This window comes from Vibrio fluvialis, from assembly GCF_900460245.1.
Classification (GTDB): Bacteria; Pseudomonadota; Gammaproteobacteria; order Enterobacterales; family Vibrionaceae; genus Vibrio; species Vibrio fluvialis.
This window is the reverse complement of record NZ_UHIP01000001.1, coordinates 2,303,962-2,419,304: the sequence shown is the minus strand read 5'-3', so window position 1 is coordinate 2,419,304 and position 115,343 is coordinate 2,303,962. Positions and strand designations below refer to the sequence as shown.

The following is a 115,343-nucleotide window of genomic DNA, read 5'->3' as shown; positions in this document are numbered from 1 at the left end:
TTGCCGGCGATGATGTCGGCTTTCAGGCTTTCCATGTAGGACTTCATTTCTTCGGAAATCAGAGGCTTGTTGTACTCGTCGTACGCCCAGTCAACCGCGTTTTCTTTCAAGCCCAGTACCTTGATGCCTGGTTGCCAAGCTCCGTTGATTTCTTCTTTCCAGCTGTCGACAGCCGCCGCACCGACCAGTTTCACCATTGAGGTCAGCATGGTGCCTGGTTGAAGATGGTTTTGGTTTGAGTCCACGCCAATGGCCAGTTTGCCCGCATCGGCTGCTGCTTGGTAAACCCCTAAGCCAGTGCCACCTGCTGCGGCGTAAATCACGTCAGCGCCTTTGGAAAACTGAGATTTCGCCAGCTCTGAACCTTTTGCCGGGTCTGCAAACGCTGCGGGTGTCGAGCCTGTCATGTTCTGCAGAACGGTGATCTGTGGATTGGCGTATTTCGCGCCTTGCTCGTAACCACATTCGAATTTACGGATCAGAGGAATGTCCATACCGCCGACAAAACCGACAACGCCTGATTTAGAGGCTTTCGCGGCCAGTGCGCCAACTAAGAACGAACCTTCGTGTTCTTTAAAGACGATCGATTGTACGTTGGGCTTATCAACCACCATGTCGAGAATGGTGAAGTGGATGTCTGGAAACTCAGTGGCGACTTTCTCGACCGCTGACGCCATGTTGAAACCCACCGCAACGATTGGTGAGAAACCACGGCTCGCCAGACGACGAAGCCCCTGTTCACGTTGAGCTTCGTTCTGAGGCTCAAACTCACGAACTTCAAGGCCTTCGGCCTCCATGACTTTTACGCCGTTCTGATAAACCGCTTCATTGAACGATTTGTCGAATTTACCTGCGGTATCGTAGATAACGGCAGGTTTTGCTTCTGCGAATACGTGGAAAGAGGAGATTGCGAGAGCAAGGGTAGATATTTTTAGGATGGATTTTTTCACTGTATATATCCCTATGTTACAAAACCACTGTTGTTAAATTGATAATAAAATGTTGACCAATAGGTCAACTCATTGAGCCTACCAATTATAAGTTTATCGTTTGCGCTGCAAAAAAAAGTGCAATAGTTCACATCAAGTCACATTTTTTTTCGAAGAACAAAATATTAGGTTTTGAATTGTTAATCAATTGTTGTTTTTATTAACAATTGGTCGGGTGAATAGCAGGATTTGTGTGAGTGTCATCGCTAAATTAATGTAATCGATTAACTCATTCATGCGTAATAACGAAGTGCTTATAATTTCATATAAAAAATAGCGGTAATGAAATTTCACTGACTAGAATTGAATATCAGAAAGAAAATAAATTTATGGATAAATAAACAGGTCAGACAAAGAAAGCCAAATAAACCGAAAAAACCAGTGAAAACTGTTTCAAATTGGTGTGACTGAGTACACAAGTTTTTATTTGCCAATAATGAGAAAAAACGCAGCGAAATGAAAATAAAAAACGTGAATTTGTCGTTAACGTGCTGCGATCTTTATGGGTTTTAAATTGAGCAAACGGTTGCATTTGGGTGAGTTCGACGTGTCGGATTTTTTGCACACCAAACCGGTCAAATAGCAACTCTGAACACTATCTACACAATTATTTGTGATTGGCTTCTCAATTATAAATGCAACAAAAAGAGTTTTATCAATATTGCGTGATGCATGCGTTACTTTTTTTTTGGCGGGTGCGTATAATCCGCTGCGAAAACAAACCAAAGTTTTACACGCCAACAATTAACTTATAAGGAAGTCATAAACTATGAGCCTGTTTATGAGCCTAATCGGTATGGCAGTACTAATTGCAATCGCAGTACTACTGTCTGATAACCGTAAAGCTATTAACTTTAGAACCGTGGGTGGCGCATTTGCTATCCAATTCGCACTAGGTGGTTTCGTTCTTTACGTCCCTTGGGGTCGTGATCTGCTGGCAGGTTTTGCTGCTGGTGTTCAGAGCGTAATCGACTACGGTAAAGATGGTATCGGTTTCCTGTTCGGCAGCCTGGTTAACTTCTCTGTTGACGGTATCGGTTTCATTTTTGCTTTCCAAGTTCTGCCTACAGTAATCTTCTTCTCTGCACTGATCTCAGTTTTGTACTACCTGGGTGTGATGCAGTGGGTTATCAAGATTCTGGGTGGTGGCCTGCAAAAAGCACTAGGCACTTCTCGCGCGGAATCTATGTCTGCAGCAGCAAACATTTTCGTTGGTCAAACTGAAGCACCTCTGGTTGTGCGCCCGTTTGTTCCAAAAATGACTCAGTCTGAGCTGTTTGCAGTAATGTGTGGTGGTCTGGCTTCTGTAGCAGGTGGTGTACTAGCTGGTTACGCATCAATGGGTGTGCCTCTAGAGTACCTGGTTGCAGCGTCATTCATGGCGGCACCTGGTGGTCTGCTGTTCGCGAAAATCATCAAACCTGAAACTGAGGCTCCAGATGAAGAACTGGGCACAGTAGACATCGACGGTGGCGACGACAAACCAGCAAACGTAATCGACGCTGCGGCGGGCGGTGCGTCTATGGGTCTGCAACTGGCACTGAACATCGGCGCAATGCTGCTGGCGTTCATCGGTCTGATCGCTCTGATTAACGGCCTTCTGGGTGGTATCGGTGGTTGGTTCGGTATGCCACAACTGACTCTTGAACTGCTGCTGGGTTGGGTATTCTCTCCACTAGCATTCATCATCGGTGTGCCATGGTCTGAAGCAACTCTTGCCGGTTCATTCATCGGTCAGAAGATCGTAGTAAACGAATTCGTTGCATACCTGAACTTTGTTCCTTACGTGGGCGAAAACGCTCAAGTAGTAGCAGCAACTGGTGCGGTAATGTCTCAGAAGACGGCTGCAATCATCTCCTTCGCTCTGTGTGGTTTCGCGAACCTGTCTTCTATCGCGATCCTGCTGGGCGGTCTGGGTGGTATTGCTCCTAACCGTCGTCACGACATCGCACGTTTCGGTATGAAAGCTGTGGCTGCTGGTACGCTATCTAACCTGATGGCAGCAACCATTGCTGGCTTCTTCCTGTCTTTCTAAGTTTGTAGAGAAAGATTATATAGACGCCGTTTAACATCACCCCGTAGCAAGAGATTGCTGCGGGGTTTTTTTGTTTTCTGGCCATCGAAAATGAGGGCAACGTGTAATGGATTGCACGCTAAATCCAGCTCCGACAAGGGCTGAACCTCGTTTCGATTGCTGGTTATTTTGAGATACAAACCGTTTGCTCTAGCAGCGGCGCTACAGTTTTGCGACGAATATCTATACTGTATAAAACTAAAGAGCATGGGATAAATCGTAGTAATACGGTGACCATTTCTTCTGTTCGGGAGTGGCTGTTCTGTGTTTAGCCATCTGTTGCGCACTCTTCAGTCACGGGAGTGATAAAGATGCGTCGGGTGGGATTGCTTCTTAATTTATGATTGGGAAGTTTTAGTTAGCATGAGTGGATACAAGGAGTATCATTCACGCTGAGGCAACCGATGTTGCTGACATACGTTAGACACCACAATCGCAGATTGTTGTGCCATAGACCAAATTGGTACTGTGCGGTGACAGGGATAGCAATTGGTGCGTAGCACCGAGTCTTCAAGGAACCAAGTCCGTTCATTTGTGGCTGCCCGCCATGAAACATCCGTTTCGGGTCGGGGAGTGAACTATTTGAATATATTGATCGGAGATAGAAATGAGCGATTTAAAAGCAGCAGCACTACGTGCACTTAAACTGATGGACCTGACTACGCTGAATGATGATGACACGGATGCGAAAGTGATCCAGCTTTGTCATGATGCGAAGAGCCCAGTCGGTAACACCGCTGCGATCTGCATCTACCCTCGCTTTATTCCTATTGCTAAGAAGACCCTTCGTGAGCAAGGTACACCAGACGTTCATATTGCAACGGTAACCAACTTCCCACACGGTAACGACGATGTGGACATTGCGGTTGCTGAAACCAAAGCCGCAGTGGCTTACGGTGCAGATGAAGTGGACGTGGTGTTCCCATATCGCGCTCTGATGGCAGGCAATGAACAGGTTGGTTTTGACCTGGTGAAACAATGTAAAGCGGCTTGTGGTGACACAGTGCTACTGAAAGTGATCATCGAAACCGGTGAACTGAAAGAAGAAGCGCTGATCAAAAAAGCTTCTCAAATCTGTATCGAAGCCGGTGCAGACTTCATCAAAACGTCTACGGGCAAAGTGCCAGTGAATGCGACGCCTGAATACGCGCGCATGATGCTGGAAGTGATCCGCGATATGGGCGTAGCGAAAAGCGTTGGTTTCAAACCAGCGGGTGGCGTTCGTACTGCAGAAGATGCAGCCCTTTACTTAGCAATGGCAGATGAGATCCTGGGTGACAACTGGGTAGACAGCCGTCACTACCGTTTTGGTGCATCAAGCTTGCTGACCAATCTACTAAATACATTAGAAGTGACCAACGAAACTGCAGATCCTGCAGCGTACTAATTCGTTTCGCGTCTCAGGTGGCGCTCTGCGCCACCTATATTCTCTCTATACGATATAGACCATGGCTCTGATTCAGAGCTTGGGAGGCACTCATGTATTTACCTCAAGAAATTATTCGCAGAAAACGTGATGGCGAAGTCCTGACCGCAGAAGAGATCAACTTCTTTGTTCAGGGTGTTGCGAACAACACGGTTTCTGAAGGCCAGATCGCAGCATTTGCAATGGCGGTATTCTTTCGTGAAATGACCATGCCTGAACGTATTGCGCTGACCTGTGCAATGCGCGATTCCGGTATGGTGATCGACTGGAGCCACATGAACTTTGATGGCCCGATCGTCGACAAACATTCCACCGGTGGTGTGGGCGACGTAACCTCACTGATGCTTGGCCCAATGGTGGCAGCGTGTGGCGGTTACGTACCAATGATCTCTGGCCGTGGCCTTGGCCACACTGGCGGTACGCTGGACAAACTGGAATCGATTCCGGGCTACAACATTACGCCAACTAATGACGTGTTCGGCAAAGTGACCAAAGAAGCCGGCGTGGCCATCATCGGTCAGACTGGCGATTTGGCACCCGCGGATAAGCGTGTCTACGCCACTCGTGATATCACCGCAACGGTAGACAACATTTCCCTCATTACCGCGTCCATTCTGTCGAAGAAGCTGGCGGCAGGTCTGGAATCGCTGGTAATGGACGTCAAGGTGGGTTCGGGCGCGTTTATGCCAACCTACGAAGCATCGGAAGATCTGGCAAAATCCATCGTGGCAGTAGCCAACGGTGCTGGTACCAAAACTACGGCCATTCTGACCGACATGAACCAGGTGCTGGCGTCATCGGCGGGTAATGCCGTGGAAGTGCGCGAAGCGGTGCGTTTCCTCACCGGGGAATACCGTAATCCACGCTTGTTTGAAGTGACCATGGCGTCGTGCGCCGAAATGCTGGTGCTGGGTAAGCTGGCCAAAGACACCACTGAAGCGCGTGCCAAACTGCAAACCGTGCTGGATAACGGCCAGGCGGCGGAACGTTTTGGCAAGATGGTGGCAGGTCTTGGTGGGCCGGCAGATTTCGTGGAAAACTACGATAACTACCTTGATAAAGCCGACATCATCAAACCTGTGTACGCCGAGCAAAGCGGCGTGGTTTCCTCAATGGATACCCGCGCTATTGGCATGGCGGTGGTCGGTATGGGCGGCGGACGCCGTGTGGCGACCGATAGCATCGATTACGCCGTCGGCTTTGATCAGTTTATCCGTCTGGGTGAAGTCGCCGACAGCAATAAACCTTTAGCAATGATTCACGCCCGTACTGAAGCGCAGTGGCAAGACGCTGCCAACGCACTACAACGTGCAATCAAAGTGGGCGGAGAGTATGTACCAACTCCGGAAGTGTACCGTCAGATTCGTGAAGAAGACGTGTAGTTTCGGCTAGGAGTGAGCAATGAAAAGAGCATTTATTTTAGTTTTAGATTCCTTCGGTATTGGCGCGGCACCAGATGCCGAAGCGTTTGGTGATGTCGGTGCAGATACGTTGGGCCACATCGCGGATCAGTGTGCTAACGGTGAAGCCGACAATGCGAACCGCAAAGGCCCATTGACGTTGCCAAACCTGTCCAAACTGGGTTTGGCAATGGCACACAAAGAAGCTACGGGGCGTTTTGCTCCGGGTTTGGATGAACGTGCCGATATCATCGGTGCCTACGGCCACGCTGCCGAGCTGTCTTCTGGTAAAGACACGCCATCAGGCCACTGGGAAATTGCTGGTGTGCCGGTACTGTTTGACTGGGGTTACTTCAGCGACAAACAAAACAGCTTCCCGAAAGCGCTGACCGATCGCATTCTGGCGCGCGCGGGTCTGGACGGATTCCTGGGTAACTGCCACGCATCGGGCACTCAAGTGCTGGATGATCTGGGTGAAGAGCACATGAAAACGGGTCAGCCAATTTTCTACACCTCGGCAGACTCGGTGTTCCAGATTGCGTGTCACGAAGAGACGTTTGGTCTCGATCGTTTGCTGGAGCTGTGCCAAATCGCTCGTGAAGAGCTGGAAGATTACAACATTGGCCGTGTGATCGCGCGTCCGTTCATCGGCCCGGGTAAAGGTCAGTTTGAGCGTACCGGTAACCGTCGTGACCTGTCGGTTGAACCGCCTTCAGAGACTGTGCTGCAAAAGCTGGTGGATGAGAAACAGGGTCAGGTTGTATCGATCGGTAAGATTGCTGACATCTATGCCAACTGCGGTATCACCAAAAAAGTCAAAGCGACCGGCATTCCGGCGCTGTTTGATGCCACTCTGGAGCAAATCTCAGCTGCTGGTGATAACACCATCGTGTTCACCAACTTCGTCGATTTCGATTCCGCTTACGGCCACCGCCGTGATGTTGCCGGTTATGCGGCGGCGCTGGAATACTTCGACAACCGTCTGCCACAAGTGCTGGAACTGATGCAGGACGATGACCTGCTGATCCTGACGGCCGATCACGGCTGTGACCCAACTTGGCCGGGCACCGACCACACGCGTGAGCACATTCCTGTAATTGTGTACGGCAAAAAAGTGAAACCGGGCTCTCTGGGCCAGCGCGAAACCTTTGCTGACATCGGCCAGACACTGGCGAGCTACTTCGGTACCTCAGCAATGGACTACGGAAAGAACTTTCTGTGATAGCGCGCCGCAGACGAACACGTGATGACGACGTCATCGGCCTGTCACGTCTGCGGGCAAAGATTTGACTGCCTGTGGGCAGAAACCAAATTCAACGATTAAAATTTATCCAGAGACTGGGTAAACGCAATAAAGGAAAACACACATGGCTACTCCACATATCAATGCTGAGATGGGCGATTTTGCTGATGTAGTACTGATGCCGGGTGACCCGCTGCGCGCGAAATACATTGCTGAAACATTCCTGGACGATGTGGTTCAGGTCTGCGACGTGCGCAACATGTTCGGTTACACAGGCACTTACAAAGGCCGCAAAGTGTCAGTAATGGGCCACGGTATGGGTATTCCATCGTGCTCAATCTACGTGACTGAGCTGGTAAAAGATTACGGAGTGAAGAAAATCATCCGTGTTGGTAGCTGCGGCGCCGTTAATGAAGACATCAAAGTGCGCGATGTCGTGATTGGCATGGGTGCTTGTACCGACTCTAAAGTGAACCGTATCCGTTTCAAAGATCATGACTTTGCTGCGATTGCGGATTACAAAATGGTGAAAGCGGCGGAAGAAGCAGCCAAAGCTCGCGGTATCGACGTTAAAGTGGGTAACCTGTTCTCGGCTGAATTGTTCTACACGCCGGATCCATCAATGTTCGAAGTGATGGATAAATACGGCATCGTGGGTGTGGAAATGGAAGCTGCGGGTATCTACGGTGTGGCTGCTGAATACGGTGCAAAAGCACTGGCTATCTGTACTGTTTCAGATCACATCAAGACGGGTGAGCAAACTACTTCAGAAGAGCGTCAGAACACGTTCAACGAAATGATTGAGATTGCGCTGGATTCAGTGCTGATTGGTGACCAAGAAGGTTACTGATTTTTCTCAGTAAGATAAAACGTAAAAACCTCAGCATGTGCTGAGGTTTTTTTATGCGTTTCTTCAGGTTATCCGGCGTTTTTCAACAGCAGGTTTTCGCCTTTGTTTTTCGGTTTACGGCGCAATAGCAGCGTTAACAACACGCCACTGATGAAGCTCATCAGCAGCATCAGGTACATGTAGCGATCACTCTTGCGGTAGTGATGATCGGAAATGGCGGTCACTTTACCAGTTTCAAAGGTGATACGTACAAAGCCAATCAGGCTGCCATCGTGCATCACCGGTTCAACTAACTGCTGGCGGCCGATGCTGGCGGTTTGCAGTGGCGTGTCCAGGCCGAGTACTTCACGCACGCTCAGGGCAGAATCGCTGGCGGCCAGTTTCACCCCTTCAGAATCATAAATAGTGGCATCAAATACCAAACGTTCCTGGGCTAACTGGTTAGTCAGTGCTAACAAACGCTCCTGATCCTGATCGGTAATCATGCTGCTCGCAGACAACGATGCTTGCGTGATCAGCACTTTAGTCAGGGTTTCCAACTGATTGGCCTGAATCCGTTCGTTGCCTTTACTGATCACAACACTGTTTTTGATGGTGGTGAAAAACATCGCCGCCAACAGGAGGACTGCCAGGATACGAATCACCATACGGAAGGAAAATAAAGAGCCGTCCATACACTGTTAACCCAAAGAAAAATAAGACTGGGCTCATATTGAGACTTGCGTTTTTAAATTGCAATAGGGTAACGTCAGGGAATCCCAACAAAGGAAAGTGGACATGGACGCTTTGAAAACCTTAACTATTAAAAAACATACGACTTTGCTCAACCGTCTGCCAGAAACCCGTTTTGCTAGCCAGTTAGATAAATCCAAAGCCAACTGGATCATTTTTGGCGAGTTTCTGTCGCCACAGCAATTTGATGACATTGATTTTTTCACTGGTCAGTACAACACCATCGTGGAAACCTGGAAAGTGGGTCGTTACGACGTCGCGTTAATGGCGGGTGAGTTGACGCCGGAGCATGAAACCATCCTCAAAGGTTTGGAACTCGATTTCGCCCGCATCTCGGAAGTGCCCGATCTATCCAAACCAGGGCTGATCGTATTGGACATGGACTCCACGGCGATTCAAATCGAGTGTATCGATGAAATTGCTAAGTTAGCCGGCGTGGGGGAAGAAGTGGCAGAAGTGACCGAACGTGCGATGCAGGGAGAACTGGATTTCGAACAGAGCCTGCGCCAACGAGTGGGCAAACTGAAAGATGCCGATGCTGCAATTCTGGAAGCGGTGCGCAGTGAACTGCCATTGATGCCTGAACTGCCGGAGCTGATTGGCACATTGCAGTCGTTTGGTTGGAAAACGGCGATTGCCTCAGGCGGATTTACCTATTTCTCGGATCATCTCAAACAGATGTTGTCACTGGATCATGCTCAGTCCAACACGCTGGAAATTGTCGATGGCAAACTGACGGGACAGGTGCTGGGCGATGTGGTGTCCGCGCAAACCAAAGCCGATATCCTGGTTGAACTGGCGCAGCAGTTCGATATCGAAATGCACAACACGGTTGCCGTCGGCGATGGTGCCAACGACTTGGTGATGATGTCCGCCGCGGGATTGGGCGTGGCGTATCATGCCAAGCCGAAAGTCGAAGCGAAAGCGCAAACCTCGGTTCGTTTCTCGGCGTTGGGCGGCGTATTGTGTATTCTCTCCGCTGGTTTGGTGAAGCAGCAGAAGCTGAGCTGGAAAGCGCAGCCGTAATTGATGCGAAATGATAAAAAAAGCGAGGCGTGATGCCTCGTTTTTTTATTGGGTCAGTTCCAGACGAATCAACACTTCTTCGGTGATATCGATGATTTCACCAAAGCCGATGATTGCGCTGAGTTCTTTCTCCAGCGATTTGGCGTGCGGCATGCTGATTTGGGTCAGTTCATTGAGGTCGCTGCGCATTAACATCGTGATGGGGTCAAACACCGGCACACCGCTGACACGCAGCACGTAAATTTCGCCCATGTGCTGCGCACGAGCAATAAACTGCATTCGCTCTTTGGTGTTGGCAAAATCATTCACCAGCCTTGATTCAATCGACTGAATGCGTGAACCAAACTTCATTGCCGCGATGTAAACCTCGTTATATTGCGGTTCGGCACCATCAATGCGCCGCATCGGGGTGGCGAGTAAAGAATTGGTGTGTCCTTTGAAGATCGGCTCAAGTGAAATTCGGTTCTCGTGTCCGAGTTTCGCCAGCAGCGCCAGATGGGGTGGCAACGGGTAGTTGACGCCGATGACGCGTGGTCTCAGGTTGGCCCCCGATTTCTCGACGAAAATCGGTGTGCTGACCATTTTGTCCAGCAGAATGTTGTGCAACCCTTCCAGCAATGACTGACTAGGCAGAATCTCTTCTTTACGTAGCAGCTTGTCCTGGTTGTTTTCGATGATGCTGTTAAAGAAGGCAATACTCTTAATGGTTTGCGTATTCTCTTCAATCACCATTTGCAGGCGGCGGCCTTCCGGACTGATGCGTATCACTTTATAAGGCAACGCATCCAGCGGTAGCTTTTTGTCGTATAGCTTCAGTTCCTGAAAGTTCACATTTACCATATCGCCGGCTTTGAGTTCCACCGGGCTACTGAGGACCAGACTCAGGCCGCGTTTAGACAGATCGACCGTAAAGCCCTCAGCCAAAACTTGGTCGTTAAGGTGAAGTTGCAGCGGCGTGCGGAACTTATAACGTGGCTCTTTACGGCGAGTGCGTGCATCGAAATAGATGTTGAGCGGCATGCCTTCAACTTTACGCGGGTGGCGGAAAGGGTTGAGCTCGCTGCTTGCTAAGGCGGGTTTGTCCACCAACAGGTAATCTTTCGCTGAGCTGACATCACTCACTTCCTGCAAAATACCGCAGTGGGTGAGTTCGCTGGAGTGATTGGCCAGTTCTTGCGAATGTTTCGCCAGTTCAACGCGTTCCTCTTCAGAGAGCTCAAATACCGACAGGCGAAACGCTTTCCAGCTGTTTTTGCGTGCACCGATGTGCCAGAACAGTTTACGTTGTTCGCGAGTCGCTTCTGGCATCATCATTGAAAAGAACAGGGTTTTGCCCTGGTGGTCGTGCTTGAAGGAATAGAGTACGTTGTTGCTGCCACGAATACCGGGTTTGGTCAGCATCTCCATGCGGCTGCTGTTGAACAGGCTGCCCAACGCTTGCTGATTGCGTTCATCCTGCCAGTATTGCCAGATAGGCTGGTTGTTTTCCGTCATCAACACCAGTTTGAGTTCGCTGCCACTGAAAAAGACCGGCAGGTTGGCGGTGTGTTTGAGATAACTGTGTTCGTACCCTCGAGTACGGGCGCGGATGATTTTGTCCTGGTTATCGTGTTTGGCTTTTTGCGCGTTGTTACGCAGTGATTCAAGGATCACTTGCTCAACGACGTTGGTCTCGGAGAGCTTAAGCGTGCGTAAAAACTTCACGGCATCGTTGTCGTAAGACTCTTCAATCGCCAGAATACGGTATTCGATAGGTTTGTTGAGGCCACCAATCTCTGAGGTCTGCTCAAGTTCGGTGAACAGCACCGAGATAACGTCTCCCAGTTTGTAATCAAACGCGGAAGGTACTTTGAACTTGGCGCCAGAGGCTGACAGATCAACACTCAGGCCGTGGACAACCTGTTCGCGAGTACGCAGGTGAATTTTGACCTGTGATGCGATTTTTAAACGGTTTTCCTGACGCTTGAGATCGTAGCCGAGTTTGACTGGTTCGACTTCAAACGGACTGTCGGCGCTGGTGAGTTTTGATTGATTGAGGGTGCCACGCTGTTGCATGACCCGGAAGTTGTTGCGCGTGTTATACAGTGTATCCCACACCCCTTCGGTGTAGCTGCCGTATTTCTTCAGCCCTTTGTGATAGGCGTTAAAGGCCACATCATCGAGCCAGTGTTTGCGGCCATCCAGATCATACTCTCGGCATTCACCTTGCACCCGACCACGCAGGTCGATGCTTTTGCTACACGGCGCCATCACACGGTTGAGCTCCATCTTTACCAACAGTTTGACTGACGGTGGATGGTTGCTGGTTAATTGGTTCAGCAGGCGCTCGAAATCGGGTGAGTTAAACACCGGAATTAATTGTTCAGCGAAAGAGAGAATTTCAGATTGCTGCATATTTTTCTGTTAGAGTGTGGTTCTCATTCATGATACATCGGCTCTGGATGTAAAATCTTTAGCGATATGTTGCAGTGATTCAACATTTTATTAAACCTGTGTAGTCACAACTTAGACGATTTTTGAGGATTCATGGTTAAAGCAAAACGTGCGTATGTCTGTAATGACTGTGGCGCGGATTTTCCGCGTTGGCAGGGGCAATGTAATGCCTGCGGAGCGTGGAATACCATTTCTGAAGTTCGCTTGGCAGCGTCGCCACAAGTGGCGCGCAATGAACGCTTAAGTGGCTACGCGGGCAGTGCCACGGAAGCGGTAGTACAAACCCTGTCCGACATTAATTTGCAGGAAGTGCCGCGTTTTACCAGTGGCTTCAAAGAACTCGACCGTGTGTTAGGTGGCGGCGTGGTGCCGGGCGCAGCGATTTTGATCGGTGGCAACCCCGGGGCGGGTAAATCGACGCTGTTGCTGCAAACCATGTGTCTGCTTTCATCGCAAATGAAAACCCTGTACGTCACGGGCGAAGAATCGCTGCAACAAGTGGCGATGCGCGCCTCTCGTCTTGGGTTACCGAAAGAGCATCTTAAAATGCTGTCGGAAACCAACGTCGATCGTATTTGCCAGATTGCCGAAAAAGAACAACCGCGCATTATGGTGATTGACTCGATTCAGGTCATGCACGTTGCCGATGTGCAATCTTCTCCGGGCAGTGTGGCTCAGGTGCGTGAAGCGGCCACGGCTCTGACCCGTTACGCCAAGCAGAATAACGTAGCGGTGTTTATCGTCGGTCATGTGACCAAAGATGGCACACTGGCTGGCCCGAAAGTTCTCGAACACATCATCGACTGTTCGGTACTGCTGGATGGTGGCTCAGACAGCCGCTTTCGCACGCTGCGCAGTCACAAAAACCGCTTTGGTGCAGTGAATGAACTGGGCGTATTCGCCATGACCGGGCAAGGGTTGCGCGAGGTGAGCAACCCGTCAGCGATTTTCCTGTCACGTGGTGAAGAAGCCACCTCCGGCAGCTCGGTGATGGTGGTGTGGGAAGGCACGCGTCCACTCTTGGTTGAGATTCAGGCGCTGGTGGATTACTCGCAGCTGGCCAACCCACGTCGCGTTGCAGTAGGTTTAGAGCAGAACCGATTGTCACTGCTGCTGGCCGTGCTGCACAAGCATGGCGGTTTGCAAATGGCGGATCAGGATGTGTTCGTCAACGTTGTCGGTGGTGTCAAAGTCACCGAAACCAGTGCCGACCTGGCCCTGTTGATGGCGCTGCTTTCGAGTTTTCGTGATAAACCACTACCAAAAGATGTGGTGGTGTTTGGTGAAGTGGGGCTGGCGGGCGAGATCCGTCCGGTGCCGAGTGGACAAGAAAGATTGAACGAAGCGTTCAAACATGGCTTTAAAAAAGCCATCGTCCCGATTGCGAATATGCCCAAAGGTGGCATTCCGGGAATGCAGATTCACGGCGTTCGCAAGCTGTCTGAAGCTATCGCCGCTTTTGATGAACTGTGAGGAAGCGAATTCAAAACGCTCGCTAAATATTTCGCTCATCGACTCGCGTCTTAGTGCCGGATCGCCTATATTTCATCAGCAGTAGGCGGACGTAAACTATTTTTTTTCAGCAAGTGTACGCAGGGGTATCAGTCTTGACGGATTGTGATATACTCTGCGCGCACTTTATACCTTATTAACAGAGTAAGACAATGGCAGATTTATCGAAATACAGAAACATTGGTATTTTCGCGCACGTTGACGCGGGTAAAACCACTACCACTGAGCGTATTCTTAAGCTTACTGGTAAAATCCATAAAGCAGGCGAAACACATGATGGTGAATCGACTACAGACTTCATGGAGCAGGAAGCAGAGCGCGGTATTACTATCCAATCAGCTGCGGTAACTTGTGAGTGGAAAAAACACCGACTAAACGTTATCGATACTCCTGGACACGTTGACTTTACAGTAGAAGTATACCGTTCACTGAAAGTTCTTGATGGCGGTATCGGTGTATTCTGTGGTTCTGGCGGTGTTGAACCTCAGTCAGAAACTAACTGGCGTTACGCGAACGAATCAGAAGTTGCACGTATCATCTTCGTTAACAAACTGGACCGTATGGGTGCAGACTTCTTTAACGTTGTTGAACAAGTGAAGAACGTACTGGCGGCGACTCCTCTGGTGATGACGCTACCAATCGGTCGTGAAGACGATTTCGTGGGTGTTGTTGACGTACTGAACCGTCAAGCATACGTATGGGATGAGACTGGTCTTCCAGAAAACTACAGTATTCAAGACGTTCCTGCAGACATGGTTGATCAAGTAGAAGAGTACCGTGAGCTTCTGATCGAATCTGCTGTAGAGCAAGACGACGAGCTGATGATGGCTTACATGGAAGGTGAAGAACCAACTGTTGAGCAAATCAAAGCATGTATCCGTAAAGGTACTCGTGATCTAGCGTTCTTCCCAACATTCTGTGGTTCAGCGTTCAAAAACAAAGGTATGCAACTTGTTCTTGACGCGGTAGTAGATTACCTACCAGCTCCAACTGAAGTTGAACCACAAGATCTGACTGATCCACAAACTGGTGAACCAACTGGTGAAAAAGCGATCGTTGATCCAGAGCTGCCACTGAAAGCGCTAGCATTCAAGATCATGGATGACCGTTTCGGTGCTCTGACGTTCATCCGTATCTACTCTGGCCGCATGAAGAAGGGTGACACCATCCTTAACGCTGCGACTGGTAAAACTGAACGTATCGGCCGTATGGTTGAGATGCAAGCGAACGACCGTACTGAGATCACTGAAGCGCAAGCAGGTGACATCATTGCTGTTGTTGGTATGAAAAACGTTCAAACTGGTCACACTCTGTGTGATCCAAAACACGAATGTACGCTAGAACCAATGATCTTCCCAGAGCCAGTAATCTCTATTGCTGTTGCTCCTAAAGACAAAGGTTCAACTGAGAAAATGGGTATCGCGATCGGTAAAATGGTTGCAGAAGATCCATCGTTCCAAGTTGAAACTGACGAAGATTCAGGCGAAACCATCCTTAAAGGTATGGGCGAACTTCACCTGGACATCAAAGTGGACATCCTGAAACGTACTTACGGTGTTGAACTGGAAGTCGGTGCTCCTCAGGTTGCTTACCGTGAAACTATCACTAAAGCAATCGAAGACAGCTACACCCACAAGAAACAGTCTGGTGGTTCAGGTCAGTTCGGTAAGATCGACTACCGTATCAAACCAGGTGAGCCAAACTCAGGCTTCACTTTCAAATCAACTGTAGTTGGTGGTAACGTTCCTAAGGAATTCTGGCCAGCAGTTGAGAAAGGTTTTGAGAGCATGATGGCGCACGGTGTGCTTGCGGGCTTCCCAACGCTTGACGTTGAAGTTGAACTGTTCGACGGTGGCTTCCACGCAGTTGACTCATCTGCAATCGCATTTGAAATCGCAGCGAAAGGCGCATTCCGTCAATCAATGCCAAAAGCAGGCGCGCAACTTCTAGAACCTATCATGAAAGTTGACGTGTTCACTCCAGAAGATAACGTTGGTGACGTTATCGGTGACCTGAACCGTCGTCGTGGTATGATCAAAGACCAACAAGCTGGTGCAACTGGCGTTCGTATTAAAGCAGACGTTCCTCTATCAGAAATGTTCGGCTACATCGGTACGCTACGTACTATGACTTCAGGTCGTGGTCAGTTCTCTATGGAGTTCGAAAAATACTCACCATGTCCAGCAAACGTTGCTGAGAAAGTGATTGCTGAAGTTAAAGAGCGTAACGCTAAGAAGTAATTCTTGAGTTAAGCATTTAACAACAAAGCCCCGTTGGCGAAAGCTGACGGGGCTTTTTCTTTGGCTCAGATTTAAGCTCTCTGCGCGGCAAACGAGAGACACTGTCTAAAGTTCGAATTGTGTTTCCCGAATCTCACCCGTGTAAGGATAGCGCTGCTGGAACTGTGCGATTTCTTCTTTCAGCCAGGCATGAAAAGCCTGGATCTTTGGACGTTTGAAGTAACCACTTGGCGCACACAGATAAAATTGAAAACGCGGTCTTAAGGCGACGTTTCCCACCTGAACCAGTTTACCTTCTTCAATGTATCGACATGCTGTCGCATGTTTCACCAAAGCTACCCCCTGAACGGCCAGTGCGCCTTCCAGCACAAATTGAGAGCCGTTGTACTGCAGAGTCGACTTGCTACTGTGATAGCCCAAGTTACGCAACCATAACCCCCAATCCATATCCGGCCAGATATCCTCGATGAGATCAGCGCGCACCAGATCATCCAATTGATAAATATTGTGTTGCTGCTGGTAAATCGGGTGACAGACCGGGTAGAGCACTTCATCCATCAGCCATTCGGAATGGACGTTCTTGTAGTCACCGCGGCCATAGCGGATGCAGACATCCACACTGGAGTCCTGAAAATTCACCAGATCGCTGGTGGGTTCAATTAATAATGAAATTTCGGGATGTTGGGTTCGAAAATCGCCGATGCGTGGCACTAACCAATGCTGAGCGAAAGAGGGCAGAGTGGAAATCGACAATTGATGCGGTGAAGGATCTTGGTTGATCAAGCGAATACCTTCCTGCAGGTGAGCAAAGCCTTTCTGAGCCTGTTGATACAGCACACTGCCTTCATGGGTCAGATGAATTTTTCGGTGTTGGCGAACAAACAGTTCAGCCCCAAGCCACTCTTCTAATAGGCGAATTTGTTGGCTGATGGCCGCTGGTGTCACAAACAGCTTTTCCGCTGCGACTTTGAAACTGCCTGTTTCGGCGGCTGTATAAAAATAAAACAGCCCTTGAAAAGGCGGGATACGTTCACTCACATTAGTTTTCCTTAACTGAATGGCAAGATCTATCGTTTGTCGGGATAACGATTAATGACGATTATTAGTCATAACAAATCAGGGTTCAAGGGGGACTTATGAACGTTACTCAAATCGAAAAATCATGTACTCAGCACCAATTACCAAGTTATTCAGTTAATACTTTCTTGAGTCAGTTAATGCAATGGCGACAAAACTACCGCACTCGTCGTCAGCTGCGTGACTTGCCGCCGCATCTGTGGAAAGACCTGGGTCTTGAGCGTGAGCAGATTGAGGCAGAAGTTAACAAAAGCTTCTGGCGTTAAAGCGGTGCTTGCTGTCTCAGCTCCCGTCGCAGCCAGTCATTGAATGCTTCAATACGGGCTGCGCGGGATGAAGAAGGATCGCTGATCAAGCTGTAGCGCACACCGGGTGTTAATCCGACAGAGAACGGTTTGACTAACAGGCCACGGGCAACAAAATCATCGGCCAGACTGTCGGTCGCCAAACAGGCTCCATGACCTGCAATCACGGCATTCAGAGCCATGTCGAAGGTACTCACTTCCATCCATTGAACGGTATCTTTGGCCATGACGACGGACGCTTGTCTGAACCATTGAGACCAGGAAAAACTCTGTGAGTCGAAGTGGATCAGCCAGCAGTTCAGCAGTTGTTCCGGCTCACAGAATTGCATTGAGTTAGCCAGCTCAGGTGAACAAAAGGGATAGACGGGCTCTTCAAACAACATCTCTTGGTGCAAGCCAGGATCATTGACCTCTTCATCCCCCTGCCATATCGCCACATCAATCGAAGTGTGGCGAATATTGGGTGTATCGCAATCGGTAATGAGGCGGATCGGAATATACGGATGCTCCATCGTGAACTTCCACAATCTTGGCATCAGCCAGCGTGAAGCAAATGAAGGTGGAGTACGTACACACAGTACTCCTTCAACCGGTTCGCTTTGAATTTGATTAAGACCAGTGATGATTTTCTCAAAGCCACTGCTGACTTGATGGTAGAGCGCTTCACCTTGTTTGGTAAGTTGCATTTCTCGGCCCTGTCGGACGAAAAGTTTGCAATTCAGGCCTTCTTCCAGTTGGCGGATTTTCTGGCTCACGGCGGCTTGAGAAATAAACAGCTCTGTAGCGGCAGCGCTGTAGCTTCGAAGGCGTGCTGCGACTTCGAAATAACGTAAACCAGCAAGGTGTTTGAGGCGATTGTCCATAATCTCTGCTTATAGTCGGTGTGTTAAATGATCGTTCGTATCGCGTCAGCGTCCTTTTCATAATACGGGCTATGCGGTGGTGGGTACAGGAAGATATGTATGGAAAAGGTTATTCAAGTTAAGCAGCAATATTCTGTTATTAGAAAGATAACTAACGCGATTCAGCAGATTTTTGGCATGAAAAAGGAACACCGTCGAGCATTACCAGAACCAGAAAATGCCCATCTTAGACGAGACATAGGGTTAGAAGAAGTCGGTGACAACGCTCGTGATTATCAGCGTTACTTATAGTGAAAATGAAAAAGGAGCCCTCGGGCTCCTTTTTCATTATTCTTCCCAGACGACAAGCTGACCTTTGGGCCAATTTTGTCCGACTTCATGGTATTTTTGTTCCAACACGTGACGCTTAATTTTAAGCGTCGGTGTCAGAATGCCGTTGTCGATACTCCATGGCTCTTTGATCATGAGTACGCCCTTAATTTGTTCATGAGATTCCAACTCGTTGTTCATTTTATCAATCACTTTGCGCGTTGTGCGTTCATAACGTGCCCGGTCAAAGTTAGGAAAATCATGAGGGACGACCAATAGAATAGGAGCGGGGAGCCCAAGGCCAATCAGGCACATCATCTCTACCCGACTGTACTCAAACAACTTTTTCTCGATCGGTACGGGGGAAACGAACTTACCTTTCGCTGTTTTGAAGGTATCCTTTTTACGCCCTTGGATAGTCAGATAGCCTTCAGCATCCAACGAACCAATATCTCCGGTGTGCAACCAGCCTTCGCGATCAAAGGATTCTTGGGTGGCAATATCATTTTTGTAGTAACCGGAAAATAAGCCTTTGCCCTGAACCATGATCTCTCCGTCAGAGGCAATCTTGAGATTGATACCCGGCCCGGCTTGCCCGACCGTTCCGATTTTATCGGCGCGGAATGGATAGTTGATCGTGCTGTAAGCAAATGACTCGGTCATTCCCCAAGCTTCGGTAATGTTCAAACCAACACTGTGATACCAGGAAAGCAGTGCTGGGGACACAGGTGCTGAGCCACAACCGAGCACTCGCGCTTTATCGAGGCCAAGACCATCAGCCAGTTTGCGTTTAATCAATGTATTGACGAACGGTATCTTAAGCAGGATATCAAGTTTTCGTTGCGGCAACTTATCCTGAATACGCTGCTGGAACAGGGTCCAGAGTCTCGGTACCGAAATGAACAACGTCGGGCGCTGCATTTTGACATCTTCGATAAAGGTATCGAGTGATTCCGGAAACGCCGTCGGAACGCCACCCTGAATTGAGCTGCCAAAGATGTAAACGCGTTCGGTAATGTGCGCTAAAGGCAAATAGGAGAACAGGCGGTCATTATCCTGAATGCCGATGTGTCGAATCAACTGCTGAACCGACCAACTGAACGCGCCGTAGGTCAGCATTGCTCCTTTCGGTAATCCCGAGGTTCCCGAGGTGTACACCAACGACATCAGCTTGTCATCGTAATGTTGTGGACGACTTTCACTTGGCGGATAGTGCGCGATAAGATCCTGATAGCGATGCTGACACGTTGGTGCTGAATCGTATGGCAGGGAGACAGTGATAAGATCGGGCACTTCAGTAAGTACTTGCGACGTTGCTTTGGCATCATCAAGCTTACCAGCGATCAAGATTTTACTTTCACTGTGAGAAATACAGTATTCGATCGTATCGGCCCCTGCTGTGGGGAAGATGGGAACACTGACGAAGTCACCCAGCATGAACGCAAGATCGCAGATAAACCACTCGGCGCAGTTTTTTGATATTAAAGCAATCTTATCGCCCGGTTTTGCACCCAAATCGCGCAGTGCTGAGACAAGACGAAGTGCTTGATCCGCAACGTCGGCATAAGTAAATTCAACGAATTGTCGGTTGATAATTTGCTTGAGATAAACCTCATTAGGGCGTTCCCTGGCCCATTTCAAAATCATCTCATTGGGTGGTGGGAGAGCACAGGTCGGTTTGCTTAACTCGTTAGGCTGAATCATTCTCTAACTCCATGTTATTGGCAAAACTGTTGTTATTTTTATGTTAATTGGTTGTTAAATATAGCAGTTTGTTTTGCTCTGGGGAAGCTTTGCTCACACGCAGTTACAGAATTTATTAAGAATGGATCTGGCGGAAAACTCCCGGGCTAATACCCGTTTTCTTTTTGAAAATTCGAGAAAAATAGGAAACATCATGATAACCACACTGGTAGGCAATAAAGGCGATTTTGGCATTTCGCTCATCGACCAATAGCCTTTTCGCCATGGCAATCCGCTTGTTGCAAATGTAATCACGAAAACTAATCCCGATGACTTTATGGAATAACTTAGAGAAGTAGGAAACGGAGTAGTGGCAATACGCTGCGATGTCTTCTTCACGAATTTCCTTGGTAATGTTGAGTTCGATATAGCGCAGAATATCGAGCATTTCTTTGCTCATACTTGCGGATGAAATAGGACTTTCTTGCAACTTGGGCGAAAAAATATGTTTGTCAAAACTCATATGCAGCTTTTGACATAATCCAATCAGGGTAATTGAAGGGTCATCAACGGAAATATCCATAATCCCGAATATCGACTCATGATGGCCGATAGAGTTCTCGTAGCTTCCATCGTGAATAATAATCAGATACTTATGTAAATTGGCACACATCTTTATTGCTGTCATGAGTAACTCCTGACAGCGAGGCTTCTGATAGAAAAACAATGCATAGTGAATGTTGGGTTCACTAAGGATTGAAACGTCGCTTCCGTGTTCCACCAGCTCAAAATGGTGCCGGCAAACATCCTGAACTCGCTTAGGTAAAAAGTTTACCGGGCTTCCCAACCAGTGTCCTTCCAGTTTTCCTGCCATAGTTTGCGCTCGCATCGTTCTTATCGTTAACCCTTTGGAATAAGGGGTTTTGTAGTTAAGCCTAGAATCATGGCAGCAAAGTGCAAGTCGACTTACCTAAGTATGAGGTCCGATTGATAGGCTTCTTTGCTATTCAACATACAGCCCAACAAAAAGGGATGTAATCTGTGAATTAAGTTTCACAATTGAGAATTAAATCGCTCGCAAAAATACCCTGAGAGATAAATTCTTTGCAGAGAAATGTGCGTTTCAGGTCTCGATTTCCTATCTGCCAAATCATTCAGTTCAAGTACCGCAACGGTTAGTGCCAAATAAACGCGGTCAACTCATTACTTTCAGTGATGGTTAAGCAAACTTTTACATGAAATCTTGAATAAAAAAGTACCAAAAGAAGACAAAAAAGTCCTAACAGCTATTGATAGAACTATCTAGATTCAAAGGGAACCATTCAGGAAGGAGACCAGAAAATGAATAAGTTCACTAAGTTCGTCAAAGACTTTTGGCAAGATGAAGAAGGTCTGTCTGTTGTTGAATACGTAGTCGGTGCGGGTCTTTTGGTTGCAGCGTTGGCCGTCGTGTTTTCGGGTTGGGGCTCTACTCTTCAAGCTGAGCTGGATGCCATCTTCTCGTAGACAATCAATCATTACAGATAAAAATTACATATGAGCCTTATAGTTTGGACTATGTTGTTTGTAGTTGGTGTATATGATGCGAGACAGCATCGTATACCCAACTATCTGCTTGCTCTGCTGATTTTAGCGGGGACGTTTCAAACCGTCTTAGTGAATGAGTCTTATGGCTTTTTCGCGGGCCAAGTTGGAGCAATGGTGATGGTGTTTATCCTCGCGTTGCTATGCAATTTGGCGGGTTGGATGGCACCAGGTGATGTTAAGTTGTTGGCTGTCGTGGGATTTTTAACCGGCTTCGGTCATTTGGCTGATACGTTTCTATATATCGGTCTTAGTGCTGTCTTTATCGGTGTCATGTACGGAGTACTGAATTATTTACTTCAGTACAAATCAGCTCTCAGTGCGGGAGGCATCGTGAGTAAAGTTCACTTGTCTGGACCGCTATACACAAAACTAAGTCGGAAAAGTTTGAAACGTCCTAAGGGTAATGATCTTGTTATGCCATTGGCGCCTGTCATCGTTGTCGGTGTTGCATTAGCACAATATGCCCAGAGCTCTTTCTAAAGCGCTACTATGACAAGGAGTCATTATGGCAACAGTGGTATCCCAAGGTCTTCACCGATCCGCCCTGACGCCTCAAGCTTCTGCGCCGAAGGTTCCTACATCTTTTGAAGATCTCAAAGTCCCGAGAGCAGTATTGGAAAATCTGCTGCTGAAGCATTTAGCCGCTTACCCCAAATCGGATGTTCTACAGCTTACTCGGCATATGGCAATTAACAGCCACATGATTGAAGATGTCATCGCGACACTGAGGCAAAAGTCGCTGGTAGAAGTCTTTCAAGCAGAACAGGCTTCTTATTTAAGCCCTTCTACAGGGCATGTCCGTTACGGCTTGTCTGAAACAGGTATGCGAGAAGCTGATGCGGCATTTGCCAAAGATGCGTACTTGGGGCCAGCTCCTGTCTCTCTTGAGGACTACAATGCGATGGTCCAGGCTCAGGACGTTCGATCTAAAATTATTACGCGTCCCGATGTCGAATTTGCATTGAAGGATGTCTATGGCGCAGAACGATTAGTGTCTGTTCTTGGTCCAGCTATCAACTCTGGCAGAGCCTTGCTCCTTTATGGAGATGCAGGGACGGGTAAGACGTTCGTTGCGACAAGAATACTCAATTCTTTGAATACATCTGTGTTCGTACCTTATTCCGTGTATGCCATGGGTAACATCATCAAGGTGTACTCAAGACAGCACCATCGTGCCGTTGACTCAAATGGTCAGACTCAATCGGTATCGTATAAAGATCAGTATGATCGCCGTTGGGTTCTGTGCGAACGCCCCAGTATTCAAGTGGGCGGCGAACTGACCATGGATATGTTGGAAGTAAATCACACTGAACACAACAGAGTCTGGATGGCGCCACTACAAATGATGGCCAACAATGGCATATTCATTATCGATGACCTGGGACGGCAACCAATGCCAGTAGCAACCTTGCTCAACCGTTGGATCGTTCCCATGGAATATTTTTATGACTACTTGTCTTTGCCAAATGGCCAACAAATTACTATCCCTTTCATATTGACGCTGGCTTTTTCGACGAACTTAGATCCCGAAAAAATCAGTGATCCTGCATTTTTGCGTCGGCTAGGTTACAAAGTTCAGTTTCATCCTCTGGAGCAATCTGAATACCACGCATTGTGGGAAGAAATGGCTTCTAATCGAAATTTACAGATCCATGCATCGTCTTTCGAAGTGTTATATAGCCTACACAGACAACATGCTGTGGGCTTTTATCCCTGCTTGCCGAAAGACTTAATTGGAATCAGTCGAGACATCATAGCGTTTGAAGAAAGCGAACCCCTTATTACTCCGGTCATTATGGAGCGAGCGTGGGAAGTTTACTTCACAGCAGATGGCAAAGGAGGAGGTGCTCGATGAGTCGCAATCAAGTGATTTTGTTATTTCTGTTATCTATTGTATTTGGTCTTGGAGCGGTCTTCTTTGCAAAACAATGGATGGATAGACAAGTTCAACCTCAAACTGAAGTTGAAGTCGTGGAGCGTGTTCCTGTGGTTGTGGCTTCTCGTGAAATTCCGGTAGGCACAGTCATTGAAGAGCAACATTTAGCGACTCGTTTATTGGAAAAATCTTGGGTAGAGGATAACCAATTTTCGAGTACAGAAGGTGTTGTTGGGAAAATAGCCGGTTCGGACATGTACACCAACGAAATTATTGTTGCTCAGCGCCTAACTACACCAGGAGAAGGGGCAACCCTCGCTGCTCTGATTCCGGAAGATAAGCGTGCGGTTACCATTCGTGTTAATGATGTCATTGGTGTGGCTGGTTTTTTGTTACCCGGCAATAAAGTTGACGTTTTAAGCACGGTTCAATACAGCAAAACATCAGCCAATACGACCACTATCTTAAAAGACATCCGTGTTCTTGCTGTCGACCAGACGGCCAAGACTCAAGAAAATAAACCGATTATTGTACGGGCTGTAACGTTAGAGGTTTCACCTAGAGAAGCTGAAAAACTGTTGAGTGCCAAAAGTAAAGGAGACATTCAACTTGTTCTGCGTAATCCCCATGCAGTGGAAGAAAAGGTTGTTAAATATGTGCCACCACCAAGTGTGACTATTATTAAAGGAACCGATTCATCCAACATTCGTGTGAAGAATTGAGGTGTGTTATGAGAACGATAATTACAACATTGGCATTATTCTTTGCATGTAGTGTTTGGACTGTTTCTGCAAGCCAATCGGGTGAAACGATAACGGTGCCGCATCATAAGTCTACGTTTGTAAAACTGCAACGCAGCGCCAGCCGAGTCTCTCTTGGTGATCCGCAAGTGTTAGATATTGTTATGCTGAAATCAGATGAGCTATTTCTGATCGGTAATAAGCTGGGTTCGACAAACTTAATGGCCTGGGACAGACAAGGCAGACTGATTGAATCGATCAATATTGAAGTTATTCACGATGTAAACAGCCTGAAAGCGAAGCTCTACGAATACATGCCGGACGAAGGTATCAAAGTGCAAAGTTCGCAAAATCGCTTGATTCTGAGTGGGCTGGTGAGTTCACAAGAGAAAATGAACTTAGCCCTTCGATTGGCTGAAACGTATGCGCCAGCACAAGCCGTCGACAAAGCAACAGGCTCTCGCAATGAGGACGCAAGTACAACGGGGGTCGTCAACCTGATGACCATCGGTGGTGCCCAGCAAGTTATGCTTGAGGTCACTGTGGCTGAAGTACAACGTAGTTTAGTCCGCCGTTTTGGTGCCAATTTTAATTTCCTGCAATCTAACGGTAACTTTTCCATTGGCGGAACATCCGCTGGCGGTGGGATAAGTGGCGTGACACCAGTGTTCAACGATTTAGGCATCGATAGTACGGGTTTTCTGTCAACCTTTATGGATGGTAATACTTTGTTTTCCATTGCGTTAGATATCGCGAAAGAAAACGGGGTCGCTAAAGTGCTGGCTGAACCAAATTTAACTGCCTTAAGTGGCGCCAATGCTGAATTTCTGGCCGGGGGCGAATTCCCTATTCCTGTACCCAACGACAACGGTATTACCATTGAGTACAAAGAGTACGGGGTTGGCTTAAAATTTGTACCAACGATTCTGAGTGATAAAAAAATCAACCTTAAATTGGCTGTCGATGTCAGCGAAGTGGCGTCCTCTTCGGCTCTCAATTACACGGCGGTTGGTACCAATGCAGTCTACTACATCCCACCGGTGACAAGACGCAGTGCTTCTTCCACTATTGAACTCGCTGATGGGCAAACGATAGGTATTGCTGGCCTGCTCAGTGAGAACACTCGTGATTCAGCCAACAAAATGCCAGGTCTTGGTGATATTCCTGTATTAGGTCAACTTTTTAACAGCCAAGAATACATTTCAGGCCAAACCGAGTTAGTCATTCTGGTGACACCAAGACTCGCCAAACCTATCGATCGCTCAAAAATCACCTTACCGACAGACGCATTTGTTGAGCCTACGGACTTGAAATATTACCTGTTAGGCGAAGGTGCATATCTTGCTAAACCCAAAGATGTGAAACGTACCAAGTCGTCTAAATATGATGCGATGGAAGATACCACCAAAGGTGGGTCTGAAGGCTCATTTGGTCATGATTTATAAGGAAAATATTATGAAAATTTCATCAGTGATTTTTCTAATAAGTGTTGTTCTCTTGACCGGATGCGCCAATGAACCCCGTTTGGGCTACTACGTTGCACAGTTGGCTTCAGAGCAAACATACAATCCCAACGCCACCCAAGAAAATCTGGGCTATATACCCGTTGGTACGGGTGAAAGAATGGAAGGCGTATACAAAACTTACACAGGAAAAGAAGTTCCGTTGGAGAGCGGCACTACGAGCCAGTTTATAGAAGGCTTTAGTAGTGGTACTACCAGCAGTAACTAGTCGAGGTCGTTATGAAAACACAACGCCCACTTCGTGGAATACGTAAGCAGCGAGGTCTGGTTGTTGTGATTGTTACCATTGCATTGTTGCTACTGATTGCAGTCGCTGCATTTGCTATTGATATCAACCACGCACTGATGAACCGTACCAAGTTGCAAAATAGCGTGGATGCAGCCGCTTTAGCTGCCGCTGTCGTGTTGGACAAAGATGGTACTGAAGCTCAGGCTGATGCAATGGCTCGAGCGACATTAACTAAAATGTCTACGTCGGCAGGCAACTCTGAACTTGTGTTTGACGTATCTGATACAGCAAACATTCAAGTTCAGTTTTCGAATGACCCGATCATATTTCCGGCGTCATCATACTCAAGTTCTCCTGACGCTGATCGCTATGTTCGAGTGGTTGTTAATGAGTTGGACTTAGAGAGTTTCTTCTTTGCAAAAGTGATGGGAGTAACCAAGCGCTTGTCGGCCAGTGCCGTGGCTGGACCTAGCCCTGGTGGTAATGCTTGTAATATTGTTCCCATGGCCGTTTGTGAAGGGGATGATGCCGGGACAAATGGATATGACGCTGGCGTAGTTTATGCGCTGAAGATTGCTGATCAAAGTGATCCCACCATGGGCTCGGGTAACTTCCAATTGCTTGATTTTGGCTCAGGTGCCAGTACCGTACGTGATGCACTGGCTGGAGGATACGAAGGTTGTGTTGATTTGGATGCTGGAGAGACAGTTGATACTAAACCGGGCAACACTGTCGGTCCTGTCGGACAAGGGCTGAATACTCGGTTTGGTGATTATTCTGGAGGCGGTCTCAGTGCCACTGATTATCCGCCAGACCTATATGTTAAACAAACCTCTCCTACGTTAACTGACTCTGATGTAGGCAGCACACCAGCATGGGGATACGATGATTATCAATCCGATCTGGCTGGTGGGGTGTGTCCTGGGGATACGACAAATTGTAAAGCTAATGGTGATGCAGAACGGCGAATTCTTGCTATCCCGATTGTGGATTGTAGCGGGGCAACAGGGGGAACCAATAGTTTTTCCGTAACGGCAATAGGTTGCTTCTTTTTACTGCAAAAAGCGCCCAATTCGAATGGTGGGCATACCTCTATCTTTGGTGAATTCATCGAAGATTGTACGGTGAAAAACACACGCAATAATGGAACCAATACATCAAATGGTCCTCATCGAATCGTCCTCTACAAGGACCCGAATAGTGAGGAATCGTGACATGAAAAGGTTCGTTAAAAAACAAAAGGGCTTAGCTGCGGTTGAATTCATCATCACTGTTCCGCTATTACTCGTTCTGCTCGGCGGAATTATAGAGTTTGGCAATGCTTTCGTGCGTTACAACACGCTGAGCAAGCTAGTACAGAATGGTTGTCGATTTGCGGTGACTGATATTTATGGTACAGCATCGTCTGACTCCATTGCTGAGGTCGCGGACATTAAGAATATGGTGGTGTATGGAAATAAAGCCGGGACGGGAACTGCATTATTAACGACGCTGACTACTGCGAACGTTACAGTGACTCACGCAGACAAGTACGTGGTTGTATCTGCCAGCTACACCTACGTACCCCTTGTCAATATTCTGCCCGCTTCGCTTATGAATAATATTGTACTTAGTGCATCGGCTGTTATGAGGACGACATTATGAAAGTTGTTCGCCGTATACAGCGGGGTATGACCCTGGTTGAGTTTACTTTTTTGGCGTCTGTATTGTTGCTTATTCTGTTCGCTATTATGGAAATAGGCATGTATGTGTACTCAATTCAGACTATCAATAACATTACAAGAAAAGCGGCCCGTTTCGCGACAGTATGCGTGGTGTCAGATCCGGACATACCATCACTTGCACTTAATGATGGAGCGCCAGATGGTTTTACATCATCAAATTTGGTTATTGAATACTTGGGATCTGATGGTGCAAAAGTTGCTGAACCACCAGCATCTCACTATGCAGATATTTATTACGTCAGGGCACGAGTGACGGGATACAGCTACCAGTTTTCTGGGTTGTTAAGTTTTTTAGGTAACAGTGGCGTTGTATCAGTACCGGATTTTGAGACCACTTTACCTTCGGAGTCGTTAGGTATTTTACGTCCAGACTCTTCAGATCCTGACGATAAAACCGATTGCTGAGAGGGATTGATATGGGAGAAGCCGTGAAGTTATCGCGAGGTGACAGCAGTAATATCAGACTTAAAACCAGTTTATCGGTGTGGGTACTCTATTCTAGTGACCGATTTAAACTTCACATGATGAGTGAGTTATCGAAATGCCACAGCATTAGTTATGAGGTAATTTCTCTTCACGGTGTGATGTCTGAGAGCTTCAAACATTTTTCGCCGCCAGATTTGATCTTTGTTGAAACTGGACCAAATTGGGCGCAAAAAGTGATTGAGTTGCAGAATTATGAAAGTCCCGAGGTAGAAGAGGATGACGTGAATACCTCTTTAATTGTATTCGGTGATGAAAGCGATAATGGTGCATTAAAAATTGCTTTAAGAATCGGAGCCGCTGATTTCGTTTCTGACAGATCCTCGTTAGAAGATCTTATTCCGCTGTTGAAAAATGCTGCTGAAGAAAAAATTGCGGCCAGAAAACTAGGTCAATTGTTTGTATTTCTCAATACCAAAGGTGGCTCGGGAGCGACGACGATTGCGCTAAATACCGCGGTTGAAGTCGCGCTGCAGCATAAAAATAAAGTGTTGTTGCTTGACCTTGATATTCATTTCGGAGTGATCATGGATTATCTCAATATCAATCCGGTCTACAGTATCAATGACGCTATCGCGAATGTCGCTGACTTAGATGAAATTTCGCTGCACAGTTTGGTTTCGAAGCACTCATCGGGATTACATGTACTAAGCTTTAAACATGAAAACCACAATGAGAATTTCGATAAAGCCATGCAACTAGGGAAATTGTTACCGACATTGATGGAATACTATCCCTATATTTTTGTTGATCTCTCGATAGGTGTCGATCGAATGTTTTCGCCAGTTTTATCTCATTCGTCGAAGGTTTTTCTTGTTACGCAACAAAACTTGGTGGGGATTAAAAATACATCTCGAATAGCGAAGTCGTTGATGCTCGAATACGGCATCTCTAAAGAACAGATAGAACTCATTGTGAACCGATATGAAAAGCGCCAGCAAATCAAACTGAAGGATATTGAGCAGACAATTACTGGTGTTAAAGTTCACATGATTCCCAATGATTTTAAAGCCGCCATTGAGAGTGCCAATTTAGGTAAACCCGTGGTGGAGTCAAAGAAAAACAGTTCAATTACCAAATCGGTAATTGAGTTATCACAAACGTTAGCGCCTGAAGTGAAAGAGAAAAAAGGTTGGATTAAGCGTTTATTTTCCTGATGGATTAGGAGGGTTGCATGTTCTTCAAAAGAAAAAACATCAATGCCGAGTTTCAAGACCAGGTGCTAAAAGTTGATGATCTTCCTAATGTTGAGTCTAAATCAGCATTTTCGGAGTCCAGACCCAAGCAGGATGAAAGTCCTTTGGAGAAGAAATTACGAGAGTCTGAAACCAAAAATCGAGAAATCGATGATGCTCGTAAGCAGTTGGAGCAAGAACTGGCGGTCAAACATTATTACCACCAGCGCTTGTTGGAAACGTTAGACTTGGCACTGCTTTCCAGTCTGGAAAAAGACCGCGCAAGAAAAGATCTGCATGATGCCATTGTGCAACTAATGGCTGATGACCAAACGCATGCATTGAGTGCTGAAGGCCGTAAGCGTGTGATCAAACAGATCGAAGATGAAGTGTTTGGTTTGGGGCCATTGGAACCGCTGCTACACGACTCAACGGTTTCCGATATTCTGGTTAATGGGCCAAAGAGTGTTTACGTGGAACGCCGCGGTAAACTGGAACGCACGCCTTATACATTCCTCGATGATCGCCACCTACGCAATATTATTGACCGCATTGTTAGCCAAGTTGGTCGACGTATTGATGAGGCCTCTCCGATGGTAGATGCTCGCTTGGCTGATGGCTCACGGGTGAATGCCATCATTCCACCGTTGGCTCTTGACGGGCCTTCAGTTTCGATTCGCCGATTTGCTGTAGATAAACTGACGATGGATAACCTTTTGTCGTTCAATTCATTATCTGAACAAATGGCTAAATTTGTAGAAGCTGCCGTCAAGGGAGAGCTGAACATACTGATTTCCGGAGGGACGGGGTCAGGGAAAACGACCACGCTCAATATCTTCTCCGGCTTTATCCCCAAAGAAGATCGCATTATCACCATTGAAGACTCGGCGGAGTTGCAATTGCAACAACCTCACGTCGTGCGTTTGGAAACGCGTCCGGCAAACCTCGAAGGCAAAGGTGAAATTACTCAGCGTGATTTGGTCAAAAACTCACTGCGTATGCGACCAGATCGAATCGTTCTTGGTGAGGTGCGCGGCAGTGAAGCAGTCGACATGTTAGCGGCCATGAACACCGGTCATGATGGTTCATTAGCAACCATTCACGCCAACACTCCACGTGATGCGCTCAGCCGGGTTGAGAATATGTTCGCGATGGCGGGCTGGAATATCTCGACCAAAAACCTGCGTGCGCAGATCGCTTCGGCCATTCATCTGGTCGTTCAGATGGAACGTCAGGAAGACGGTAAACGCCGCATGGTGAGCGTATCTGAAATCAACGGCATGGAAGGTGACATCATTACGATGTCGGAAATTTTTAAATTCCAGCGTCAGGGCATGGATGATGAAGGAAATGTCGTTGGTTACTACACGGCAACAGGTGTTATTCCTCAATGCCATGAATCGCTATCTAAACGGGGCTTCCATCTACCGTACGAAATTTTTAATGAGACGTACCAATAGGAGGTCTCTATGCAAGATATCACGATGTTTTTTGTGTTGCTGTTTTTTGCAGTTGTGTTCATTTCTCAGGCACTGATTCTGCCCGCAGCGGGGAGCAAGGCGAAGCACAAAGAACTGGCTAATCGTCTCAAAGAAACACAATCCAATCTTGACGAAGAAAGCCGTTCTTTGTTGCAAGAGCACTATCTGAAAAGCCTGACACCACTGGATCGCAGATTGGTGCAGGTTAAAGCCTTTGCTTCGTTGAAAAAAACAATTGAACTGTCGGGGTTTGATTGGTCTTTGTCACAAACGCTGGGTGTAACAACGATTCTGAGCTTAGGTGTAGGGCTACTTTTGCTCATTCTCGGACAGCTTTGGTATCTGTGTCTTGCTGCCGTCGCTTTCGTGTGGGTATGTCTGCACATGATACTGCAAAAAAAAATCTCTGATCGCTTGTCCAAATTTGAAGAGCAGTTACCAGATGCACTGGATATTATTCGTCGCATGTTACAGGCAGGCCAGCCAATCACTCAGGCATTCAATGAAGTCGGTAATGAGATGCCTGCACCTATTGGTATCGAATTTAAAAATACGTTTAACCTGTTGAATTATGGCTATGACATGCGTCTGGCTATCATGCAGATGGCAGATCGAACACCTACCGTATCGATGCTGGCATTTTCAAGTGCAGTTTTGTTGCAAAAAGAGACTGGCGGTAACTTGTCCGAGAACCTCGACAAAGTGTCTAAAGTTTTACGAGCCCGATTTAAATTGGCCCGAAAAATCAAAACCATTTCCGCTGAAAGTCGTATGTCTGCCTGGATTCTGGTGTTGTCACCTTTTGTTCTGTTTGTGGTGATGTCCTTTCTGCGTCCGGATTACGTGGCACCCCTGTACGAAGACCCTCGAGGCATGGGGCTGATTAGCTATGGGGTTGTGAGCCTATTTATTGGCTCTTTGTGGATGAGAAAAATTATAAATTTCGAGGTGTAATATGGACGATTTACTGACTGCATTATCCTCATTTCAACTGACCGAACAGAATGTCTTTCTCGGATTAATTTTAATCGCCACTGTGTTGTTGATTATGTCGGTTGCCCTTATTTTTGTTGGCACCAAAGCGCCTATCAAACGTCAATTAGAAGAAATCCGCAAAGAGAGTTCGGTTAAATCAGGTGGTCACCTCGCCAAAAAACGCGACCGAATTCATAACACATTAGAATCTATCGCGCCCATTATGTCGCCCAAGAATATTAAGGAACGGGAGAGTGTTCGTCATAGACTGATGCATGCTGGTTATCACGATGCCAGCGCACTCACGACCTTTTACGCATTAAAAGTGTTGTCGACTTTAGCTGGTGTGGCGCTCAGTGCTCTGCTGTATTTCCTGTATCCAGATATGAAAAATCTGAAGTTGGTTGTGATTTTCAGTGTGGCGATGGGATTGTTTTTGCCCAATTTTTTGTTGGATAGAATGGTGAAAAAACGCAAATCCCGAATTAAAGGCGGCATTCCTGACGCGCTGGATTTGTTGGTGGTATGTACGGAATCTGGCTTAGGTTTTAATGCTGCACTGCGCCGCGTCGCCGATGAATTGATGATTTCTCATCCAGATTTGGCCGATGAACTTGATACTGTGTGTGCCAAAATTAAAGCTGGGGTTGAAATGTCAGAAGCGATGGCACAACTGGTAGAACGCACTGGCCTGATAGAGATCAGTGGCCTTGTCAGTATGCTCGCCCATGCTTCCCGTATCGGTGGCAGTATTTCTCAAACGTTGCGTGATTACACTGAAGACTTTCGAGATAAACGCAATCAAGAAGTTGAAGAAATTGCGGCAAAAATTCCAACTAAAATGATTTTTCCATTGCTACTTTTCGTCTGGCCTTGCTTTTTCATCGTCGCCGTGGGGCCTTCAATCCTGTCTTTGACGGCACATTTTGGACGCTGAGGTGATTATGATAAGACGCAGTACTATTTTCATCATGCTGATGATATTGGTGGGGTGTGCTTCCTCCCAGAATACTCCCAAACCGTTTGAAAACGAGCTTTACGATGGTCGGCCTGTCGAAACGTTTGATGCTGAAGCGGCACCCATGACAGAAGTGGAAGCGATTAAACGCGGTGATTATGCTCTCAAAGGCAACAATACCGATTTGGCGCTGTATGAGTATGTGCGATCGCTGGATTTCCCTAACGCTCAATATAAAGACAAAACCCTGTACACCATCGGACGCATCCATCAGGCGAGAGGCAATTTTGAGCTTTCAGAGAAGGCTTATCTGATGGCGTTGGAAGCCAATCCAAATAACATCAAAGTGCTTGAGCAACTCGGTTCCAACTACACCAAACAAGGGGATGTGGAGCAAGGGGAGAGCTATTTTATTCGCGCGATTAACGCAGACCAACTTCGTTTAGTGAGCCGTGAAACCATTGCCCTCAATAGCATTTCCATTGCCAGCATCGACAAACTCAGTAGTGATAATCAGTCTCCGGCGTTGGCGTATATGGGGTTAGGCATTTTGTATGATGTTAAAGCCCAGCATGATGTTGCGAAGGCTCTCTACAAGCATGCACTAAGAATCGAACCGAAATCCAGCAAGGCACTAATGAACATGGGGTATTCCTACTACATGAGTGGGGATTACGACAATGCGAAGCGCTATACGATGTCTGCGCTTGAGCAGGACCAAAACAACCAGCGGGCTCAGAATAATCTCGCTCTGATTTACTTGGCCAGTGGCGAAGAACAGCGTGCGCTGAATGTGTTTATGAAGTTTATGGACGCACCGGAAGCGCTTAATAACGTGGGCTATTTCCTGATGTTACAAGGAAAACCGGAAAGAGCGATTCCTTACTTGCAGCAAGCGATCGACAAAAAGCCATCTTACTACAAAGTGGCGAATGAGAACCTTGAGCGAGCGTTGTTAGAGGTGCGGGCAAACGCGGCTGAGAAAGGCACAGCGACCACAGTTCAGTGATGCGGAGGTGTAAGCCTGTCCGAAGGATCCGGCTCCGGATAGGCTTCGATGACTTTCTTCAGAAATTCCTGATGGTAGCGCAGGGCATTGACACAATGTCTGTCCAGTTTGCCAGCCAAAACCATCTTCTCCAGCTCCAGCAATGCAAATGGGACGGACCAAGCTTGTTTGTAAGGGCGATGACTGGTTAAGGCATCAAACACATTGGCAACCGCAATGATGCGTGCGGATACCGGAATCTGATCTTGAGTCAGGCCATACGGGTAACCGCTGCCATCAAGAAACTCATGATGGTACGCCACAATTTCCTTCAACACAGACACACAAGGGTGATTGGGTGCTCCCATGTCATCGATAATGTGATTGATGATTTCCACCCCTTTTTCCACATGCCCGTTTAACTGTTCACGCTCATCGGCTTCCAACTCACAAGGTTTGGTCAGAACACTGGTGGGAACTGCCAATTTGCCGATATCGTGGCATTTGGAAAACTGACTGATATTCTCAATTGCCTCATCATCGAGATCGTAGGTTGGAGCGACCTCCAGCGCGATGACTTTTGCATAACGACTGATGCGCTCTCTGTGCTCCCGAGACTCTTGTAAATGTTCGGGAGAATTGGCGTTTATGTGATTGGCCGATTCCAACAACGTATGGACAAGGTCGTATTCCGAAGTGACCACGAAACGCAAAATCTCAATATAGGGTTTGAGCATGAAATTTTTCACTTCGCTGAAGAAATGGCTTTGGCAGGAGTTCAGGAAAATAAAACCAATGAACTCGCTATCGTGATAAACCGGGATTGCCAGCGATGAGCGAAACCCCTGATCGATAAGCCACTTGGTGTGTGGGTAGTTGGGCTTTAACTCCAGGGGGATGTCATTCACATAGCGACATTCGCCAGATTGGGCGCATAATTTCAACGCAGGCAATTCAGCTAACGGGAACTCGTAATGCATCAGTTCAAAACCGTGGAAGGTACTGTCGGCATAGGTTTTCAGCAAATCATTCTCTTTGTCATACAGAGCGAAAGAGATGCGATCAATTTCTGGTTCAGTGACTAACAATCGATGGTGGATATCGGCCAGTTGGTTGTTCAGTGTACCCGCCGTCGGAAAGTAACTGTGATCACCAGATTTGCTGTGGGTGTTCATGTTTTAGCCTCCATGCCTGCGCTTCCGTTCCCCAGTACTTAAGTTTAGGCCATGTACAGATGAAACGGCTAACCGAACACCAACAAAATCCACCCAAACTTGACTTAAATTAAGCTCAAAGAAATACCCGCAAGCGCAAAATAAATCACCATCAACAGAATGGGCAAACGAAGTATTTTCATCAGCACAAAGCCAAGCAGAATGGCGGCAATATCAAAGGTTGTAGATACAGCACTGCTGAATACCGGTTGATATAACGCAGCGATCAGTAAGCCGACAACAGAAGCATTTACTCCCGCCAGCGCTCCGTTAATGGCAGGGATAGCAGCTAAAGCACGCCAATGCTTAATCACTCCCAGAAGCAACAGAAAACCGGGTAGAAAAATGGCCACCGTTGCGACAAGAGCGGAAGTGATTGGAGAGTCTGGATCTAGCGCGTAACCCAGATAAGTTGCAAAAGTAAACATGGGGCCGGGAACTGCCTGAGCCGCGGCGTAACCCGTTAAGAATGTATCCGAAGTTATTTGATCACCCAGCGTATTTTGCAGTAGCGGAAGTACAACGTGCCCACCACCAAATACTAAGCTGCCAGCCTGATAAAAGTGGTCGAACACACTGAGCAGTGAAGAATACGAGCTGACGAGAGGCAGACCGAAAAAGAGGATGGCAAACAGCGCCAGAGGCACCCATGAAAGCGAATAGCCCGTGGTCGCTTCTTTGGGGGGAGCTCCTTTGAGCTGTGATGCACCAAACAGTGCGGCAACAATCAAAACCAGCATTTGAGTAGTGAGAGTCGGCATGCAGAGCAATGCGATAGCGGTCACTAAGCAGAGCAAAATGGTAAGTTTCTGGCGGCAGAAGTTCTGATACATACCCCAAGCCGCATCAGCGACAACCAGCACGGCCAGCAATTTCAAACCATGAACAATATGCAAAAACAGCGGCTGATTGAGTAGCTGGCTGCTCAATAGTGCAATCAGCAGCATTAACATGACGGATGGCAGAGTAAAACCTAAAAAGGCTGCACACGCACCAAACAGCCCCGCGCGCTGGTATCCGATTGCAAATCCAACCTGGCTGGATCCCGGGCCCGGCAGAAACTGGCTGAGTGCAACAATCTGAGCGTATTCGTCATCAGTGAGCCAGCCTCGCTTTTGAACAAACGCTTGGCGAAAGTAGCCGATATGCGCGGCTGGCCCGCCAAAGCTGACCCAGCCTAAAGTGAAAAAGGTTCTGAATATGTCTAACATCTTATCCTACTTGCATGTCGCTTGTATCCTGATCGGCAATGTAGAGGGTGTGATTCTCAGGCTCAACTAGAAAGTTGTAAGAAAATACAGCAGTTTTATGACATTAGCGTGGGATATCCGACTTTTGAGTCAGCCAGCCCATTGAACGCCAAATTATGACAGTCAGCAATGTGCTGACATAACCATCGACAGCGTAATGCCAGGCTAAATGAACCGAACCAATTTGGATCATCAAGGCATAGCCCCATGCCAGATACCCCCATCTGCGATGCAATGCCGAAACCGCAAGGGCGAGCAATACCGCCATAGACACGTGCATGCTGGGCATCGCAGATATACCTGAACCTATGCCTTGATCTCGTGCTTCAAAGTGATGCCAGAGCACATTCTGAATGTTCAATGCCCAAATATCGGGAAGATGGTTTTGCTGTAGCCACTGGTTTTGTTCCTGAAGGCGAAGCATCAACGGAGTGTAGTAGTTGTAAGAGGAATTGAGGAGTTCTGTGTAACAAGGGCCTGCTGACGAAAGTAGGGTGGCTAGCACACAACCAAGCACTAACCAGCATGTGATGAAGGACAGAAAAAAACGTAACCTTATCGCCTGATTTTGTCGATACAAAATGAAGAACACCAGTCCCCCCCAAATCACGAAAAACCACAGATTATAGAAAAAGTTGAGTATTAAGGTCGCCAGCGGGTGGGCAAAAATAGCGTGGGTGATTTCCCATGGTGAAAAGCCTGCGTGCAGTACTTTGTCCAACTGATAAAACAGCGCATCGTACTGATAAAACTGAATATCCGGAATGATGGATTTCATGTAGGTATAACTGGATAGCACCACACTGACACACAACAGGGTTAACAGGCATGCCAACGGGCGCGAGAGTGGTGAAAAGAAGGCAAGTACGGTTTTAAGCAGATGAATTGTTGGGTGTGCGATACGGTTTTTGAGCATGTGACAATAGAAGTAAGTACACCAAAGCACGAACGTCATACTGGTTGTGTGCACCATCGACCCCAGATAGGTCGTGAGTCGGTAATGCAGTTTGGTCTCAATACCACCGAACGAGATTGAGCCATAGATGCAAAGAATCAGAATCAACACATAGAGATAGATGATCTTATCTTCGGCAAGAGTCAGTTTCAGGCTCTGCCACTCTTCATGCCAATTTGGGCTTGTGATTCGAAATTCCATTGAGCCACTCTGCTATCCATTTGTCATATCAGTTTAGTGCAGATTGTGACCGGTTTTGTTCAGTTTGCTAATTTTTCATTGTCAACTCACTCACTTATAAGTTTAGCCTTTAGTCTGGCGCGTGTTTATACATGGTTATAATATCGGTGAAAACGTTTTCATTAATGCCAAGGGAGTCACAGCATATTGCTATGGCAAGTTGCTAAACTTCGTTCATTAATCTTTGTTGATTCTGGATGTTGGCGCATGAAATGGCGGTTGGAAGTCTGTGTTAGGGGAGTGAAATCGATGATCAAATATTCGGAGGTTTATCGTGGCTAACCCGTTGTTTGAGTCGATGACTCGCGAGAGTTTTCAAGATGGGCGTGTTGCTCAGCTCGTTGAGTTAAGCAATGTTCATGGAATGCGTATTGTCTTGATGGATATCGGTGCCACGTGGTTAAGTTGTCGGTTGCCTCTTGGCGAACAAGAGCGTGAAGTCGTGCTGGGCGTGGACAGCATGGCTGCGTTTGAATCTCAAGGTGCATTTCTTGGCGCGACGGTCGGACGCTATGCCAATCGAATCGCTCAGGCTCAATATGAGTATGACGGGCAAACTGTGCAACTGGTCGCCAACCAAGGTGCCAACTGCTTGCACGGAGGTAAATTGGGCTGGAGTCATCGCCGCTGGACTCTGGTCAGCAAGTCAGAGCGGACAGCGGTGTTTTCTCTTTATTCTGCAGATGGCGAACAAGGTTTCCCCGGCAATGTGACCGCGTCAGTGACGTATGAATTGACTGACGCTAACGAAGTCTGCATTCGCTATCTGGCGAACAGCGACAAAGCGACCCCGATTAACCTGACCAATCATGCGTATTTCAACTTGATGGGGGCGGAGTCAGGTGCAAATGTGCTTGAGCATAAGCTGTCCATCAATGCGGAGCGTTACCTGCCGACAGATGAAACGGCGATTCCGCTTGGCGAGTTACGGAGTGTGAGGAATACGGGATTTGATTTTCGCTGCATGAAAACCGTTGGCCAGGATCTGATGAGCGATGAGCAGCAGGCTTTCGCCAAGGGTTATGATCACAGCTACTGGTTGAATGAAGAGTGCCGGCTGGGTGCTTGTGCCGCGACGCTGATATCCGATGACGAAAAGGTCACGCTCAAGGTCTTTACCGATAAACCAGCGATGCAGTTGTATAGCGGGAACTGGTTGCTGGGCACGCCGGGACGCAACGGGGCAAAGTACAGCGATTACCAAGGACTCGCGCTGGAAACCCAGTTCTTGCCCGACTCGCCTAACCATCCAGAATGGCAGCAGGAGAGTTGTATGCTGCTTCCTGAACAAGAATACGCCTATACCACGGTGTATCAGTTTCTGCTGGCGGATGAGAACCACTAAGACCACACGATGAAGCGTGATTGGCTTCCGATAAAGGTGGAGGTCTTACCACGTCAACGACGTGCGAGTCTTCATAGTTCCGTTCAAAGGCGCTTGTGCTTTTGTGCGGGCTTGCTAGTGTGAGCGATTATTTGCTTTCCGGAACTCAGCTATGGACTCAACCTTTCACACCGTCGGTTACGACGCATTTGCCAAGCTCGATTTGCGAGTGGGTATAATTCGGGACGTTAAAAGGCACGACAACGCAGACAAACTTTATATTGTGCAGATTGAAGTCGGGGAGCAGACATTGCAAACCGTGACCAGTCTGGTCCCGTATTATCGTGCGGAAGAGCTGATGAATCGCCAGGTTGTTGTGTTGTGTAACTTGGAGCCTGTGACCATGCGCGGTGAGATTTCTGAGTGCATGCTGCTGTGCGCCGAAACTGTTGATGGTGAAGAGAGTGTGCTGTTAACCCCTGAGCGTCCGATTGCCTCAGGGGTTCGTATTGTTTAACGTACGTTGGCAATCAGGTCATCAATGACTGAATGGTGCGCGGGTGAAACGCCAGCCAGATTGCCATATTTCGGCGCATGGCGATCGTTTTCCAGTGGATGATGCCAGCCAACGGTATGTTCGACAAAGTGACGAGCAAATGCTTCGGACACTTCCAGGCAGCCAGCCAGAACCGTATCGACATAAGTTTGCACTATCGGGCTGCGCTCGCACGGCGGTTGGTGCTGCTCGGTCACGTAAACCCAAATCTCCCGCTCGCGGTCAAATTCCGCTTCTGTTTCAATTTGTTCCGCTGTCAGCGCGATGCGTTGATAGCCGCGCTCGCGGCGGTCAAACTCTGCCAATGCGGCCTCATCAATTTCCAGTAATACACCATTGACCTGGCCCTCACCCGGATTCACCACGAGCGGTGAAATGACATAGCTGTCATCGATTTTGCCCCAGTAGCGTACCAAACCGTGTACGGTGACGGGCAGAGCTTTTCCCGTGTTACCAGTAAGCTGACGGGATGCGGAATTCATCAGGCTTCCATAGCCAAAAATGTACATGCTGACTCCATTACCTCTTGTGCGCCAGTTGCAGTTTGAGTCTGCAAATGGCGCGGTTGTTTGTGTCTTTGTTCGCGAAATACAAGGCTTGCCGCACTTCTCTCGCTATGGTTGTTTGCTGAAAAACTGCAAACGGCGCAGAATCCAGAATTCCAATCCAAAAATTGCCACCAGGCCTAAACAGAATACGCCAAATGCGACCGGTGATTCTGTGCCGGGAATGCCTCCCACGTTAACACCAAGCAGGCCGGTTAAAAAGCTGGTGGGCAGGAAAATCGCCGCAATGACCGAGAACAGATAGGTGTTCTGGTTCATTTTCTCGGCATGATATTGACGCAGCTCGCCTTTGATGATCTCCAGTTCACTCAGGTAAAAGTCCAGAGTTTCGTTGATGCGTGTAATGGTGTTGACGCTGTGACGCAGGCGCAAATGTTTGTTGCTGGCCAGCGGCACACTGGAATTCTGGTAATCATCAATGGCGTATTGCTGCGGCTTAATGAAGCGTTTGATTTTGAGCAGCGCTTTGTGCGTATTCATCAGCTCTTCGCTGAGCTCAGTTTCGTCATCGAACGCCGTGATCTTGTCTTCCACCAGATCCAGATAGCTGTCGATATTGCGGTTGAGGCCATCGACGATACCCAGTACCAGTTCCGCCAGACTCTTAGGACCGTTGCCTTCGAGTAGCGCATTGCGTAGCGTATTAATGGTTTTCGATGGAATTTTGCGGCTCGAAATCAGTGCGCCGTTGTAATACAGAATGCGCACACTGAGCATGTCGGCTGGGTCGGCATTTTCGTTCAGGTTGACGCCACGCAGGATCAGCAAGAAGTTCTGATCATCGTACTGTTCAAACAACGGGCGGGTATCTTCGGCCAGCAAGCTATCGACAATCGAAGCCGGAATGGCGTTACTGATCAGCCATTCGCGCACACCGGCGGCGTCACGTTGGCAATGATACCAGTGGCCGGGCTCAATGTTTTGTGGTTTATCCTCAGGCTGAACGGCTTGATCTTCACTAAAACGCCAGTGATCGATGAGAAAATCCATAACTATCCTCTTATGCGAAAAAGCCAGGGGTTACCCTGGCTTTTAATTTTAGAATCCACGCATCTGAATGCGGCGTAAAAACTCGGTCATCACCCGGTCGTAAAGCAGATCGCCAAGGAAGGCGTCTTCGACATGGTGGTCAATGCTCGGGTTATCATTGACTTCGATAACATAAACTTGACCGTCAATCTCTTTTAAGTCAACACCATACAGACCACCTCCGATGAGGTTGGCTGCTTTGACCGCCACATCGACGACTTGCTTCGGCACCTGTTTCAAATCTAGCGTTTCGAAACCACCGGAGGAAACCCGGCCACTGCTGTGGTGCTGATAGATCTGCCAGTGACCACGGCTCATCATGTACTTGCAGGCGAAAATCGGCTGGTGGTTGAGTACACCAATACGCCAGTCGAAATCGGTCGGCATAAAGGCTTGCGCCAGGATCAGCACGCTTTTTTCAAACAGCGCGGTGGCTTCTTTTTCCAACTCCTGTTCGTTGCGCACTTTCACCACTCCGCGCGAGAAGGCGCCATCCGGAATCTTCAACACCATTGGAAACTCCAGATGTTCCATCAGGTAGGATTTCCAGTTGGGATCATAACCCTGCACGATGACGCTGTTAGGCGCTGGAACATTGTTGCGTTGCAACAACTCGGTCAGAAAGACTTTGTTGGTGCACTTCATGATTGACTCGGAATCATCCATCACCACCAGGCCCATCTTCTCGGCCGTTTTGGCAAAACGGTAGGTGAAGTTACTGATGTTGGTGGTGGCACGAATGAACAGGCCATCGAATTCGCCCAAACGTGACAAATCGTCTGGTGAGATGGTTTCCAGGTTCATACCCAAGCGGTTGGCTGCACGGCGAAAACGCTTCAGGGCAGAAGCATCTGACGGCGGCATTTTCTCTTCTTCATCGACCAGCATGGCGATGTCGTAACGGTATTTCTTCTCTTGCTTCGGTTTACGCCAGATTTTGTTCGAGAACTGTTCCAGCGATTCGATGAAGAAATCCTGCTCTTGATCGGCCAAATCCTGAAATGGGAAAGGTGCGATTTTACTGATCTGCCAGTGACCTTGGAACTTGGTCATCGCCAGTTCAATCACGGGCACCATGAACTGTTCAAACAGACGACGAGCGAGTTTTTCCAGCCCTGGCTCCGGAGTGCGGCCAAAGTAAATTTTGCAGTGAATCGACTCGGTGTGTTTGCACAGTTTGTTGAGTTTAACCAGACCGCTGGACAGTAAAAACGGCTGGTTGATGTCATTAATCGCCATCACGCGAGGAATAACACGGTGACCACGAGCTTCCGCCATTAAAGAACAGTAATAGCCGGTACTCATGTAGTCGTAATCGCGACACAGGTTCACCACTTGCAGACTGCGGTGATTGTTTTTCCAATCGGCATCCAGGTACTGATCGACACTGATGACTTGTTCTGATGGGAAATATTGCTGCCAGTCACTAGCCTGGTCTGTCACGATTAAAAGGTTTGCCATAGTTAATTTTTTCCTATCACAATAGGTGTATTATAACCCTCTGACTTGAAGCCGCATTGTCGACTGCGCTTGTCTGCCCCATCACATAGTGAGCTATGCTCATGGGAACTCACTCGCTGTTCATCTGGCTGCAACGCCAAGTACTTTGGGTAAATTGAGTCGCAATCTTGCCAACCACTATCCTGTAAACCCAGTAAGGACATCGTATGGACTTTCGTCTTGCGAAAGGTGCTGATCTCACTGCGCTTAATGCGTTAGAACAACAGCTTTTTGATGGGGATAAAATTTCCCCGCGTCAAATGAAGCGTTTTTTACACTCCAACCAGGCGATTGTTTTCGTGGCAGACGCCGGTGAGGAACTGGCTGGATATGCATTGCTACTATTTCATCAAGGTACACAGCTATCAAGGTTGTATTCGATTGCCGTTAAACCCGATTTCAGAGGACGGAGGATTGCTCAGACATTAGTCGAGCAATGCGAGCGTGCAGCTCTTGATCAAGGCTCTACTACATTACGGCTAGAAGTACGTGAAGACAATATAGCAGCCATAAATTTATATGAAAAAATGGGCTATAAAACTTTGAAGCTGCTCATCCATTACTATGATGATTTATGTGATGGCCGTCGCATGCAGAAACGTTTAACACCCCATGGTCAAAAAGTTCAGCTACCGATGCCGCTGTATGTGCAAACCACACCATTTACCTGTGGTGCCGCGTGTCTGATGATGAGCTTTTCATATCTGGATGAAGGCTATGAACCGAGCCGGACGCAGGAGCTGCAACTGTGGCGTGAAGCGACCACCATTTTCATGGCGGCCGGCCATGGAGGTTGCAGTGGTCAAGGTTTGGCGCTTGCTGCGGCACGCCGGGGTTTTCATGTTGAGTTGTGGAACCAGTCGCGCAGTACGCCGTTTATCGACAGTGTGCGCGATCCGAATAAAAAGGCGGTCATTGAGCTGGTGCATCAGGATTTTTGCCGTCAACTGACTGACGAAGATGTAGAAATGATCGATGCGCCGCCAAGTCAGGCTCAGCTCGAGGAGTGGGTCGCTCAGGGCTCGTGCGTGCTGCTGCTGATCAGTACCTACCGCTTTGACGGCAAGAAAGAGCCGCACTGGATCGTACTCAGCGGTATGAGCGACAAGTTCTTCTTTTTCCATGATCCGCACGCCGAATCGGAAGATCATGCGGTGGCGTCGGCCTATGTGCCGGTGGGCAAAAAAGCGCTGTCGCAGATCCTCGGTTTTGGCAAACAAAAGCAAATTGCCTGTGTGGTGATCAGCCGTCGTGATTCATAATAGTTTTTATGAGTCATAAATAACCAAAGGAGTCTTAATGACTCCTTTTTCGTTGTGTTTATTTGACTCGAAAACGAAAGGGTGGTTTTTAATTTATTGATATTTAATGAGTAATTTTCTGGCTCGGTTTATGCCTAGGTAAGTAAAACAACCTGAACTGGGGATAAGGAGTCAGAGTGTTAAATATCGTCGATAAGCGGGTTGAAGAACGTATTCCAGCTTGGTTGCGCTTGGGTTTCCGGCCATTCTTTTTATTGGGCAGCGTGTACGCGGTGATTGCCGTGGTGGTCTGGGTGTGGATGTTTCAACATGGTCAGTCGGACGCGCTGCGTGTGCCCGCGTTGTGGTGGCACGTACATGAGATGCTGTTTGGTTTTGCTATGGCGATCGTGGCCGGATTTCTGCTCACGGCCGTACAAAACTGGACCGGCATTCCCGGTACCAAAAGTACACGGTTAGCACTGTTGGTAGCGCTGTGGTTGCTGGTACGCGTGCTGTTTTGGACGCCAGTTCCATTGTGGCTGACGTCGAGCATTGAAGCGCTGTTTCTGGCGCTGACGGCGTACGAAATTGGCATTCGCGTAGTGAAAACCAAAGGCTGGCGTAATCTGTTTTTTGTCCCTCTGTTTGCCCTTGCGATTGCGGCCAACTTTGCCAGTTATGCCACCATCAAAGGCATGCCGCCGTTTCCTTCTTCTGCGGTGTGGCAGGCGATGTTGTGGTGGTTTACATTGCTGTTGTCAGTAATGGGCGGGCGGGTGATTCCCTTTTTCACTGCGCGCCGTTTTCAGTTTGACAAAGCAGACTCTAAATTGTGGTTGGATGTGCTGGCCAACGGCCCGTTGGTTGCGCTGTTTGTGATCAGTTTCTTCCCGCTCGCTGAAGCGCAATTAGGCCAGCCGCTGATGCTGCTGGCAGGAGTAGCGCAACTGGTTCGCTGGCTGCGTTGGCAGCCGTGGCGCACGCTCAGTGAACCCTTAGTGTGGTCACTGCATACAGCTTACGCCTGTATTCCGCTCAGCTTGTTGGTGCGCGGTTTGGCCAGCAATCATTTCGTTTCGCACAATATGCTGCATCTGTTTGCGATTGGCGCGCTGGCAGGGTTGATTCTGGCAATGATCGCGCGTGTAACCATGGGCCATACCGGCCGTGCCATTTATCAGGGGCCGAACATGGCGCTGGCATTTTCTGCGCTGCTCTTGGCGGCGTTGGTGCGCAGCATTGGCGTTGCCTTCTGGCCAGTGCATATGATGTTATGGCTGAACCTTAGCGCCAGTTTGTGGGCGCTGGCATTTGGTCTGTTTGTGGCGCGGTTTGGTGTTATGTTGCTGACACCAAGGGCGGACGGCCATCCCGGCTAAGCATAAGATGAAAAGAAAAAGCTGCGCAGGGCGCAGCTTTTGTGTTTCTGGGGTAGTCAGCGCTTACGCAAAGCGCGCCAGCACTTCATGCACTTTCGCGTTCATGTGCGCTTTTTCAGCGTCAGAGATGAAGCTCGCTTCAATCGCATTGAGGGTAAATTGCGCCAGCTCTTGGTGCGACATCGGGTGTGCGTTGGCCACCGCCATAAAATTATCGGTCATGTAACCGCCGAAGTAGGCCGGATCATCAGAGTTGATGGTGACGCATAACCCTTGGCGCAGCAGTTCTACAATGTTGTGCTGCTCCATTTCAGTAAATACTTTGAGTTTCAGATTGGAGAGCGGGCAGACCGTCAGCGGCATTCGGGTTTGTTTCAGCTCTTGTACCAGAGCGGCGTCTTCGACACAGCGCACGCCGTGATCGACGCGTTGCACACCAAGCAGATCAATCGCGTTGCGAATATTCAGTGCCGGCCCTTCTTCACCAGCATGCGCCACGGCAATAAAGCCAGCTTCGCGCGCCTGACGGAATACCTGCTGAAATTTTTCCGGCGGATGCCCCTGTTCCGAAGAATCGAGACCGACACCGACAATCTTGTCTTTGTACGGCAATGCCTGTTGCAGAGTGAGCATGGCGTCGGCTTCGCTCAGATGGCGCAGGAAGCACATGATAAGCTGGCTGGAGATGCCCAGTTCTTGTTGTCCTTTCTCCAGCGCCTGCGTAATGCCATTAATTACAGTTTCAAACGCGATGCCACGCGCGGTGTGCGTTTGCGGATCGAAGAAGATTTCGGTGTGCATTACGTTGTCTTGTTGGCAACGCAGCAGGTAAGCCCACGTGAGATCGAAAAAGTCTTGCTCGTGGATCAGAACGTTGGCGCCTTGGTAGTAAATATCGAGGAAAGATTGCAGATTAGAAAACTGGTAGGCCGCCCGCACTTCATCCGGGGAAGAAAAGGGAATCGCAATCTGGTTACGCTGGGCGAGGTCGAACATCAGTTCAGGCTCCAGCGACCCTTCAATGTGCAGGTGAAGTTCTACTTTCGGTAGTTGCTGAATAAATTCTTTCATATATCGGCTCTTAATCAAAAAGTTGAGATTAATCGCTTTTCACCTTGGGTGGTTTGGTTGGGCCATACAAAGAGAAAAGCGATCGTGCGCTTAACTCTTCGTAATCAGAATTTTACGGATTCTGGTAGAGACCCCCACACCCTATCAGTGGGGTTATACGAAGCAACAATGCTGATTTCCGCGTCTCGCCCCTGACGAGTTCTCGTCGCCGGAGAGGCATTGAATCATGCGCGGAAATTCATTAAATGATAACCGAATCGAGCCAAAACGCCACTATTGAGCAGAAACCTTTTTCAAGCTGCTGAATTGTGACAACAAAAAAGGCCAACCCACAGGCTGGCCTTTTGTCGTTATCCTTTTGAATTTTGCCGACGCATTCGTGGCAAGTTCATGGCTTTTCGCTGACTTAGTTGTTGCTGTGCAGCTCGCTGTTCAGTTCAACCGCAGATTTGTTCGCCAGACACTCGACCTGACCGGTCTGAGAGTTACGACGGAACAGCAGGTCAGACACGCCAGCCAGATCGCGTGCTTTGATGATTTCCACTTCGTTGCCATCTTTGTCCAGCATGCGTACTTTAGTACCGGCAGTCACGTACAGACCCGATTCCACAGTGCAGCGGTCGCCCAGCGGGAAGCCGAGACCTGAGTTGGCACCCAGCAGTGAGTTTTCACCGATAGACACCACGACTTTACCGCCGCCAGACAGAGTACCCATGATCGATGCGCCGCCGCCGATATCAGAACCGTTGCCCACCAGTACACCCGCAGAAATACGGCCTTCAACCATGCTCACGCCGGTTGTACCTGCGTTGAAGTTGATGAAACCTTCGTGCATCACGGTGGTGCCTTCACCCACGTGTGCGCCCAGACGAACGCGCGAGGTATCGGCGATACGAATGCCAGTTGGCACCACGTAGTCCACCATTTTTGGGAATTTGTCGACACAATCGACGCTCAGCGTACGGCCAGCCAGACGAGCTTCGATTTGGCGCTCTGCCAGTTCAGGTAAGTCGATTGGGCCTTCGTTGGTCCAAGCGATGTTGTGCAGCAGACCAAAAATGCCATCCAGTACGGTGCCGTGAGGCTGAACCAGACGGTTTGAGATCAGTTGCAGCTTCAAAAAGCCTTCTGCCACGCTTTGTGGTTTGTCATCTGACGCCAGAATTACCAACACCAAAGGCTGGGCCGAAGCGGCTGCTTTTTCCGCAAACGCTGCGCTTGCCGCCTGATCGTTGGCCGCAAATACTTTGGCCAGCTCGGCACTTTGCGCTGCGGTGATTTCCAACGCTTGGTTGCCTTCGCTGTAGCCAGCCACTGCCGCCAAATCAGCAACCAGCTGATCGCTTGGGTTCAGAATCGGAGTCGGGAAGAATACTTCAATGATTTTTCCGTCGCGGTTTTTGGTTGCAGTACCAAAGCCCAGTGCAAAGTTCGCCATGTTGGTCTCCATTAAACGTTAAGCTTTAAAATTATTTCCTGATAGCGGCGAGTTGAGCGTCGTCGCTACCGCATAATGCGTTGAAATCATCATAGAGAGACTCTTTCGGAGAAGAAAGGGTAAAAAAAGGATCCGTCCGTAGAACGATACTTTTTGTCTTTTGGGAGACATATCTCTTTAGATGGAAGTGGGGCAAACATACCCCAGTGCTGACCTGTCTGAACGACAGAGATAAAAAAACCGCTGCCTGAGCAGCGGCTTAGCGTCTAGTTAAGCTGCGTCATCAACCGCGTCTTCGGTTTTTACAGCTTTAGGCTTTTTTGGGGTCGGTTTACGTTTTGCGCCCAGAGCGTAAAGAATCTCTTCTTTGTTCTGTGCCAGGAACATCGCCAGCTCTTCCTGTTTCGCTTCGTCTTCGATCAGTTCACTTTTACCCAGTAGCTCGAACAGCTCATCTGCTGTGTCCAGCATTTTGTCATAAGCGTCAGCTTCGGCTTTCGAGGTAAAAGTCATTTTCTCTTCTCCGTTGCGTTCCACCACGTACTTAACGATGACAGCCATGGTTCATCCTCTACATTATTTTGCTAAAAAATTACTGGCTGTTTATACAGTTTTTAAACTCAAAAGTCCAGCCAGCGACGTCAAACTGAGAGCTGCCGCATCATGCTGGCCAGTCATGGCAGAATTCGATGAAACGCTTGAGCAGCGGGCTCTGATATTTCTCTTTATGCACCAGAACCCAAAAGCGGCGTTTCATGTCGAGTGGCACATTGAGCACGTGCACGCGCCCGTCACGAATCGCGGTTTGCGCCGCAAGGCGCGACAGGCAGCCAAAGCCCAGCCCGGCGGAAACACTGTTGATCAGCGCTTCAGTGGTGTTGAGCTCAAACGCTTCGTGCCACTGCTCAATGCGCGGCGCCATCACGCGCAGGAAAAACTCTCGTGAGCCGGAACCGGCTTCGCGCAGCACCCATTCACTGTGCTCAAAGTCGCTGAGCACAATTTTGTCTTTGCTCGCCAGCGAATGCGTCGGCGCGCACACGATGCACATTTCGTCCTGACTGAATTGAGTCGACATCAATTGCGGGTGCAGGGTTTTACCTTCAATCAGCGCAATATCGAGCTCGTAGTCGACAAGTTTCTGACAGATCAGCGCTGAGTTAGAAATAAACAGGCTTTGCGACTGATGCTGAAACTGGGCGCGAAAGGCGCTGAGCAAATAGGGCGCGACTTGATTGCCGATGGTGTCACTGGCGCCGATGCGCAGTTGGCCGGAAAGGGTTTGGTTATCTTCAAACAGGTGATCGAGATCTTTGGCGCGGCTGAGCAGTTCATCGGCCAACGGCAAGAGCTTTTGCCCTTCCTGATTGAGGATCAACCGGTTGTTGACCCGATCAAACAGCGCGTGCCCGAGCTGTTTCTCCAATTCCGAGAGCGCCATGCTGACCGCCGCCTTGGAGAGGAACAGCACCTCGGCCGCCGCCGTCAGGGTTTTGTGCTGCGTGATGGTGGTGAACACGCGCAACTGTTTGAGGGAAATATTGGATGCCATTTTCGTTAAGTTAGATTGAACGTCTGTTAGGAATAATTAGATATATTCAAACGTAGTGCAAGCGTATTATTCCCCCATTCCCGAATACGACGCGGTTGATGGCCGGTTTCGTCGTGTTGTTGAAGTAACCGAGTGATGAGGTGGTTATGATTCGAACTGCGAAAAACAAAGTGATGGGCGCGCCAACTCCGATGGCGGGTTTGGCGCTCGGTATCGCCAGTTTGGGCTGGTGCTGGGAAAATGCCGCCGATTTGCATGGCGTCGGTCAATGGACTGGTGCGGCGCTGGCCAGCGTGCTGCTGCTGATCCTGACCGTGAAGTTTCTGTGCCACGGTCATCTATTGCGCCAAGATTTGGCCCATCCGGTGGTCGGTAGCGTGGTGCCCACTTATGCGATGGCGACCATGGTTGTCAGCCATTCCGTCGGCCAGTTTTTCCCCGTTGCAGGCGATGCATTGTGGCTGATGGCCGTGGTGCTGCATGTAATTTTTCTGGCGAGTTTTGTGTACCACCGCGCCAAAGCGTTCGAACTGCACCACATGGTGCCAAGCTGGTTTGTGCCGCCAGTGGGCATTATCGTCGCAGACGTCGCGTTTTCCGGCAACCCAGCGCTGGCTCCGATTGCTCATGGCGCGCTGCTGTTTGGCATGCTGGCTTACGCGGTGATGTTGCCGGTAATGATTTATCGCTTTATGTTCACCCAAGAAGTGCCGGATGCGGCTAAACCCACCATGGCAATTCTGGCCGCGCCAGCCAGCCTGTCGATGGCTGGTTATCTGACCGTAACCGCCACGCCATCGCCAGTGGTGATTGCGCTGCTGTTTGGGATTGCGGTGTTGATGACTGCGATCATCTACTTGGCGTTCACCCGCTTGCTGCGCCTGCCGTTTAGCCCGGGCTACGCCGCATTCACCTTCCCGATGGTGATTGGTGCCACCGCGCTGTTCAAAATGGCGCACTGGATGGAGCGCATCGGCATGGCGGAACATTATGTGCATCAAGTTCACGCGTTGGCGATGGTGGAACTGCTGGTCGCCACCGTGGTGGTCAGTTACGTGGCGCTGCGTTATGTGATGTATTATCAGCCAGCGCCTCGAATTATGAGCAATGCGTAACCCTTTGCGCATCGAAAACCGCAAAATTGTCATTCCTCAAATGCACTTATGCTAATCTCAGTGGCTATGAAAGCTAGAGCAGCATGAGTGCATTGTGTTTACCGTTTACCACTCCAACAAAGTTGATACGCTGAAGATTCTGCTGGTGCATCTGATTAAAAATGATCCACTGGCCAATCCGTTTGAGAAAGAGCAGATTCTGGTGCAAAGCCCGGGGATGTCGCAGTGGCTGAAAATGGCGCTAGCACAGGAGCTCGGTGTCGCTGCCAATCTCGATTTTCCACTGCCGGCAACCTTCATCTGGGAGATGTTCACTCAGGTGTTGCCGAACGTGCCCAAACGCAGTGCCTTCAACAAAGAAGCGATGACCTGGAAACTGATGGAACTGCTGCCATCGCAGCTGGATCTGGATGTATTCGCGCCGCTGCGCCGCTATCTGCAAGACGATACCGACCAGTCGAAGCTCTATCAACTGGCAGAAAAAATCGCCGATATTTTCGATGGTTACTTGGTGTATCGCCCCGACTGGATCGCCAGTTGGGAAGCGGGGGAAAGCGTGGCTGAAATCGATGGGGAGCACCCGTGGCAGCCGGTGTTGTGGAAAGCGCTCTACGGCTACACGCTGACGCAAGGCCAATCGCATTATCACCGTGCCAATCTCTACCAAAGCTTTATCGACGCCTTAGCGCACATCGACCTGACATACGATGAGGCGCTGCGCGCTGCGCTGCCAAAACGCCTGTTTATCTTTGGCATCTCGTCGCTCCCCCCCCGTTACATGGACGCCCTTAAAGCGCTTGGCGAACACATTGACGTGCATCTGATGTTTACCAACCCATGTCAGCATTACTGGGGCGATATTCGCGACCGTAAATATCTGGCGCGGGTGGAAAGTCAGCGCCGCAAACAATTGGTTCTCCATCCTAATGCGGAGGCACAAACCTTCACGGTGGAGGGGGAAGTCTCGCCACTGAAAGGCGAGCTGGACGATTACGCGGGCGATGAGCTGCACACCGCGCAAGCCGTCGGCAACAGCTTGTTGGCCTCGATGGGCAAACTCGGGCGCGATAACCTCTATTTGCTGGCGCAAAGCGACAACGAAGAGCATGAACTGTTTATTGATGTGCCGCGGGATTCGCTGCTGCATCAGTTGCAGGCCGACATTCTGCATCTGGAAGAGCATCAAGACGACACGCGGCTGGACAGCAGCGCGCACAAACCAGCACTGCCTCACGGCGATCGCTCATTGACGCTGCATGCCTGCCACAGCCCGATGCGGGAAGTGGAAGTGCTGCACGACGAATTGCTGGCGATGTTTGACCGAGATCCGGAACTCAAACCGCGCGACATTATTGTGATGGTGGCCGACATCAACGCCTACAGCCCTTATATTCAGGCGGTGTTTGGTAACGCGCCGGGGGAACGTTTCATTCCTTATTCGATTTCCGACCGCACCGCCGATCAGGAAAGTCCGATTCTCAATGCGTTTATGCAGTTGGTCGCGTTGCCGCAATCACGCTGTCTGGCGTCGGAATTGCTGGAACTTCTGGAAACACCAGCGATGATGGCGCGCTTTGCGCTTGATGCGAGCGAATTTGACACCGCCAAACGCTGGGTTGAAGAGTCGGGCATTCGCTGGGGGCTCAACGACGCGACCGCGCAAGAGTTTGAGCTGCCGCAGACCCATCAGAACACCTGGCAGTTCGGCATCGCCCGCATGTTGCTGGGCTATGCGATGCCGTCATCGGTTGGCTTGTTTGAAGCGGGCGGTCACGCCATGGCACCGTACAACGAAGTGCAGGGCATGAGCGCGGAACTCGCCGGTAAACTGGCGCATTTCATCGACACCATCAGCGATTACCGTCAGCGACTGGCACAAACGCAGCCCATTGAGGCGTGGCGAGAGCTGCTGTCGTCGCTGATTGATGACTGTTTCAGCGTCGATCTGGACGGCGAGATGGCACTCAAATCGATTCGCGACACGCTCGCGGCGCTCAAAGAGCAGCTCGCTGACGCTGGATTCGACGACGCGATATCGCCCGCCATCATGGGGCAGTACCTGCATGACAAGCTGTCTGGAACGCGTGTCAGTCAGCGTTTTCTCGCCGGTCAGGTCAACTTCTGTACCCTGATGCCGATGCGTTCGATTCCGTTTAACGTCGTCTGTCTGCTTGGGATGAACGATGGGGTTTACCCGCGTTCCATGCCGCCGGAAGGGTTTGATTTAATGAGCGGCCGTACGCGTCCGGGCGATCGCTCGCGCCGCGATGACGACCGTTATCTGTTCCTCGAAGCGATGCTTTCCGCGCAGCACACCCTGTACATCAGTTATGTGGGCCGCTCGATTCAGGACAACACCGAACGCGTGCCGTCAGTGCTGGTGACCGAATTGCTGGAATATTGCCAGCAGAACTATTGCTTGGCCGGCGATGAAGCACTGCCGAGTGATGACTCTGGCGAGCGCCTGATTGAACAGTTGCAGTTCACCCACGCCATGGTGCCCTTCAGCCCGCAAGCGTTTTTGACCGATGTCGGCAGTTACGCTAAAGAGTGGCTGCCTGCCGCGCTGCGCCAAGGCACCGCGAGTGGCACGTTCCATCGCGCGTTGGATGATTATCTGCTCGATGCGGTTTACCCGCTGGAATTGGATCTGGTCGAGCTGCAACGTTTTTGGCGCTTGCCGGTGCAATATTTCTTCAATCGCCGCCTGAAAGTGGTGTTTGAGCCGCCTTTGCCGGTGATGGAAGACGATGAGCCGTTCGCGCTCGGTGGCCTTGCCAGCTATCAGCTGCGTGACGCGCTGTTGGACGGCTTGCTCAATGCGCCCTCGGCGCAGGCGCGTGATGAGGTGTTGACGCAGTTCAACAAGCAACAGCGCGCGCAAGGTAAGCTGCCGGTCGGCGCGTTTGGTGATCTGGAGTTTGAAACCAACCGCGTGCAAGCCGAAGAGCTGGTCGAAAAAATCCAGTTTCTCTGTCAGGCGCCGCTCGATGATCTCGATGTCAACCTGACCTTCACGGCGCTCGGCCAGTCACGCCCGGTGCGTTTGAGCGGCTGGCTGACGCGGCGTTATCAATCGGGGCTGGTGCGTTATCGCAGCGGCGCGATTCGATCGGAAGATATTCTGGCGGCGTGGATTGATCATCTGGCGGCCGCAGCATCAGGTGCCAACCTGACCACGCATGTGATTGGCTACGATCGCAAAGAAGGCGTGGTGCATCAGGTTCTGCCTCCACTCAGTAGTCATTCAAGTGAAAGCGCGGCTCTGGCAATGGCGCAACTGAACGAATTGGCGCGACTCTATTACCAAGGCATGACTGCGCCGCTGGCCTATTTCCCGAAAACAGCGTTGGCCGGTGTTGAAGCGGGATTCAGCCGCGGGCAATGGGTCGACGATGAAGAAAAATCGCTCAAGAAGATGGCCGAGACATTCAATGACGGTTTCATGACCAGCGGTGAAGGCAACAACCATTACATCGCGCGTTTGTGGCCGCAATGGACGGACGAACTGGCGCATCAGGTGCGTGTGTTGGCGAGTTTGGTCTTGCAGGCACCGCGTTTACAGTTGCGCGATTACGCCGACCACATCTCAATCGAGAAGGCCAGTCAGGCATGATGGTTAGCACCGAATGTTGGGAAGCATCGAATATCGGGAAGAGAGTAGAGTGGCCGCCAGAAAATCATTATTGGTGTAGGGCGTTCGCTGTACGGCCACAGGTCAGAGGGACCATGATTCGGTAGATGGCAAGCGGGGCTTGCATCAATGGGGTGCAGTGTAATGATCCAATATGGTGCGCGCTGTGAGTCCGATCCCATAACCCTCTGTCTGGGCAAGTTTTTGCACAGATTCATAGAATTATTTAATTCGGATCACATAAATTTTCGAATAATGACCCAAAGGCAACTGGAAATATGAGTGTCACTGCCAACATAACTGCGACGCCACTGGAAACCATGACGTTTCCGCTGCACGGCGCGCGTCTGATTGAAGCGTCGGCGGGTACGGGTAAAACCTTTACCATCGCCGGATTGTATCTGCGTTTGCTGCTCGGCCATGGGACAGAACACACCCGTCATGCCAGCGCATTGACGGTCGATCAGATTCTGGTGGTGACCTTTACCGAAGCGGCGACCGCTGAGTTGCGAGACCGAATTCGCGCCCGCATTCACGATGCGCGTCTGGCGTTCAGCCGCGGGAAAAGTGATGACCCGGTGATTCAGCCGCTGTTGGCGGAATTTGCCGATCACCAACTGGCGACACGGCTCTTGCTCAATGCGGAGCGCCAAATGGATGAAGCGGCGGTCTACACCATTCACGGCTTTTGTCAGCGCATGCTGACGCAAAACGCATTTGAGTCCGGCAGCCGTTTCAACAACGAATTTGTCACCGATGAAAGCCATTTGAAAGCGCAAGTGGTGGCCGATTACTGGCGCCGTCAGTTTTATCCGTTGCCGCTTAATCTGGCGGCGGAAGTGCGCCGCTTGTGGGCATCGCCGGCGGCGCTGCTGGAAAAAATCGGCGGCTATCTGACCGGCGCGCCGCTGTCGCTGACGACGCCGGTGATGGAGGGCGACCTCGCGGCGCTGCATCAGCACAACCTGACTCGCATTGATGCTATGAAAGCTGCGTGGCTGGCGGCGGCCGATGACATTCATGATTGCATCGCCAATTCCGGCATTAACAAGCGCAGCTACACCAAGAAATCATTGCCGGAGTGGATCGCCGCGGTGTCGGACTGGGCGGCGCAGCCAACCCATGGTTACGAGGTGTCGGACAAGCTGGAGCGTTTTGCTCAGGATGTGCTGGTGGAGAAAACGCCATCGGGCGATGCGCCGCGTCATGCGGTGTTTGAGGCCGTGCAGGCGTTTTTGGCGGAGCCAGTCAGCTTGGAAGCGCCGCTGCTGGCGCACGCGATCACTCACTGTCGCACGTTGCTGGCGAAAGCCAAAGCCAGCAAGCAGTGGCTGTCGTTCGATGACCTGCTGACTCAGTTGTCCGCATCGCTGGATGGTGACGATGAAGGCACACTGGCAGCGCGCATTCGCACGCTCTATCCGGTGGCGATGATCGACGAATTCCAGGACACCGACCCGCTGCAATACAGCATTTTCAGCCGCATTTATCTGCCGCATCCGCAGTGCGGTCTGTTTATGATCGGCGACCCGAAACAGGCGATTTACGGTTTTCGCGGCGCAGACATTTTTACCTACATCAAGGCGCGCAATCAGGTGAGCGCGCACTACACGCTCGGCACCAACTGGCGCTCCAGCGCCGACATGGTGGCGGCGGTGAATCAGGTGTTTACCCTGCCGGACAGCCCGTTTATTTACGACAACGACATTCCGTTTTTGCCGGTCAGCGCCAGCCCGAAAGCGGCTGGCCGTGCTTGGCTGTTGAACGGTGAGGTTCAGCCTGCACTGACCTACTGGGCGATGGCGGCTGACGCGCCAGTGACCAAAGGCGCGTATCTCGACACCATGGCGGCGGCAACCGCAAGCCAGATTCAAACCATTTTGACAGCGGCGCAGCAAGGGCAGGCGCAGTTTACTCACGGCGGAGCTATTCAAGCCTGCGACAGCATTCAAGCGGGTGACATCGCGGTGCTGGTGCGCACCGGAAATGAAGGGCGTTTGATCAAAGACGCGCTGGCTCAGCAAGGCATTGCCAGCGTGTATCTCTCGAACCGCGACAGCGTGTTTACCAGCGCGATTGCCCCGGATATGCAGCGCCTGCTGCAAGCGGTGCTGACCCCGGATAACGATCGCGCCATGCGCGCGGCGCTCGCTTCCCCGTTGTTTGCGCTCAATGCGCAGCAGTTGGACGCCCTCAATAACGATGAAAATGAGTGGGAAAATGCGCTGAACGAATTCAAACAGTATCGACAGTTGTGGCTCGATCGCGGCGTGCTGCCGATGCTGCGCGCGGTGTTGAGTCTGCGCCACATTGCCGAGCGCTGGCTGGAAGAGCCCGACGGCGAACGCCAACTGACGGATTTCATGCACCTGAGTGAATTGCTGCAACAAGCGACGCAGGAGATCGACAGCGATCATGGCCTGCTGCGCTGGTTGGCGCAGTCGATCGCTGATGCCGAACAAGGGCTGGGCGCCAGCGATGAGGCGATTCAACGCCTCGAATCTGAGCGCAATCTGGTGCAGATCGTCACTATCCACAAATCCAAAGGTCTGGAGTACGAACTGGTGTTTTTACCCTTTGTACTCAGCTATCGCGAAGCGAGCGAAGGCAAGTATTACGATGCCAGCAGCGGTAAGACCTTGCTGGACATCAGCGGTCAGGAAGCCTCGATTCAACAAGCGGACAAAGAGCGTCTGGCGGAAGATCTGCGCCTGATTTATGTGGCCCTGACCCGCGCCGTGTACGGCTGCTTTATTGGTGTGGCGCCGCTGCGTAACGGCCGTTCCAGTAAAGAGCCGACCGGCGTGCATTACAGCGCGCTGGGCTATTTGTTGCAAAATGCCCAGCAAGGCGGCTTGGCGCTGCTCGCGGAATCACTGCATCAACAGACGGCGCTGGCGTGTGTCGCGGTGACAGAGCCGCCTGCAGTGCCTGAGTCAGTGTTTGTGCCGTTGGATGAGCCGTTGCCGCCGCTGAGCGCGCGTTCGCTGAGCCACGAGATTGATCACCTGTGGCGCATCACCAGTTATTCCGGCTTGGTCAAACAGGGCAGTCATCAGCATGATGCCAGTTTTGAAATCGGCGGCTTTGATGTTGACTCGGCCGATGAGCACGATGAGGCGGCATTGGTTGAACCCGAGCGCTCGATTTTCACCTTCCCGCGCGGCGCGCAGCCCGGCACATTTCTGCACAGCCTGTTTGAAGAAGTGGAGTTCACGCAACCGGCTGGCGATGAACACAACACGCGCATCATTACCGACTTGATGGAACGCGAGCAGATCGATACCGACTGGCTGCCAGTGCTGCAATCGCTGGTGGATACCGTATTGAGCACGCCGCTTAACGGCAAAGACTTGTGCCTCAACCAAAAAGCGCCGCATCAGCGCCTGACCGAGATGGAGTTTTTATTGCCCATCGAAGTACTCAGTGCGCCCGCCCTGAACCGTGTGGTGCAGCGCCATGACCCGCTGTCAGCTAAAGCGGGCGATCTCGGCTTCTACACCGTGCAGGGTATGCTGAAAGGATTTATCGACTTGGTGTTTGAACATCAGGGCAAATATTACGTGCTGGACTGGAAATCCAACCATCTGGGTGATGAAGTCGCCGCGTATCAGGGCGCGCGGTTAGCGCAGGCGATGGCTGAGCACCGCTACGATTTGCAGTATCAGCTCTATGCGCTGGCGCTGCACCGTTTTCTGCGAAGCCGTTTGGCGGGCTATGACTATCAGCAGCACTTTGGCGGCGTTTATTACCTGTTTTTACGCGGTATGGATGGCACGTCGCAACACGGAATTTTCAACGCCAAGCCGAGTCAGGCAATGTTGGAAGAGCTGGATTATCTGATTCAAGGTAAAGAGATGACTTCGCGCACCACGTCCGCCGGACAGATGGAGTTGGATTTATGATGGATGTCCGTTTGGATTTTGCGCAGGTGAGCGCGCAGTTAAAGCAACTGGCGGCGCAGGGCGCACTGCGCCAGCTCGATTACCAGTTTGCTCATTTCCTCGCTCAACAAACCGACGCGGGGACGCTGAGCGATCACGAGCGCGCGGCGTTGATGTTAGCCGCTGCGGCGGTCAGTGCCGAACTGGGGCGCGGTCATATCTGTTTGCCGCTGGTCGATGAGCAGGGCAACCGGGTTGAACTGGCGAGTAAGGTGGGGGTGTATGGCGAGGCTGCCCTGCCGCTAAATCAGCTGTGGTTGTCTGTGGATTGGGCGGCACTGGTGGCGCGCACGCCGCTGATTGGCGTACGCGGTGAAGCGGTGCCGCTGATGTTTGATGGTCAGCGCTTGTACCTGCATCGTTATTGGCATTATGAAGTGACCTTGGCGGCGCGTTTGCAGAGCTTTGGGACACCTATGATCTTAAAGCCTATGGCAGTCCAAAATCTTCGCCAGCGACTCGATACGTTGTTTGCCCGCGACTATCGTTTTTTACAGCAAGCCTTGCAGCGCAAGGGGGCAGCGTTGGCATTGAATCAGGTGGCGCGTCAACGTTTGGTGTGCGACTTACTTGATGTGGTCGACGAGTCCGGGCTCGATTGGGAAGCGATTGATGGCGTGTTGCAACAGGCCAAACGCAGCGAGGATTTCGCGCCGCTGGATACCTTGGTGCCCCAAGCGCACTGTCTGAACTGGCAGAAAGTGGCGGCCGCGATTGCCCTGACGCGCCGTTTTGCGGTGATTTCCGGTGGTCCCGGTACGGGCAAAACGACCACCGTGACCAAATTGCTGGCGGCGCTGATCAGTCAGGCGCAACAAGCGCAGCACACGCCGACCATCAAACTGGTGGCACCGACGGGTAAAGCGGCCGCGCGGCTGACCGAATCGATCGGTAAAGCGGTGGCAAGCTTAGCCGTAGAGCCTGAGCTCAAAGCGCTGATCCCTACCGAATCGAGCACCATTCACCGCTTGTTGGGAGCGATTCCCGACAGCGCCGAGTTTCGTCATCATGCAGGCAATCGCCTGCACCTTGATGTGCTGGTGGTCGATGAGGCGTCGATGGTCGATTTGCCCATGATGGTCAAATTGGTCGATGCGCTGCCGGACAGTGCGCGGCTGATATTACTCGGCGATAAAGATCAGTTGGCGTCGGTGGAAGCGGGCGCCGTGCTGGGCGATATCTGCTCGTTTCTTTACCAAGGTTACAGCAAAGAGCAGAGCCGTTTGTTGTCTGAGCTGACCGGCTTTCAGTCTGCGGCGCTCAGCCCGCGTCACGCCGAGCATCGCATTGCCGATAGCTTGTGCATGCTGCAAAAGAGTTACCGGTTTGATGCGTGCTCCGGCATTGGTCAGTTGGCGAAAGCCATCAACAGTGGTCAGGCCTTGTGGGTGGATAAAGTATGGCAGGAAGCATTTAGCGACATCCAACACTTTGCGCTCAGCAGCGAGCACTACAACCAGATGTTGCAATCTCTGGTGGGCGCTTATTCGCCGTATCTGGCATTGATGGCAACGCCGCTTACGCCGTCGCAAAATATGGCTGAGAAAGCGCGCGATGCGTTGCAGGCCTTTGGCCGCGCGCGTTTATTGTGCGCGGTGCGAGAAGGCGATTTTGGTGTCAGCGGACTTAACTACCGCATTGAGCGGGCGCTGGCTGCGCGCAAGAAAATTAAAGTACAGGATGAAATCTGGTATGCCGGACGCCCGGTGATGGTGACGCGCAACGATCATGGTCTTGGCCTGTACAACGGTGATATCGGGATTTGTCTGCGCGATGAGCAAGATGAGCAGCAGCGCCTGAAAGTTTACTTTGAACTGCCCGATGGCAGCGTCAAAGCGGTGTTGCCCAGCCGAGTGCCGCAACACGAAACCGCCTATGCGATGACGATTCACAAATCGCAGGGCAGTGAATTTGAGTTCACTGTGATGATTCTGCCGCCGGAATTCAGCCCGATTTTAACCCGTGAGTTGATTTACACCGGCATCACTCGCGCCAAGAAGCAGCTCGCGCTGTATTGCGATATGGGAGTGCTCAAACGCGGCATTAAACTCAAAACGCAACGCGCAAGTGGATTGGTGGAGCGTTTGATGGATATGGGCGACGACGCCTAATCGTTGAGAGCGACAAAATGAAGCTGGCAGCCATTGAGGCTGCCAGATTGAATTTTGTCAGATAAACGCTTTCGTGAAAGTAATACTACGAATGCGGTAGCGCTCTTTCGAGCCAAGGATAAAAGCCCTGAGATTTTCACTGACGGGAAAAACGCAATGTACATCTAACCCTTCAAGAAACTGGTTGTCGGCCATATCCCAAAAGCTTTGCAGAGAGTTACAAATAACGGTTTTCATAGAAAGTTTGCTCTTAAGTACTTGTTTTAGTAATAAAAGCAATCCATGCGATGTCTAAGCCAGCCAAAGCTTAGTAAGAGTCCTAGAGCTTGTAACTCAAAAGTAGATCTAAGTCACAAGTGGGCGAATTTTACACAGTTATTTACAGTTTGAAAAGTGGTGATTTTATGAACAGAAAGATGCAATGGATTGCAGCTTTCTGTTTGACTTAATTTTAGCGATTTATGCTGCCTGTTTGGTAAAAACAGGCTGTGTAAGGACGATTACAGGTTCAAAATCAAGATCTTTGAGCGGCGCTGATAGTTGTACAGACTCTGTTTTGCCATCGGTAATTTATCGACACCCACTTCAATAAACCCTTGTTCGCGGAACCAGTGCAAACTGTGCGTCGTCAGCACAAACAGACGTTGAATGCCCATCTGTTTCGCCTGATGCTTCATGTGGTTGAGTAGCAGCAAGCCACGGTTACCATCACGGTATTCCGGATGAATCGCTACGCACGCCATTTCGGCCATGCTCTCTTCCTGATACGGATACAAGGCGGCGCAGCCAATCAGCAGGCCATCTTTATCGATGATGGTGAATTTGTGGATCTCTTGCTCGAGCTGCTCGCGCGAGCGGCGCACCAGAATCCCTTGTTCTTCCAGCGGACGAATTAAATCGAAGATGCCGCCGATGTCGTCAATCTGCGCCAGACGTACTTGTTCGGCACTCGCCATGACGATCTGAGTCCCGATACCGTCAAACGAGAACAGCTCCTGAATCAGTGCGCCATCTTCCTTGTAACTGACTAAATGGCTGCGCGGAACTCCAGCGCGGCAGGCGGCAATCGCCGCGCGTAAAAAGCGCAGGGTACCAGTGGTGTCATCAATATCCGGATTGGTTTCTGATTCCAAACGGCTAACGATTTTCTCGACATCCGCCGGAAACAGCTCGGCAATCGAGTTACCATTTTCATCGATGATACCTTGAGTGGAACAAAAGCCGATCAGCTTATCGGCTTTTAATCTTATCGCCACTTGGGTCGCCACTTCTTCAGAGAGAAGATTAAAACATTCTCCGGTGACTGAACTTGCTATCGGGCCAAGAACGACGATAGAACCCTGATCGAGCGTGCGGTTGATGCCATCGATGTCAATGCGGCGAATGCGTCCGCTATGGCAATAATCGATGCCGTCATCTACACCTAATGGTTGAGAGATAACAAAGTTACCACTGACGACGTTGAGCTGAGTTCCGGCCATCGGTGTGTTGTTGAGGCTCATCGAAAGACGGGCGGTGATCGCCAGTTGCAGTTGACCCGCCGCTTGCATAACCAAGCTGAGCGCTTCTTCGTCGGTAACGCGAATGCCTTTGTGATAAGGCGTAGAGCGATTGTGGGTAGCTAAAATCTGATTGATCTGTGGGCGCGCGCCGTGAACCAGTACTATCTTGACGCCCAGACTATGTAGCAGTGCCAGGTCGCTGATAATGTTTGAGAAATTCTTATCAGCAATCGCTTCGCCGCCAACCATCACCACCATGATTTTGCCGCGGTGAGCGTTGACATAAGGGGCTGATTGTCTGAAGCCCTTAACAAGGGCGGTACTACGAATTTTCACGGCCGGATACTCGAATTGAATGTTTAAATATGTCCAAATAATGACTTTTTATTCATCTTGAGACAAGTGGTTTTTTTGAGTCTGATGCAAAATATCGTCGTGACGTTTCAGTCGTGTGATAAGGCTGAGATAGACTGTCAGCGAAGTCAGGCCGAGGGTGCCGTAAACCGTCAACTCAGATGGAAACAAAATGCTTAAAAGTGAGGCGTTAGAGCCAGTGAATGACGAACTTCGTCTACGTAAACGAAAAGCCATTGAGCGCATGCTGCTCTCGATCGCTCTCGTTGGAACGATAATAGTGATCGTAATGGTCAGCAATGTGTTCGGACGCGTTGCCGACCTGTTTTTGCCACCAAAAAGCGATGTTTATGGTTTGTGGGTGGAGCAGAATGTCGCGCCTTATGCAGCGCAGAAAATCGAACTGGAAGCGAAAGGCGTGGTGATCGAAGGACGCGTGGTGACGACATCGTTCGATTTTAATGGTCGTTATCTTGAGTATCGTATCGGTGATCAGGAGTATCGCTACAAAATGCTGAATGAAGAGAACACCGAAATGACGCTGATTTCACCCGCACATTACAATCCGACCTTCCAATTGTCAGGAAAACATCAAAAAAACCTTCGTTAACAATTCGACAATTGCGCTTCTTACTGGAGTTTGTCATCCTTTTCGCTGAACTTCGATAACGGATAAACTCCAGTGATAAAACGTCTTTTCCCATTTGCCACTCTGGCACTCCCTCTGACGGTTCTGTTCGGTTGTGCGCAACCAACGGATCGTGCCCAGCAATATCTGGATGATGAATTCCCGCAGACGCTGAACAAAGTCGAGCAGATCGAATCCAATAAACCGCGTGATTTCACCGAGTTTGCCAAGCAGAGCGAGCAAGTGGTGGAGAAGTCGCCGTCGATGGCTGCGATTTATGGGCCGCTGTATCAAAAGCTTAATGATTGGGTGTTACAAAGTGGCGATCCGGCCGAGCTGGCTCTGTTTGGCGTGCAGGCCGCGCAGTTGGGCGGCGGCGATAAGCAGGGCAACGTGCTGTTTACCGGCTACTTTTCTCCGGTGATTGAGTTGCGTCATACGCCGGATCCTGAGTTCCATTTCCCGGTCTATGGCATGCCTGCCTGTGATGCTGAGTGTCCGACCCGCGCGCAAATCTATGATGGCGCACTGAGTGGCCAGGGGCTGGAGCTGGGCTTTGCGGCCAATCGTATCGACCCATTTATTATGGAAGTGCAGGGCAGCGGTTTTGTCCATTTTGGCGATGACGACACGCTGGAATACTTTGCCTACGCCGGCAAGAACAACAAGGCTTATGTCAGCATCGGCCGTATTCTGATTGAACGCGGGTTGGTTGAGCGTGAAAAGATGTCGCTCAAAGCGATCAAAGACTGGGTGCTGGCTAACGATGATGCCACCGTCAAAGAGCTGCTAGAGCAGAACCCGTCGTACGTGTTTTTTGAGCCACGCGCCGCGGCGCCTGTGACGGGCAGTGCGGGTATTCCACTATTGCCAATGGCCTCCGTCGCTGGCGACCGTTCGCTGTTCCCGATGGGCACACCGATTCTGGCCGAAGTGCCGCTACTCAATGCCGATGGCACGTGGTCGGGCGCGCATCAGTTGCGTCTGCTGATTGTGCTCGATACCGGCGGAGCGGTGAAACAGAACCATCTCGATCTCTATCACGGCATGGGGCCGCGTGCTGGCACTGAAGCCGGTCACTACAAGCACTTCGGCCGCGTGTGGAAACTGGGGCTAGAAAACTCACCGACACAAGCACCTTGGGCTCTGCCGCCAGAGAAGTTACAATAGCCCGCGGTCAGCTAGACTTTTTCGAAAAGAGTGCGTATAAATCGCACTCTTTCTTTTTGTGAACCTTATCATTGCGGATTAACGATCCCGATTTTGGATGATGAACATGCGTGAACTCGATACTCCAGCCTCAGACAGTTACAACCAGCGTTTTGGTGGTACCCGCCGTTTATACGGCCACTCTGAAGTCGATATTCTGCGAGCGGCGCATGTGTGTGTCATCGGCATCGGCGGTGTCGGTTCCTGGGCGGTGGAAGCACTGGCGCGTACTGGCATTGGCGAACTGACGCTGATTGATATGGACGACGTGTGTGTGACCAACATTAACCGTCAGATCCATGCGCTGAGCGGCAACGTCGGCAAGAGCAAGATTGAAGTGATGGCAGAACGGGTGAAACTGATCAACCCGGAATGCAAAGTTAATTTGATTGACGATTTCATCACTCCGGACAATCAGCATGAATACCTGAGCAAAGAGTTCGATTACGTGCTTGATGCCATTGACAGCGTGAAAGCCAAAGCGTCGCTGCTGGCGTACTGCCGCAGCAATAAAATCAAAGTGATCACCACTGGTGGTGCGGGCGGTCAGACCGATCCTACTCAAATCATGGTCGCTGATCTAACCAAAACCATTCAGGATCCGCTGGCGAAGAAAATCAAAGATCGCTTGCGCCGTTTCCACAATTTCCCGACCAATCCGGCGCGTAAGTTTGGTATCGACTGCGTTTTTTCAACCGAGCAGCTCAAGTACCCGCAAGCGGATGGCAGTGTGTGCGCGGTGAAATCGACGGCGGAAGGTCCGAAGCGCATGGATTGTGCCAGCGGCTTTGGCGCAGCCACTGTCGTCACGGCAACCTTTGGTTTTGTTGCGGTCTCACGCATCGTCGAAAAACTGATTCAGAAACACAGAAAATAAATAGGCAGGGTTGTTATGTCTCGCTATCCCACATCTCCGTTTGGTCGTGAAATCACCAGTGAACAGATCGTCACGACGATGCAATCCCTGCACGGCTGGGAAGATCGCTATCGTCAGGTGGTTCAGTGGGGGAAAAAACTCCCTCAGATGCCTGAAGAACTGAAAAGCGAACAGGTGACGGTATCGGGCTGCGAGAGTCTGGTGTGGCTGGTGGGTGAGCCGCAAGATGGCGTATGGCATTTCTGCGCCGATTCTGACGCGCGTATCGTGCGCGGCTTGATTGCGATTGTGCTGGCGGCGTTTGACGGAAAAACGGCCGCTGAGATTCAGGCTTTCGACATCAATGACTATTTTGACCAACTGGGTTTGATTGCCCATTTGAGCCCATCACGCGGCAACGGTCTGCGCGCCATCGTCGAGCAGATCCAAACCATGACGCAGCCTAGCCGTTAACGGCCTACGTAAGTCATTATCGCGCTATGATCTGAGCCGTTCAGTTCTTGGACGGTTTCTCTTTTGCAGATAGCGAGTTCGCTATTTAGCCACAAATGATCAATCGAAATTTTTAGCCACGCAGGCAGTGCAAACTTTGGGTGATTCGGCCAACTTGCAATCGGAACGGTCTGCATCTGCCGAAAAAGCGTATGAAAGCGTGCGCTCTGTCCTGACAAGTTCATATCTCCAATAACAAGAATATCTTCGGTTGGGCTTTGTGTCGTTTGATACTCCAAAGCCTGAATGAGCGCATTTCTTCTTTGCCATAGCTCATTGTTGCGAGGCGAGGGGGGATGAGCAATCAGCAGCGACACGGGATGGTTCTCATCCAGTTGCCAAATGCCTCGAATGAAATTGTGGTAACCCTCGTAATAATAGGCGTGCATCCCATACAGATGTTGCTGGGAAAAAATCAATTGATGGGAGGGTAAACCGACTTTGGGTTGCCCACCAAAGCGATAGGGATAGCGCTCATCAAGCGACTGCAATTGTTCGAAATGGTTAACCGTCACCTCTTGCAATACCACCAGATCCGGTTGCTCTTTGGATAGATACGCAATCAGTTGATCCACATGTTGATTGGAAAACAACATGTTGTATTGAAAGATGCGCACCGGATGGTGGCACTCGCGATTCACGACCGCGGAATCGTGTGGTGCGGCAAGAACCAGATAGGCAATGAAGAAAATGCAGGCTAACACGGCGAGCCAAGCTTTTTGGTACAAGCCGACCAGCAGTAAAATAACGAACGGCAGAATAAAAAGCGGCGGATAGGCGGCGAGGTTCTCTCCCCACCATATCTGTTGCTGAGCTTGAACTACCCAGTAAAACAGGGCAAAGAGCATGATGAGTAGCCACAATCCCACTTTTTTGCTCATCTCTGGCTCGTTCCTTTTGAGGCGATACTTCAGTTAGTCTAGCAATCAATTCTGTTGAGACAGTTCTCTTCTTTTCACTCTAAGCCCGGCTTATTGGTCTCAGCACGTGGCGACTCTTTTTCTAGAGAATGTCGACCGCTTTTTCGATCGCTTTGATCAGCTGCGCGACTTCCTGCTCAGAGTTGTAAATGCCAAACGAAATCCGCACGGTGCCTTTGACGCCAAACGCTTCCATTAACGGATGAGCACAGTGATGACCTGCGCGCACAGCAATGCCTTGTTGATCGAGTAAGGTGGCGAGATCCTGATGGTGCACACCCTCCATCACCACGCTCAGAATGCTGGCATCAGGCTGATAGCCCAGCACTCGAATATCTTCCATTTTGCTCAGTGCTTGATAGGTCAGGGTTTGCAGATGATGCAGATGCGCTTCAACCTCAGTACGCTCAAAGCGGCTGTACCAGTCGATGGCGGCTTTGAGTGCAATCGCGCCTGCCACGTTCGGTGTGCCAGCTTCAAACTTGCCCGGTAGCCCGGAGTAAGTCGTGCCGCCGAACGAGACTTTCTCCACCATCTTGCCACCACCATGCCACGGGGGCATCGCTTCCAATAATGCTTGCTTACCGTACAACACGCCGATCCCGGCAGGCGCATACAGCTTATGGCCGGAGAAGACATAAAAGTCGGCATCCAGAGCTGCCACATCGACGGTTTCGTGCACAATACCCTGAGCGCCATCGACCACGACAATGGCACCCACTTGATGCGCGGCTGCGATCACTGTTTCAATCGGCTGGCGTGTGCCCGTGACATTGGTGATGTGGGCCAGCGCAACGATTTTGCAGCGTTCCGACAGCAGTTCATGGAACGCTTCGAGACCAAATTCACCGTCGCGGGTCATCGGCACCTTGACTACTTTGGCTCCCGTCTGTTCGGCGACAATCTGCCACGGCACAATATTGGCGTGGTGCTCGGTTTCGCTGACCAGAATTTCATCGCCAGCTTTAAGTGTATTACGTGCGTAAGTTTGTGCGATGAGGTTGAGTGCTTCGGTTGCCCCGCGAGTCCAGATGATGCTCTTAGTACTTGGCGCGCCGATAAATTGCGCCACACGCTCACGCGCAGCTTCAAACTGGCTGGTGGCGTGTGCTGTCAGGCTGTGGCTGCCGCGGTGCACGTTGGCGTTTTGCGCGCTGTAGTAACGGGTAATCGCGTCAATCACGACCTGAGGTTTCTGCGTCGTCGCGGCGCTGTCGAGATAGATCAGCGGCTGCTCATTTACCGTCTGATTGAGGGCGGGAAATTGCGCGCGAATGGCGGCGATGTCTAACATGTTACTCTTCACCCAGCTTTTCGTAGTTCAGTTGCGGCAGAGCGACCAATGGCAGCGCCACTTCGCGGGCCAGTTCTTTGCCCGACAACTGCACAATGATCTCCACAGCAAATTCCAGCGCTGTACCTGGCCCTTGACTGGTGAGCAGGTTGTTGTTGACGTCAAACGTCACGCGGCGGTTGCGCCATAAGTCCTGCGGAATGCGATCCTGAAAATTCGGATGACAGGTCATCAGTGCACCCGGAAACAGATCGTGGTGTTGCAGTACGACGGCCGGAGATGCGCAGATCGCAGCCACCAAACGACCATCGTATTTTTGCTGTTTGATGATTTCGACCAGCAGTGTGCTGTCACGAAAGTTTTCCGCACCGCCGACACCACCAGCCAGCACTACCGCATCAAATTCGTCGTCAGCGACGTCGACCAACTTGCATTCCGCTGTCAGCGTCACGCCGCGCGAGGCGGTCATGGTCAGTTTACCGTCGAAATCAGCGCTGGCGACAACCACCTGATAGCCTGCACGTACCAGAATGTCGATAATGGTGACGGCTTCCATCTCTTCGGTGCCCGGAGCGATCGGTACCAGAATTCGTTTTGTCATGATTGTGTCCAACTTTGTTCGATTGATTGAATGTGTTGATAAAGAGCCAAATTGGCAGGTACGGCCAATCCGTGTTGCTGTGCTTTGCGCACCACATAGCCCGTAATAAAGTCTATCTCGGTTCGCCGACGATGAAAAATATCCTGATGCATCGAAGAACGATTGGCGGCGGTCGCGTGTATCACGTTATCGACCGTTGCTCGGAGAGCCGCATGATCGACAGGCATGTGTTCAGCCTGCATGACGCTGACGACTTCTGTCACGATACTATCTAATGTCTGGCGGTACTGTGGCTGTGCCAGTTCACCATTGGTAATGTGATGAATCGCAGTCAGCGGGTTGATGGCGCAGTTCACCGCCAATTTTTGCCACAATGCCTGTTCGATGTGCATGTTCCACGCCACAGAAGGCAGAGCGTGATTGAGCACCTCGGCGATAAATTCGCACTGGGCGCCGAGCGGATTAAACGTGCCTAGCTGAGTATGTCCAAGACCGGTGTGTTTCACCGTGTGAGCGGAGGTCTTCAGCGCACCATGGGTCGTTGTCGCAAGCAGTGCCGGGAACGTGCGCAATCGGTCAGCAAGATTATCCAGTGCGCCCATCCCATTATGCATAAACAGTAAAATGGTCTCTTGTTCGATGAGCGGCAGCAGCGGCTGTAGGGCAGATTCGACTTGCCAGGCCTTGACCGTTATCAGCAACAGATCGGCATGACGTAAGGTGTCTGGTTGATTGTAGGCAAAATCGATGCTGGGCGATTCATCAAGCTGAAGTGCCCAGTGAGACGTATCCGGAGTGCCCCACAGTGATACGCGATGTCCGGCCTGTTGCAGAGAGTAGGCCCACAAACTGCCGACCGCGCCCGGGCCAACGACCACTATATTCATTGAACATGCTTTGGTTAAGGGTTTGCGCTAAGGATAATGCTCAGCTTGCTGAAAGCAATAAAAAAGGCGCCCATCGGCGCCTTTTCTGCGTAACTGCAAGTCAGAATTAGAACTTGTAAGTTACAGATACGTAGTGACCAAAGCCAGTTGACTTCAGAGAGTCAGAGTCTTTGATACCGTAAACGTCTTTGTAGCCTTTCAGGCCGTAACCCACTGCGAAGCGGTCTGAGTGCCAGTAGATACCGTTGAACATCGCGCCGCCAGTGCTTGAAGATGCGAACTCATCTTTCATACCGAATTGGTAATCGATGTAACCTTGGTAAGAGATGAATGAACCGTTTTCAAAGAAGTAGAAAGGTTTGAACCAGTTAGTAGCAAAGTGGTAACCGTTCCACTCTTTACCGTCGCCATCCCAAGTTGCGTATAGGTTTACGCCAATTTTGCCCAACCAAGGAACCATCACGTCTGAACCCAGACCGATTTTTTGGTTGTTTACTGCGTATGAGTCAGAGTAGTTAGTTGCGCCGTCCCACTCGATCAGAGATGCAATGTACAGCTCTTGTACTGGACCGAAAGACAGATCTTTACCAGTCAGTGCGTCCAGAGACATACGTGGAGCAAATTTCATGAAGATTTTGCTGCCTGCAGTCGCTTTGTCGCTGCTTGATTTGCTTGCTAGGTTGAATACGTCAACGTAACCGTACAGGTCGAAAATTCCCGAGCGACCACCAAACTCCATCTCCATGTAGTCGTGGCTAGACTCGCCTGGCAGTTCGTCAAACGCACCCATCAGGTTGAATTGCATCCACTTGTAATCGTTTTTGTGGATATCGCCATCTGAATAGTCAGCCGCCAGAACTGGCGCTGAAGTAGCCGCAAGAAGGCTAAGAGCTAAAAGTGATTTACGCATTAGGGGACTCTCTATGTTTGTATTAATTCAGAAGAGCAATTATTCCTCGGCTCTTCCAATTGACGGGAATAATAGCGACAAAATTCTCAATTAAAAGTGATAAAGGATGCAAAAATAATCACTCTTAGTGATATTGATCACATGTATTGATAAAAGTTAGGGAACTTTTTTATATTTCATTTTATTGCATTTTTATTGTGATCTTGATCGTTTGCGTGGGTGGTAAACCGAAGTTTTAAGCACATCGATTAACCAACATATTTAGTAAGTGATCGGAGAATTTGCCAATCTCGTAGACACAAAAAACACTCGGAAACAGGAATTTGGCATGGAAGAGATCATGTTATTCCCGCTGAGCTCAATTGTTTTGCCGGAAGGGAAGATGAAATTGCGCATTTTTGAACCAAGATACAAACGTATGGTGGCAGAATGCAGCAAAGCGAACAGCGGTTTTGGAATGTGTTTGTTTGATAGCAAAATCAAACCAAATGCAAATCCACTTTCTGAATTTGGTACATGGGTAAAAATTGTTGATTTTGAATCACTAAGTGACGGATTGCTCGGCATCACTGTGGTTGGCATCAAACGTTTCGCCATTCACAAAGTGCGGGTGGAGTACGATGGCTTGCGCCGCGCAAAAGTGGAATGGCAACCCAGTTGGCCGACAGAATCCATTGGTGACGCACAAATGTTTCTCAGTCATTATCTGCAGAATCTATACAAAGAGTTTCCTCAGATTGGCGAGCTCTACCCGCATCGTTTTTTCGACGATGCCAGTTGGGTAGCGCAGCGCTGGCTGGAACTGTTGCCGCTGTCGAATCAGCAGTTTGATGCTCTGTCGCAACATGAGGATTGTCACCGTGCGTTGGCATTTCTGACGCAGACGATTGAGACCTACAACGATTAAGTCCGTCGCAACAAGACCGCTATACTGATCAGAGTGATCGAATCTGCTGTACTGACGTAGAAGTTGACGTTAGGTGACAGAGGGCCCGAAATTCGGGCTGCGAAGGACAGGACATCCTATGACGAGTGTAAATCCACAAACTTTCAGCCGGCAGGACTGGACAGTGTGTATGGAAAAAGTGAAGCAGCATGACAAAGACGCGTTTGCGGTCGTGTTTCACTATTTCTCGCCGCGTTTGAAACAGTTTGTTTTTAAGCATCTGGGCAACGAGCAGGTCGCTTTGGAGCTGGTGCAAGAGACGATGGCCACGGTTTGGCAAAAGTCGCACCTGTTCGATGGTGACAAAAGTTCGTTATCGACCTGGATATACACGATTGCACGTAATCTGTGCTTTGACCTGCTGCGCAAGCAGAAAGGCAAAGAACCTCACGTGCTGGCCGATGACATTTGGCCCAGTGATTTTTGTCCGCCTGACATGGTGGAACACTACGCACCGGAGCATGAAATGCTCAAAGAACAGGTGCTGAAATTTTTGGATACGCTACCGGAAGCGCAGCAAAAAGTGGTGCGGGCGGTGTATTTGGAGGAGTTGCCTCATCAGCAGGTAGCGGAAATGTTCAACATTCCTCTGGGTACGGTGAAATCTCGCCTGCGTTTAGCGGTAGAAAAACTTAGAACTTCAATCGATGCGGAGCGGTTATGAGCTACCATCCTGACCTTCAATTAATCGAAGCCTATGCCGAAGGCTCAATAGACGCGACCCACGGCCTCGCTGTGGCTACTCACTTGGAAATGTGCCCTCGCTGCCGCCACAAGGCCAAGCAGCTCGAAGAGCAACAAGGCGCGGAACTGCTCAATATGCAGGCTGGTGACAGCGAGCACAATTGGCAGCAAATGTTGAACCAGATCACCGCGCATGAGGTGAAACCTGTGCCTAAACCGCTGAGCAACAAACCTGTGCTGGTGTCGGTTAACGGCAAACAGATTCCTGTGCCGCGTGCGCTCAAGCGACTGATTTCGCCCAATGCCAAATGGCGCAGTTATGGCGGAAAAGTGTACAGTCTGCCACTGCATAACGATGATGACGTGCATATGAATCTGATGTATATCAGCGCTGGCGTCAGTATTCCCCAGCACACTCACCGTGGTATGGAATCGACTCTGGTGCTGCATGGCGCGTTCAGTGATGAAGATGGTCATTATGATGCGGGAGACTTCCTGCAGCGTGACGCCTCAATTCGTCATTCACCGCAAACCGCGCATCAGCAGGATTGTTTGTGCCTGACGGTGCTGACGCAGCCGATGGTGTTTACTCAGGGGGTGGCGCGCATCTTTAACCTGTTCGGAAAAGGTCTTTACCCCTAAATATTATAGTCCTAAGCTCCTTCTTGATTTTGGCCACGTTGCGTGGCCTTTTTTTTGCCGGACTACATTTCTCTGGCATTTGTTACTCTCGTTCAGTGTATGATGGTGACGTTTTCACCACATAGAATGCGTTATGTCTCAGCCCGTTGATAAGAAAACCTTTCTCACTATTTTTACCACCGTCTTTTTGCCGATGTTTCTTGCTGCGGTGGACCAGACGCTGCTCGCCACCGCAACTCCCGCCATGGTGCGCGATCTTGGCGACATGCAGCTCTCTTCCTGGATCGCCGTTGGTTACATGCTGGCCGGGGCGGCTTCGGTGCCTGTGTACGGCTGGCTGGGGGATCAATACGGGCGTAAGAAAATGTTGGCGATCGCGCTGAGCATTTTTGCGCTCGGTTCTATCGTGTGCGCTTTGGCGGTGAATATGCCGCTATTGGTCGCCGGACGAATCGTTCAGGGGCTGGGCAGCGGTGGCTTGATGAGCTTGTCGCAGGCCCTGATTGGTGAGTTGGTGCCGCCGCGTCAACGGGCGCGTTTTCAGGGCTATTTCGCTTCGTTGTTTGCGCTCGCCAGTATCGGTGGTCCGGTGCTCGGCGGGGTGATTGTGACCTATCTGACCTGGCACTGGCTGTTCTGGATTAACCTGCCGCTGGTCGGTTTTGCGCTCTATCGTTTGTCTAAGCTCAAATCGACTCAGGAAAAAGCCAGCAAAGCCCGAATAGATGTGTTTGGGTTGATTCTCTTTCCCAGCCTGATGACCGTCATTATTTATTGGCTCTCCGCTGGTGGTCATTACTTTGCCTGGAATTCGAGTATGAGCTTTATCCTGCTTGGGTTATTTGCGGTGCTGGTGGCGCTGTTTGTCACCCAGCAGCAACGGGTGAAACAGTCCTTTCTGCCGTTGACGCTGCTGGCAAAGCGGGAAATTCACATTCCGCTCATCTCGACGTTTTTGTTTGCTTCCTGTTTGTTTGCACTGGTGTTTTTCCTACCGATTTTCTTGCAGGTGGGGTTGGGCGTCAGCGTGGCACAATCGGGGATGTTGATGATTCCGCTTTCGGCAGGCGTGATTTGTGGATCTTTTATCACGGGTAAAGTGATTTCCCGTACCGGTGTGCCGAAGTGGGTGCCAGTGTGTGGTATGTCCGTCAGTTCGGTGGCATTTTTCAGCTTGGCGATGCTGGATCTAAGCCCGTACACCGTCAGCGCTATCGGATTTTTCTGTTGTCTGGGGCTGGGCACGATTATGCCGTCGACCCAAATTACCATTCAGACCATTGCGGGCAAAGCGAATCTGGGGCGGATTACCTCGATGGCGGGCTTATCGCGCTCGTTGGGTGCGTCAGTGGGGACTGCGGTGTTTGGTACGCTGATTTACTCGCAAATTCCGGGATTCAGCGCGGAAAGTTCGCTGACGGCTTTATTGGAGACTCCGCGTGAGGTGATCATTGATGCGTTTCAGGCGGGGTATCTGCTCGCGGCGTCACTGGCATTCTTGTGCCTGCTCAATGCGCTGCGCGCACCGCTGATTCAACTCGACGATTACAGTTAAAGACGCGGTATGGCAGACATAAAAAAACGGCCCGTAGAGGCCGTTTTTTTGTATCAGGCGAGTCCCTGAATAATGACGAACTTTTCTAACAGCTGCTCGTCCGTTTCAATGTGTGCCGGATCGGTAATGATGCAGTTGGTGATCGGGCACACCGACTCGCACGTTGGCTTGTCATAGTGACCTTTACACTCGGTACACAAATCCGGATTGATCTCGTAGATGCTGTCACCCATCGAGATCGCGCCGTTCGGGCATTCCGGCTCGCACATGTCACAGTTGGTGCATTTACCTGTGATTAGCAGTGCCATAATTATTTGCCTGTCGGGTTACGGGTATCCTGACCAGCATTAAGGTTGCGCATCAGCAGGCCGTATTCCAGATCCATATCCTGAGGAACCGGAATGTAAACGAAGTGACCGTTGCCTTTTGCATCGTCAACCGCTTCGCCTTTACGGTTTTCCATCGCTTCCAGAGTGAAAACCACGTTACCTTTTGGTGTCATCAGCTCCAGGCTGTCACCAATAATGAACTTGTTCTTCACTTCTACTTCGACCATGTCGCCACGACGTTTGCCAGTGAATTCACCAACGAACTGCTGCGCGTCAGAGACTGAGTAGCCGTAGTCGTAGTTCTGGTAAGCATCGTGTGTGTGGCGACGTAAGAAACCTTCGGTGTAGCCGCGGTGCGCCAGGCTCTCCAGTGTACCCATCAGAGTTTCATCAAATGGTTTGCCAGCGACGGCGTCATCAATGGCTTTACGGTAAACTTGCGCGGTACGTGCACAGTAGTAGAACGATTTGGTACGACCTTCGATTTTCAGTGAGTGCACACCCATTTTAGTCAGACGCTCAACGTGCTGAACCGCGCGCAGGTCTTTCGAGTTCATGATGTAAGTGCCGTGCTCATCTTCAAATGCGGCCATTTTTTCTTCAGGGCGATGGCTTTCAGACAGCAGAACCACGTCGTCGATTGGCTTACCACGACCGATGGTGGTTTCAGGACGTTCTTCCTGCACTTCAATCGCTTGTGGCGCATTCGGATCGAACTCTTCAACGATCTGACCGGCGTCGTCTTCTTTGCCTTTCTCAACTTTGTATTCCCAACGGCAAGCGTTGGTGCACGTGCCTTGGTTCGGGTCACGTTTGTTGATATAGCCAGACAGCAGACAACGACCTGAGTACGCCATGCACAGTGCGCCGTGCACGAACACTTCCAGTTCAGTTTCCGGGCAGTGTTCGCGGATCTCTTCGATCTCTTCCAGCGACAGTTCGCGAGACACGATCACGCGTTCTACGCCGTTCGCTGACCAGAATTTTACGGTTGCCCAGTTCACCGCGTTCGCCTGTACTGACAGGTGAATCGCCATATCCGGGAACGCTTCGCGCACCATCATGATGAGGCCAGGATCAGACATGATCAGTGCATCCGGGCCCATGTCGACCACAGGTTTCAGATCGCGAATGAAGGTTTTCAGTTTTGAGTTGTGCGGTTGAATGTTGCACACCACGTAAAACTTTTTGCCCAGGGCATGCGCTTCGTTGATACCGATTTGCAGGTTTTCGTGGTTGAATTCGTTGTTACGTACACGAAGGCTGTAACGAGGCTGGCCAGCGTAAACGGCATCGGCACCGTACGCGAACGCGTAGCGCATGTTCTTCAGGCTGCCTGCTGGTGACAGCAGTTCAGGGACGAAAGTTTTTTCAGTAGACATTGCTTCTATTCTCAATCTGATCTCAAGTCAGGCCAATACCACCTAATGGTATTGGAAGGGGCGCAAATTTTACGCCAAAATGTGACTCATGACCAGTTGAGATTGCAAGCAAACGTCAGGCTTGGTCGAGAGACGCAAGCCTGACGAGGGAAGGGGTTACGCGTCAGCGTGTGGCAGGCCGCCAAGAGCGTTGAACAGATCCGGCAGGAACACCGCAAATTCACCACACATCAGTGAGAAATCGGCATCGAAACGCGCAGCTTGATCTTCACGAGGAATATCTTCGTTCTGATCTTTAAGCTCATCGCTGAATGCCAGACGTTTCAGGCTGCAATCTTCCGCCAGAATAAAGCTGATGCGCTCTTGCCAGTTGATGGACAGCTTGGTTACGACCTTATTGGCGGCAATGTGGCTCAGAATCTCATCGCTCGACAGCTCTTGCTTCTTACAACGTACGGTTGCGCCATCATCTAGAATCGATTTCAGTTCCGCTTCGTCCAGCAAGTTAAAGCCTTGTGGCAGATTGCCTTCTTTGACCCATTCGGTCAGTGTGGTTTCAACGGCGACTTCTGGAATCGCAGGGACGACGGGCAGGCTACCCATGGTTTTACGCAGCAGCGCCAGGACGTCTTCGGCTTTTTTGTAGCTGCTGGCGTCGACCAGAATCAGGCCCTGTTTTGGCATGATCAGTACTGGCGTCAGGTGGCTGCGGCTAAACGCACGTGGCAGCAGATCGACAATGATGTCTTCTTTAATGTTGTCTTTTTCTTTCTTCTTCAGCGGGCGGCCTTCTTCGGCTTCCATCGCTTCCACTTTGGCGTTCAGCGAATCCTTGATCACGGACGCCGGCAACATTTTTTCTTCTTTCTTGGCACAGATGAGAATGCGGTCTTCGCTGACGTGAGTCATCATGTCGCCATGTCTGCCCATCGCATGAACCCAGCCAAACTTCTGTTTATCCTGGCTGCCACATGGCGTGAAACGGAACTCAGCCAGTTGTTTTTCCAGCTGATCGGCATTGAAGTCAATCTCGCGGTTCACGCGATAAACCATACAGTTTTTAAACCACATATCTATTTCTTTTCCTTGTTCGAAAGCCCCACATCATAGGGGATTTCAGCGCTAAAGTCTTACCTCAAATTCAAAATTCCGCGATTGTTACAACTGAGATAGAACGATGAATTTGATAAGAAAGTTATATTAAAAATTGTTTTCAATGGTCACAAAAGTGTCATAATCATTTCTCATAATGCATGGCGTTGATTAAAAATAAAGGTTATTCAATTATGTCTAGAAGGATTCTGGTTGTTGAAGACGAAGCGCCGATTCGTGAAATGCTGTGTTTCGTGCTTGAGCAAAAAGGTTACCAGGCCGTTGAAGCAGAGGATTACGACACTGCAGTCACCAAACTGGCTGAACCCTTCCCTGATCTCGTTCTGTTAGATTGGATGTTACCTGGTGGTAGCGGCATCAACTTCATCAAACACATGAAACGCGAAGAGCTGACACGCAACATTCCGGTGGTGATGCTCACGGCGCGTGGTGAAGAAGAAGACAAAGTCCGCGGCCTTGAAGTGGGTGCAGACGACTACATTACTAAACCTTTCTCGCCTAAAGAGCTGGTTGCTCGCCTCAAAGCGGTGATTCGCCGCGTGACACCAACGGCACTCGAAGATGTGATTGATGTGCAAGGTCTGAAGCTGGATCCGGTTTCGCACCGCGTCACGGCCAACGATGCGCCACTCGATATGGGCCCAACCGAATTCAAAATGCTGCACTTCTTTATGACCCACCAAGAGCGTGTATACAGCCGCGAGCAGCTGCTGAACAACGTGTGGGGCACCAACGTGTATGTAGAAGATCGTACGGTTGACGTTCACATTCGTCGCCTGCGTAAAGCACTGGAAGAAGCGGGTCACGATAAGCTGATTCAGACCGTGCGCGGCGCGGGCTATCGTTTCTCAACCAAAGCGTAAGAGGATCAACTGCGAAGTATTATGGTTGAAAGGTTAACTTGGAAAAAGCTGGCCTGGGAGCTGGCTTTTTTTTACCTGCCATGGATTGTGGTCGGGTGGATATTTGGATACATGCCGTGGTTGCTGTTGGCGGCCACGGCGTTGCAGCTTGTGTGGCATCTGCACAACCAAATGCGCTTGTCGGCGTGGTTGTGGGATGAAAAGCGACTGACACCGCCGTCGGGTTCGGGCAACTGGGAATACCTGTTTAACGGGATTTATCGTTTGCAGCAGCGTCAGCGCAAGAAGCGTAAAGAGTTAACTAACCTGATTCGCCGTTTTCGCAACGGGGCGGAATCGCTGCCCGATGCGGTGGTGGTATTTCGCAGCGAAGGCAACATTGTCTGGTGCAACCGTCTGGCGCAGCATCTGCTGGGTTTTCGTTGGCCGGACGACGCCGGGCAGCCGATTTCCAACCTGATCCGCACGCCGGATTTCATCAAATATCTGCAAAAAGATGACTTCACTGAGCCGTTGGAGATGCGTTCTCCGCTCAATGTGGAGCGCTCACTCGAACTGCGTATTGTGCCGTACACCGAAGGCGAACACCTGATGGTGGTGCGTGATGTGACCCAACTGAAACAGCTGGAAGGCATGCGCCGCAACTTCTTTGCTAACGTGTCGCACGAGCTGCGTACACCGATGACGGTGCTGCAAGGCTATCTGGAAATGACCGAAGATCCGGACATGCTGGTGGGCCCTATGTGGGGCAAAGCGCACGGCGTGATGACCGAGCAGCTCAATCGCATGAACAGTCTAGTCAATCAGTTGCTGACTTTGTCGAAGATTGAAGCGTCGCCGATGCACGAGCTGGAAGATGTGGTCGATGTGCCGGCCATGCTCGAAGTGTTGGAAAAAGAGGCGGTGAGCCTCAGCGGTGACGATAAGCATCAGCTCAAGTTTGATATTGATAAACAGCTGCGTGTACTGGCGGATGAAGATCAACTGCGCAGCGCCATTTCCAACCTAGTGTACAATGCGGTGAAATACACGCCGCCGGGCGCAGAAATCAATGTACGCTGGTTCCAGACGCCACAAGGCGCCTGTCTGGAAGTGGAAGATAAGGGCGACGGTATTGAGCCGCAGCATCTGCATCGTCTTACCGAGCGTTTTTACCGCGTTGATAAGGCGCGCTCGCGTGATACTGGCGGCAGTGGTCTCGGGCTCGCGATCGTTAAACACGCCTTGTCCCATCATGATTCGCATCTCGATATTAAGAGTACCGTCGGTGTCGGCAGCCGCTTTTCGTTCGTGCTACCTAAGCGTCTGGTTGTGAAATGAAACTGCATGTGAAACTGGCGCTGTACGCTCTGTCGGGCATCGCATGGCATGTTCAGGCGCACGATGAGCTGCAGGATTACCACAAAACCACGGGTGTGGCTGGTAGCTTGCTGTCGGTCGGCTCTGACACGCTGGCGGGCATGACGACGTTGTGGGTGGAAGAGTTCAAATCCATCTATCCCAACGTGAACGGCCAAGTTCAGGCTTCTGGCTCGGCGACGGCTCCTCCGGCATTGACGGAAGGCACTGCGCAATTCGGACCGATGAGTCGCCCGATGCGCACGCGTGAAATTGAAGCGTTTGAACGCACGCATGGCTATAAACCGACGGCGCTGCGGGTCGCAATTGATGCGATCGGTATTTTCGTCCATCGCGACAACCCGATTGAGGGGCTGAACTTTACCCAGCTCGACAGCATTTTTTCCTCGACACTGCGTTGTGGTGCCAACCACTCAATCAATACCTGGTCTGAACTCGGTCTGCCGTATGAATGGGCTAAGCGCGGTATTCAACTTTTCGGGCGCAATTCGGTATCGGGTACTTATGGATACTTCAAACAAAATGCGTTGTGTGGCGGCGATTTCAAACGCAACGTGAACGAGCAGCCTGGTTCGGCGTCGGTGGTGCAGTCGGTGGCATCGTCGATCAATACTTTGGGATATTCGGGCGTCGGATACCGGGTGTCCGGAGTGAAACTGATCCCTATTGCGCGTGAAGGCACCGACTATGTTGAGCCGACTCACGCCAACATTCTTTCCGGCAAGTATCCGCTGTCGCGCTATTTGTACGTCTACGTCAACAAGCATCCGACACGTCCTCTGACGCCGATTGAACGTGAGTTTATTCGTTTTATCTTCTCCAAGCAGGGCCAGGCGCTGGTGGAAAAAGATGGCTACCTGCCCATTTCACCGCAGTTTGCTCATGAAGAGCTGGTGAAAGTCGGTATTGAAGAGCAGTAAAAAAGCCAGCGTCATGCTGGCTTTTTTACTGTTTCATCGGCTTAAAACTCAAGTTGCCAGCCGACGCTGTGCCAATACTCCTGCTCGCTGAGTAGATCCGCGTGCAGCAGTTTGTTGTTTTCCAGCCACTCTTTGTCGGCACATTCAAGCTTCCATTCGTCATCGTGAGCGGACAGCGTCAGCTCCGGCAGGGGATCGTCATTGCGTTGCCCGTTTACCAGAATCGCCAGACGCAATACACGAATCAGACCAACAATGTGCTTTTTCTTAAACAGCGAAAAGTCTTCCATTTCATTGAGCTTGAGCGACTTGCGCTGAAAGCGTGCCAGCGTCGACAGCACCAACTGCTGCTCGTTGTTAAAACCCGCCATGTTGGTGTGACGCAGAATATACGCGGAATGACGATGAAATGCCTGCAGGCTGATGCTCAGCCCCACTTCGTGCAACAGCGCCCCCCATTCCAGCAGATCAAACAGTTCACTGTTCTTTTTCAAACCGAGTTCATCGGCGACCTGATCGAGAAACTCGCGCGCGTGACCTTTCACTTTGGCGGCATGTTCCAAATCCACCAGATGTTTGCTGGCCAGGTTTTCAGTGGTGCGCAGGCGAATGTCGGAATACTTAAATCGGTCTTCCATCTCATACAACAGACCTTCACGTAGGGCGCCGTCAGAGAAGAACATCTCTTTGATTTTCAGATCTTTAAAAATCGCGGCCAGAATCGCGACGCCAGCAGCAAACACGGGTTTGCGATCGTCGGTGAGGCCGGAGAGCTGAATGTCGTCAATCGAGTCCCATTCGCACAGTTTGTCGATGAGCTTGTTCAGCCGCTCAGCGGTAATGATGCCATCATCATGGCCAAGGCCAATCAGTACTTCATAAATGGCTTTAATGGTGCCGGATGAGCCAAATGCGGTTTGCCAGCCAAGCTTGCAGTATTTGCTGGCGATGGATTCCAGCTTTTGTTCGGCGGCGAGGATTGCCTGAGCGAAGTTCTTTTTCGACAGTTTGCCGTTGGAGAAGTAGCGATCGGTGTAGCTCACGCACCCCATCTGTTTGCTGTTGACCAGTTCGGCTTCAAAGCCTTTACCGATGATCATTTCGGTGCTGCCGCCGCCGATATCAACCACCAACATGGATTCGGTTTGTGGTTGGGTGTGGGCCACGCCAAGGTAAATCAGACGTGCTTCTTCAGTACCGGGAATGATCTCGATAGGAAACGGCATCACTTCGCGCGCGCGCTGCAAAAAAATGTGCGCATTGTTGGCCTGACGCAGCGTATGCGTGGCGGCAATACGTACATTATCGGCGTCAAAGCCTTGCAGACGTTCAGCAAACATCGCCAGACACTCCAGGCCTCGTTCGATGGCAGCATTGTCTAAGTTCTTTTGTGCATCCAGTCCGGATGCCAGGCGCACGCGCTGTTTATGGCGGCTGATCAGTTGTAAATCCTGATCCACCACCTTGGCGACCACCATGTGAAAACTGTTAGAACCTAAATCGATTGCCGCAATTTCACGAGTAATAGTGTCACGAGTTGTGCTGGGTTGGTTCATGGGTGTCTGTTTGCCCCTTATTCTTACGCGTTTGTTTTTCTACGTTTTTAAGATAGTCGTAAATCGCGAGCTGCGAACGGACTTTCTTACGGTTCCCGCGCTTGATGTAGCGGTTACTCATCTCTTTGTCGATCACACGCGCTTTCACCGTATCGGTAAACTGCAGATTGATGATGTCTATCATACGCTGTTTAAGGCGTTCGTCACGTATTGGCGCCATCACTTCAATCCGGTAATCGATGTTACGCGTCATCCAGTCGGCCGAAGAGATATACACTTGCGGGTTGCCGTCGTTGTGCGTGATCAGCACGCGCGGGTGTTCCAGGAAGCGGTCGACAATACTGATGATACGGATGTTGTCGCTCAATCCTTCAATGCCTGGTACCAGCGAACACATACCACGAATGATCATCTTGATTTGCACTCCGGCGGTGCTGGCACCATAGAGCTTGTTGACCAGGCCGCGGTCGACCAGATTGTTCACTTTGAGGGTGATCGCGCCTTTTTTACCCGCTTTGACATTGGCGATCTCGGTGTCGATCAAACGGTATAGCTGCGTGCGCGAGTTACGTGGCGACACGATGAGATGATTGAATTTCACCGGGCGGAACGGGTTTTCAATATAGCCAAACACGTTACGCACTTCGTTGGTGATTTCGCGGTCTGCGGTCAGTAGCGAGAAGTCGGTATAAATGCGCGCAGTTTTTTCGTGGAAGTTTCCGGTACCGATGTGAGCGTAACGCACAAATTCGCCCTCTTCACGGCGGGTGATCAGCAGCAGCTTGGCGTGAATTTTCATGCCCGGCGTACCAAACACCACTTGCACGCCCGCTTCGGTCAGAATACGTGACCATTCGATGTTGGCCTCTTCATCGAAACGCGCCTGCAGTTCCACCACCACCACCACACGCTTGCCATTGTGCACTGCATCGACCAGCGAGTTCATCAAACGCGAATCTTTCGCCACACGGTAGATGTTGATCTTAATGCTGATCACTTTCGGGTCGAACGATGCCTGACGCACCAGCTCTGTAATGTGTTCAAAGCTGTGGTATGGGTAGTGCAGCAGAATGTCCTGAGCGCGAATTGCGTCAAAGGCATTCGGAAAGCCTTCAAAATCGGCACACTTCATCGGTGGCAGCGGACGGTTTTCCAAGTACTCTCGGCCGACGTTCGGAAAACCGATGAAGTCTTTAAAGTTGTGGTAACGACCGCCCGGTAATAGGCTGTCGTAGTGGGATATTTTGAGCTTCTCACACAGAAATAGCAGCATCTCTTGCGGCATTTCGCGCTCGTACACAAAGCGAACCGGCATCGCGGTCAGGCGCTGACTCAAACCTTCTGACATCTGTTCCAGCAGGCTGTATTCGACTTCGTGGCTGAGGTCGTATTCCGCGTCACGGGTCATCTTCATCGCATAGCCAGTCAGCGTGTCGTAGTCAAAAAAGCCGCGGAAAATGTCATCCAGACAGTGGCGAATGATGTTGTCGAGCAGAATGATGGTTTTACGTCGTTTGCCTTTTTGCTCCGGTACCATGACAAAGCGGGGCAGGTGATCGGTCGGGATCTCGATCAGCGCGTAGTGCGATTCGTCGCCTTTCTTTAAATCGACGGCGATGTATGCGTATTCGTCTTTGAGGAATTGCAGTACGTCAATGTCATCTTTCATTAACAGTGGCGTAATATGCGGCAGCACTTCTTTATGAAAATATTTGGTGATCCAGCGCTGCTGCGCTTCATCTAATTGGGTTTCGTTGACCAGAAAAATGCGGCGGCGCGCCATCTCCATGATGATTTCGCTGTACAGGTTATCGAAGTCCTGATTCAGCTTCAGCGCTTTGCTCTGCATGCGGGTCAATAAATGCTTGGAGCTGTCGTTTCCTCCGCGTTCACGGTTGATAAGAATACGACGTTTCACGTCCGAAAAGCGGACTTTGTAAAACTCATCCAGGTTGTTGGAGAAAATCCCCAAAAAGCGGATGCGCTCGACCAGCGGCACGGTTTTATCGGCGGCTTCCTGAAGGACTCGTTCATTGAACGATAGCCAGCTCAATTCCTTATCGATATACAACTTTTCCGCGCTCATGAGATACCTTCTGACTGTTAGTGACGTTTTAATTATTAACCACTGCAAACTAGGGTTTTAATGTGACACTTTTATTGCAAAACAGATTAGTATGCAGAGTTGTTTTATTTTCAGTTGTTTAATGTGACTTGTAATATAATTGTCACCTAATCGAAATATTATGTTATTTGGACTAAAAAGGTAGAGTTATTCATGGCACAGGCCGAGTTTTCATTGAAAGAACGAGATCGAAAGCGACTTATTAAAGATCGCCTTGTTCGTCTTGCAGTGACCGGTGGTGGCGTGAGTGTTCTCGGCGCCTTGATCCTCATTTTCGTCTATCTGGCGATGGTGGTTTTTCCGCTATTTTCCGATGCGGAGCTAGAGACCGGTTTTGCCAGTCAGCCCATCACCACGGTCGCGCCTAAAATGCTGGCGATTGACGAGTATGGCGAGAATGCCTTTGTTGTTGGTGACCATGGTAAAGCCGAGTTCTGGTCGCTCAATCATGAACGCAGTTTACCGCGTTGGAGCGAGAGCTTGCCGTTCGAGCCTGTGAAGTTCACCACCACGACACCTGACAGCGGCTGGTTTGCGGCCACTGATGCTGACAATCATGTTTATGTCGCGCGTCCTCAATTTACGTATTCGGTCACTAAAAATGGCCGTGTATTCACTCCCGAGCTTGAAGCGCTGTCGCTGCCGGCAAACTGGTCGCTCATTCCCCGTTCGCTGTCTATAACCCAGCTCAGTGCCGCGGTAACCGACAGTCAGGCATTTTTTGCCGTTTATCAGTCGAACCAACAGGTGTCGGTGCATTGGGTAAGTCTGGACGCGCCGCAAGTGCCGCAGCAATTTACTTTTTCTTCGCCGTTTGAGCAGTTGGATCAGATGCTGCTGACGCCGGATGGCAAAACCTTGTATCTGCGCAGCGGATCTGAGTTAGTGATTGCCGAGCTGACACACGATCAATATCGGGTGCGCGACATCGTGGATCTCAGTCAGGGGCAGCAGAAACATGCGGTGCAGACTATCAATCTGTTGTCCGGTGCATATTCACTGCTGGTGACGCATCGCGATGGTTTGGTGACGCAGTGGTTTGATGTGCTCAAACAGGGCGAGCGTCATCTGACGTTGATCCGCGATTTCAAACTGGCTTCCGAAGTGACGTTTCTGCTGCCGGATACCTATCGCAAAGGCTTCTACAGTTTCTATCGCAACGGTACGGTGCAGAGCCACTACACCACCAGTGAAAAATTGGTGATTTTCGAGCGCGCCTATCAACAGGCTCCGGCGCTGGCGGCGATGTCGAGCAACGAACGTTATCTCGCCACGTACGACAGCGGCAGAATCAGCGTCGCCAAAATTGATAACGGTTATCCGGAAGTGTCATTCTCTTCGCTGTGGCAGAAAGTGTGGTACGAAAGCTACCCAGAGCCCCAGTATGTGTGGCAGTCCACATCGGCCAGCGATGAATTTGAGGCCAAATTCAGTTTGGTGCCGATTGCGTTTGGTACGCTGAAGGCGGCGCTGTATGCGATGCTCTTTGCCGTACCGGTAGCGGTATTTGGCGCAATTTATACCGCGTACTTTATGGCGCCGAAAATGCGCCGTGTGGTGAAACCCACTATCGAGTTAATGGAAGCGCTACCGACGGTGATTATCGGTTTTCTGGCCGGGTTGTGGTTTGCGCCGTTGGTGGAAAGCCATCTGACGTCCATCGTGGCCCTGTTCCTGTTTTTGCCGCTGTCGACCGTTATCATCGGATTGTTGTGGTCACAACTGCCAAAGACCGTGCTGCGTAAAATGGCGGGCGGCTGGCATGCGCTGATCCTGATCCCTGTTCTGTTGGCTGTGGCGACAACCATACTTTCCTACAGCAGTGAAATCGAGCTGTGGCTGTTTAGTGGTGATGTACGCGTCTATCTCGCGCAGCACGGTATCGATTTTGACCAGCGCAATGCGTTGGTGGTCGGGTTTGCGATGGGCTTTGCAGTGATCCCAACCATTTTCACCATCGCCGAAGATGCGATTTTCTCTGTGCCGAAGCATCTGTCCGATGGTTCTCTGGCCTTGGGGGCTACGCCCTGGCAGACTCTGACACATGTGGTGCTGCTCACCGCCAGTCCGGGTATTTTCTCGGCGGTGATGATGGGCCTTGGCCGCGCGGTCGGTGAAACCATGATCGTGCTGATGGCGACGGGCAATACGCCGATCCTTGACTGGAACATTCTGGAAGGGATGCGCACTTTATCGGCGACGATTGCGGTGGAATTGCCTGAGTCTGAAGTGGGCAGTTCGCATTTCCGTATTCTTTTTCTGGCAGCCCTGCTGCTGTTTATCTTCACGTTTGCAGTCAACTCCCTGGCTGAATGGGTACGCCAGCGACTGCGTGCCAAGTACCGTGCGCTGTAGTGGGGGATGCGATGAAAACGATAAATTGGGTTCGCTCCGGCGCCCCATGGATATGGTTAACGGGTGGGGCGGTCAGTATCAGTCTGATTTCCGTTCTCGGCTTGTTGTTGTTGATTGGCTGGAAAGGTTTAACCTATTTCTGGCCGGCGCCTTTATATCAATGGCAAGACGCCAACGGCCAAATGTTAGTGGGGCAGTTGTACGCCACCGAGTCGGTGCCCGTGAGCCATCTGAGCGAGATGGGGATTGACTTGCCCGCTGCGGTTAAAGAGACAGGCACCGCGACCCGCTTAAGTATTAAAGTGGCCAACCGCGAATTGTATGGCGCTGATTTTGTTTCGATGCTGAGCATGAAATTGTCTGAGCCGACCAAGCCGCATGGCTGGATTGTGATAGAACGTGCCCGCGACGGTCAGTTTTACGGTAAGCCTGTCGGATATGAACAGGTTAATGGCAATGTCAGCGAACATATTGATACGCTGCTTGAGCAAGGTCTGGAGCAAGCGGATGTGCTGCGTAAGCAGATCGATCAGGTGGTCAATGAACAGATTCGTGTCATTGGCAGCAGCATTGAAAAGCTGCGACTGGAAAAGCGGCGCCGCGAATTGAATGGCAAGCTGGACGAGGCGTATCTGACCCAGTACCAGCAGCGCAAAGCGCAGTTGGAGCAGCAACTGGCCAAAGCTGAAGAGCATCTGGACTCGTTGCGTGCTCAGATGGAGCGCCAGGTGTTGATTGCTCAGGATATGAAAGGCGATACCGTGCGTATTCCACTGAGTCAGATCCTTGATTACTGGTTCCCGAACGACATGAACCTGACGCAGAAAATCGTTCAATGGGGCAAGCAGGTATGGGTCTTTCTGTCGGACAATCCGCGCGAGTCCAACTCGGAAGGCGGCGTTTTCCCGGCGATTTTCGGTACGGTCTTTCTGGTGCTGATCATGTCGATTATCGTCATGCCACTCGGCGTGGTCGCGGCAGTGTATCTGCACGAATACGCCAAAGATAATGCGTTCACCCGCATCATTCGCGTGGCGGTAATTAACCTCGCAGGTGTACCATCGATCGTATACGGCGTGTTTGGTCTCGGCTTTTTCGTTTATACCATCGGTGCCTCCATCGATAGCCTGTTTTATGCCGAGCGTTTGCCTGCTCCGACATTTGGCACGCCGGGGCTTTTATGGTCGGCTCTAACGCTGGCGGTCCTGACACTGCCGGTCGTGATTGTGGCGACCGAAGAGGGCCTGACGCGCATTCCGATCTCCGTACGTCATGGCTCATTGGCACTGGGTGCGACGCAGTTTGAAACCATCTGGCGCATTGTTCTGCCGATGGCAAGCCCTGCTATGATTACAGGACTGATTCTGGCGATTGCCCGTGCGGCAGGCGAAGTGGCACCACTGATGCTGGTGGGGGCGGTCAAACTGGCGTCCAGTCTGCCGGTGGATGGCGAGTTCCCGTTTGTGCATCTGGAGCGCAAATTCATGCACCTTGGTTTTCACATCTATGATGTCGGTTTTCAGACCACCAATATTGAGGCTGCGCGGCCGTTGGTGTACGCCACTTCATTTTTACTGGTGACGGTCATTGTGGCGCTGAACCTCACGGCCATCAGCATTCGTAATAATCTACGTGAGAAATATCGAACCTTAGGACAAGATTAAACATGTTTTCTGTCAACCAAACACTGGGGTACCAACCACCTCTGGATGTCAACAACTTAACCGACAAACAGACCGCGATCGCGATCGAAGGGTTAAATCTGTTTTACAACCAGACCCGTGCGCTGAGCGATATTTCGATGCGGATTCCGAAAGGTCAGGTTACGGCGTTCATCGGTCCGTCGGGCTGTGGCAAATCGACCCTGCTGCGCTGCATTAACCGCATGAACGATCTGGTGGAAGGTTGCCGGGTTGAGGGCGAAGTCAAACTGCACGGTAAGAATGTCTATCTGCCGGAAGTGGATGTACCGACTCTGCGTCGCCGGGTGGGGATGGTGTTTCAGCGTCCGAACCCGTTTCCAAAGTCCATTTACGAGAACGTTGTCTACGGACTGCGCCTTCAGGGGATCAAAAACAGCCGTACGCTGGACGATGCGGTGGAGCGTTCATTACGCGCGGCCGCCCTGTGGGATGAAGTGAAAAACCGCCTGCATGAAAACGCGTTTGGTCTGTCTGGCGGCCAGCAGCAGCGTCTGGTGATCGCACGTGCGATTGCGATTGAGCCCGAAGTGTTGTTGCTCGATGAGCCCACCTCGGCGCTGGACCCGATTTCGACGCTCACGATTGAAGAGCTGATCCACGATCTGAAAACCAAATACACCGTGGTGATCGTGACCCACAATATGCAACAGGCAGCAAGGGTCAGCGACCACACTGCCTTTATCCATATGGGAAAATTGATCGAGTACTCAGATACCGATTCTATTTTCACGTCACCATTGAAAAAACAGACCGAAGACTACATTACTGGCCGATACGGCTAACCGGCAACAAGTGAAGGATTCATCATGCAATTAGGACGACATATCTCAGGGCAGTTTAACGTTGAGCTGGAGTCTATTCGAACTCATGTATTAACTATGGGTGGATTGGTGGAGCAGCAGTTGTCGTTTGCTATGCAGGCGCTCAATAAAGATGACATTGAGCTGGCGCGTAAAGTGGTGCGCGATGATCACAAAGTCAACGCGATGGAAGTGTCGATCGACGAAGCCTGCACGCGCATTATTGCCAAACGTCAGCCTACGGCCAAAGATCTGCGCCTGATTATGGCGATCATCAAAACCATCACCGATCTGGAACGCATCGGCGATGTGGCGACCAAAATGGCGTATGTGGCGATTGAAAGTCCGTCGACCAAAGAGAGTAAATTTCAGGTGTCTTTGGAGCCGTTGTGCCGTCAGGCGATTGCGATGCTGCATCAGGTGCTGGATGCGTTTGCGCGCATGGATGTGGAATCGGCTGCTGAAGTGTACAAGCTCGATGACAAGCTGGATAAAGAGTACGAAGCGGTGATCCGTCAGTTGATGACCTACATGATGGAAGACCCGAAAAATATTCCGCACATTCTGCAAGTCATGTGGTCGGCGCGCTCGATTGAACGGGTGGGGGATCGCTGTCAGAACATCTGCGAATACATCATCTACTTCGTCAAAGGCAAAGACGTGCGTCATTTAGGCGATCAGGGCATCAACGACGCCCTGCGCTAACCACTCACTCATCCATCAATATTTCAGCGGCACAAACGTCTGTTCATCCACAGGTGAGCGGACGTAACCCTCTTTATTTAACTCAGGCAGAGTGACCAGCGGATACTCAACGTTGCGGTACTCTATTTGGCTCAGCAGGTGGCTGATGCAGTTGAGGCGCGCGCGACGTTTGTCGTCTGACGGTACCACCCACCACGGACAATGTTTGGTGTCGGTGTAGGCGAACATCTTGTCTTTGGCTTTGGAGTAATCGGCCCAGCGGTGGCGGGATTCGAGATCCATCGGGCTGAATTTCCAGCGTTTGATTGGGGTTTTGATCCGTTCCAGAAAGCGCTTTTCCTGCTCTTCATCGGACACAGAAAACCAGTACTTGAGCAGAATGATGCCGGAACGTTGCAGCATGCGTTCAAACTCCGGGCAGGATCGCAGAAACTCTTCGTACTCTTCGCCCGTGCAGAAGCCCATCACTTTCTCGACTCCGGCGCGGTTATACCAGCTGCGGTCAAACAGTACGATTTCACCGCCAGCAGGTAAATGTGTCACGTAACGCTGAAAGTACCACTGGGTTTTCTCTTTTTCGGTGGGAGCCGGCAATGCGGCTACGCGGCACACCCGCGGGTTAAGTTTTTCGGTAATGCGTTTGATGACGCCGCCTTTGCCCGCGGCATCACGCCCTTCAAAAATCACCACGACTTTGAGTTTTTCGTGTTTGACCCACTCTTGCAGTTTCACCAGCTCAACTTGCAGACGCTCCAGCTCCTGCTCATAAAATTTTCTTTTTAGTTTGGTCATAGTTCCCTCCGTTGATAACAAAATCATAGCACCGACGGAGGGGATAAACAGAGCTAGCTGATTGATTTCAGAACGGATGCCGTGCGGCGAATCGCATCGGTATCCGTGATCGGCACGATGAAATCGTCTTGATCGCTGGCGCCCATTTTTGTCTCTTGAGCAACAAAAGCCATGTGGCTGGCACGTGTGGTTTTGCCAGACAAGTGCAATTCAGTGACTCCGGTAGTCTGCGCCAACTGGCCGACGTTGTCGGCATTGACGCCAGCACCCGCCATGATCGCGATGCGCCCGGCGCTGCGTTGAACCAGTTCTGTCAGCATGTTCGCGCCTTGCGGGGCTGTGCGCGCCAGTCCTGAGGTCAAGATGCGTTCGCAACCCAGCGAAATGACCGTTTCCAGTGCGGAAAACGCATCGCTGCACTGATCGAACGCGCGGTGAAAAGTGACGCCCAAGCCCAGCGACTGTGCCAGTGAGACCAAGTCTTGGCTGCGCTCAGCATCAATGCTTCCATCTTGATTGAGTAACCCCAGTACTACGCCTTGCAGCCCGGTCTGGTGCGCGGCGTGAATATCCAGAACCATGATGGCGATGTCTTCATCGCTGTAGAAGAAATCGCCCTGACGTGGCCGAATCATGGCATACACCGGAATGTTCGCGATCTTCGCGGCCTGCTGCATAAAACCGTAGCTGGGAGTTAAGCCACCCAAGGCCAATGAGGAGCACAGTTCAATACGCGTCGCGCCGCCTGCCATCGCATTGTGCAGAGATTCAATATTGTCGATACACACTTCAAGTTGATAAGACATTGTCAGATTACTCATGAGAAACAGTGGACGAAGTGTAGCAAGCCTGAGTTGTCTCGTCTGTCTGCCGGGGGGGAGAAATAGGGGTAAACTTTGTGGGTGCATGTTTCCCTATATTGCAGGGTAAAGGATGTAAAAAAGCCCCGGACAATGTCCGGGGCTTGAAATGACTTTACTTAAACTGATTGGCGTTGCGTTATTCGCTTATAAGATTCCAACCACAAACCCGAGTTGAGCGCGGGTGTTTAAGTGTTTCAATTATTTTTTGCCTAGGTCAGCAGTGTGCTCAGACAGGTAAGCAGCTACGCCCGCTGGAGAATCTTTCATACCAGCTTTACCTTCTTCCCACTGTGCAGGACATACTTCACCGTGAGTTTGGTGGAAGTTCAGAGCGTCAACCATGCGCAGCATTTCGTCGATGTTACGGCCTAGTGGCAGGTCGTTAACTACTTGGTGACGTACCATGCCGTCTTCGTCGATCAGGAAAGAACCACGGAAAGCAACGCCCGCTTCTGGGTGCTCTACGTCGTATGCTTTACAGATTTCGTGTTTAACGTCAGCAACCAGTGGGTATTGAACTTCACCGATACCGCCGTTTTCAATCGCAGTGTTACGCCATGCGTTGTGAGAGAACTGAGAGTCGATAGATACGCCGATTACTTCTACGCCTTTCGCTTTGAAGTCTTCGAAACGTTTGTCGAATGCGATCAGTTCAGATGGGCAAACGAAAGTGAAGTCTAGTGGGTAGAAGAAAACAACCGCTTTCTTACCTTTAGTGAATTCAGCGAAGTTGAAGTTATCAACGATTTCACCGTTACCTAGCACTGCTGCAGCAGTAAAATCAGGGGCTTGACGACCTACTAGTACCATTTTTTTGCTCCTAAGATTAATGGTTAGTTCCGGAACCGCAGACAATAGCGGACCCAGTCCGTGTATGTACGAGACAAACTATAGTACAGAATGTAGTATAGAAAAAAGCGAATTAAATAGATTGAGTTAATCGAAAAAAGCGATGAGCTTATCTTTTGCTCGATGAAAAAAATGGATACAGAACAAAGACTAAAACACGATGATTAAATGGCCTAGTTTGAAGCAACTGCATTACCTGGTGACACTGCATGAGACTCGTCATTTCAGTGATGCGGCGGAGCGGTGTTTTGTCAGCCAGTCGACTTTGAGTAAAGGCATTCAGAACCTTGAAGCGCTGATTGGTTGCCCGCTATTTGAAAAGAAAGATAAGAAAAGTCCGCTGGTGTTCACTCATGCGGGCGAACAGGTTGTAAAACGCAGCCGCGAGTTGTTGGCGCGTGGTCAGGATCTGATTGAACTGGGGAAACAGTGTCAGGGCGGAGAGATGGAAGGGCAGCTGAAATTGGGCTGTATTCCGACCATCGCGCCATTTCTGCTGTGCGATCTGGTTCAGGAAGTGAATGTGCGCTATCCCAACCTACATCTTCTGTTACGTGAAGACACCACGGCTAATCTGCTGACGGCGTTGCGTAATGGTGAACTGGATGTGCTGATCCTCGCGTTGCCGATGGAGATTGGCAATATGGAAAGCCGTGTGGTTGGCCAGGATCCGTTTCGCATGGTGATCAGTCGTCATCAGGCGGATGGTATTCGCGTACCCATCAAATACGATGACTTGCCGGACGAGTCGGTGTTCCTGTTGGAAAACGAACATTGCCTGACAGAGCATGCGGTCTCGGCATGTAAACTGACCGACAAAGAGAAGATTAACCCTTTTACCGCCACCAGTTTACATACGCTGGTACAGATGGTGGCCAATGGCCTCGGCACAACGTTTATTCCGCAGATGGCGATTGAACATGGTTTGTTGGACAACCAGAATTTGGTGGTGATCGACCCACCAGGACAACAGGCGTATCGTGAAATTGGCTTGGTATGGCGACCGAGTTCGTCGCGCAGTCACACTTTTGAACGCTTGGCAGATGTAGTTTCTGAACTGCTATAGCGAATAGTCGTACCAGCAAGATAAAAAAATCCTAGTGAAAACACGCTGAGTCTGGCGTGTTTTCTGGTTTATTCCTCTGTTGGTTACTTTTTAATTGTAAAATTTTACAGAAACTTATTTTTGAACCTTTCATAAAATCGTAAAAATTCACAAAGTAAATTTTACAGATTTCACACCGGATGTTGTTTCAAAAATCCGCTGCGATTTCACTTCCCGCCTTTAAAACCCAACCTTTGATCCACGTCGTGATGCGATGCCGTGCTGTTTTAAATCGATTTTGCACTTTAGAATTAATGTAATTTTATTACGTAATAACTTACATTTTTACCTAGCATTTCAAGCATGAGTTTGAAACGGAATAAAACTTCAAATTTCACCTTTGATTAACTTTTGGTCTTTTCGCTTAACGCCTTATCGGGTAAGGTTTAATTAAGTTTTGTAAGACTTATGTCTAGGTTAGGAAGTCTTGAAAATGACCCGGCTCTGAGGGAGTGTATAGACACCGGGGGAACAAATTAGCCCAATAAACGCAAGATGAAATTTGTAGTCTGAAAATTACAAATGAGGTCTTGAGAACGATTCTAAGGAAGGACGTTATGCTTGCTCAAACGCCAGACAAAGATTTAGCACACCGCCAATCCACTACTAGCGAAGGCATGCTTGAGGTGACCGGAACTCTGTCTTCGGCACATCAGGCGATTTTCCCTGTGGAAGCCCAAACCTTTTTATCTGAGTTGTGTGCTCAGTTTGCCTCACGTGTCGACACGCTGCTTGCAGCGCGAGAACAAAAACAAAGTCAGATCGACCAAGGCCAACTGCCAGATTTCCTCAAAGAGACGCAAGATATTCGCGAAGGAAGCTGGAAAATCCTGGGGATTCCGCAAGATTTGCAGGATCGCCGCGTAGAAATCACTGGTCCAACGGATCGCAAAATGGTGATTAACGCGCTGAATGCGAACGTAAAAGTGTTCATGGCTGATTTTGAAGACTCAATGGCGCCAGCGTGGGACAAAGTACTGGATGGCCAAATCAACCTGCGTGATGCGGTTAACGGCACCATCAGTTACACCAACCCGGACAACGGTAAGCGTTACGAGCTGACGGACGATCCTGCGGTGCTGATCTGCCGCGTGCGTGGCCTGCACCTCAAAGAAAAACACGTCACTTTTGGCGGCCAGATTATTCCCGGTGCTCTGTTCGACTTCGCGCTCTATTTCTTCAACAACTACAAAGCGTTGCTGAAAAGAGGCAGTGGCCCGTACTTTTATCTGCCAAAACTGCAGGCGTATCAGGAAGCGAAATGGTGGAGTGAAGTGTTCCATTTCACCGAAGATTACTTTGGGCTGGAAACGGGCACCATCAAAGCCACGGTGCTGATTGAAACTCTGCCTGCGGTGTTCCAGATGGATGAGATTTTGTTCTCACTCAAAGAGCATATCGTGGGGCTGAACTGCGGCCGCTGGGATTACATCTTTAGCTACATCAAAACGCTGAAAAAACACAGCGACCGTGTGCTGCCGGATCGCCAGGTGGTGACGATGGACAAACCGTTCCTCAACGCCTACTCACGTTTGCTGATTTACACCTGCCATAAACGCGGCGCGTTTGCGATGGGCGGTATGGCGGCCTTCATTCCGGTGAAAGATCCGGCAGAAAATGCCAAGGTGCTGGAGAAGATTCGCAACGACAAAATGCTGGAAGCGACCAACGGCCACGATGGCACTTGGGTTGCACACCCGGGCTTGGCAAATACCGCAATGGAAGTGTTCAACCAAGTACTGGGTGAGCGCAGCAATCAGTTAGATGTCAGCCGCATGTCGGATGCACCGATTCACGCTGAGGAATTGCTGGAACCGTGTGACGGTCCGCGCACCGAAGCGGGTATGCGCCACAACATTCGCGTTGCGCTGCAATACATTGAGGCTTGGATCTCTGGCAATGGTTGTGTGCCGATTTATGGGCTGATGGAAGATGCTGCGACGGCTGAAATTTCCCGCGCCTCTATCTGGCAATGGATTCAGCACGGTAAATCGCTCGATAACGGCCAACAGGTGACCAAACAGTTGTTCCGCGATTATCTGGCGGAGGAAATCGAGGTGGTAAAAGCGGAAATCGGTGAGCCACGTTTCAATGCAGGCCGCTTTGAAGAAGCCGCGCAACTGATGGAAACACTGACCACCAGTGATGAACTGACCAATTTCTTAACCATACCGGGTTACGACTACTTAGCGTAATACCACTTATACCAACAGTAACGTGAAACTAACGATTCAATATCAGAGCCTGTTGTACTGATAGCGAAAAGGACGACCATGCGCATGCCGAGCGCTGCGTATTACAAGAAGGGATAGATTATGACACTGACTCGCCGCCAACAAATTGAAGCTCTGGAAAAAGATTGGGCAACTAACCCACGCTGGAAAAACGTAAAACGTACCTATACCGCCGAAGAAGTGGTGAACCTGCGTGGTTCAGTCACACCTGCCAATACAATCGCCCAGCGCGGTGCTGACAAACTGTGGTCACTGGTCAATGGTAATGCCAAGAAAGGCTATGTGAACTGTCTGGGCGCGCTGACGGGTGGTCAGGCGGTGCAGCAGGCGAAAGCCGGTATCGAAGCGATTTATCTGTCGGGCTGGCAGGTGGCGGCGGACAACAACACCGCGGGCACCATGTACCCGGACCAATCGCTTTACCCGGTTGACTCTGTACCGAGCGTGGTGAAGCGTATCAACAATGCGTTCCGCCGTGCCGACCAGATTCAGTGGTCTGGCGGTAAATCACCAGAAGATGAAGGCGGTATTGATTACTACCTGCCTATCGTGGCGGATGCGGAAGCGGGCTTTGGTGGCGTTCTGAATGCTTACGAGCTGATGAAGTCGATGATTGAAGCGGGCGCTGCGGGCGTACACTTCGAAGACCAACTGGCGTCAGTCAAAAAATGTGGTCACATGGGCGGTAAAGTATTGGTTCCAACTCAAGAAGCGGTGCAAAAACTGGTTGCGGCGCGACTGGCGGCTGACGTGGCGGGTACCACCACTCTGGTGATTGCGCGTACCGATGCCAACGCGGCTGACCTGCTGACTTCAGATTGCGATCCATACGATGCTGATTTCATCGTTGGTGAGCGTACGGCGGAAGGGTTCTATCGTGTGCGTGCCGGGATTGATCAGGCGATTGCCCGTGGTCTGGCTTACTCGCCATACGCTGATTTGGTGTGGTGTGAAACGGCAAAACCGGATCTGGAAGAGGCGCGTAAGTTCGCGGAAGCGATTCACGCTCAGTATCCGGATCAACTGCTGGCTTACAACTGCTCGCCATCGTTCAACTGGGAGAAAAACCTGGATGCGGAAACCATTGCCAAGTTCCAGCAGGAACTGGCGGACATGGGCTACAAATACCAGTTCATTACTCTGGCCGGTATTCACAACATGTGGTTCAACATGTTCGAACTGGCGCACGCTTACGCACAGGGTGAAGGCATGCGTCACTACGTGGAAATGGTTCAGCGTCGTGAATTCCAGGCAGCAGAAAAAGGCTACACCTTCGTGGCCCACCAACAAGAAGTGGGCACCGGCTACTTTGATAAGATGACCAACACCATCCAAGGTGGTCAGTCATCGGTCACTGCCCTGACTGGTTCTACAGAAGAAGACCAGTTTTAACTGAGTTCCCTTACCTCAGTGAGTTAAAAACGATAATCTGTGCAACACTCTTTGAGCGGCTTCGGTCGCTCTTTTTTTGATTGGTTTTTCATCACAACTCAGTGGTGTCCAAATCACTGTCTTGCTCAATTTCATCCGGTTCACTTTCTTCGGCCAATTCAAGCAAGTTGATGGCAATGGAGACGAAATCGCTGTCGGTAATGATGCCAACCAGCTCACCTTTTGCCACCACCGGCAAACAGCCCACTTTATGTTTTTGCATATAAAGGGCACTCTCTTTTAATCCGGCCTGCGGCGCGACCGTCATCACTTCCGTGTGCATCATTTCGTAGAGTGGGGTATCGGCGGTGTAAGATTGTTCGGCTGGTAATCTTTGCAGGCTGGATTCCTGCGCCGCGAGAATGTCGCGCTGAGTGACGATACCAAGCAGTTTACGGTTGGCATCGACCACCGGAATATGGCGAATATCCAGTGCCTCCATCATATGACGGGCATCGGCTAAAGTATGGGAACGCAACAAGGTGTGAGGGTTGCGAGTCATCATGTCTTCGACCTTGATCATAACCAACTCCTGTTTCTTCTGAGACTGTAAAATACCCATCTGACCGCAAGTCATACGCCTCTTTAGGCTGAGCTTCTGGGCTCGGCGATGACGGCGGCTTCTTTGCTTATAACTATAGTTTTTTTGTGGATAAATATCTGAGAGTTAAGTCGGTTTTTATGGCCTCACTGGCTGAGCGGAGCGATTGGCATGTCACTTTTGATTACAATCCTTTGCTTTTCAAGGCCCGCCTGACTTGTGCACAATCCTGTATCTTGAGATGACTTGGGTATATACTACCGCGCCGCGAAATAAACCGTCGCACCTATCCCGAGAAAGGCGAAAGCCAAGAGAATCAAGAAAGAGTCATGCAAGTTTCAGATTTTCATTTTGAACTCCCGGACGAGCTGATTGCTCGCTATCCGATGGCGGAACGAACCGCCAGCCGTCTGCTGCAGCTAGACGGCAACACCGGTGAGCTGGTTGATGGCACCTTTAAGGATGTCCTGAACTGTGTTGAACCGGGTGATTTACTGGTGTTTAACAATACTCGAGTCATTCCGGCACGTATGTTTGGCCGTAAAGCCTCTGGCGGTAAGCTGGAAGTGCTGGTGGAACGTATGCTGGATGAACATTCGATTCTGGCTCACGTGCGCTGCTCTAAGCCGCCCAAGCCAGGCACCGAACTGTTTCTGGGCGAAAACGATGAATTCCATGCCATTATGGAAGCGCGTCACGATGCGCTGTTTGAGATTCGTTTTACCGCTGAAACTGTGGTGCTGGACATTCTGAACCAGATTGGTCACATGCCGCTGCCGCCGTACATCGATCGTCCTGACGACGATGCGGACAAAGAGCGTTATCAGACCGTCTACAACCAGAAGCCGGGCGCAGTGGCTGCGCCGACAGCCGGCCTTCACTTTGACCAAGCGCTGCTTGAGCAAATCAAGGCGAAAGGTGTCGAATTTGCTTACGTGACTCTTCATGTGGGTGCGGGCACATTCCAGCCGGTGCGCGTGGACAATATCAACGATCACCACATGCATGCGGAATACGTTGAAGTGCCGCAAGAGGTGGTGGACGCGATTGCCGCGACCAAAGCCCGTGGCGGCCGCATTATTGCGGTAGGAACCACGTCGGTCCGTTCGCTGGAAAGCGCAGCGCAAGATGCGCTGAAAAAGGGCACTGAGCTGGTTCCGTTTTTTGGTGACACCGAGATCTTCATCTTCCCTGGTTATGAATACCAGTTGGTGGATTGCTTGATCACCAACTTCCATTTGCCGGAATCGACACTCATCATGTTGGTGAGCGCCTTTGCTGGCTATGAGCACACCATGGCTGCATACGATCATGCGGTAACGCAGCAGTATCGCTTCTTTAGCTATGGTGATGCGATGTTTATCCGTAAACGAACCGTCGAAGCTTAATTCGGCAGGCGTGACGTCATAAACACAATCTATTATGAATCGTCAGGACACTTATCCGGGCGATGTGGTATCGATGCCTGCCTGACGCGGCACAGATACATAATCCGTCAGACTGTTTCTCTGACATTTGGAGGCTTTAGTGAAACTTAAGTTCGAACTGAAAAAGAAAGACGGCACCGCTCGTCGTGGTCAACTGACCTTTGAGCGTGGCACAGTACAAACGCCGGCATTTATGCCAGTGGGCACTTACGGTACGGTTAAAGGCATGACGCCGGAAGAAGTGGCAGCGACGGGCGCGCAAATCCTGCTGGGTAACACTTTCCACCTGTGGCTTCGCCCGGGTCAGGAAGTGATGAAAATGCACGGTGACCTGCATGACTTTATGAACTGGCAAGGTCCGATCCTGACCGACTCAGGCGGTTTCCAGGTGTTCAGTCTGGGTGATATTCGTAAAATCACCGAAGAAGGGGTGCATTTCCGCAACCCGGTGAACGGTGACAAAATTTTCATGGACGCGGAAAAGTCGATGGAAATCCAGAAAGACCTCGGCTCTGACATCGTCATGATCTTCGACGAGTGTACACCTTACCCGGCGACGCACGATGAAGCGAAAAAATCGATGGAAATGTCGCTGCGCTGGGCGCGTCGTTCACGCGATCACTTCGACAAGCTGGAAAACCCGAACAACCTGTTTGGTATCGTTCAGGGCGGCGTGTATGAAGACTTGCGTGACGTGTCGGTCAAAGGCCTGACTGAAATCGGTTTTGACGGTTACGCAGTCGGTGGTTTGGCGGTGGGTGAGCCGAAAGAAGATATGCACCGCGTTCTGGAACATACCTGTCCACAACTGCCGGAAGATAAACCGCGTTACCTGATGGGCGTGGGCAAACCGGAAGACTTGGTGGAAGGTGTTCGCCGCGGTATCGACATGTTTGACTGCGTGATGCCAACGCGTAACGCACGTAACGGCCACCTGTTTGTAACTGGCGGTGTGATCAAGATCCGTAATGCAACACATAAAACGGATACATCACCTCTGGATCCGCATTGTGACTGTTACACTTGCAAAAATTATTCTAAATCGTATCTGCACCACTTGGATCGCTGTAACGAAATCCTGGGTGCACGTTTGAATACGATCCATAACCTGCGCTACTACCAGCGCCTGATGGAGAGCATTCGTCGCGCGATTGATGAAGACCGCTTTGATCAATTTGTAACGGAGTTCTACGCACGTCGTGACCGCGAAGTGCCGCCGCTGCAAAAAGAAAAGGCGTGATTTCGTGCGCCAGGTTGGATTTGTGCACTGAGCTGCTTGAATTTAACCTGGTGTAGCCCAATAGAATCGAAAATTACACAACAATAACTTAGAGGACGTTTCTCAATGAGTCTAATTTCTGTAGCACATGCAGCAGGTGAAGGTGCCCCACAAGGTGGTGGTTTTGAAATGCTGATCATGCTGGGCATGTTCGCGGTAATCTTCTACTTCATGATCTACCGCCCACAATCAAAGCGTGTGAAAGAGCATAAAAACCTGATGTCCTCCATGGGCAAAGGTGATGAAGTTCTGACAAGCGGTGGTCTGGTTGGCAAAATCACGAAGATTGCAGAAGACAACGACTACATCTCAATCGAACTGAACACAAACAATGAAGTTGTGATCAAAAAAGACTTCGTCACTGCAGTGCTGCCAAAAGGTACACTGAAATCTCTATAAAACAGCTAGAGGATCCTCGCTGTGTTAAACCGTTATCCATTATGGAAGTACCTGATGGTGGTGTTTGCCATTGCCATCTCTGCCTTGTATGCACTTCCAAATATCTACGGTGAAGATCCGGCTATTCAAGTTACAGGGGCGCGTGGCGCCTCTGTAGATATGTCAACGCTGGATGCTGTCACCAAAGCGCTCGATACGGCGCACCTTTCTCATAAATCCATTGCTCTCGAAAATGGATCCATTCTTGTTCGATTTAACGACACCGATACTCAAATCAGTGCCCGCGACGTGATCAGCGAAGCGTTAGGCAGTGACAAGATTGTGGCGTTAAACCTGGCTGCTTCAACTCCGGATTGGTTGGAATCGATTGGCGCTGCGCCAATGAAACTCGGTCTCGATCTGCGCGGCGGCGTGCACTTCCTGATGGAAGTCGACATGGATGCGGCAATGGAGAAATTGATCGGTCAGCAGGAAGAAGCTTTCCGCAGCGAACTGCGTGAAGAAAAAATCCGTTACCGTGCGATTCGTCCTCTGGCGAATTCAGTGGAAATTACGCTGCGTGATGCCGAACAGGTCGATCAGGCGCGTAAAGCACTGGAATCCAAGCACCGTGATATGACGTTTGCTCCTTCAGACACCGAAGGTCGTTTCATTCTGACTGCCACCTTTACTGAGGCGCGTCTGCAGGAAATCCGTAACTATGCTGTTGAACAGAACATCACCATTCTGCGTAACCGTGTAAACGAACTGGGTGTGGCTGAGCCACTGGTTCAGCGTCAGGGTGCTACTCGCATCGTGGTTGAACTGCCAGGGGTTCAGGATACAGCGCGTGCCAAAGAAATCTTAGGCGCAACGGCCACGCTTGAATTCCGCGAAGTGGATGATAAAGCTGATCTAGCGGCCGCGGCTTCGGGTCGTGTACCTGCGGGCAGCGAAATCAAACTGGATCGTTCAGGCCGTCCGGTTGTGCTGAAAAAACGTGTGATTCTGGGCGGTTCAAGCATCACGGATGCAAGTTCAAGCACCGATGAATACGGTCGTCCACAGGTAAACATTTCGCTCGACAGCGAAGGCGGCAGCAAAATGGCGGCGTTCTCGAAAAAGAACATCGGCAAGTTGATGGCGACCGTGTTTGCTGAATACAAAGACAGTGGCGAGAAAACCGCTGAAGGCAAAGTGATTCTGACCAAGCATGAAGAAGTGATCAACCAGGCGACCATTCAGTCAGCTCTGGGCCGTAACTTCCGCATCACCGGGATTAACTCTGTTGCCGAAGCGCACAACCTGGCGCTGTTGCTGCGTGCAGGCGCACTGATCGCACCTATCTCTATCGTTGAAGAGCGCACCATTGGTCCATCAATGGGACAGCAAAACATCGATATGGGTATTCAGGCGTGTATCTGGGGTCTGCTGGCGGTGATGATCTTCACTGCACTGTACTACCGTAAGTTTGGTTTGATCGCCAACGTTGCGCTTGCGGCAAACCTGGTGCTGATCATCGGTGTGATGTCGATGATTCCGGGTGCCACCATGACGCTGCCGGGCATTGCGGGTATCGTTCTGACGGTCGGTATGGCGGTCGACGCCAACGTCTTGATCTTCGAGCGTATTCGTGAAGAGCTGCGTGATGGACGCAATCCTCAGCAAGCGATTCACCAGGGTTATGCTAACGCGTTCAGTACCATTGCTGATGCCAACATCACCACGCTGATCACGGCAATCATTCTGTTTGCCGTAGGTACAGGTGCGATTAAAGGCTTCGCGGTCACGCTGTCTATCGGTATTTTGACCTCCATGTTTACCGCTATCATCGGTACACGTTGCATCGTCAACCTGCTGTACGGCGGTAAACGCATCAACAAATTGTCGATCTAAGGCCAGGAATTATTATGTTTCAAATTCTGAAAGCAGAGAAAACGATCGACTTTATGCGTTGGTCGAAGGTCACTTTCATGCTGTCGCTGCTGATGATCGGAGCTTCGATCTTCACGCTGTCGACCAAATGGCTGAACTGGGGCCTGGACTTCACCGGCGGTACGCTGATTGAAGTCGGTTTTGAGCAGCCTGCGAACCTTGAAGAGATTCGTACGTCGTTGGAAGCGAAAGGTTTTGGTGATGCAACGGTGCAGAACTTTGGCTCTGCCCGTGAAGTCATGGTACGTCTGCGTCCACGTGATGATATGGCAGGCCAGACACTGGGTAACCAGATTCTGGATGCTATCAAAGAAGGTACCGGTAAAGCGGTGGAAATGCGCCGTATCGAGTTCGTCGGTCCTAACGTGGGTGACGAACTGACAGAGGCGGGTGGTCTGGCGATCATCGTATCACTGATCTGTATCCTGATTTACGTCTCAATGCGCTTTGAATGGCGTCTGGCGGCCGGTGCTGTGTTGTCACTGGCGCACGACGTCATCATTACGCTTGGCGTGTTCTCTCTGTTGCAAATCGAAGTGGACTTGACGATTGTCGCGGCACTGCTGACGGTGGTCGGTTACTCGCTCAACGATACCATCGTGGTTTTTGACCGGATTCGTGAAAACTTCCGCAAATTGCGTAAGGGCGAACCGGCTGAGATCATGAACATTTCGATCACACAAACGCTGAGCCGTACGCTGATCACTTCCGGAACCACGTTGTTTGTGGTGATTGCTCTGTTTGTACAGGGCGGCGCGAACATTCATGGTTTTGCTACCGCACTATTGTTGGGTATTACCGTCGGTACTTACTCATCAATCTACGTCGCATCGGCTCTGGCTCTGAGACTGGGAATTACCCGTGAGCACCTGCTTCCACCACAAGTGGAAAAAGAAGGTGCAGATCTCGACGAGCTGCCATAATCTCCTCAAAGCCACTGACGATTCAGTGGCTTTTTTCTTATGGTTACTTTTAACATTCTATTGTCATTAACGAAAAGGAGCGCGCATGGCGATTACTCAATTGGATAAAACAACCGCACTGATCGTGATTGATTTGCAGTGCGGTATTGTGGCTCTGCCTCCCCAGCATACGGTGCCGGGTGTGATTGAACAGGCAAACCGACTGATTGATGTGTTTCATCAGCAACAGCGACCTGTGGTATTAGTCAATGTGGCAGGCGGTGCGCCGGGACGTACGGACCAGAAGCTCGGTTCGCATTCGGTTCCGGACAATTGGGCGACTTTAGTGGATGAACTTCACCGTCAGGACGATGACATTCTGATCACCAAACGCACTTGGGGGGCATTCATGCACACCGATTTGCATCAGCAGTTGCAAGCGTTGGGAGTGACGCAAGTGGTGATCGTTGGTATCGCAACCAGTATTGGTGTGGAATCAACGGCCCGTCAGGCGTTTGAACTCGGCTATCATGTGACGTTATGTACCGATGCGATGACGGATTTGAATCTTGATAATCACCAGCACGCGATTAACGCGATTTTTCCGCGTCTGGCCGAAACCGGCACCACTCAGGATGTCTTGGCTCTGTTGTAATCAGTGCCCAATTGGTATGACTTAGGTATGAAAAAAGCCCCGCGATTGCGGGGCTTTTTATCAGCTGTGACGGAGCTGGAATTCTCAGGGCGTTCTTATTTCAGAATTGCGCTGTTGCCGTTTTCACGGATGTGCTTAAGAATTGCTTTCACACCGCGTGGGCTTGAACCTACGATGTTGCCTGATTTCATGTAATCAGTGCCGCCAGCAAAGTCAGTCAGGATTGCGCCTGCTTCACGAGCAATCAGTTCACCCGCTGCCATATCCCAAGGTTTCAGACCCAGCTCAAAGTAACCATCAACACGATTAGAGGCCAGGTAACACAGATCCAGAGCCGCAGAACCAGTACGACGGAAGTCCGCACATTCAATGAACAGAGCAGAGATGATCTTCATGAAAGACTCAGAATGCTGTTTCTGTTTGAATGGGAAACCTGTTGCCAGAACGGCACCTTGCAGATCTTTCAGTGGTTGAACACGGATACGCGCGTTGTTCAGCTGTGCGCCAGAACCACGTTGAGCAGTAAACAGTTCATTCAGCATTGGATCGTAAACACAGGCGACTTCAGTTTTGCCTTTGAAGCGAACCGCGATAGAAACCGCGAAGTGAGGAAGACCTTTAACAAAGTTAGTGGTGCCATCCAGTGGGTCGATGATCCATTGTACGTCCTTATCTTTACCTTCGATAAGACCGCCTTCTTCGGCAACGATACAGTGCTCTGGGTATGAGCTCTTGATAGTTGAAATGATGATAGCTTCTGCTTCTTTGTCTACGTTAGTAACAAAGTCGTTCGTGCCTTTCTGAGTTGATTCAATTTTCTCAGCGTTTTCTAGAGATTTGGCAATATGGTTGCCTGCTTTTCGCGCCGCGCGAATAGCAATGTTTAGCATTGGATGCATACGAATTTCCCAAAGGATGTTAAAGAACGAAAAAGCGGGCGGCAGTATATCAAAACTTTCGCAAAAGGGAAGTGGTTATTTTTTGCGCGTTTGATGGCGATGTCCACAAAGGGTCTGACCATTTCACTCAGGTTTATGTTAAGATTCTGCGGCTGTAAATTGAGTGGTGTAATAACGCAATGTTAGACAATGTTAAAGTCGTTTTAGTCGGAACCTCACATTCGGGAAATATCGGCTCTGCGGCCCGTGCGATGAAAGTCATGGGGCTCAAACAGATGGTATTGGTCGATCCGCAGTGTGAAGTGGACGCTCAGGCGATTGCACTGGCTGCTGGGGCGAGCGAAATTGCGCTCAATGCTCAGATTGTTGAAACATTGGATGATGCTGTTGCAGATTGTGCCTTAGTGGTCGGAACCAGCGCGCGTTCCCGCACACTTGAATGGCCTATGCTTGACCCTCGCGAATGCGGTGAAAAATTCGCTCAGGAAGGCCTGCAGCGCAAAGTCGCCATTGTGTTTGGCCGTGAACGCACAGGCCTGACCAATGATGAGCTACAAAAATGTCATTATCACGTCGCCATTCCGGCCAATCCGGAATACAGCTCCCTGAATCTGGCCATGGCGGTTCAGACATTGTGCTACGAAATTCGTGTCGCACATCTGAACCAGCTAGAGGCGCAATTTCCACCTTCACAACCAGTGGATTACCCCCGTCACAATGAGCTGGAAATGTTCTACTCCCACCTTGAAAAGGTGTTGGTACAGACCCAGTTTATCTCTGAAGAGAAGCCAGGTCAGGTGATGAACAAATTACGTCGCCTGTTCAGCCGCGCGCGTCCGGAAGAACAGGAACTGAATATTCTGCGTGGTGTTCTGACCGCGATAGAAAAGAAAGCGCTGCATAAAGATTGACCACAGTTACCCTAGGGTTAAATACCCGAGTAATTTAGTCAAATAAATACTTGACCAATTTTGTCGGGTATGAAAAACTTCTATCCACAGAAACAATGTGGATACGGTGTGATATGAGACTTACATCTAAAGGAAGATATGCAGTAACGGCCATGTTAGATGTGGCTCTGCATTCGCAGCAAAACCCAGTACCATTGGCGGACATTTCAGAACGTCAGGGTATTTCGCTTTCATACTTAGAGCAGCTTTTTTCTAAGCTGCGTAAAGCCGGCCTAGTGGCGAGTGTTCGCGGACCAGGTGGTGGCTACCGTCTGGGTTCTGACGCGACAACGATTTCAATCGGTACGGTCATTGCCGCTGTTGACGAGTCTGTCGACGCGACGAAATGCAATGGCAAGGGCGATTGCCAGGGTGGCACGCGTTGTTTAACGCACACTCTGTGGCGTGACCTCAGCTCACGCATCAGCGACTTCCTGAACAACATTACGCTCGGTGAGCTGATGATTGATAACGAAGTCTTAGAAATTTCAGACCGCCAAGATATTGATCTCGCGGTTAGCCAAGGGCTTGCACACAAAAATTCGAACACAGTCACCATTGGTGCGGCACCCGTTGGTATTAACGTTCGCTCATAGCGGCAATGTTTACATTGGAGTAAAAAATGAAACTGCCTATTTATTTAGACTATTCAGCAACTTGCCCAGTCGATCCGCGTGTTGCTGAAAAGATGGTTCAGTGCATGACGATGGACGGAAACTTCGGTAACCCGGCATCGCGTTCTCATCGTTATGGCTGGCAGGCAGAAGAAGCGGTAGACACCGCGCGTGAGCAAATTGCGGATCTTCTCAACGCAGACCCACGTGAAATTGTCTTCACTTCGGGTGCAACAGAATCTGACAACCTGGCGATTAAAGGTGTTGCGCACTTTTATCAAAAGCAAGGTAAACACATCATCACTTGCAAAACCGAACACAAAGCCGTGCTGGACACTACGCGTCAGCTAGAGCGTGAAGGTTTTGAAGTAACTTATCTTGAGCCTGAAACCAATGGCCTGATTGATCTGAACAAGTTGGAAGCAGCAATGCGTGATGACACGATTCTGGTTTCAATCATGCACGTGAACAACGAAATTGGCGTGATTCAGGACATTACGGCGATTGGCGAGTTGTGCCGCGCGCGTAAAATCGTATTCCACGTCGATGCAGCACAATCAGCGGGTAAACTGCCGATTGATGTTCAGGAAACGAAAGTTGACCTGATCTCTCTGTCTGCACACAAAATCTACGGTCCAAAAGGTATCGGCGCACTGTACGTACGTCGTAAGCCACGTATTCGCCTGGAAGCGCAAATGCACGGCGGTGGTCATGAGCGTGGTTTCCGCTCTGGTACACTGGCGACCCACCAAATCGTGGGCATGGGCGAAGCGTTCCGTATCGCAAAAGAAGAGATGCAGAAAGATTACGACCACGCAGTTGCGCTGCGCGATCGCATGCTAAGCGGCATTAAAGATATGGAAGCCGTTACCATTAACGGTGATCTGGAACAGCGTCTGCCAAACAACCTCAACATCAGCTTCGCGTTTGTTGAAGGTGAGTCACTTCTGATGTCTCTGAAAGACATCGCAGTGTCTTCAGGCAGTGCATGTACATCAGCAAGCCTGGAACCATCGTACGTACTGCGTGCTCTGGGTCTGAATGATGAACTGGCTCACAGCTCAATTCGCTTCTCGTTTGGTCGTTTCACGACTGAAGAAGAAGTTGACTACGCAATCGAACTGATTCGTGTAGCGGTAAGCAAACTACGCGACATGTCTCCTCTATGGGATATGTATAAAGAGGGTGTGGATCTGAGTACCGTAGAATGGGCTCACCACTAATCGTTCCAGGGATATAGAGGATTTGAGGTAACTATCATGGCATACAGCGAAAAAGTAATTGATCACTACGAGAACCCACGTAACGTTGGTTCTTTCGATAAAGAAGACCCATCAGTAGGTAGCGGCATGGTTGGCGCTCCGGCTTGTGGTGACGTAATGCGCCTGCAAATCAAAGTGTCTCCAGAAGGCATTATTGAAGATGCGAAGTTCAAAACTTACGGCTGCGGTAGCGCAATCGCGTCAAGCTCACTGGTTACTGAGTGGGTGAAAGGCAAATCTATCGATGAAGCAGCAGCAATCAAAAACTCTGAAATTGCAGAAGAGCTTGAGTTGCCACCAGTGAAAGTTCACTGTTCAATTCTGGCAGAAGATGCAATCAAAGCGGCTGTTGCTGATTACAAGAAAAAACACGAACTGTAATTCATTAGGGAGCACTGGCTGCTCCCCCCTTTAATTAATTGAGAATCAAAGGTTGTAGTATGGCCATTACCCTAACCGAAACCGCAGCAAGCCGAGTGAAATCTTACCTGGATAACCGGGGTAAAGGTGTCGGTTTACGTCTGGGTGTAAAAACCACAGGCTGCTCTGGTATGGCTTACGTGTTGGAATTCGTTGATGAACTCAACGAAGAAGATCAGGTGTTTGAAGATCATGGTGTGAAAGTGATCATCGACAGCAAGAGCCTGGTTTATCTCGACGGCACTCAGCTCGATTATAAGAAAGAAGGGTTAAACGAAGGTTTTGAGTTCAACAACCCAAATGCGAAAAGTGAATGTGGTTGTGGTGAAAGCTTCAACGTTTAACGGTTGAATCTCGGTGTTGCAGGTAGCCATTGGTTGCCTGTCTCCGAATGTTAAGGACCGGTTTTACATGAATTACTTTGAATTATTTGGGCTACCAACTCAGTTTGATCTGGATGGTAGCCTTCTTTCTTCTCAGTTCCGTGAGTTGCAAAAGCGTTTCCATCCGGATAATTTTGCCACCGCGTCTGAGCGGGATCGCCTGTTGGCGGTCCAGAAAGCGGCGCAGATTAATGACGCCCACCAAATTTTGAAAAGCCCAATCAATCGCGCAGAATACCTGCTGTCTTTAAATGGCGTTGAGCTTCGTGGTGAGCAACAAACGCTTCAGGATCCGATGTTCCTGATGGAACAGATGGAACTGCGTGAAGAACTTGAAGCGGTCGAAAGTCGTGCAGATCCGGAAAGTGCCTTGTTTGATTTTGATGGCAAAGTCAGCAAGATGTACAAGCAGCATCTGGTTCAGGTCGAAAAAGAGCTGAACGAGGCGCAATGGGAAACTGCCGCAGATACCGTACGTAAACTTAAATTTATTGCCAAATTAAAAACTGAAATAGAACGAGTCGAAGACAAGCTGCTCGGCTAATTCAAATAAAAGGACCCATCCATGGCATTACTTCAGATTGCAGAACCTGGTCAAAGTTCGGCGCCGCACCAGCATAAACTGGCCGCGGGTATTGACCTGGGAACCACCAACTCACTGGTTGCATCCGTACGCAGCGGCAGCGCAACCACGTTGCTTGATGAGCAAGGAAGAAGCATTCTGCCTTCCGTCGTGAACTACTCAGGCGAAGAAAGCTTGGTTGGCTACGAAGCACGAGATAAAGCTCAGGCTGATCCTGAAAACACCATCATTTCGGTGAAACGCCTGATTGGTCGTTCACTGCAAGATATTGAAACTCGCTATACCAACCTGCCATACCGTTTTAAAGCGAGTGACAACGGCCTGCCGATTCTGCAAACCGAACAGGGTGACAAGAACCCGATTCAGGTTTCTGCGGACATTCTTAAATCACTGGCGAAACGTGCTGAAAGTACTCTGGGCGGTGAACTGGCTGGCGTGGTGATCACGGTGCCGGCTTACTTTGATGACGCGCAGCGTGCGGGCACTAAAGATGCGGCGAATCTGGCCGGATTACATGTGTTACGTCTGCTGAACGAACCAACAGCAGCAGCGATTGCTTATGGCCTGGACTCCGGTCAGGAAGGCGTGATCGCCGTGTATGACCTGGGTGGTGGTACATTCGATATTTCGATTCTGCGCCTTTCTAAAGGTGTGTTCGAGGTGTTGGCAACAGGCGGCGATTCGGCGCTGGGCGGTGATGATTTTGACCACTTGATTGCTGATCACCTGCAAGCTCAAATGGGCTTGGAAGGAAAGTTGAGTGCTGATAAATACCGCGCGTTGATCAATGCGGCGACACAAGCAAAAATTGCCCTGACTGACGCCGAAGAAGCGCCAGTTGATGTGCTGGGATGGTCCGGTTCACTTAGTCGAGAAACACTGAATGAACTGATTCAGCCGCTGGTGAAAAAGACGCTGATGGCGTGCCGCCGTGCACTGAAAGATGCCGATGTAGCCGCAGACGAAGTGTTAGAAGTTGTGATGGTGGGCGGTTCCACTCGAACGCCATTCGTACGTGCTATGGTTGGCGAGTTCTTTGGCCGTACACCGCTGACCAGCATCAACCCGGATGAAGTTGTGGCGATTGGTGCCGCGATTCAGGCGGACATTCTGGCGGGTAACAAGCCGGATTCAGAAATGTTGCTACTGGACGTGATTCCACTGTCGCTGGGTATCGAAACCATGGGCGGTCTGGTGGAAAAAATCATTCCACGCAACACCACCATTCCTGTTGCTCGCGCGCAAGAGTTTACCACTTTTAAAGATGGTCAAACGGCGATGAGCGTGCACGTGGTGCAGGGCGAGCGTGAACTGGTGGATGATTGCCGCTCGCTGGCGCGTTTCTCGCTCAAAGGCATTCCACCAATGGCAGCGGGTGCGGCGCACATTCGCGTGACGTATCAGGTCGATGCTGATGGACTGTTGTCCGTAACTGCAATGGAAAAGAGCACTGGTGTGCAGTCAGAAATTCAGGTCAAACCGTCTTACGGTCTGAGTGACGACGAAGTAGCCAACATGCTGAAAGATTCGATGGCGCACGCCAAAGATGACATGCAGGTGCGTGCTCTGGTTGAACAGCGTGTGGAAGCCGACCGCGTGATTGAAGGTCTGATTTCCGCCATGCAGGCAGACGGTGACGATTTGCTGACCGAAGAAGAGCGTCAGACACTACTGCAAGCTATTGAAAAACTGATTGAACTGCGCAATGGCGACAATGCTGATGCCATTGAACAGGGCATTAAAGATACCGACAAAGCCAGTCAGGACTTTGCATCACGTCGTATGGATAAATCCATCCGTGCTGCGCTGGCCGGTCATTCTGTTGACGAGATTTGAAGAGACTACCAACATGCCTAAGATTATTGTTTTGCCTCATGAAACCCTTTGCCCTGAAGGCGCAGTATTAGAAGCGCAAGCAGGGGAAACGATTCTTGATGTGGCACTAAAAAACGGTATCGCCATTGAACATGCGTGTGAGAAATCGTGCGCGTGCACCACTTGCCACTGTATCGTTCGTGAAGGTTTTGATTCACTGGAAGAGAGTGATGAACTGGAAGACGATATGCTGGATAAAGCTTGGGGTCTGGAGCCAGAATCTCGTCTCAGCTGTCAGGCACGAGTGGCGGATGAAGACCTGGTGGTAGAGATTCCGAAATACACGCTGAACCACGCGTCAGAAGACCATTAATCCGTGAGCCTCGCCTATTCTATAGCCGGGGCCGCATAGAACTAGGAATGTTGACATGAAATGGACAGATTCGCGCGACATCGCGATTGAGCTCTGTGAACAGTACCCGGATGTCGATCCGCAAACCGTAAGGTTTACCGATCTGCACCAATGGATCCTTGACTTAGAAGACTTTGATGATGAGCCGAACCGCTCAAATGAGAAGATTCTGGAAGCCGTGATCCTGTGCTGGATGGACGAACGCGACTAGTCAGCTGGACGCGCTGCTCTAAAACGGAGCCAAGTTAACAGTTTTTACTAAAAAAAGCGGGCCTGATGGTCCGTTTTTTTATCAAGTTGACATTTTTACCTGACAAAATGCTAACATCCGAACGTTAATTATTCGACGTGGCTGAGGTGAAGCCACGATAAGGACAAGGAGAAACCATGTCTACACAGATGTCTGTATTCATTAGCCAAGATTCTGCTCAGCCTCAGTGGGGAGAAAAAGCGCTAATTTCGTTTTCTGAACAAGGTGCAATGATTCACCTTGAGCAATCGCATGATTTAGGCGCAATTCAGCGTGCGGCGCGTAAACTGGACAACCAGGGCTTACGTTCACTGTTGTTGGATGGCGAAGGCTGGACGCTGGAAGCGATCTGGGCGTTCTATCAGGGCTACCGCGATCCGAAGAAACTGAACACGCTGGAGTGGAAGGCGTTGGATCAGGCACAACAGGACGAGCTGGAAGCACGCATTAAAGCGACTGACTGGACGCGCGATATCATCAACAAAAGCGCAGAAGAAGTCGCCCCTCGTCAACTGGCCACGATGGCTGCGGAGTTCATCAAATCGCTGGCTCCGGAGCATGTGTCTTACCGTATCGTGAAAGACAAAGATCTGCTGACCGAAGGCTGGGAAGGTATCTTTGCGGTAGGCCGTGGCTCTGAGCGCACTTCTGCGATGCTGCAACTTGATTACAACCCGACTGGTGACGAAAATGCACCGGTGTACGCTTGTCTGGTCGGTAAAGGCATTACGTTTGACTCAGGCGGTTACAGCCTGAAACCATCGAACTTCATGGCTGCGATGAAAGCAGACATGGGGGGTTCAGGTATGATTACTGGCGCACTGGGGCTGGCGATCATGCGTGGTCTGAAAAAACGCGTCAAACTGATCCTGTGCTGTGCAGAAAACATGGTTTCTGGCCGCGCGCTGAAACTGGGTGATGTGATTACCTACAAAAACGGTAAAACCGTTGAAATCATGAACACTGACGCTGAAGGTCGTCTGGTTCTGGCGGATGGTTTGATTTACGCTTCAGAACAAAATCCTGAGCTGATCATCGATTGTGCCACCCTGACTGGTGCGGCGAAAAACGCGCTGGGCAATGATTTCCACGCATTGCTGAGCTTTGATGACGCGTTGTCTCATGATGCGATGACTGCGGCGAAGGAAGAGCATGAAGGCCTGTGGCCTCTGCCACTGGTGGATTTCCACCGTGAAATGCTGCCATCGAGCTTTGCAGACCTGTCGAACATCAGTTCAGGTGATTACTCTCCAGGCGCGAGCACTGCTGCGGCGTTCCTGTCTTACTTTGTCAATAACTACAAGAAAGGCTGGCTGCACTTTGACTGCGCAGGCACTTACCGCAAGTCTCCAAGTGACAAATGGGCCGCAGGCGCAACCGGTATGGGTGTGAAAACTGTCGCTCGTATCCTGATGGATCAAGCAAAATAATAGCGAAAAATCGCGGGCAGCATGCTGTGCTGCCCTTTATAACTACAATAGAAGTAAAAAGGACATCTTATGGCTCTTGAAAGAACGTTTTCGATTATTAAGCCCGATGCAGTTGAACGTAACTTGATTGGTGAAATTTACCATCGCATCGAAAAAGCAGGCCTGCGTATTATTGCTGCCAAAATGCTACACCTGACAGAAGAGCAGGCGAGTGGCTTTTATGCCGAGCATGAAGGTAAAGAGTTTTTCCCGGCGTTGAAAGAATTCATGACGTCTGGCCCGATTATGGTTCAGGTGTTGGAAGGGGAAAATGCGATTGCCCGTTACCGTGAGTTGATGGGTAAAACCAACCCGGAAGAAGCGGCATGTGGCACACTGCGTGCTGACTACGCGATCAGCATGCGTTTGAACTCAGTGCACGGCAGCGACAGCCCGGCATCAGCCGCCCGCGAAATTGAATTTTTCTTCCCTGAATCTGAACTTTGCCCTCGTAGCAAATAAGCCAGATTTTGATGCCAATAAGCCCTCATATCGAGGGCTTTTTTGTGTCTGATAAAGCGTGATGGTGTTCACGGAAACCTTGGCTGATTTTTAACCGCAAAGATATTAATGCCTTAGTAAACTCATGGGTTTGCGGCTCTTGTTGTCATTGCGTAAAGGCTGTACAATTCGCGCCCTTAATTCTTGTTCCATCTCTGAGAGGCCACATGACCACAGAAAAAGTCAATCTGCTCGATTTTGATCGCAAAGGCTTGCGCGCATTTTTCGCTGAAGAACTGGGTGAGAAAGCGTTCCGCGCGGATCAAATCATGAAGTGGATCTATCACTTTGGTTGTGATGATTTCGACAAGATGACCAACATCAACAAGAAACTGCGTGAACAGCTGAAAGAACGCTGTGAAATTCGCGCACCATACGTTTCTGAAGCGCAGCATTCTACTGACGGTACCATCAAGTGGGCGATGCGTGTGGGTGATCAGGACGTAGAAACCGTCTACATTCCTGAAGATGACCGTGCTACTTTGTGTGTGTCTTCTCAGGTCGGTTGTGCGCTGGAATGTAAATTCTGCTCAACCGCTCAGCAAGGCTTTAACCGCAACCTGCGCGTATCCGAAATCATTGGTCAGGTGTGGCGTGCTGCTCGCGAAATTGGTCTGGAAAAAGAGACCGGACGTCGTCCAATCACCAACGTGGTGATGATGGGCATGGGCGAGCCTTTGCTGAATATGAAAAACCTGATCCCGGCGCTGGAAATTATGCTGGATGATCTTGGTTTTGGCCTGTCTAAACGTCGTGTAACGGTGTCGACTTCAGGGGTGGTATCTGGTCTGGATCAGATGACGGGTCAGATCGACGTTGCGCTGGCGATTTCTCTGCATGCGCCAAACGACAAACTGCGCAGTGAAATCATGCCAATCAACGACCGTTGGGATATCCAGGACTTCCTGGCATCTGTGCGTCGTTACATTGCTTCATCGAATGCCAACCGTGGCAAAGTAACTGTGGAATATGTTCTGCTGGACCACGTTAACGATGGCACAGAACACGCTCACGAACTGGCTCAGTTGATGAAAGACACGCCGTGTAAGATCAACCTGATTCCGTTCAACCCGTACCCAGGTTCGCCATATAAGAAGCCAAGTAACTCACGTATCGACCGTTTCCAGAAAACGCTTATGCAGTATGATCACACCGTGACTATTCGTAAGACACGTGGTGACGATATCGATGCGGCGTGTGGTCAGTTGGTCGGCGATGTTATCGACCGTACAAAACGGACTAAAATGAAACAAGTTGCTGAGAATGCGATTCCTGTTAAGACACTGTAATTAAAATATTTTTCATAAAGCCAGAGTTGACTCTGGCTTTATTCATTTGGCGGTTTTTTTAAGGTTTCGGGTCATTTTCAATGTCAATTTAACGAAAAACCTTGACGTGTCTGTAATTTCTTTCCCAAATCCATGTTGTTTACTGCCTAATATCTATTAGAATGATTCTCTGTTATCAAAGTCGATTTGATTTGCTGATAAAATTGACGCTACCACATTCCTTATGTTTAAGTCGGTAACGAATTCGCTACTAACAATCAAAAATAAAAGCGAGTGGAAACAGACTTGGACACAAAAACACGAGATTGATATCGCGGATGAATACAGAACAAGACAACATCACAGAAAGCACTCCAAAAGTACAACCAGGTACCCTTCTTAAAGAAAAACGCGAAGCGTTAGGGTTAACGCAGAAGCAAGTGGCTGATCGCCTGAGACTGCGCGTTACCATCATTCAGAATATCGAAGAAAATAATTTCGACTCCGATTTAGTCGCCACCTTTACCCGTGGTTATTTGCGTTCGTACGCAAAAGCGGTGGGCCTTGCGGAACATCTGGTGTTGGATGCATTTGAAGAGAGTGTGACGCCTGAACCTCAAGAGCAGACCATGCAGAGTTTTTCTAAGAAAACCAAGCGTGAGAAGCATGACAGCCGCATCATGACCATAACCTGGATCATTCTGCTGGTCATCATTGGAATGTCATCACTGTGGTGGTGGCAGAACAACGAACAAGATACGCTCAAGCCGGACCAGAGCGCGGAAGCGGTATCTGCGGTCGCAGATCAAGCTGCTGCACCTGCGACAGAAGAAGTGCAACCTGAGTTCAATACCATTGAGCCTACACAGGCAGAAGCGCAATCAGACGCACAGACTAGTGAGGAGCCAACGGGCGACGAAATGGCGATGGAAGATCCCGCGCCAGCTCAAGAAGAAGCGGTTGTTGAATCACAAACCACTCCAGCAGCGTCAACTGCTGAAGCAACCTCTGGTGAACTGCTGACCATGAACTTCAGTTCAGACTGTTGGGTTCAGGTGAAAGACGCCACTGGCAAAACTCTGTCTACCGGCATCAAAAAAGCGGGTGAGACACTTAATTTACGCGGTCAGAAGCCTCTGCAAGTGATTCTTGGGGCTCCGGAAGGCGTTTCAGTCACATTTGCGAGTGAACCTGTCGACCTTTCTGGGTATACTTCCGGCAAAGTAGCAAGATTCACCTTACCTTAGACAATACTATGCAACACGAGTCTCCTATCAAACGTCGCCCATCGACACGTATTTATGTGGGTGACGTGCCAATTGGCGATGGTGCGCCCATCGCCGTTCAATCCATGACCAACACTCGCACTACGGATGTGGAAGCAACTGTGGC

At 50.2% G+C, this 115,343-nt stretch carries 104 protein-coding genes and 1 riboswitch (2 of these 105 only partly in view); of the genes, 70 read left to right on the top strand and 34 right to left on the bottom strand.

The annotated features are described in order from the left end of the window. Window positions 1–950, bottom strand: the 5' portion of a protein-coding gene (locus tag DYA43_RS11315; RefSeq protein ID WP_199251765.1) for a BMP family lipoprotein. It extends 46 nt beyond the left edge of the window; only the first 950 of its 996 coding nucleotides appear in the window; its start codon is at window positions 948–950; its stop codon lies beyond the left edge, outside the window. 808 nt (window positions 951–1,758) lie between these two features. Here DYA43_RS11315 and DYA43_RS11310 point away from each other — a divergent pair. The 5 genes from DYA43_RS11310 to deoD all read left to right on the top strand — a co-directional run bounded on the left by DYA43_RS11310 (window position 1,759) and on the right by deoD (window position 7,982). Next, window positions 1,759–3,024: a NupC/NupG family nucleoside CNT transporter gene (locus DYA43_RS11310; RefSeq protein WP_020330540.1), complete on the top strand. Its 1,266-nt coding sequence runs from the start codon at window positions 1,759–1,761 to the stop codon at window positions 3,022–3,024. Between the two features lie 646 nt (window positions 3,025–3,670). Next, window positions 3,671–4,450 (top strand): deoxyribose-phosphate aldolase, encoded by a 780-nt coding sequence (gene deoC / locus DYA43_RS11300; RefSeq protein WP_061056852.1) that lies wholly within the window; start codon window positions 3,671–3,673, stop codon window positions 4,448–4,450. A gap of 92 nt (window positions 4,451–4,542) precedes the next feature. After that, entirely contained in the window at window positions 4,543–5,871 is a 1,329-nt protein-coding gene (gene deoA, locus DYA43_RS11295; protein ID WP_061056851.1) for a thymidine phosphorylase, read from the top strand. A 19-nt stretch (window positions 5,872–5,890) separates the two neighbouring features. Then, window positions 5,891–7,111 (top strand): phosphopentomutase, encoded by a 1,221-nt coding sequence (gene deoB / locus DYA43_RS11290; protein ID WP_061056850.1) that lies wholly within the window; start codon window positions 5,891–5,893, stop codon window positions 7,109–7,111. Between the two features lie 145 nt (window positions 7,112–7,256). Beyond that, window positions 7,257–7,982, top strand: coding sequence for a purine-nucleoside phosphorylase (gene deoD / locus DYA43_RS11285; RefSeq protein WP_020330544.1), 726 nt, complete (start codon window positions 7,257–7,259; stop codon window positions 7,980–7,982). 68 nt (window positions 7,983–8,050) lie between these two features. Here the strand turns inward: deoD and DYA43_RS11280 are convergent, their stop codons facing one another. After that, window positions 8,051–8,656 (bottom strand): YtjB family periplasmic protein, encoded by a 606-nt coding sequence (locus tag DYA43_RS11280; RefSeq protein ID WP_061056849.1) that lies wholly within the window; start codon window positions 8,654–8,656, stop codon window positions 8,051–8,053. Window positions 8,657–8,759: 103 nt separating this feature from the next. Here DYA43_RS11280 and serB point away from each other — a divergent pair, with 103 nt between their 5' ends. Continuing rightward, entirely contained in the window at window positions 8,760–9,740 is a 981-nt protein-coding gene (serB, locus tag DYA43_RS11275; protein ID WP_061056848.1) for a phosphoserine phosphatase, read from the top strand. 45 nt (window positions 9,741–9,785) lie between these two features. On the opposite strand, the gene DYA43_RS11270 is transcribed toward serB, so the two are convergent. After that, complete coding sequence (locus DYA43_RS11270; RefSeq protein WP_061056847.1) at window positions 9,786–12,134, bottom strand: PilZ domain-containing protein; 2,349 nt, start codon at window positions 12,132–12,134, stop codon at window positions 9,786–9,788. A 132-nt stretch (window positions 12,135–12,266) separates the two neighbouring features. On the opposite strand from DYA43_RS11270, the gene radA reads away from it, so the two are divergent. Together radA and fusA are read left to right on the top strand one after the other, a co-directional pair. After that, entirely contained in the window at window positions 12,267–13,646 is a 1,380-nt protein-coding gene (radA, locus tag DYA43_RS11265; RefSeq protein ID WP_044364943.1) for a DNA repair protein RadA, read from the top strand. Between the two features lie 191 nt (window positions 13,647–13,837). After that, window positions 13,838–15,925 (top strand): elongation factor G, encoded by a 2,088-nt coding sequence (fusA, locus tag DYA43_RS11260; RefSeq protein ID WP_020429795.1) that lies wholly within the window; start codon window positions 13,838–13,840, stop codon window positions 15,923–15,925. Window positions 15,926–16,030: 105 nt separating this feature from the next. On the opposite strand, the gene DYA43_RS11255 is transcribed toward fusA, so the two are convergent. Further along, window positions 16,031–16,963 (bottom strand): LysR substrate-binding domain-containing protein, encoded by a 933-nt coding sequence (locus tag DYA43_RS11255; protein ID WP_020330550.1) that lies wholly within the window; start codon window positions 16,961–16,963, stop codon window positions 16,031–16,033. Between the two features lie 98 nt (window positions 16,964–17,061). Between DYA43_RS11255 and DYA43_RS23095 the strand changes: the two genes are divergently transcribed. After that, window positions 17,062–17,268 (top strand): DUF1127 domain-containing protein, encoded by a 207-nt coding sequence (locus DYA43_RS23095; protein WP_051154337.1) that lies wholly within the window; start codon window positions 17,062–17,064, stop codon window positions 17,266–17,268. On the opposite strand, the gene DYA43_RS11245 is transcribed toward DYA43_RS23095, so the two are convergent. After that, window positions 17,265–18,170, bottom strand: coding sequence for a LysR substrate-binding domain-containing protein (locus tag DYA43_RS11245; RefSeq protein WP_061056846.1), 906 nt, complete (start codon window positions 18,168–18,170; stop codon window positions 17,265–17,267). The genes DYA43_RS23095 and DYA43_RS11245 overlap by 4 nt on opposite strands. Window positions 18,171–18,269: 99 nt before the next feature. Between DYA43_RS11245 and DYA43_RS11240 the strand changes: the two genes are divergently transcribed. Continuing rightward, entirely contained in the window at window positions 18,270–18,461 is a 192-nt protein-coding gene (locus tag DYA43_RS11240) for a hypothetical protein (protein WP_061056845.1), read from the top strand. A 36-nt stretch (window positions 18,462–18,497) separates the two neighbouring features. Here the strand turns inward: DYA43_RS11240 and DYA43_RS11235 are convergent, their stop codons facing one another. Both DYA43_RS11235 and DYA43_RS11230 read right to left on the bottom strand, forming a co-directional pair. Next, window positions 18,498–20,183 carry an AMP-binding protein gene (locus tag DYA43_RS11235; RefSeq protein WP_047461181.1) on the bottom strand — a complete coding sequence of 562 codons (1,686 nt, stop codon included), beginning with the start codon at window positions 20,181–20,183 and terminating at the stop codon, window positions 18,498–18,500. A gap of 115 nt (window positions 20,184–20,298) precedes the next feature. Next, a complete protein-coding gene (locus tag DYA43_RS11230; protein WP_081094807.1) occupies window positions 20,299–21,036 on the bottom strand; it encodes a helix-turn-helix transcriptional regulator in 738 nt (245 codons plus the stop codon). A gap of 467 nt (window positions 21,037–21,503) precedes the next feature. On the opposite strand from DYA43_RS11230, the gene DYA43_RS11225 reads away from it, so the two are divergent. Genes DYA43_RS11225 through DYA43_RS11160 form a run of 14 tightly spaced genes read left to right on the top strand, consistent with a single transcriptional unit; the run spans window position 21,504 to window position 33,922 of the window. Next, the gene (locus DYA43_RS11225; RefSeq protein WP_024373274.1) at window positions 21,504–21,668 is read left to right on the top strand and encodes a Flp family type IVb pilin; all 165 of its coding nucleotides are present in this window, start codon (window positions 21,504–21,506) and stop codon (window positions 21,666–21,668) included. A 51-nt stretch (window positions 21,669–21,719) separates the two neighbouring features. After that, window positions 21,720–22,229 carry a prepilin peptidase gene (locus tag DYA43_RS11220; protein ID WP_024373275.1) on the top strand — a complete coding sequence of 170 codons (510 nt, stop codon included), beginning with the start codon at window positions 21,720–21,722 and terminating at the stop codon, window positions 22,227–22,229. A 25-nt stretch (window positions 22,230–22,254) separates the two neighbouring features. Then, a complete protein-coding gene (locus tag DYA43_RS11215) occupies window positions 22,255–23,604 on the top strand; it encodes a DUF8689 domain-containing protein (RefSeq protein ID WP_061056844.1) in 1,350 nt (449 codons plus the stop codon). Then, a complete protein-coding gene (gene cpaB, locus DYA43_RS11210; RefSeq protein ID WP_024373272.1) occupies window positions 23,601–24,347 on the top strand; it encodes a Flp pilus assembly protein CpaB in 747 nt (248 codons plus the stop codon). The genes DYA43_RS11215 and cpaB overlap by 4 nt, the downstream gene beginning before the upstream one ends. A gap of 8 nt (window positions 24,348–24,355) precedes the next feature. After that, a complete protein-coding gene (locus tag DYA43_RS11205) occupies window positions 24,356–25,810 on the top strand; it encodes a type II and III secretion system protein family protein (RefSeq protein ID WP_047457811.1) in 1,455 nt (484 codons plus the stop codon). A gap of 10 nt (window positions 25,811–25,820) precedes the next feature. Then, on the top strand, window positions 25,821–26,096 hold the full coding sequence (locus tag DYA43_RS11200) for a hypothetical protein (RefSeq protein ID WP_024373270.1): 276 nt from the start codon (window positions 25,821–25,823) through the stop codon (window positions 26,094–26,096). An 11-nt stretch (window positions 26,097–26,107) separates the two neighbouring features. Continuing rightward, the gene (locus tag DYA43_RS11195; RefSeq protein WP_047457809.1) at window positions 26,108–27,331 is read left to right on the top strand and encodes a pilus assembly protein TadG-related protein; all 1,224 of its coding nucleotides are present in this window, start codon (window positions 26,108–26,110) and stop codon (window positions 27,329–27,331) included. Between the two features lies 1 nt (window position 27,332). Further along, window positions 27,333–27,761 carry a TadE/TadG family type IV pilus assembly protein gene (locus DYA43_RS11190; RefSeq protein WP_024373268.1) on the top strand — a complete coding sequence of 143 codons (429 nt, stop codon included), beginning with the start codon at window positions 27,333–27,335 and terminating at the stop codon, window positions 27,759–27,761. After that, window positions 27,758–28,246: a TadE/TadG family type IV pilus assembly protein gene (locus DYA43_RS11185; RefSeq protein ID WP_024373267.1), complete on the top strand. Its 489-nt coding sequence runs from the start codon at window positions 27,758–27,760 to the stop codon at window positions 28,244–28,246. The genes DYA43_RS11190 and DYA43_RS11185 overlap by 4 nt, the downstream gene beginning before the upstream one ends. A gap of 11 nt (window positions 28,247–28,257) precedes the next feature. Then, window positions 28,258–29,481: a CpaE/TadZ family protein gene (locus tag DYA43_RS11180; RefSeq protein WP_047457807.1), complete on the top strand. Its 1,224-nt coding sequence runs from the start codon at window positions 28,258–28,260 to the stop codon at window positions 29,479–29,481. Window positions 29,482–29,498: 17 nt separating this feature from the next. Further along, complete coding sequence (locus DYA43_RS11175) at window positions 29,499–30,959, top strand: TadA family conjugal transfer-associated ATPase (protein ID WP_024373265.1); 1,461 nt, start codon at window positions 29,499–29,501, stop codon at window positions 30,957–30,959. A 9-nt stretch (window positions 30,960–30,968) separates the two neighbouring features. Continuing rightward, on the top strand, window positions 30,969–31,934 hold the full coding sequence (locus DYA43_RS11170; RefSeq protein WP_047457804.1) for a type II secretion system F family protein: 966 nt from the start codon (window positions 30,969–30,971) through the stop codon (window positions 31,932–31,934). A 1-nt stretch (window position 31,935) separates the two neighbouring features. Continuing rightward, window positions 31,936–32,892 carry a type II secretion system F family protein gene (locus DYA43_RS11165; RefSeq protein ID WP_024373264.1) on the top strand — a complete coding sequence of 319 codons (957 nt, stop codon included), beginning with the start codon at window positions 31,936–31,938 and terminating at the stop codon, window positions 32,890–32,892. Window positions 32,893–32,899: 7 nt separating this feature from the next. After that, window positions 32,900–33,922: a tetratricopeptide repeat protein gene (locus tag DYA43_RS11160; RefSeq protein ID WP_061057236.1), complete on the top strand. Its 1,023-nt coding sequence runs from the start codon at window positions 32,900–32,902 to the stop codon at window positions 33,920–33,922. Here DYA43_RS11160 and DYA43_RS11155 read toward each other — a convergent pair. The 3 genes from DYA43_RS11155 to DYA43_RS11145 form a co-directional block, all read right to left on the bottom strand. Beyond that, window positions 33,916–35,076: an HD domain-containing phosphohydrolase gene (locus tag DYA43_RS11155; protein ID WP_061056843.1), complete on the bottom strand. Its 1,161-nt coding sequence runs from the start codon at window positions 35,074–35,076 to the stop codon at window positions 33,916–33,918. The genes DYA43_RS11160 and DYA43_RS11155 overlap by 7 nt on opposite strands. 104 nt (window positions 35,077–35,180) lie before the next feature. After that, complete coding sequence (gene chrA / locus DYA43_RS11150) at window positions 35,181–36,326, bottom strand: chromate efflux transporter (RefSeq protein WP_061056842.1); 1,146 nt, start codon at window positions 36,324–36,326, stop codon at window positions 35,181–35,183. Between the two features lie 103 nt (window positions 36,327–36,429). Further along, complete coding sequence (locus tag DYA43_RS11145) at window positions 36,430–37,521, bottom strand: phosphatase PAP2 family protein (RefSeq protein WP_061056841.1); 1,092 nt, start codon at window positions 37,519–37,521, stop codon at window positions 36,430–36,432. Window positions 37,522–37,858: 337 nt separating this feature from the next. On the opposite strand from DYA43_RS11145, the gene galM reads away from it, so the two are divergent. Then, window positions 37,859–38,905 (top strand): galactose-1-epimerase, encoded by a 1,047-nt coding sequence (gene galM / locus DYA43_RS11140; protein WP_172465298.1) that lies wholly within the window; start codon window positions 37,859–37,861, stop codon window positions 38,903–38,905. A 151-nt stretch (window positions 38,906–39,056) separates the two neighbouring features. Further along, window positions 39,057–39,401: a tRNA-binding protein gene (locus DYA43_RS11135; protein ID WP_061056839.1), complete on the top strand. Its 345-nt coding sequence runs from the start codon at window positions 39,057–39,059 to the stop codon at window positions 39,399–39,401. Here the strand turns inward: DYA43_RS11135 and DYA43_RS11130 are convergent. The 3 genes from DYA43_RS11130 to DYA43_RS11120 form a co-directional block, all read right to left on the bottom strand. Next, window positions 39,398–39,949 (bottom strand): gamma-glutamylcyclotransferase family protein, encoded by a 552-nt coding sequence (locus DYA43_RS11130; RefSeq protein WP_061056838.1) that lies wholly within the window; start codon window positions 39,947–39,949, stop codon window positions 39,398–39,400. The two genes, DYA43_RS11135 and DYA43_RS11130, sit on opposite strands and share 4 nt — an antisense overlap. Window positions 39,950–40,054: 105 nt before the next feature. Then, window positions 40,055–40,996: a zinc transporter ZntB gene (locus tag DYA43_RS11125; protein ID WP_061056837.1), complete on the bottom strand. Its 942-nt coding sequence runs from the start codon at window positions 40,994–40,996 to the stop codon at window positions 40,055–40,057. A gap of 48 nt (window positions 40,997–41,044) precedes the next feature. Then, window positions 41,045–42,496, bottom strand: a complete 1,452-nt coding sequence (locus DYA43_RS11120) for a RimK family ATP-grasp domain-containing protein (protein WP_024373259.1) — start codon at window positions 42,494–42,496, stop codon at window positions 41,045–41,047. A 206-nt stretch (window positions 42,497–42,702) separates the two neighbouring features. Here DYA43_RS11120 and DYA43_RS11115 point away from each other — a divergent pair, with 206 nt between their 5' ends. Both DYA43_RS11115 and DYA43_RS11110 read left to right on the top strand, forming a co-directional pair. Then, window positions 42,703–43,797, top strand: coding sequence for a GNAT family N-acetyltransferase/peptidase C39 family protein (locus tag DYA43_RS11115; protein WP_061056836.1), 1,095 nt, complete (start codon window positions 42,703–42,705; stop codon window positions 43,795–43,797). A 176-nt stretch (window positions 43,798–43,973) separates the two neighbouring features. Further along, window positions 43,974–45,158, top strand: a complete 1,185-nt coding sequence (locus tag DYA43_RS11110) for an NnrS family protein (RefSeq protein WP_061056835.1) — start codon at window positions 43,974–43,976, stop codon at window positions 45,156–45,158. Window positions 45,159–45,221: 63 nt separating this feature from the next. Here the strand turns inward: DYA43_RS11110 and DYA43_RS11105 are convergent, their stop codons facing one another. The 4 genes from DYA43_RS11105 to DYA43_RS11090 all read right to left on the bottom strand — a co-directional run bounded on the left by DYA43_RS11105 (window position 45,222) and on the right by DYA43_RS11090 (window position 49,219). Further along, window positions 45,222–46,229, bottom strand: a complete 1,008-nt coding sequence (locus tag DYA43_RS11105; protein ID WP_061056834.1) for an adenosine deaminase — start codon at window positions 46,227–46,229, stop codon at window positions 45,222–45,224. A gap of 81 nt (window positions 46,230–46,310) precedes the next feature. Then, window positions 46,311–46,410, bottom strand: a riboswitch (purine riboswitch). Between the two features lie 225 nt (window positions 46,411–46,635). Further along, window positions 46,636–47,667 carry a 2,3,4,5-tetrahydropyridine-2,6-dicarboxylate N-succinyltransferase gene (gene dapD / locus DYA43_RS11100; RefSeq protein ID WP_020429831.1) on the bottom strand — a complete coding sequence of 344 codons (1,032 nt, stop codon included), beginning with the start codon at window positions 47,665–47,667 and terminating at the stop codon, window positions 46,636–46,638. Window positions 47,668–47,937: 270 nt separating this feature from the next. Then, complete coding sequence (locus DYA43_RS11095) at window positions 47,938–48,228, bottom strand: YebG family protein (protein WP_004729512.1); 291 nt, start codon at window positions 48,226–48,228, stop codon at window positions 47,938–47,940. Between the two features lie 100 nt (window positions 48,229–48,328). Further along, window positions 48,329–49,219, bottom strand: coding sequence for a LysR family transcriptional regulator (locus tag DYA43_RS11090; RefSeq protein WP_061056833.1), 891 nt, complete (start codon window positions 49,217–49,219; stop codon window positions 48,329–48,331). Between the two features lie 146 nt (window positions 49,220–49,365). On the opposite strand from DYA43_RS11090, the gene DYA43_RS11085 reads away from it, so the two are divergent. From DYA43_RS11085 to recD, 4 genes are all read left to right on the top strand, one after another. Next, the gene (locus tag DYA43_RS11085) at window positions 49,366–50,334 is read left to right on the top strand and encodes a TDT family transporter (RefSeq protein ID WP_055452486.1); all 969 of its coding nucleotides are present in this window, start codon (window positions 49,366–49,368) and stop codon (window positions 50,332–50,334) included. Between the two features lie 94 nt (window positions 50,335–50,428). Beyond that, window positions 50,429–53,950 carry an exodeoxyribonuclease V subunit gamma gene (gene recC, locus DYA43_RS11080; RefSeq protein WP_061056832.1) on the top strand — a complete coding sequence of 1,174 codons (3,522 nt, stop codon included), beginning with the start codon at window positions 50,429–50,431 and terminating at the stop codon, window positions 53,948–53,950. A gap of 296 nt (window positions 53,951–54,246) precedes the next feature. Continuing rightward, complete coding sequence (gene recB / locus DYA43_RS11075; RefSeq protein ID WP_061056831.1) at window positions 54,247–57,873, top strand: exodeoxyribonuclease V subunit beta; 3,627 nt, start codon at window positions 54,247–54,249, stop codon at window positions 57,871–57,873. Next, complete coding sequence (gene recD / locus DYA43_RS11070; protein WP_061056830.1) at window positions 57,870–60,023, top strand: exodeoxyribonuclease V subunit alpha; 2,154 nt, start codon at window positions 57,870–57,872, stop codon at window positions 60,021–60,023. The genes recB and recD overlap by 4 nt, the downstream gene beginning before the upstream one ends. 57 nt (window positions 60,024–60,080) lie before the next feature. Here recD and DYA43_RS11065 read toward each other — a convergent pair whose 3' ends face one another. Both DYA43_RS11065 and argA read right to left on the bottom strand, forming a co-directional pair. Next, window positions 60,081–60,260 (bottom strand): hypothetical protein, encoded by a 180-nt coding sequence (locus DYA43_RS11065; RefSeq protein ID WP_020330596.1) that lies wholly within the window; start codon window positions 60,258–60,260, stop codon window positions 60,081–60,083. A gap of 263 nt (window positions 60,261–60,523) precedes the next feature. Beyond that, window positions 60,524–61,861 carry an amino-acid N-acetyltransferase gene (argA, locus tag DYA43_RS11060; RefSeq protein WP_024373819.1) on the bottom strand — a complete coding sequence of 446 codons (1,338 nt, stop codon included), beginning with the start codon at window positions 61,859–61,861 and terminating at the stop codon, window positions 60,524–60,526. 190 nt (window positions 61,862–62,051) lie between these two features. Between argA and DYA43_RS11055 the strand changes: the two genes are divergently transcribed. The 4 genes from DYA43_RS11055 to csdE all read left to right on the top strand — a co-directional run bounded on the left by DYA43_RS11055 (window position 62,052) and on the right by csdE (window position 65,046). Continuing rightward, complete coding sequence (locus DYA43_RS11055; RefSeq protein ID WP_020429846.1) at window positions 62,052–62,489, top strand: DUF2850 domain-containing protein; 438 nt, start codon at window positions 62,052–62,054, stop codon at window positions 62,487–62,489. A gap of 72 nt (window positions 62,490–62,561) precedes the next feature. Further along, window positions 62,562–63,677: a murein transglycosylase A gene (gene mltA / locus DYA43_RS11050; protein ID WP_061056829.1), complete on the top strand. Its 1,116-nt coding sequence runs from the start codon at window positions 62,562–62,564 to the stop codon at window positions 63,675–63,677. Window positions 63,678–63,783: 106 nt separating this feature from the next. After that, window positions 63,784–64,593, top strand: coding sequence for a tRNA cyclic N6-threonylcarbamoyladenosine(37) synthase TcdA (gene tcdA, locus DYA43_RS11045; protein ID WP_024373817.1), 810 nt, complete (start codon window positions 63,784–63,786; stop codon window positions 64,591–64,593). A 15-nt stretch (window positions 64,594–64,608) separates the two neighbouring features. After that, entirely contained in the window at window positions 64,609–65,046 is a 438-nt protein-coding gene (gene csdE / locus DYA43_RS11040; protein ID WP_061056828.1) for a cysteine desulfurase sulfur acceptor subunit CsdE, read from the top strand. Here csdE and DYA43_RS11035 read toward each other — a convergent pair. The 5 genes from DYA43_RS11035 to DYA43_RS11015 all read right to left on the bottom strand — a co-directional run bounded on the left by DYA43_RS11035 (window position 65,043) and on the right by DYA43_RS11015 (window position 69,697). After that, window positions 65,043–65,966 carry an endonuclease/exonuclease/phosphatase family protein gene (locus DYA43_RS11035; RefSeq protein WP_061056827.1) on the bottom strand — a complete coding sequence of 308 codons (924 nt, stop codon included), beginning with the start codon at window positions 65,964–65,966 and terminating at the stop codon, window positions 65,043–65,045. The genes csdE and DYA43_RS11035 overlap by 4 nt on opposite strands. A gap of 121 nt (window positions 65,967–66,087) precedes the next feature. Then, a complete protein-coding gene (gene csdA / locus DYA43_RS11030) occupies window positions 66,088–67,299 on the bottom strand; it encodes a cysteine desulfurase CsdA (RefSeq protein WP_020330604.1) in 1,212 nt (403 codons plus the stop codon). A gap of 1 nt (window position 67,300) precedes the next feature. After that, entirely contained in the window at window positions 67,301–67,900 is a 600-nt protein-coding gene (locus DYA43_RS11025) for a DJ-1 family glyoxalase III (RefSeq protein WP_020330605.1), read from the bottom strand. After that, complete coding sequence (gene panE, locus DYA43_RS11020; RefSeq protein WP_061056826.1) at window positions 67,897–68,787, bottom strand: 2-dehydropantoate 2-reductase; 891 nt, start codon at window positions 68,785–68,787, stop codon at window positions 67,897–67,899. The genes DYA43_RS11025 and panE overlap by 4 nt, the downstream gene beginning before the upstream one ends. 106 nt (window positions 68,788–68,893) lie before the next feature. After that, window positions 68,894–69,697 carry a nucleoside-specific channel-forming Tsx family protein gene (locus DYA43_RS11015; RefSeq protein WP_024373812.1) on the bottom strand — a complete coding sequence of 268 codons (804 nt, stop codon included), beginning with the start codon at window positions 69,695–69,697 and terminating at the stop codon, window positions 68,894–68,896. A 328-nt stretch (window positions 69,698–70,025) separates the two neighbouring features. On the opposite strand from DYA43_RS11015, the gene DYA43_RS11010 reads away from it, so the two are divergent. The 4 genes from DYA43_RS11010 to DYA43_RS10995 all read left to right on the top strand — a co-directional run bounded on the left by DYA43_RS11010 (window position 70,026) and on the right by DYA43_RS10995 (window position 73,524). Beyond that, window positions 70,026–70,604: an LON peptidase substrate-binding domain-containing protein gene (locus tag DYA43_RS11010; protein WP_061056825.1), complete on the top strand. Its 579-nt coding sequence runs from the start codon at window positions 70,026–70,028 to the stop codon at window positions 70,602–70,604. Window positions 70,605–70,722: 118 nt separating this feature from the next. Further along, a complete protein-coding gene (locus DYA43_RS11005) occupies window positions 70,723–71,307 on the top strand; it encodes an RNA polymerase sigma factor (RefSeq protein ID WP_020429868.1) in 585 nt (194 codons plus the stop codon). After that, window positions 71,304–71,969, top strand: coding sequence for a ChrR family anti-sigma-E factor (locus DYA43_RS11000; protein WP_061056824.1), 666 nt, complete (start codon window positions 71,304–71,306; stop codon window positions 71,967–71,969). The genes DYA43_RS11005 and DYA43_RS11000 overlap by 4 nt, the downstream gene beginning before the upstream one ends. Window positions 71,970–72,102: 133 nt before the next feature. Beyond that, complete coding sequence (locus DYA43_RS10995) at window positions 72,103–73,524, top strand: MDR family MFS transporter (RefSeq protein WP_061056823.1); 1,422 nt, start codon at window positions 72,103–72,105, stop codon at window positions 73,522–73,524. 53 nt (window positions 73,525–73,577) lie between these two features. Here DYA43_RS10995 and DYA43_RS10990 read toward each other — a convergent pair whose 3' ends face one another. The 3 genes from DYA43_RS10990 to rdgC all read right to left on the bottom strand — a co-directional run bounded on the left by DYA43_RS10990 (window position 73,578) and on the right by rdgC (window position 76,306). After that, on the bottom strand, window positions 73,578–73,832 hold the full coding sequence (locus DYA43_RS10990) for a YfhL family 4Fe-4S dicluster ferredoxin (RefSeq protein ID WP_014205669.1): 255 nt from the start codon (window positions 73,830–73,832) through the stop codon (window positions 73,578–73,580). A gap of 2 nt (window positions 73,833–73,834) precedes the next feature. After that, window positions 73,835–75,235, bottom strand: coding sequence for a prephenate-dependent tRNA uridine(34) hydroxylase TrhP (gene trhP / locus DYA43_RS10985; protein ID WP_020330613.1), 1,401 nt, complete (start codon window positions 75,233–75,235; stop codon window positions 73,835–73,837). 156 nt (window positions 75,236–75,391) lie between these two features. Continuing rightward, window positions 75,392–76,306: a recombination-associated protein RdgC gene (gene rdgC / locus DYA43_RS10980; protein WP_020429871.1), complete on the bottom strand. Its 915-nt coding sequence runs from the start codon at window positions 76,304–76,306 to the stop codon at window positions 75,392–75,394. Between the two features lie 215 nt (window positions 76,307–76,521). On the opposite strand from rdgC, the gene phoB reads away from it, so the two are divergent. The 3 genes from phoB to DYA43_RS10965 are packed head-to-tail and all read left to right on the top strand — an operon-like array spanning window position 76,522 to window position 79,490. Continuing rightward, the gene (phoB, locus tag DYA43_RS10975) at window positions 76,522–77,211 is read left to right on the top strand and encodes a phosphate regulon transcriptional regulator PhoB (RefSeq protein ID WP_024373811.1); all 690 of its coding nucleotides are present in this window, start codon (window positions 76,522–76,524) and stop codon (window positions 77,209–77,211) included. A gap of 21 nt (window positions 77,212–77,232) precedes the next feature. After that, on the top strand, window positions 77,233–78,531 hold the full coding sequence (gene phoR / locus DYA43_RS10970) for a phosphate regulon sensor histidine kinase PhoR (protein WP_024373810.1): 1,299 nt from the start codon (window positions 77,233–77,235) through the stop codon (window positions 78,529–78,531). Beyond that, window positions 78,528–79,490 carry a PstS family phosphate ABC transporter substrate-binding protein gene (locus DYA43_RS10965; protein WP_020330618.1) on the top strand — a complete coding sequence of 321 codons (963 nt, stop codon included), beginning with the start codon at window positions 78,528–78,530 and terminating at the stop codon, window positions 79,488–79,490. Before phoR ends, DYA43_RS10965 begins: the two co-directional genes overlap by 4 nt. A 41-nt stretch (window positions 79,491–79,531) precedes the next feature. Here the strand turns inward: DYA43_RS10965 and ppx are convergent, their stop codons facing one another. Then, the gene (gene ppx, locus DYA43_RS10960) at window positions 79,532–81,046 is read right to left on the bottom strand and encodes an exopolyphosphatase (RefSeq protein ID WP_020330620.1); all 1,515 of its coding nucleotides are present in this window, start codon (window positions 81,044–81,046) and stop codon (window positions 79,532–79,534) included. Continuing rightward, complete coding sequence (gene ppk1, locus DYA43_RS10955) at window positions 81,021–83,132, bottom strand: polyphosphate kinase 1 (RefSeq protein WP_020330621.1); 2,112 nt, start codon at window positions 83,130–83,132, stop codon at window positions 81,021–81,023. Before ppk1 ends, ppx begins: the two co-directional genes overlap by 26 nt. 192 nt (window positions 83,133–83,324) lie before the next feature. Between ppk1 and DYA43_RS10945 the strand changes: the two genes are divergently transcribed. Genes DYA43_RS10945 through phoU form a run of 4 tightly spaced genes read left to right on the top strand, consistent with a single transcriptional unit; the run spans window position 83,325 to window position 88,734 of the window. Then, window positions 83,325–85,526, top strand: coding sequence for an ABC transporter permease subunit (locus tag DYA43_RS10945; RefSeq protein WP_061056822.1), 2,202 nt, complete (start codon window positions 83,325–83,327; stop codon window positions 85,524–85,526). 11 nt (window positions 85,527–85,537) lie between these two features. Beyond that, a complete protein-coding gene (gene pstA, locus DYA43_RS10940; protein ID WP_020429879.1) occupies window positions 85,538–87,190 on the top strand; it encodes a phosphate ABC transporter permease PstA in 1,653 nt (550 codons plus the stop codon). Between the two features lie 2 nt (window positions 87,191–87,192). Further along, the gene (gene pstB, locus DYA43_RS10935; protein WP_020429880.1) at window positions 87,193–88,011 is read left to right on the top strand and encodes a phosphate ABC transporter ATP-binding protein PstB; all 819 of its coding nucleotides are present in this window, start codon (window positions 87,193–87,195) and stop codon (window positions 88,009–88,011) included. A gap of 24 nt (window positions 88,012–88,035) precedes the next feature. Further along, complete coding sequence (gene phoU / locus DYA43_RS10930; RefSeq protein ID WP_004729452.1) at window positions 88,036–88,734, top strand: phosphate signaling complex protein PhoU; 699 nt, start codon at window positions 88,036–88,038, stop codon at window positions 88,732–88,734. A 15-nt stretch (window positions 88,735–88,749) separates the two neighbouring features. Here the strand turns inward: phoU and ppk2 are convergent, their stop codons facing one another. The 3 genes from ppk2 to DYA43_RS10915 all read right to left on the bottom strand — a co-directional run bounded on the left by ppk2 (window position 88,750) and on the right by DYA43_RS10915 (window position 91,199). Next, on the bottom strand, window positions 88,750–89,526 hold the full coding sequence (gene ppk2 / locus DYA43_RS10925; protein WP_061056821.1) for a polyphosphate kinase 2: 777 nt from the start codon (window positions 89,524–89,526) through the stop codon (window positions 88,750–88,752). A 53-nt stretch (window positions 89,527–89,579) separates the two neighbouring features. Continuing rightward, window positions 89,580–90,332 (bottom strand): copper homeostasis protein CutC, encoded by a 753-nt coding sequence (locus tag DYA43_RS10920; RefSeq protein ID WP_061056820.1) that lies wholly within the window; start codon window positions 90,330–90,332, stop codon window positions 89,580–89,582. Between the two features lie 255 nt (window positions 90,333–90,587). Beyond that, window positions 90,588–91,199, bottom strand: coding sequence for a peroxiredoxin C (locus DYA43_RS10915; protein WP_020330628.1), 612 nt, complete (start codon window positions 91,197–91,199; stop codon window positions 90,588–90,590). Window positions 91,200–91,398: 199 nt separating this feature from the next. Here DYA43_RS10915 and DYA43_RS10910 point away from each other — a divergent pair, with 199 nt between their 5' ends. From DYA43_RS10910 to aceA, 3 genes are all read left to right on the top strand, one after another. Continuing rightward, complete coding sequence (locus DYA43_RS10910) at window positions 91,399–92,304, top strand: hydrogen peroxide-inducible genes activator (protein WP_020330629.1); 906 nt, start codon at window positions 91,399–91,401, stop codon at window positions 92,302–92,304. 596 nt (window positions 92,305–92,900) lie between these two features. Further along, window positions 92,901–94,538 carry a malate synthase A gene (gene aceB, locus DYA43_RS10905; protein ID WP_061056819.1) on the top strand — a complete coding sequence of 546 codons (1,638 nt, stop codon included), beginning with the start codon at window positions 92,901–92,903 and terminating at the stop codon, window positions 94,536–94,538. 120 nt (window positions 94,539–94,658) lie between these two features. Further along, a complete protein-coding gene (gene aceA / locus DYA43_RS10900) occupies window positions 94,659–95,969 on the top strand; it encodes an isocitrate lyase (protein ID WP_020330631.1) in 1,311 nt (436 codons plus the stop codon). A 91-nt stretch (window positions 95,970–96,060) separates the two neighbouring features. Here aceA and DYA43_RS10895 read toward each other — a convergent pair whose 3' ends face one another. After that, window positions 96,061–96,531, bottom strand: a complete 471-nt coding sequence (locus DYA43_RS10895; protein ID WP_020429889.1) for a CBS domain-containing protein — start codon at window positions 96,529–96,531, stop codon at window positions 96,061–96,063. A gap of 347 nt (window positions 96,532–96,878) precedes the next feature. Between DYA43_RS10895 and queA the strand changes: the two genes are divergently transcribed. The 6 genes from queA (at window position 96,879) to DYA43_RS10865 (ending at window position 103,125) form a co-directional block, all read left to right on the top strand. Further along, on the top strand, window positions 96,879–97,937 hold the full coding sequence (gene queA / locus DYA43_RS10890; RefSeq protein ID WP_020330633.1) for a tRNA preQ1(34) S-adenosylmethionine ribosyltransferase-isomerase QueA: 1,059 nt from the start codon (window positions 96,879–96,881) through the stop codon (window positions 97,935–97,937). Window positions 97,938–98,076: 139 nt separating this feature from the next. Next, window positions 98,077–99,216, top strand: a complete 1,140-nt coding sequence (gene tgt / locus DYA43_RS10885) for a tRNA guanosine(34) transglycosylase Tgt (protein ID WP_020330634.1) — start codon at window positions 98,077–98,079, stop codon at window positions 99,214–99,216. A gap of 105 nt (window positions 99,217–99,321) precedes the next feature. Then, window positions 99,322–99,654 (top strand): preprotein translocase subunit YajC, encoded by a 333-nt coding sequence (yajC, locus tag DYA43_RS10880; protein ID WP_020330635.1) that lies wholly within the window; start codon window positions 99,322–99,324, stop codon window positions 99,652–99,654. A gap of 21 nt (window positions 99,655–99,675) precedes the next feature. Further along, a complete protein-coding gene (gene secD / locus DYA43_RS10875) occupies window positions 99,676–101,529 on the top strand; it encodes a protein translocase subunit SecD (RefSeq protein WP_081094782.1) in 1,854 nt (617 codons plus the stop codon). A 14-nt stretch (window positions 101,530–101,543) separates the two neighbouring features. Then, a complete protein-coding gene (gene secF / locus DYA43_RS10870; protein ID WP_020330637.1) occupies window positions 101,544–102,491 on the top strand; it encodes a protein translocase subunit SecF in 948 nt (315 codons plus the stop codon). Between the two features lie 85 nt (window positions 102,492–102,576). Continuing rightward, complete coding sequence (locus DYA43_RS10865) at window positions 102,577–103,125, top strand: isochorismatase family protein (protein ID WP_020429890.1); 549 nt, start codon at window positions 102,577–102,579, stop codon at window positions 103,123–103,125. Between the two features lie 95 nt (window positions 103,126–103,220). Here DYA43_RS10865 and suhB read toward each other — a convergent pair whose 3' ends face one another. Continuing rightward, a complete protein-coding gene (gene suhB, locus DYA43_RS10860) occupies window positions 103,221–104,024 on the bottom strand; it encodes an inositol-1-monophosphatase (RefSeq protein WP_020330640.1) in 804 nt (267 codons plus the stop codon). A 179-nt stretch (window positions 104,025–104,203) separates the two neighbouring features. Between suhB and trmJ the strand changes: the two genes are divergently transcribed. The 14 genes from trmJ to ispG form a co-directional block, all read left to right on the top strand. Continuing rightward, a complete protein-coding gene (trmJ, locus tag DYA43_RS10855; RefSeq protein WP_020330641.1) occupies window positions 104,204–104,935 on the top strand; it encodes a tRNA (cytosine(32)/uridine(32)-2'-O)-methyltransferase TrmJ in 732 nt (243 codons plus the stop codon). A gap of 113 nt (window positions 104,936–105,048) precedes the next feature. After that, window positions 105,049–105,570: a Fe-S cluster assembly transcriptional regulator IscR gene (iscR, locus tag DYA43_RS10850; RefSeq protein WP_080650529.1), complete on the top strand. Its 522-nt coding sequence runs from the start codon at window positions 105,049–105,051 to the stop codon at window positions 105,568–105,570. 26 nt (window positions 105,571–105,596) lie between these two features. Further along, complete coding sequence (locus DYA43_RS10845) at window positions 105,597–106,811, top strand: IscS subfamily cysteine desulfurase (RefSeq protein WP_020330643.1); 1,215 nt, start codon at window positions 105,597–105,599, stop codon at window positions 106,809–106,811. Window positions 106,812–106,847: 36 nt separating this feature from the next. Further along, window positions 106,848–107,231 carry a Fe-S cluster assembly scaffold IscU gene (gene iscU, locus DYA43_RS10840; RefSeq protein ID WP_020330644.1) on the top strand — a complete coding sequence of 128 codons (384 nt, stop codon included), beginning with the start codon at window positions 106,848–106,850 and terminating at the stop codon, window positions 107,229–107,231. 59 nt (window positions 107,232–107,290) lie between these two features. Beyond that, entirely contained in the window at window positions 107,291–107,614 is a 324-nt protein-coding gene (iscA, locus tag DYA43_RS10835) for an iron-sulfur cluster assembly protein IscA (protein ID WP_020330645.1), read from the top strand. A gap of 67 nt (window positions 107,615–107,681) precedes the next feature. Beyond that, window positions 107,682–108,197: a co-chaperone HscB gene (gene hscB / locus DYA43_RS10830; RefSeq protein ID WP_020330646.1), complete on the top strand. Its 516-nt coding sequence runs from the start codon at window positions 107,682–107,684 to the stop codon at window positions 108,195–108,197. A 21-nt stretch (window positions 108,198–108,218) separates the two neighbouring features. After that, window positions 108,219–110,072 (top strand): Fe-S protein assembly chaperone HscA, encoded by a 1,854-nt coding sequence (gene hscA / locus DYA43_RS10825; protein ID WP_061056817.1) that lies wholly within the window; start codon window positions 108,219–108,221, stop codon window positions 110,070–110,072. 13 nt (window positions 110,073–110,085) lie between these two features. Then, the gene (fdx, locus tag DYA43_RS10820; protein WP_020330648.1) at window positions 110,086–110,424 is read left to right on the top strand and encodes an ISC system 2Fe-2S type ferredoxin; all 339 of its coding nucleotides are present in this window, start codon (window positions 110,086–110,088) and stop codon (window positions 110,422–110,424) included. Between the two features lie 55 nt (window positions 110,425–110,479). After that, window positions 110,480–110,674, top strand: a complete 195-nt coding sequence (iscX, locus tag DYA43_RS10815) for a Fe-S cluster assembly protein IscX (RefSeq protein ID WP_020330649.1) — start codon at window positions 110,480–110,482, stop codon at window positions 110,672–110,674. 176 nt (window positions 110,675–110,850) lie between these two features. Continuing rightward, entirely contained in the window at window positions 110,851–112,143 is a 1,293-nt protein-coding gene (gene pepB, locus DYA43_RS10810; RefSeq protein WP_020330650.1) for an aminopeptidase PepB, read from the top strand. A gap of 69 nt (window positions 112,144–112,212) precedes the next feature. Beyond that, the gene (gene ndk / locus DYA43_RS10805; RefSeq protein ID WP_020330651.1) at window positions 112,213–112,644 is read left to right on the top strand and encodes a nucleoside-diphosphate kinase; all 432 of its coding nucleotides are present in this window, start codon (window positions 112,213–112,215) and stop codon (window positions 112,642–112,644) included. 206 nt (window positions 112,645–112,850) lie between these two features. Continuing rightward, window positions 112,851–113,972, top strand: coding sequence for a dual-specificity RNA methyltransferase RlmN (rlmN, locus tag DYA43_RS10800; protein WP_020328162.1), 1,122 nt, complete (start codon window positions 112,851–112,853; stop codon window positions 113,970–113,972). Window positions 113,973–114,289: 317 nt separating this feature from the next. Beyond that, window positions 114,290–115,198, top strand: a complete 909-nt coding sequence (locus DYA43_RS10795) for a RodZ domain-containing protein (RefSeq protein WP_061056816.1) — start codon at window positions 114,290–114,292, stop codon at window positions 115,196–115,198. Window positions 115,199–115,206: 8 nt separating this feature from the next. Beyond that, window positions 115,207–115,343 carry the beginning of a flavodoxin-dependent (E)-4-hydroxy-3-methylbut-2-enyl-diphosphate synthase gene (gene ispG, locus DYA43_RS10790; RefSeq protein WP_020429906.1) on the top strand. 982 nt of this gene lie beyond the right edge of the window, so only the first 137 of its 1,119 coding nucleotides appear in the window; its start codon is at window positions 115,207–115,209; the stop codon falls past the right edge of the window.

Bases quoted from the DNA above. Each gene is read 5' to 3' on its own strand.
- chrA (WP_061056842.1), bottom strand. From the start codon at position 36,326: ATGTTAGACATATTCAGAACCTTTTTCACTTTAGGCTGGGTCAGCTTT.
- deoB (WP_061056850.1), top strand. From the start codon at position 5,891: ATGAAAAGAGCATTTATTTTAGTTTTAGATTCCTTCGGTATTGGCGCG.
- csdA (WP_020330604.1), bottom strand. From the start codon at position 67,299: ATGTTAGACATCGCCGCCATTCGCGCGCAATTTCCCGCCCTCAATCAG.
- suhB (WP_020330640.1), bottom strand. From the start codon at position 104,024: ATGCATCCAATGCTAAACATTGCTATTCGCGCGGCGCGAAAAGCAGGC.
- trmJ (WP_020330641.1), top strand. From the start codon at position 104,204: ATGTTAGACAATGTTAAAGTCGTTTTAGTCGGAACCTCACATTCGGGA.
- DYA43_RS11230 (WP_081094807.1), bottom strand. From the start codon at position 21,036: ATGGCAGGAAAACTGGAAGGACACTGGTTGGGAAGCCCGGTAAACTTT.
- DYA43_RS11055 (WP_020429846.1), top strand. From the start codon at position 62,052: ATGCTTAAAAGTGAGGCGTTAGAGCCAGTGAATGACGAACTTCGTCTA.
- DYA43_RS11170 (WP_047457804.1), top strand. From the start codon at position 30,969: ATGCAAGATATCACGATGTTTTTTGTGTTGCTGTTTTTTGCAGTTGTG.
- dapD (WP_020429831.1), bottom strand. From the start codon at position 47,667: ATGGCGAACTTTGCACTGGGCTTTGGTACTGCAACCAAAAACCGCGAC.
- DYA43_RS11130 (WP_061056838.1), bottom strand. From the start codon at position 39,949: ATGTACATTTTTGGCTATGGAAGCCTGATGAATTCCGCATCCCGTCAG.
- DYA43_RS11165 (WP_024373264.1), top strand. From the start codon at position 31,936: ATGGACGATTTACTGACTGCATTATCCTCATTTCAACTGACCGAACAG.
- DYA43_RS11090 (WP_061056833.1), bottom strand. From the start codon at position 49,219: ATGGCATCCAATATTTCCCTCAAACAGTTGCGCGTGTTCACCACCATC.
- DYA43_RS11125 (WP_061056837.1), bottom strand. From the start codon at position 40,996: ATGGATTTTCTCATCGATCACTGGCGTTTTAGTGAAGATCAAGCCGTT.
- DYA43_RS11145 (WP_061056841.1), bottom strand. From the start codon at position 37,521: ATGGAATTTCGAATCACAAGCCCAAATTGGCATGAAGAGTGGCAGAGC.
- aceA (WP_020330631.1), top strand. From the start codon at position 94,659: ATGACACTGACTCGCCGCCAACAAATTGAAGCTCTGGAAAAAGATTGG.
- DYA43_RS11135 (WP_061056839.1), top strand. From the start codon at position 39,057: ATGGACTCAACCTTTCACACCGTCGGTTACGACGCATTTGCCAAGCTC.
- DYA43_RS11220 (WP_024373275.1), top strand. From the start codon at position 21,720: ATGTTGTTTGTAGTTGGTGTATATGATGCGAGACAGCATCGTATACCC.
- DYA43_RS11010 (WP_061056825.1), top strand. From the start codon at position 70,026: ATGGAAGAGATCATGTTATTCCCGCTGAGCTCAATTGTTTTGCCGGAA.
- DYA43_RS11155 (WP_061056843.1), bottom strand. From the start codon at position 35,076: ATGAACACCCACAGCAAATCTGGTGATCACAGTTACTTTCCGACGGCG.
- ppx (WP_020330620.1), bottom strand. From the start codon at position 81,046: ATGAACCAACCCAGCACAACTCGTGACACTATTACTCGTGAAATTGCG.
- DYA43_RS11185 (WP_024373267.1), top strand. From the start codon at position 27,758: ATGAAAGTTGTTCGCCGTATACAGCGGGGTATGACCCTGGTTGAGTTT.
- DYA43_RS11085 (WP_055452486.1), top strand. From the start codon at position 49,366: ATGATTCGAACTGCGAAAAACAAAGTGATGGGCGCGCCAACTCCGATG.
- DYA43_RS10895 (WP_020429889.1), bottom strand. From the start codon at position 96,531: ATGATCAAGGTCGAAGACATGATGACTCGCAACCCTCACACCTTGTTG.
- DYA43_RS11310 (WP_020330540.1), top strand. From the start codon at position 1,759: ATGAGCCTGTTTATGAGCCTAATCGGTATGGCAGTACTAATTGCAATC.
- DYA43_RS11200 (WP_024373270.1), top strand. From the start codon at position 25,821: ATGAAAATTTCATCAGTGATTTTTCTAATAAGTGTTGTTCTCTTGACC.
- DYA43_RS11175 (WP_024373265.1), top strand. From the start codon at position 29,499: ATGTTCTTCAAAAGAAAAAACATCAATGCCGAGTTTCAAGACCAGGTG.
- iscX (WP_020330649.1), top strand. From the start codon at position 110,480: ATGAAATGGACAGATTCGCGCGACATCGCGATTGAGCTCTGTGAACAG.
- galM (WP_172465298.1), top strand. From the start codon at position 37,859: ATGACTCGCGAGAGTTTTCAAGATGGGCGTGTTGCTCAGCTCGTTGAG.
- pstA (WP_020429879.1), top strand. From the start codon at position 85,538: ATGAAAACGATAAATTGGGTTCGCTCCGGCGCCCCATGGATATGGTTA.
- DYA43_RS11005 (WP_020429868.1), top strand. From the start codon at position 70,723: ATGACGAGTGTAAATCCACAAACTTTCAGCCGGCAGGACTGGACAGTG.
- DYA43_RS11215 (WP_061056844.1), top strand. From the start codon at position 22,255: ATGGCAACAGTGGTATCCCAAGGTCTTCACCGATCCGCCCTGACGCCT.
- phoU (WP_004729452.1), top strand. From the start codon at position 88,036: ATGCAATTAGGACGACATATCTCAGGGCAGTTTAACGTTGAGCTGGAG.
- DYA43_RS11240 (WP_061056845.1), top strand. From the start codon at position 18,270: ATGGAAAAGGTTATTCAAGTTAAGCAGCAATATTCTGTTATTAGAAAG.
- DYA43_RS11245 (WP_061056846.1), bottom strand. From the start codon at position 18,170: ATGGACAATCGCCTCAAACACCTTGCTGGTTTACGTTATTTCGAAGTC.
- recD (WP_061056830.1), top strand. From the start codon at position 57,870: ATGATGGATGTCCGTTTGGATTTTGCGCAGGTGAGCGCGCAGTTAAAG.
- DYA43_RS10845 (WP_020330643.1), top strand. From the start codon at position 105,597: ATGAAACTGCCTATTTATTTAGACTATTCAGCAACTTGCCCAGTCGAT.
- pstB (WP_020429880.1), top strand. From the start codon at position 87,193: ATGTTTTCTGTCAACCAAACACTGGGGTACCAACCACCTCTGGATGTC.
- DYA43_RS11270 (WP_061056847.1), bottom strand. From the start codon at position 12,134: ATGCAGCAATCTGAAATTCTCTCTTTCGCTGAACAATTAATTCCGGTG.
- recB (WP_061056831.1), top strand. From the start codon at position 54,247: ATGAGTGTCACTGCCAACATAACTGCGACGCCACTGGAAACCATGACG.
- DYA43_RS11035 (WP_061056827.1), bottom strand. From the start codon at position 65,966: ATGAGCAAAAAAGTGGGATTGTGGCTACTCATCATGCTCTTTGCCCTG.
- secF (WP_020330637.1), top strand. From the start codon at position 101,544: ATGTTTCAAATTCTGAAAGCAGAGAAAACGATCGACTTTATGCGTTGG.
- iscU (WP_020330644.1), top strand. From the start codon at position 106,848: ATGGCATACAGCGAAAAAGTAATTGATCACTACGAGAACCCACGTAAC.
- DYA43_RS10795 (WP_061056816.1), top strand. From the start codon at position 114,290: ATGAATACAGAACAAGACAACATCACAGAAAGCACTCCAAAAGTACAA.
- DYA43_RS11235 (WP_047461181.1), bottom strand. From the start codon at position 20,183: ATGATTCAGCCTAACGAGTTAAGCAAACCGACCTGTGCTCTCCCACCA.
- DYA43_RS11205 (WP_047457811.1), top strand. From the start codon at position 24,356: ATGAGAACGATAATTACAACATTGGCATTATTCTTTGCATGTAGTGTT.
- aceB (WP_061056819.1), top strand. From the start codon at position 92,901: ATGCTTGCTCAAACGCCAGACAAAGATTTAGCACACCGCCAATCCACT.
- trhP (WP_020330613.1), bottom strand. From the start codon at position 75,235: ATGTCTACTGAAAAAACTTTCGTCCCTGAACTGCTGTCACCAGCAGGC.
- DYA43_RS10945 (WP_061056822.1), top strand. From the start codon at position 83,325: ATGGCACAGGCCGAGTTTTCATTGAAAGAACGAGATCGAAAGCGACTT.
- ndk (WP_020330651.1), top strand. From the start codon at position 112,213: ATGGCTCTTGAAAGAACGTTTTCGATTATTAAGCCCGATGCAGTTGAA.
- DYA43_RS11000 (WP_061056824.1), top strand. From the start codon at position 71,304: ATGAGCTACCATCCTGACCTTCAATTAATCGAAGCCTATGCCGAAGGC.
- radA (WP_044364943.1), top strand. From the start codon at position 12,267: ATGGTTAAAGCAAAACGTGCGTATGTCTGTAATGACTGTGGCGCGGAT.
- DYA43_RS10865 (WP_020429890.1), top strand. From the start codon at position 102,577: ATGGCGATTACTCAATTGGATAAAACAACCGCACTGATCGTGATTGAT.
- yajC (WP_020330635.1), top strand. From the start codon at position 99,322: ATGAGTCTAATTTCTGTAGCACATGCAGCAGGTGAAGGTGCCCCACAA.
- hscA (WP_061056817.1), top strand. From the start codon at position 108,219: ATGGCATTACTTCAGATTGCAGAACCTGGTCAAAGTTCGGCGCCGCAC.
- iscR (WP_080650529.1), top strand. From the start codon at position 105,049: ATGAGACTTACATCTAAAGGAAGATATGCAGTAACGGCCATGTTAGAT.
- DYA43_RS10990 (WP_014205669.1), bottom strand. From the start codon at position 73,832: ATGGCACTGCTAATCACAGGTAAATGCACCAACTGTGACATGTGCGAG.
- DYA43_RS23095 (WP_051154337.1), top strand. From the start codon at position 17,062: ATGAACGTTACTCAAATCGAAAAATCATGTACTCAGCACCAATTACCA.
- ppk2 (WP_061056821.1), bottom strand. From the start codon at position 89,526: ATGACCAAACTAAAAAGAAAATTTTATGAGCAGGAGCTGGAGCGTCTG.
- tcdA (WP_024373817.1), top strand. From the start codon at position 63,784: ATGCGTGAACTCGATACTCCAGCCTCAGACAGTTACAACCAGCGTTTT.
- DYA43_RS11015 (WP_024373812.1), bottom strand. From the start codon at position 69,697: ATGCGTAAATCACTTTTAGCTCTTAGCCTTCTTGCGGCTACTTCAGCG.
- DYA43_RS10995 (WP_061056823.1), top strand. From the start codon at position 72,103: ATGTCTCAGCCCGTTGATAAGAAAACCTTTCTCACTATTTTTACCACC.
- DYA43_RS11160 (WP_061057236.1), top strand. From the start codon at position 32,900: ATGATAAGACGCAGTACTATTTTCATCATGCTGATGATATTGGTGGGG.
- DYA43_RS11120 (WP_024373259.1), bottom strand. From the start codon at position 42,496: ATGGCAAACCTTTTAATCGTGACAGACCAGGCTAGTGACTGGCAGCAA.
- panE (WP_061056826.1), bottom strand. From the start codon at position 68,787: ATGAATATAGTGGTCGTTGGCCCGGGCGCGGTCGGCAGTTTGTGGGCC.
- DYA43_RS10915 (WP_020330628.1), bottom strand. From the start codon at position 91,199: ATGGTACTAGTAGGTCGTCAAGCCCCTGATTTTACTGCTGCAGCAGTG.
- rlmN (WP_020328162.1), top strand. From the start codon at position 112,851: ATGACCACAGAAAAAGTCAATCTGCTCGATTTTGATCGCAAAGGCTTG.
- serB (WP_061056848.1), top strand. From the start codon at position 8,760: ATGGACGCTTTGAAAACCTTAACTATTAAAAAACATACGACTTTGCTC.
- deoC (WP_061056852.1), top strand. From the start codon at position 3,671: ATGAGCGATTTAAAAGCAGCAGCACTACGTGCACTTAAACTGATGGAC.
- DYA43_RS11115 (WP_061056836.1), top strand. From the start codon at position 42,703: ATGGACTTTCGTCTTGCGAAAGGTGCTGATCTCACTGCGCTTAATGCG.
- csdE (WP_061056828.1), top strand. From the start codon at position 64,609: ATGTCTCGCTATCCCACATCTCCGTTTGGTCGTGAAATCACCAGTGAA.
- cpaB (WP_024373272.1), top strand. From the start codon at position 23,601: ATGAGTCGCAATCAAGTGATTTTGTTATTTCTGTTATCTATTGTATTT.
- DYA43_RS10965 (WP_020330618.1), top strand. From the start codon at position 78,528: ATGAAACTGCATGTGAAACTGGCGCTGTACGCTCTGTCGGGCATCGCA.
- DYA43_RS11095 (WP_004729512.1), bottom strand. From the start codon at position 48,228: ATGGCTGTCATCGTTAAGTACGTGGTGGAACGCAACGGAGAAGAGAAA.
- pepB (WP_020330650.1), top strand. From the start codon at position 110,851: ATGTCTACACAGATGTCTGTATTCATTAGCCAAGATTCTGCTCAGCCT.
- DYA43_RS11225 (WP_024373274.1), top strand. From the start codon at position 21,504: ATGAATAAGTTCACTAAGTTCGTCAAAGACTTTTGGCAAGATGAAGAA.
- fusA (WP_020429795.1), top strand. From the start codon at position 13,838: ATGGCAGATTTATCGAAATACAGAAACATTGGTATTTTCGCGCACGTT.
- DYA43_RS11065 (WP_020330596.1), bottom strand. From the start codon at position 60,260: ATGAAAACCGTTATTTGTAACTCTCTGCAAAGCTTTTGGGATATGGCC.
- deoD (WP_020330544.1), top strand. From the start codon at position 7,257: ATGGCTACTCCACATATCAATGCTGAGATGGGCGATTTTGCTGATGTA.
- DYA43_RS11105 (WP_061056834.1), bottom strand. From the start codon at position 46,229: ATGAAAGAATTTATTCAGCAACTACCGAAAGTAGAACTTCACCTGCAC.
- iscA (WP_020330645.1), top strand. From the start codon at position 107,291: ATGGCCATTACCCTAACCGAAACCGCAGCAAGCCGAGTGAAATCTTAC.
- DYA43_RS10920 (WP_061056820.1), bottom strand. From the start codon at position 90,332: ATGTCTTATCAACTTGAAGTGTGTATCGACAATATTGAATCTCTGCAC.
- DYA43_RS11180 (WP_047457807.1), top strand. From the start codon at position 28,258: ATGGGAGAAGCCGTGAAGTTATCGCGAGGTGACAGCAGTAATATCAGA.
- phoR (WP_024373810.1), top strand. From the start codon at position 77,233: ATGGTTGAAAGGTTAACTTGGAAAAAGCTGGCCTGGGAGCTGGCTTTT.
- DYA43_RS11280 (WP_061056849.1), bottom strand. From the start codon at position 8,656: ATGGACGGCTCTTTATTTTCCTTCCGTATGGTGATTCGTATCCTGGCA.
- fdx (WP_020330648.1), top strand. From the start codon at position 110,086: ATGCCTAAGATTATTGTTTTGCCTCATGAAACCCTTTGCCCTGAAGGC.
- phoB (WP_024373811.1), top strand. From the start codon at position 76,522: ATGTCTAGAAGGATTCTGGTTGTTGAAGACGAAGCGCCGATTCGTGAA.
- hscB (WP_020330646.1), top strand. From the start codon at position 107,682: ATGAATTACTTTGAATTATTTGGGCTACCAACTCAGTTTGATCTGGAT.
- DYA43_RS10910 (WP_020330629.1), top strand. From the start codon at position 91,399: ATGATTAAATGGCCTAGTTTGAAGCAACTGCATTACCTGGTGACACTG.
- DYA43_RS11195 (WP_047457809.1), top strand. From the start codon at position 26,108: ATGAAAACACAACGCCCACTTCGTGGAATACGTAAGCAGCGAGGTCTG.
- ppk1 (WP_020330621.1), bottom strand. From the start codon at position 83,132: ATGAGCGCGGAAAAGTTGTATATCGATAAGGAATTGAGCTGGCTATCG.
- queA (WP_020330633.1), top strand. From the start codon at position 96,879: ATGCAAGTTTCAGATTTTCATTTTGAACTCCCGGACGAGCTGATTGCT.
- deoA (WP_061056851.1), top strand. From the start codon at position 4,543: ATGTATTTACCTCAAGAAATTATTCGCAGAAAACGTGATGGCGAAGTC.
- DYA43_RS11025 (WP_020330605.1), bottom strand. From the start codon at position 67,900: ATGACAAAACGAATTCTGGTACCGATCGCTCCGGGCACCGAAGAGATG.
- DYA43_RS11190 (WP_024373268.1), top strand. From the start codon at position 27,333: ATGAAAAGGTTCGTTAAAAAACAAAAGGGCTTAGCTGCGGTTGAATTC.
- rdgC (WP_020429871.1), bottom strand. From the start codon at position 76,306: ATGTGGTTTAAAAACTGTATGGTTTATCGCGTGAACCGCGAGATTGAC.